The organism is Bifidobacterium sp. SO4 (genome assembly GCF_018555355.1).
In the GTDB taxonomy this organism is placed as follows: Bacteria; Actinomycetota; Actinomycetes; order Actinomycetales; family Bifidobacteriaceae; genus Bifidobacterium; species Bifidobacterium miconisargentati.
In genome coordinates this window covers 230,687-346,029 of sequence record NZ_JAFEJP010000001.1, presented here as the reverse complement: position 1 = coordinate 346,029, position 115,343 = coordinate 230,687, and the positions used below count along the sequence as shown (strand labels likewise).

Here is a 115,343-nt window from a genome sequence, read left to right as displayed (position 1 = left end):
AGTCGAACGATGACGCAACAGGTAGACGAACGTGAGGCTCGCAAGGCGTATGTACGCCACCGTCAGACCGTCGTATTCTCCATCACCGGCGCGGCGCTGGCGGTCATCATGGTCGTCTCGCTGCTGTTCAACTTCCATGTGTTCGGACTGGGCGCGTACGTGACGCCCACCACCGAGCCGAACTACGGCAACGCGGCCCCCTGCGCGGTCAAGGGCAAGGACGGCAAGGCCAAGTACGTGGCCAACGGCTCCGTGGGCATTCAGGTGCTCAACGGCACCGGTCATCTCGGGTTCGCCTCGGCCGTGGGCAACGCGCTGACCAAGCGCGGCTTCAGCGTGCAGTTCATCGGCAACTACCAGGTCAAGAAAGGCAAGGTGATGGTGGCCAAGACGGACGTGGAACGCACCACCATCTACTTCGGCAAGAACGCCGTGAACGAGGCGTACACGCTGGCCGGCAACTTCACCGATGCCACGATGATCATGACGGCCCGTGAGGACCAGCTCATCGACGTGGTGCTCGGCGCCACCTTCACCGACCTGCAGGATACGGACGCCTCACCGCAGGAAGGCAAGGAAATCACCAGCATCGAAGGCTGCAAGGCCGCCGACAAGATGACCAACCTGCCGGCCGACACCGACCACACCGCCTACACGGCCCAGCAGACGCAACAGCAGTAAGTAATGGAATCGGCCTTTGGCCGATAGAGTATTCCGCGGTCTTATGACCACTTCTCTTCTCTCCCCCACCCGGCTTCGCCGGGAGCCCCCCTCGTCAGAGGGGGCCGAGAACCTACACGTATACGCCTTGCCTCCCTCTGACGAGGGAGGTGGCATCGCGAAGCGATGACGAAGGGAGAGAAGAACCGCAAGCATAAGCTTGCGGAATACTCTATCGGCCAAAGGCCGATTCCTTTTTTTATTCCGTCACCTCGGCGTACCAGCGCTTCAGTTCGGCCACGGCGACGTCGTGCTCCACCGGACCGTTATCGAGACGGTAGTCGAGCATGTGCTTGTAGGCCTTGCCCACCATGGGGCCGGGCTCCAGACCCAGCAGCTCCATGATCTCGTTGCCGTCCACATCCGGGCGGATCGCGTCGAAGTCCTCCTTCTCCTTCAACGCGCGCACGCGCTCCTCCATCTCATCCATCGCGTCGGAGAAGATCTGCGCCTTGCGCTTGTTCTGCGTGGTGGCGTCCGCGCGGGTGAGGCGGTTGAGGCGTTCGTACAGGTGGCCGGAGTCCTTGACGTAGCGGCGCACGGCCGAGTCGGTCCACGGTTCGTCCACATATCCGTGGAAGCGCAGGTGCATGTTCACCAGTTCGGACACGTCCTCCACGATGTGGTGGTCGAAGCGCAGCGCCTTCAGACGCTTGCGGGTCATCTTGGCGCCCACCGCGTCGTGATGGTGGAAGCTCACCTTGCCGCCCGGCTCGAACCGGCGGGTCTTCGGCTTGCCGATGTCGTGCATCACGGCCGCCAGACGCAGCGTCAGGTCGGGGGCCGGCACCGGGCCGTCCGGGCCGGTTTCCAGCGCGATCGCACGTTCCAGCACGATCATCGTGTGCTCGAACACGTCCTTATGACGGTGGTGCTCATCGATCTGCAGCTGCAGGGCCGGAATCTCGGGGAAGACGATGTCTGCGAGGCCCGACTCCACCAGCGCCTCAAGGCCGGCGCGCGGCCGGTCGGACAGCAGCAGCTTGGTCAGTTCGTCGCGCACGCGCTCGGCGGAGACGATCTCGATGCGGTCGCGCATGGAGGTGATGGCCTCGGCCGCATCCGGCGCGATATGGAAACCAAGCTGGGCCACGAACCGCACGGCGCGCATCATACGCAGCGGATCGTCATCGAAAGACTGGCGCGGATCCACCGGCGTACGCAGCACGCCCTTGGCGAGGTCGCTCGCACCGCCGAACGGATCCACGAACTCCAGTTCCGGCACGCGCAGCGCCATCGCGTTCACCGTGAAATCACGACGGGAGAGGTCGCCTTCAAGCGTGTCACCGTAGTTGACCTCCGGCTTACGGGAGTCGGGATCATAGGTATCCGAACGGTAGGTGGTCACCTCCACCTTGACTTCGGTGCCGTCCGGGCGGCGGCGCATGGCGCCCAACGTGCCGAACTTGCGGCCCATGTCCCAGAAGCCGTCGTGCCCCCAGCGGCGCAGGATCGGCTCGAACTGTTCGGGCCGGGCGGACGAGCAGAAGTCGAGGTCGTGGCTGGGCCGGTGCAGCAGCAGGTCCCTGACCGGTCCGCCGACCAACGCCAGCTCATAGCCTTGCTCGGCGAACATTCGACCAAGTTCGATGGCTTCGGGCCACACTTCGAAATCCAATGGGCACTCTCCCGCATATCACGTTTTTTCTGCCCTACCAGCATACCGTTACCCCACCTGCACACGGGGTTGAGTATGGTGGAGAATATGATTACGCCCGCCGACCTTGCCCGCATGCTGCGGCAAACACCAGATTCGGCGGACAACCGTACCCAAGACCAGCTGCTGTATACGTCCGAAACTCCGCGTCATTCCGCCGATTCCGCCGCCGATGCACACGATGGCACTCCGGCTTCCGCCGCGCAATCGCCCAGCGCCGAATCGGATGACGCCGATGCTCGGGCGGCCGCGGCTCCTGTTTCCGCCGCCCGCTCGGACGCCCGAAACGACAGGCCGTCCGCATCGCGGTCATCTTCCGATTCATTCGTGGACAGCTCCCCCGCAGCGGCGTCACCACGCCCTCAGGCCCCGGTGATGCCCACGCCGGCGACCGTGTTCGGCATGCGCGCGATGGTGACCATCGCCACCGACAACGGCACCATCGCCGGACAGTCCGACGGCATCGTGGCGGAGGCCGGCGCCGAGGCCATCGTGGCCCCGCATGCCGCCGGTTCGGCCGCGGTCGTGTCCGATTCCGTCGAGAACCCGATTGCCGCCGCGGGACTGCCGGTGCCGCCCGAATCACCGGAATTGCCTGAATCGCAGGCCACCGCGGCAGCGGAACAGGCCGAGCCCAGCGGCCCCACTCCGGCCAGCGTGTTCGGCCGCCGCGGGCAGAACGCGCGCGGTTCTCACCCCGGACAGAACGGCCATAGCAACGGGCAGAACGGCGGCCGCAGAGGCAATCGCAAAGGCACCAATCCGGCGGCACGCATCGCCGCTGCGGCAGCGGCCGCACGATTGGCCGGCTCCTCGCAAGACACGAGGCCCGCAGTCCCCGCTCCGCCCCAGCCTTCGGTCCCCAGCGGCCCCACACCAGCCATGATGCCGCAGCGCCGCACCTCCGACGGCCCCACCACGTTCGCGTCCCTGGATGCCCAGGAACTGCCGGTGGTGCGCGAGTATTCGGCCGGCGGACTGATCTTCGACGACCAGAACCGTGTGGCCATCATCGCCCGTCACTCCCGGTCCGGACATCTCGAATGGTGCCTGCCCAAGGGCCATATCGAAAAGGGTGAGACCCCGCAGCAGACCGCCGTGCGCGAGGTGCACGAGGAGACCGGCATCCTGGGCGAGGTCATCGACTCCATCGCCACCATCGATTACTGGTTCACCGGCACCACGCAGCGCGTGCACAAACTGGTGCATCATTTCGCCCTGCGGCAGACCGGCGGCGAACTGACCGTGGAGGGCGATCCGGACCATGAGGCGGAGGACGCCATCTGGGTGCGGTTCGACGATTTGGACGACGTGCTGAGCTACCCGAACGAACGGAAAATCGCATGGTTGTACGCCAGGAAGAAGAACAGGCAGGCAAACGAGTGAATCTACCCGCAGTATTCCGCCGTCACGGGCTCCTCGCGCGCGTGCTGATCACGATGCTGACCCTGGTGGCGCTGGTGGTGGCCCCGCTTTCCCCCGTGTCTGCCTGGGCGGAGGGAACGGACGATCAGAACGGGTCCAGCGCGACCGCCGATGCCGGCGATACCAGCGACACCAGTAATGGAGACGGTGCCGATGCCGACAGTGGCGACCGTTCCAAGCAATCCCTGACCATCGAGCAGAGCACCGCCGTGGTCACCGATACGTCCGGCTTCCATCTCAAGGTGATGGTGGCCAACAACAGCGACAAGCCCACGGTGTCCGGCACGCTGGAGGTCAGCACCAATGCGCTGCTCACCTTCATCTCCCGCGCGGACATCCAGTCCTGGGCGGAAGGCACCGCGCCGATCCCCACGCCGAACGAGATCGGGCACGTCACGGTGCCGGCGATCCCGGCCGGCGGCACCGTGACGGTGAACCTGGACGTGGCATCGGACCGGCCCGCCCTGCAGGTCATCGAGACATGGGGACCGAAGCCGCTCCTTCTGTCATACATCGTCAACGACCAAATATTGGTCAACCTGACTAGTTTTCTGACCCGCTCGCCGGACGGGCTCAACACCGCGCAGACGCCGGCCATGGGTTTGACGGTGGCCATGCCGCTGACCTCGGATAACTGGCAGGTCAACGCCACCGCCGTCAACAATCTCGTCACGGACAATACCGGCACCGGCGATGCCAAGCAAGGAACGGCCACCAGCAGCGGCAAGCCCGGCACCATCACCAACGGCAAGGGCGAGAACAAAGACGAGAAAGACACGAGCACCAGCAGCCAGCTCATCACCCTGTCCGAACAGGACGAGACGGCCGCCCAGGCACTGGCCCAGGCACTGAACCGCCATCGCAAACTGCAGGTGGTGGCCGATCCGGTGTATCTCAAGGCCTCGGATATCGACCCGGACGTGGCCGGCGTGATGCAGCCCGCCGATTTCGACATCACCACGTACTCCGCGCTGGACAGCGGCAAGTCGTACGCCAAGGCCGGCGTCACGGACGACCAGTGGAGCGCGGACCAGTCGCAGACGCTGTACGCCGACGAGGAGGGCGAGGACACGCAGTCCGCCGCCAAGACCAGCACGTATGCCTGGCAGGGCAATGCCGGCTGGTCGCTGGATGCCCTGACCAAGGCCAGCGAACAGGGGTACTCCACGGTGATCGCGGACGCCTCGTTCGACAGTGAACAGTCGGACACCGTGCACACCGGCACCTACGTGGTGAACACGGACGCCGGCGACGTGACCGTGCTCAAGGAGCAGGCGGAACTCGGCAAACTGGCCCAGGGCCAGCCCACCAGCAAGGACGCGAACGGCGAGGCCAGCGACGCCGGCCGTCTCGCACGCCTGCTCGCCCAGAGCGCGTTCTACCAGATGGAGCAGCCCTACACGTCCCGCAACCTGCTCATGACCTTCTCCCGCGATAGCTCCGCGGTCTGGATCGATCAGGTGATGGGTGCCCTCGAACAGGCCTCCTGGCTCAATCTCACGGATCTGGAAACCATGGCCAAGGCCGAGCCGTACAGTGTGAGCGACACGGTGAATCTCGACGATTCGGGCAAGTCCCAGGTGTCCGCAGCCCGCACGGCGTTGAAGCAGCTGGCCGGCAGCCGCCAGGACATCATGCGTCTGGCCGGTGCCGTGCTCAAGCACAGCGTGGATTCCGACGACGTCTCCTCGGTGGATATCAGCGCGCTCGACCCGCAGGCGCTGGCCCGGCAGGACGCCGCGGCCACGGCCGCCAGCAACGGCGACCCGACCTCATGGGTGGCCTCGCTGCTCGCCGCGCATGACAGCATGGCCCTGCGCGCGCTGTCCGGTTCGCAGCAGACGGACACCGGCCAGCGCATGACCGTCGCCACCCGCGCGTTGGCGGATACCCTGCTCGGCAAGGTCTCCATCACGCCTTCGGAATCCGTGTCGGTGTTCAGCGAATCCGCGAAGATGCCGGTGACCGTGAGCAACAAACTGCCGTATGCGGTGAGCGTCAAGGTCAATTCGATCACCGATTCCATGCAGATCGTGACCTCGCGCACCACGGACATCGAGATTCCGGCGAACGGCGAGGCCCAGGTCTCGTTCACCATCCGAGTCTCCACTTCCGGCTCCACCGTCGCCCATGTCTCGCTGGCGGATCGTAACGGCCAGGCGTTCGGCAACGTGCAGAACACCGCCATCACCAGCGTGATGCGCATCAGCGACATGAGCGGCTTCATCATCATCGGCTTCGCGGTGCTGCTGGGCATCGTGGGTCTGTGGCGTCAGTTCAACCGTAAGAAGGATCCCGACGAATGAGTTCGACCGTTGGCCGTAATTCCCTGATCATGGCGTCCGGAACCGCGGCCTCCCGCGTGACCGGTCAGCTCCGTACGATTCTCCTGGCCGCCGCGATCGGCACCACCGGACTTGCGGCCAACGCCTATCAGGCGGGATCGATGATTCCGCAATCCGTGTTCACGCTGGTCTCGGGCGGCATCTTCAACGCCGTGCTGGTGCCGCAGATCGTGCGCACGATGAAGGAGAAGGACGCCCAGGAGCGTCTGAACCGACTCATCACGCTGGCCATCGGCCTGCTGCTGGCGATGACCGTGATCATGGCCGCCGCCGCTCCCCTGCTTGCCCGACTGTACGTGGGCAGCAACGACCATCAGATGATGGCGCTGACCACCGCGTTCACGCTGTGGTGCATGCCGCAGGTGTTCTTCTACGGCCTGTATACGGTGTTGGGGCAGATCCTGGCCGCACGAGACCATTTCGTCACCTATGCGTGGAGCTCCACGGGTGCGAACGTGATCAGCTGCGCCGGCTTCACGGCGTTCATCCTGCTGTTCGGCAAGGCCAACGAGCAGCCGCTCGACTTCTGGACGGCGGACAAGATCGCGCTGACCGCCGGCACCTGGACGCTGGGCGTGGCGTTCCAGGCGCTGATCTTGTTCCTGCCGCTGGCGCGCATCGGCTTCAAATACCGGCCGAGTTTCGGCCTGACCGGCTTCGGCCTCAAGGCCATGGGCCCGGTGGCGCTGGGCTCGCTCGGCGTGGTGATCACCAGCGAGATCACCGGCATCGTCCTGACCCGTGTGGCCACGCTGGCCCCGCAGCGCGCGCATGAACTGACCGGCGCGAGCCTGTTCGACATCGCCGGCAACGCCACCTATCAGAACGCCTACACGCTGTTCGTGCTGCCGTATTCGCTGATCGCCGTATCCGTGTCCACGGCGATGTTCCCGAAGATCTCCCGGTCCGTGGCCGCGCATGATCTCGACGAGGCCCGGCACGACCTGGGCAGCGCGCTGAACAACGTGGGACTGCTCATCATGTTCTTCGCGGCCGCGATGATCGTGTTCCCCGAACCGATCATCCGCGCGCTGCTGCCCTCGGTCTCGATGGACGAGACCATGCTCATCTCCTATGCGCTGATGGCACTGTCCGTCGGCATCCCGCTGGGCTCGGCGTTCCTGCTCATCCAGCGCACGTTCTACGCCTTCGAGGACGGCTGGCATCCGTTCCTGACCGCCCTGATCCAGTACGGCATGGTCACGGTGTTCATCGTCGTCGGCACGCTGATCCTGCCACCCGAGCACTGGGTCACCGGCATCGCCTGCTCCGTCACCCTCGCGGCGTTCCTTGCGATGCCACCCACGATCATCATGCTGCGCAAGCGGTTCGACGGCAGTCTCGGCGGCCGGGCCATCATGCTCACGTACGGCAAGGCCACGCTCGCCGCAGTGGCCGGCGGACTGGTCACCTGGCTCATCAAGAAGCCGATCACCGCGCTGTTCGGCGTGAGCATCCAGCCGACCGGCGGCCATATGGGATGGTTCGCCGCGCTCGGCATCTGCGTGGTGCTCACCATCGTGCTGGCGGTGGTGTACGTAGGTGTGCTGTGGATGCTGCGCACGCCGGAACTGACCGGTGCGGCGCGGATGGTCGGGGCACGGCTCGGACTGGGCCGACGCCGCGGACAGCAGAACGCGCAGTCGCAGGATGTACAGTCGCAGGCACAGGCACAGCAGTCCGCTCAGTCCGCGCAACCGCAGCCGCAGGATGCCGGGGCAAACCAAGCCGTCGCTTCCCCCGCAGAGGACCCGCGGAACCCCAGCAACGAGAGCGAACCGGACGATATTGCAGACGGTGTCTCAGACGATGCCGCGGACCGCTCCGCACAGGGCGTCTCCCCCGCCCGGCCGGCCGAGTCAATCCCCGCGCTTATCCCGTCCACATCATCCTCGGGAACCATTCGCCGGGCCATCCCGACGGATAGAATGTCAAAGACACTTTCGAAGAACATCACCAACAACCATACGGAGCCGGACGAGCTTATGAAACCGCATCTGGGAGATACCATTCTCAATCGATACACGCTGGTGTCCTCGTTGCGCGAGGAACCCGGCATCGAGGCATGGAAGGCGAACGACCGCGTGCTGGCCAAGGACTGCCAGCTGTTCCTCGTCTCCAACAGCCAGGTGCTCACCGCCATCGACACCATCGCCGGCCGTATCGTGGCCACCAAGCCGGAACGTCATACGCCGGTGCTCAAGTACCGCCTGCAGTCCGGCGTACTGCTGGCCGTGATGCCGCTGGACAACGGCCTGTCCGTCACCGATTACCTGACCGGCGCGGGCAACGTGCTCAGCCACGACGCCATGCGTTCTATCATCGGCGAGACGCTGCAGGGCATCCGCCCGATGCTGTCCGGCACGCCCATCAACGTGGCGATCACCACCGACACCGTGCGCGTGACCACCACCGGCGTGGAGATCGCGGACGGTCCGTTCACCCCGATGCTGGCCGATACGCTGGGACTCACCACGCCGCTGGAAAGCGCCGAGCAACTGGCCATCCGTCAGCTTTCCGCACTGCTGTACTCGCTGCTCACGCGCACGCCGAGCGAGACCGAACCGCACTTCGACCTGAACCAACTGCCGCAGGACGCTCCGGGTGAATTCCGCGTGATCCTCAAGCGCGGCCTGAACCTTATCGAGGCCGACGATCCGACCCTGCCGATGGCTTCCCTGGTGGAGCTCGAGGCGCTGCTGGGCGACTGGAAGCCGCTGACCGAGCTGGGTGCGGAGGATATCGCCCTGCCGAACGTGAGCGGTGAATGCTCCATCGCCACCGCACCGCTGTGCCCGGTGGCCGAACCGGACATCAACCCCATTCCGGACGGTCTGGTGAGCAACCAGCAGCTGCCGACCCTGTCCATCGCCACCAGCACCCCCGCCATCGCCCTGCCGCCGAACCCGGCGCAGAAGAACGGTGACGCCGCCGGCGAAGGCGACGCGAACGACGGCCGCCGCCTGTTCGACTTCAACTTCTCCGACGCCTGGCAGAACGAGAACCTGTCCGGCGAGGACACCGGCGACTGGTACAACAGCTTCAATCCCGCCCCTACCACGGCCGTGGGCAATTCCCGACTGACCGTGCCGATTCCTACCGGTTCGCTCAACCCCGAGCAGGCGCCCGGCGAGACCACAAGCCGCATTCCGGTGTATGATGCAGCCGGCCGCGCGGTGGCCCCCGGTGAGGAGTCCCTGCGCGCGTTGGAGGAGGAGCAGGCCCGCATCGCGGAAATCGCCGCGATTCCGCCGAGCTTCGAACCCAAGGATCCACCGAAGCGCACGGAGGGCGATGAGCTGCCGAACGCGCATCTGTTCGGCAAGTTCAGCACCAAGGTCGTGGCCATCGTGGCTGCCGTGCTCGTGGTGATCGCCGCTACGGTCTGGGCCGTGGCCGCCTTCCGCAACAGCTCCGGCAACCCGTCCGACACCACCGGCAAGTCCGTGAGCGAGGGCGAGTGGCCCGAGTTCGACGAAAGCCAGGTTCCGTTCGGTGACGGCACCGGCGCCAGCGCCACGAAGGGCGAGAGCACCGATAGCAACTCCTCGTCCGATTCCTCCTCATCGTCTAGCTCCGACAGCACCAAGAAGAAGAGCACGACGACCAAGAAGACCACGAACGAAGACAAGGATTCGAAGGCCGTTCCCACGCCGAAGCATGTGAACAACACCGCGTACACCATCTCCAGCGCGAACTTCCTGTCCAATCCGGGCGGCCAGTCCGGCTATGCGTACTACATGCATCTCGATCAGGCGCATGACGTGTACCGCATGACGGTGACCATCCGTACCTCCGGCGGCAAGGGCTACATCCGCGCGAACACCACCGGCGACCCGACCCAGGGCGAGCAGGTGGCCGAGTTCACCTTCGCCGAGGGCGGCACCACCGAGATCAAGTTCACCAAGACGGTCAACACCCAGGACCTCATCCTCTGGGTCCCGGTCGATAGCATGCCCCAAAACCAGCTCTACATCGAAAAGGTCGAGGTCTTCTAACCTTCCCCTTTTCCCTCTCACCCAGGCCTGTGGAACCCAAATTCCACAGGCCTTTTTCGTATAGGTCCTTGGCCCCCTCTGTCGAGGGGGCTGTCAGCAAAGCTGACTGGGGGAGAGTAGCAATGCAGGCGAATGCCTGCGGAAAAATCTAGGCTCTGTTAAACCAAGATTGACATGGTCCTTTAATTCTCGGCTCCCCTTGTCAGGGGAGCTGTCGGCGAAGCCGACTGAGGGGTAGTCAGACATGAATTCATGTCAATCTTGGTTTAACAGAGCTAAAACCTATCGGCCACCGGCCGATGCCGCTACCACGGATTGACAGCTATGCTGTATCAATGAAGGATTACAACCCTAATAACGTTGGTAAAGCACGAAGCCTTCGGCGACAGATGACACCTTGGGAACGGAAACTCTGGTATGGATTTCTCAGTTCCTATCCAATCCGATGGCAACGCCAGAAACCCATAGGAAACCGCATCGTAGATTTCTATTGTGCCAAGGCCGGATTAGCCGTGGAGCTTGATGGTGGCGGTCACTATACAACGAGACAGCAGCAGGCTGATGCGATACGCACGAAGGAGCTTGAGGCTGCGGGATTGACCGTGCTACGGTTTGCGAACAATGAAATAGATTTCATGTTCCGTGAGACATGTCAGCGGATTGACAATGCGGTCCGGGAGAGAATGCCATAGACAGGATTCTCAATCATTTGATTGCCCTTCGATAAATCGGCATCGACCTACCGTCGATACAAGTTTTCCGCAGGCTCCGCCTGCTCTGCTACTCTCCCCCAGTCAGCTTCGCTGACAGCCCCCTCGGCAGAGGGGGCCAAGGACTTTGTCTGATATTGCGTAGGGCGGAAGGTCGCATGACAATGTGAGAATGTTTCACGTGAAACATCGCGTCATCATTATCGGTTCCGGTCCTGCCGGATACACTGCGGCCATCTATCTGGGCCGCGCCGGCTTCAATCCTCTCGTCATCACGGGCGCGCTGGCACCCGGCGGCCAGCTCGTCAACACCACGGAGGTGGAGAACTTCCCTGGTTTCCCGGAGGGCATTCTCGGTCCCGAACTGATGGATCGCATGCGCAAGCAGGCCGAACGATTCGGTGCCGAATTCCTTCCCGCCGACGTCGAATCGGTGGAAGCACTTCCCCAGCATGACGACCACCCGCAGTACCGCCTGACCACCTCGGACGACGAAACGCTCGAAACCTCGGCCGTCATCGTGGCCACCGGCTCCAACGTACGCAAGCTCGGCGTCCCCGGCGAAGAGGAACTGTCCGGTCATGGCGTCTCCTACTGCGCCACCTGCGACGGCTTCTTCTTCAAGGACAAGCCCATCGTCGTGGTCGGCGGCGGTGACTCCGCTTTCGAGGAGGCCCTGTTCCTCACCCGCTTCGGTTCGTCCGTCACCCTGATTCATCGCCGAGGCAGCTTCCGTGCCTCGCAGATCATGGTCGAACGCGCCAAAGCCGATCCGAAACTAACGCTCGTCACCAACACCGTCGTCACCGCCATCACAAGCGACGCACCCTCCCCCGCCGCAGCTGACGAAACCAGCACAGCCAACAGCAGTGTGCAGTCCGGCGATCAAGCCCCGTCCGCGCCGTCCATCAAGGCCGCCGGCGTCTCCCTGAATATCGGTGCAGGCGTTGGTCTGACCAAGCCCGGCACGGCCACTATCGACAAGCCGGCCATCACACTCCCCGGTCTCGACGGCAATGCTTTGGGTGGCGGACTACTGTCCGGCTTGGCAAAGCAGCCGCAAAAGTATGTCACCGGCGTCACGTTGCGCAACACCGTGACCGGCGAGGAAAGCACGCTGGACTGCAACGCCGTGTTCGTGGCCATCGGCCACACCCCCGCCACCGATTTCGTGGCCGATGTGGTCAAGCGCGATGCCGACGGCTACATCACCGTGGATGCCGGCAGCACCGTCACCAGCGCCCCCGGCATCTTCGCCGCAGGCGATTGCGTGGACCGCACCTACCGTCAGGCCATCAGCGCCGCCGGTATGGGCTGCCGCGCCGCCCTCGACACCCAGGCTTACCTGGAATAAAAACAATATTCCGTAGCTGATGGGATAGGGGTATGCCTCCCGACCGTAAGCTTGGCCGAACGGCCTTGAGTGTGTCGGGAGGCATACCCCTATTCCATCAGCGTCCAGATACGCTATTCGGCCATATGCTCAGGCCATCAACCGCCAAGACGAGTTCACACCCACTTGGAGTCGCCAGAACCGGACATAGCGGCGTCGCCCTGTCCGGGAACCAACAACTGCAGGATGCGGTCCATATCCTCCGGCGACGAGAACACGATCTCGATACGACCATGCTTCTGTGTGCCCTTGATGGACACCTTGGTGTCGAAGTGGTTCTCCAGGCTTTGCTGGATGGCGGATCCAACCCACGGATTGGTCTTGGAGGTCTTCGGCTTCTTGGGCTGCTCCCCCGAGGCGATCTTCATCGAGACGATCTCCTCAGTACTACGCACGGACAGTCCCTCCGCGATGATGCGGGAGGCCAGCTTATCCATCTCCTCGGGATCGGTCAATCCCAGCAGCGCACGTGCGTGACCGGACGACAGCACACCGGCCGCCACCTTCTTCTGCACCGCGGCAGGCAGGTTAAGCAGTCGCAGCGTATTGGCAATCTGCGGACGGGACTTGGACACCGACTTGGACAGCTGCGCCTGGGTCAGGCCGAACTCGTCGATCATCTGCTGATAGGCTGCCGCCTCTTCCAGCGGATTCAGGGCGACACGATGCAGGTTCTCCAGCAAGGCGTCGCGCAGCATGTCATCGTCTGCCGTGGTCTTGACGATGGCCGGGATGGTCTCCAGTCCGGCGAGCTGGGACGCGCGCCAACGGCGTTCACCCATGATGAGCTCATACGGGCTGTCCATACGTCCGGCGAACGGATTGGCGTTCGACTCCGTATCAGCGGACTGCTGCTCGGCCTTGGCCGCGGCGATCTGATCCGCCGGTCGGCGGCGCACCACGATGGGCTGCAGCACGCCGACTTCCTTGATGGAAGCGGACAGCTCGTTGAGCTCGTCCTCGTCGAAGATGGTACGTGGCTGATGCGCATTCGGCCCGATGTCGGACAGCTTCAGTTCGGCGAGGTAGCCGCCCTCCACCGGCTTCAGCTCCACCGGCTTATCCTCGCCCGACTGCTCGGACGAACCAGTGGAATCCTTCGCATCCTTATCCTTGCCCGCCAACGCCGGCTGAGATGTTTCACGTGAAACATCCTTGCTTTCGTCCGCACGCACGGCATGCTGGGCCGCGCCCGGAATCGGCATGAAGGTATCGATCGGCGTGGTGGCGGCGGGAACGTCCTCACCGCCGAAGAACAGGTCGCTCGGGTGGGCGATCGCGCCGATGCTCGGCATGGAGGCACGCTTGCCCGTGGTCTTCTTCTGATGCTTGCCGGCGGGCTGCTTCGCGGTCGCTCCGGACTCCCCCGCTACGGCACCGGCGTTACCGGACTTCACCGAGTCCTTCACGGCCGATCCCTTCATGGCAGTGGCACTGGCCTTCGCTTCGGCTCCATCATGCTTATCGGTATCCGGCAGCAGTTCCAGTTGCGCGTTGGCATCCTGCTCCCCCGGCAGCGTGGGGAACAATGCACCGAGGCCCTTGCCGAGTCGAGATTTCGATGTCATGAGTTGTTCTTCCTCCTCGCGTCAATGGCGTCGAGCACCTGCTGGGAATGCTTGGCAATCTCCAGAGCGGCCTCGCCGTAGGCGATCGCGCCGATGCCGCGTGGGTCATAGGCGATCACCGACTGCGAGAAGCTAGGTGCCTCGGAGATCTTCACGGAACGTGGAATGGTGGTGTTGAGCACGATGCTCGGGTAGTGTCCCTTGACCTCGCCATACACCTCGCGGCTCAGCAGGGTGCGGCGGTCGAACATGGTGACCAGCATGGTGGACACCAACAGCACCGGATTGAAGTGCGTCTGCACCAGACCGATGGTGTTGATGAGCTGGCCCAGACCCTCCAGTGCGTAGTACTCGGCCTGAATCGGGATAAGCATCTCCGTGACCGCGCACATGGCGTTGATCACGAGCAGACCCAGGCTCGGCGGGCAGTCGATGAACACGTAGTCATAGTGCTTCTCGGACTGGCGCAGATACAGGTCCAGCGCCTCTTTGAGCAGGGTGTTGCGATTGGGCAGGTCCGCCACCTCAAGTTCGGCGCCGCTCAGATCGATGGAGGCCGGCACCACGTCCAGCGTGGCGAAGTCCGGGCAGACCGTCAGCACATCCCCCAGTCCGGCGCGTCCCTCGATGACGTCATACACGGACTTGTCCCCCGAGGCATGCGGCACGCCAAGGGCCGTGGAGGCGTTGCCCTGCGGATCCATGTCGATGACCAGCACCTGCGCGCCCTTGTTGGCCAGCGCGGCGGCGACGTTCACCGTGGACGTGGTCTTGCCCACGCCGCCCTTCTGGTTGGCGACGGCGATGCGACGGGTCTTCGCCGGCTTGGGGAAGACCGCCTGCTTGAGTGCCTCGTAGCGGGAGGATTCGTCGGCGATCTGGTTACCCAGCACGGAACCCTGCCCATCAAAAATACGATGAAGGGTTTCGGAAGCTGTTTCCATCGGTTCCGATTGATGATCCTTCGAGGCCATCGTTCCTCCTTGCACAGACGTATGTTCCAGTGTTCTCATTCGTGTGGACATGGTTTGAGTTATCCACTATTTCGACCCGCATTGTGGATAACTGTGGATAACGTGGACGATTTCCTCGTTATCGCATCCACAAGAGCCCTCTATAACCGTTGATTTTGCAACGTTTTGCGAGTTGTGCACTTCTCCGGCCGAAATTGTGGATAACTTTTCGGCGGACCTGCGATTGTGGATAACTGCCATGCCATGACCGTCTCTCCCCCTATCGCTTGTCCACCAGCACCACATGCGTGGGTTCCAGGCCGGGGCCAACCGGGGCCTCCACCACGCGCGGACGCAGGCCACCGAAACGGGCGATCTCCTTGGCAGCCTTATCGATTTCGGCTTGGGCCGAACGTCCCTTCAATGCGACCAGACGTCCCTGCGACTTCAGCAACGGCAGCGTCCAGCCGGACAGCTTCGTCATCGGTGCCACGGCACGGCAGGTGACCACCGCGAACGGATGCACCTTACGCTTGCGCACGGCGGCAATGACCTCATCGGAGCGGCCACGCACGATCGTCACGTTCTTCAGCTCCAGCAGATCGACACATTCATGCAGCCATTCGATACGGCGCTCCATCGGTTCGATCAAAGTGAACTCATGATCAGGCAGGCAGGCCGCGGCCACCACGCCGGGGAATCCACCGCCGCTGCCCACATCGGCCACGGTCTTGAAGCGCATGCCATCGGTCACCTCGCGCACGTACGGCACGATGGCGGCCGAGTTCAGGATATGCCGCTCCCAGATGATGTCCACGTCACGAGGTCCGATCAGGCCACGCGGCTCCCCCTCTTCGGCGAGCTTGGCATGAAAACGTTCGAGCTGAGGCAGTGCGTCACCCAGCACTTCGGCCAGTACCGGCGAACCGGTCAGCTGATCCGTCATAGCCATTCCCCTTGTCGTCCTTGTTTCACGTGAAACATCCGGCTTATCCGTACCACGTATCCAGGTATTCGGCATGGAAAAGGCGCCGTGCCTTACGACGCCATCTCCATCATCCGAATACTTCACACGCTGATTGACCCGATCCCACACGACCGGCGGATCGGTCGGCGTAACGCCGGTGGATGATCCTCCCTAGTAAACCATCCACCGGCGCAACGCGCCATCCACCACCGTATGTGGGGAATCGGTCAATCAAGTCTTGACTCTATCACTCCTCGTCTTCGAGTTCATCATCCTCGGCCTTGCTCCGCATGTACACCGTCACATAACGGTGCGGCTCTTCGCCATGGGAGCGAGACTTGAGGCCTTCCTCACGCACCACATCGTGCACGACCTTACGCTCGAAGGAGTTCATCGGCTTGAGGTCCACCGGTTCGCCGGTGTCCTTGACCGCGTCGATGGCGTCCAGCGCGATGTCACGCAGACGCTGGCGCTTGCGCTTGAGGAAACCGTCGACGTCCACGATGAGGTGGGAGCGTTCGCCGGTCTTCTGCTGCACGGCCAGTCGGGTGAGCTGCTGCAGGGCGTCCACCACTTCGCCGTTGCGCCCGATGAGGTGCTTGATGTCGGTGTCATCGTCGGCGACGATCTGCACGGTGGGGCGATCGTTGCGCACGCCCATTTCGATGTCGCCTTCGTAGTCGGCGATGTCCAGTAGTCCTTCGAGGTAATCGGCAGCGATGTCAGCTTCCTCGTTGAGCTGATCGATCGTCTTCACATCATCCTGTGCCATATGCCTCTCCTTTATGTCAGGTATGAATTCCAAGTCTAAGCCCAGTCCGCCCGAAACCGGTGGACCGGTGTTGCGGGTGTCCGATGTTTCACGTGAAACATCGGACACCCATCCCCCAGTCGCGCTCCCCTATCGCGCTACTTCTTCTTCCTCTTGCGCACCGGCTGCTGGCGCTGGTAGCCACGCGCGTCCTTGCGCTCGGCTTCCTCCTTGGCCTTGACCAGGGCCTCCTCCTCCAGAGAGGGGCGGCCTTCCTTGGCGCGGCGTGCGTTCTCGATGCGGTGGTCGCGCTTCTCCTTGTCCTCGGCCGCCGGGGAGCCCGGAGTCGGGAAGTAGTAGACCTGCCAGAGCGTACGCACCAGGTTGCACACGTTGTTCGTCAGCCAGTAGACCAGCACGGCGAACGGCATGGTCACGCCGGAGAAGATATACATGACCGGGAAGATCCACAGCATCATCTTCTGCATGGACTCGGCCTGCTTGTTCATCGAGGCGGCGGCCATGTTGCGCTTCATGCTGAAGTACTGCACGAACCACAGGCAGAAGCACATCAGCGCCACGAAGATGCCGATGACGATCTTGCCGCCGAACGCGGCGGAGGTGAAGTTGTCGGTGACGCTCACGATGCCGAACACGTCGGTCTGCGTGAACTGCTTGGCCGTGGCCACGTCGAAGGCACCCAGCGGTTCCTCGCGTACGCCGTTCGCGATGTACGGGATGGCGGACAGCGTGTAGAACATCGCCATGAACACCGGGCCTTGGATGAGCATCGGCAGGCAGGATCCGGCGGGGTTGGCGTCGTTGTCCTGGTAGAGCTTCATCATTTCACGGCTCAGGGCTTCCTTCGAAGCCTGGTCCGTCTTGCCCTTGTACTTGTTCTGGATGCGCTGCATCTTCGGCGCGAGGGCCTGCATCTTGCGCATCGACTTGATCTGCTTGTAGAACAGCGGGAAGATGCACGCCTGCACCACCAGCACCAGGAAGATGATGGCGAGGACCCACGAAACGCCGATCTCGTTCATGCCGAGCAGCACGAAGAAATCATGAACCAGCTTCAGGATCCAGGTCTGCAGCCATTCGACCGGGGTCAGAATCTTATAGAAGAATCCCCAGAAACCGCTGTCCAGAAGGAATTGGTTTGGGTTAGTCATCGATGGGCCTCTCCTTGAGTTGTGGCCAATGGGGTCAGTCGAGGCTCCTCATGGGCCTTCGACCACGAAAATCGATAGAACACGGAATAGCGTTGGGGAACATCGTCGATGCCCCCGCGGCTCCACGGCCTGCAACGCAGCAGACGCAACACGGCAAGCAACCCGCCCTTGAATGCGCCATATCGTTCAAGCGCCTGAATGGCATAATTCGAGCAACTTGGGTAATACTTGCAACAGGGCGGTGTGTTTGCGGAAATGTTGCGCTGGTACCAGCGCACTCCCGCAATCAACACCGCCCTGAAGGAAAAAGCCATGATTCAAGCCGTCTTCCGTGCCACCGCAGCGAAAGCCTTGGCGATCTGCTCGTCCAATGACGAGAAATCCGCGGTCGCGGCGCTCGGCTTGGCGCGCAGCACGATATCGCATTGCTCCGGAAGCAGATGCTCGTGGGCCCGGGCCGATACCCGGAACCTACGCTTCACCGTATTGCGCGTGACCGCTTTGCCAACCGATTTGGATACGGCCAATCCCAGACGTCGGTGATTCGACGTCTGTTCCTCATCGCGAACCGCGCCGGGCACCAGATAGTGCACGACGATATCCTTGCCACCCACCTTGCGCCGGCGCTTGAGCACGGTGACAAAATCACGATGGCTTTGTAGCCGCTCCACCTCGACTATGCCGCTGTGGTAATGGTCCGACCGAATCAGGCGGACAGGGACTTGCGGCCCTTGGCGCGACGGCGGTTGATCACCGCGCGGCCGGAACGGGTGCGCATGCGCAGACGGAAGCCGTGCTTCATGTGACGACGGCGGTTGTTCGGCTGGAACGTCCTCTTCATAATTGCTCCTAGGTCTATTCGGCAACGCTTCGCGCTGCCCTCACGTGAGTCAAGCTATACCAAGCTACCCTCACCCCTAGTCCGAAGTCAAAACGAGAGGGGAGTTTTCACATTTCGACACGGCCCGCGACACGCCGGAGCAACCCGCGAAACGGCGGAAAATCAGGCATTCAGGGCCGAAAGTTATCCACAAATTACATGTATGTTATTCACATTCCAGTGTTTTCAACACGCAACGCGGTGGATAACTTCCCCATATCGGAGTAAACATAGTTAGTTGTATTATCCACGCCAGAGCGAAGAAAGGGCCGACCATGGTGCATACTTCCGGCGACCCTGCCGTCGAGGCCGCTCACATCTGGGCCAACACCCTGACGGTGCTCAAGCATAACTCATCGCTGAGCGCCCGCGAGAAGGGTTGGCTGGAGGGCGTGGTGCCCGAAGGCGTCTACGGTTCGACCATCGTGCTGTGCGTCGACAACAACGTCACGCTGCGTGCGGTCCAGGGCGACCTCAACGGCCCTCTGGTCCAGGCACTCCATACGGCCACCGGCCAGGACATGTTCCCTGCGTTCAAGGTGGTGCCGCATACCGAGCCCGAACGCAGGAAGCCGAACGCGCCGTTCACGATGGAAGCCAATCCGACCGTCGCCGATTTCGGCAAGGAGCCGTTCGGCGGTCCGTCCGCATCCTCCGCCCCCGAGCCGAAGCCGATGGTGCCCCAGTCGGAGCCGCGCTTCCCGGTGGGCCAGCAGAAGATGAACCGGGATCCGGAGACCCATCTCAATAAGAACTTCACGTTCGATTCGTTCGTGCCGGGCGATTCCAACCGGTTCGCCCGTACCGTGGCCTTGGCCGTGGCCGAGGGCTCGGGCCAGGACTTCAATCCGTTGTGTATCTACGGCGGTTCCGGTCTGGGCAAGACCCACCTGCTCAACGCCATCGGCAACTACGCGCTCGTCAAGGACCCCGGTTTGAAGGTCCGGTACGTCACATCCGAGGAATTCACCAACGAATTCATCGACGCCCTGCAGAACCCCAACCAAAGCCAGGGCCAGATCGCCGAATTCAACCGACGCTACCGCCAGGTCGACGTGCTCCTCATCGACGACATCCAGTTCCTCGGCGGCAAGGAAGCGACCCTCGACCAGTTCTTCCACACGTTCAACTCCCTGCACCAGGCCAACAAGCGCATCGTCATCGCCTCCGACGTCGCCCCCAAGAACCTCAAGGGCTTCGAAGCGCGCCTCATCTCCCGCTTCGAATCGGGTCTGACCGTTGACGTCAAGCCGCCGGACCTCGAGACCCGCATCGCCATCCTGAGGATGATCGCGTCGATGAACGGATCCAAGATCCCCAACGACGTGCTCGACCTGATCGCCGAACGCTTCACGGAGAACATCCGCGAACTCGAAGGCGCCCTGACCCGCGTGACCGCCGTCGCCTCCCTGAGCAACCAGCCCGTCACCCGGGCCCTGGCCGAACAGACCCTCCAGGACTTCTTCACCACCGACGTGGAGATCAAGCCCACCGACATCATCGGACAGGTCGCCAAGTACTTCCACCTGACGTTCGACGATCTCGTGGGCCGTTCGCGCACCAAGAACGTGGCCTTGGCCCGCCAGATCGCCATGTACCTCGCCCGTGAGATGACCAGCATGAGCCTGCTCGACATCGGCGAGGTCTTCGGCGGCCGCGACCACACCACGGTGATGCACGCCTACACGCGCGTGAGCGACGAAATGCAGCAGAAGCAGGAGATCTACAACTACGTCATGGAACTCACCGTGCGACTCAAGCAGAACAGCAGCGACTGAGCCGCCCGTTCGCCCGTCTCGTACAATCCGTCTGACAGACCGTTTTCGGCCCTTTTCCGTCCGCGCGATGGAAAAGGGCCTTTTTCGTTCGTCAGAAACGATTCTCCCGGACGCCGATTCTCACCGGTTCGGCGATTTTCAGCACCCGATTGAGAACTCGCTCATTGTTTCCGGCGCCCCTCTCTGGGGGGAGCTGTCGTCGAAGACGACTGAGGGGGAGCAGAGAAGATGCTCACGCGGGACTCCCCTCAGTCACGCTCCGCGTGCCAGCTCCCCTCAGAGAGGGGCGCCAAATTCTCTCGACCCCACCAATCCGACAATTGCAAACCACAGAATCGATCCTGGAGACCGATTTCGGCACTTTGCGCGCCCGGCTCCGAAAAACCCTCGAAAACGGTCGCTGAAAACGATTCTCCCAGCCGGACCGGGTCCGCAACACGCCGTGCGGGAGACGAAAGTGGGGAAAAGTTATCCACATACTTATTCACAAATGTGGGTAAACTCTGCGGATAAGTCGTGGATTACCCACTGTTTTTCAGTGGAAAACTCGTGCATAAATCGGCTTCGAAAGTGGAAAACCAAAATTGGTCGAAGCGCCTGTGGATAAGTCGGCTAGTTATCCACCATCTATGCAGAAGTTATCCACAGTTCTGCAAAAGTTATCAACCGTTATGGCAGTAGGTCTCGACCCCACTTATCCACACTATCCACAGCGCTTATTATGGCTATTACCTACAGTGCTTACGAATTCACCATCGCCATAATAACGCCGGACCAACCGAACGTACTGGACCAAGTCGCCAACCGCTAGAATGTTGCTCAGATCATCCGACGAAGGGAACAATCACACATGAAAGTCGAAATCGATACCGCCGCACTGGCCGATGCCGTCGCCTGGACCTCTCGTGTCATCGATGCACGCCCCTCCAACCCGATTCTGGCGGGCGTCCGCCTTGAAGCCATCGATGGAACGCTGCAGTTCTCGGCCTTCAACTACGAAATCTCCGCCCGTCACCACATCGAGGCCGGCGTCGACGAATCCGGTTCCGCCCTGGTGCTCGGCAAACTGCTCGCCGACATCACCAAATCGCTGCGCAGCGAGAAGACCTACCTCGTCACCAACGAATCGACTCTGACCATCACCTCCGGCAAGTCGACCTTCACCCTGCAGCTCATGCCCGATGCCGAATACCCGGATCTGCCCACCGTGCCGCCGGCGCTCGGCCAGGTCGACACCCCCACGTTCGTGCAGGCGGTGGGCCAGGCGTGCGTCGCGGTCTCCCGCGAGGAGAACCGCCCGGTGCTGACCGGCGTTCGCATGCAGTTCCAGGGCAACAAGGTGGTCATGACCTCCACCGATCGTTTCCGTCTGGCCCGCGCCACCTTCACCTGGACCCCGCAGGATCCGAACGTGGAGACCACCACCCTCGTGCGCGGTTCGCTGCTCAAGGATGTGGCCCGTTCCCTCGACGAACACCAGAACATCCGCCTCGATTTCGACGCCGACTCCCCCACGCTGCTGGGATTCGAGAACGCCGGTCGCGTCTCCACCTCGCAGCTCATCGACGGTGAGTTCCCCGCGGTGGATCGCCTGTTCGCCGACGAATACCCGATCCAGGCCGTGGTCAGCAAGCAGGATCTGCTCGACGCGATCAGCCGCGTGGCCCTGGTGGCCGAGCGCAACGCCCCGATCCGCATGGTCTTCTCCGGCCAGGAAGTGCAGCTTTCCGCCGGTTCCGCCGATGAGGCCCAGGCCAACGAAACACTCGAAGTGGACATGGACGGCGACGACATCACCGTGGCATTCAACCCGAGCTACCTGAAGGAAGGTCTGTCCGCCATCGCCGAACCGTTCGTGCGCATCAAGATGACCACCCCGGTCAAGCCGGTCGAATTCAACGGTCAGCAGGAGGCCGACTCCGACGAATCCATGGACTACCGCTACCTGCTGGTGCCCATGCGCTTCAACAACTGATGTACATCTCCCGTCTCGCACTAGACCACTACCGCTCCTGGAGTCAGGTAGTGGTCGATTTCGTTCCGGGCGTCAACATTCTGGTGGGCCGCAACGGATTGGGCAAAACCAATCTGGTCGAGGCCGTCGAAGTGCTGTCGACCGGGGCGAGCCACCGCACTTCCGGCACGTTGCCGCTCATCGAACGCGGACAGCCGACCGCCACGATCCGCGCGAACGTCGTGTTCGACGACGATCTGTCCGACGAGACCACGTATGAGGCGGCGATTCACGCGCGCGGCGCGAACCGGGCCCGCATCAACTCAGGAAAATCGCTGTATCTGCGCGACATCATCGGCCAGATTCCCAGCGTTTCGTTCACTCCCGAGGACCAGCGGCTGGTCGCCGGCGATCCCGGGGCCCGCCGGGCCATGCTGAACCAGGCCGGGGCGTTGCTGGAACCCGGATATTCCGCGGCTTTGCAGCAATTCACCCGCATCGGCAAGCAGCGGGCGACGCTGCTGAAGCAGATCGGCGCCAATGCGAACGCCGGGGTTCCGGTCGATGCGGCGTTGAGCGGATTGGAGATCTGGACCGGCCAGTTCATCGAGGCCGGCATGGCCCTGACCCGCATGAGGCGGCGGGTGATCGACCTGCTCGCCGAACCGTTCGCCGCGATTTACGGGCAATTGGCCTCGCAGGCCGGCGCGGTACGGCTCACCTATGCGCCCTCGTTCGAGGAGGTGCTGCTGTATGACGATCCGCATCCGGCGATCAGCGAGCATTTCCAACGCATCTACCCCGGCGAGGTGGCGCGCGGCGTGAACCTCATCGGACCGCAGCGCGACGATATGGAATTGGAGCTCGACGGCATGGCCGCGCGCGAGTTCGCGTCGAACGGCGAGATGTGGACCATGGCGTTGGCGCTCAAGATGGCGTTGTTCCAGGTGGTGCGCGAACGGTTGGGTGTCAAGCCCATCGTGATCCTCGATGATGTGTTCGCCCAGTTGGACGACAACCGTCGCCGGCAGATCCTCGATTTCGCCGGCAAGCAGGACCAGGTGCTCGTCACCGTGGCCGCCGAAGGCGATGTTCCCGCACACCGGGACGCGCATCTCATCGACGTTGCGGCCCTGGTCGAACCGGATCCCAACGAACGGTTGGTTTCGGAATTATTGTCCGGTTTGCGAGAAAAGCAAAATGCGAGCTCCGAGTGGGGAGAAGAGGGGTGTGTCGTGGGTGAGAGCGACAGGCCTGCCGCCGAAGCCGATGCATCCCCGGCGTCGAGTTCCGCGGCGGCCGAGCCCGCGGTGGATGACTCTCCGAAGGCCGGTCGGGGCGCCGATATGGAGCCGGGACGAGCCGGTGACGTTGCGGACTCATCGGCGGTCGATGAGAAGACCGTCGGGAAGGATGCGGCATGAGACCGCCGATCGCCGAGGCGCTGCATCTGGATGCCGCAAAACTGCCCGCCGAGGTGTTCGAGCGGCTCTCCCGGCGCGGGGCGCTGCTCAAGGACCGTCGCCGGCGCGAGGAGGAGTCGCTGGAGAACTTCGGCAAGCCCGGCCGCGACCCGGCCGAACTGGGATCGGTCATGACCACCATCGCCGGCAGCGGCGTCTGGGCCTCGAACCTCAAGCTCGCCCAGCTGCGCAACCACTGGGACCAGGTGGTGGGCCCGGCGATCGCCCAGCATTCCGCCGTAGCCGACTTCCGTGACGGCATCCTGACCATCCGCGCCGAATCCACCGTCTGGGCCACACAGCTGACCTACCTCATCCCCCAGCTGACCGAAACCATCCGCCGCAACCTCAAGGGACTGACCATCAACGAGATCCGCGTGACCGGCCCCGCCGCCGGATACACCCGCAAATGGGCCCGTCGCAAATAGCCGATCCTTCCTTTGGCTTCCCCGTCAGCGGGGGGCGGATCGTGGGGCGGGGTTGAACGGCGACCATTCGGCGATGGGAGGGCGGCTTCCCGGCCCGATGGAGCCGTGAATCCTTGAAAAATGCTTCAGAGGCCTCGCTATGGCGCTCGTCGTGTTAGACGAGTAAAATCACATGCAGTATGGTCAAACGGCTGGAAGAGCCCTTTACGAGCCTCCTAAGCCATATCACCCTTGCAAATGACCTTCGTTTGCGAGCTGACCTTGAAGTTACGGAAGGAAGCCTGTTGGCAGACGAAACCAGCAAAGAGGAACAGCTGAAGGCGGCTGACGAGCATATCAACAATGCGGAGCTGACCGAAGGCGAGCTCGACGAATCCATGGCTCCCGAGCACTACGAAGCATCCGATCTGCGCGTGCTGGAAGGCCTTGAGGCGGTGCGCATCCGTCCGGGCATGTACATCGGCTCCACCGGCCCGCGCGGCCTGCACCACCTGGTCTATGAGATCGTGGACAACTCCGTGGACGAGGCCCTGGCCGGATACGCCAGCCACATCGAAGTCACCATCCTGCCGGACAACGGTATCCGCGTGGTGGACGACGGCCGTGGCATCCCCGTGGACGAGGTGCCCGGCGAGGGCGTGTCCGGCGTGGAGACCGTGATGACCAAGCTGCATGCCGGCGGCAAGTTCGGCGGCGGCGGATACGCCGTCTCCGGCGGCCTGCACGGCGTGGGCATCTCCGTGGTCAACGCCCTGTCCACCCGCGTGGACATCGAGGTGCGCCGCCAGGGCTTCCACTGGACCCAGACGTACATCGACCAGCACCCCACTGCCCGCCTCAAGCAGGGCGAGCCGATGGCCGAAGGCGAGTCCACCGGCACGTCCGTGACGTTCTGGCCGGACCCGAAGATCTTCGAGACCACCGTCTACGACTTCGAGACGCTGCGCTCCCGCTTCCAGCAGATGGCCTTCCTCAACAAGGGCCTCAAGATCAGCCTGACCGACCTGCGCGAGCCCGACCAGGCCGGCGACGAGGTCACCGGCGACGGCGTTCCGGACGCCGGCGAGACCAACCAGACCGTCACCTACCAGTACGCCAACGGCATCAAGGACTACGTGGACTACCTGGTCAAGGTGCGCAAGACCACCCCGGTGGAGGACGAGGTCATCAGCTTCGAGGCCGAGGACCTCAAGCTCGGCATCTCCGCCGAACTGGCCATGCAGTGGACCACCGCCTACTCCGAGTCGGTGCACACCTTCGCCAACACCATCTCCACCACCGAGGGCGGCACCCACGAGGAGGGCTTCCGCGCCGCGCTGACCAGCCTGGTCAACCGTTACGCGCGCGAGAAGGGCATCCTCAAGGACAAGGACGAGAACCTCTCCGGCGACGACGTGCGTGAGGGCCTGACCGCCGTGATCTCCGTGAAGCTCACCAACCCGCAGTTCGAGGGCCAGACCAAGACCAAGCTCGGCAACTCCGAGGCCAAGACCTTCGTGCAGCGCGTGATGACCGACAAGCTCGGCGACTGGTTCGACGCCCACCCGGCCGAGGCCAAGAACATCATCCAGAAGGCCATCGAGGCCTCCCGCGCCCGTCTGGCCGCCAAGAAGGCCCGCGAGAACACGCGCCGCAAGTCCATCTTCGAGTCCGCCGGCATGCCGGACAAGCTCAAGGACTGCCAGTCCTCGAATCCGGAGGAGTGCGAGCTGTTCATCGTGGAGGGCGACTCCGCAGGCGGCTCCGCCATCCAGGGCCGCAACCCGATCACGCAGGCCATCCTGCCGCTTCGAGGCAAGATCCTCAACACCGAGCGCGCCAGCCTGGACCGCATGATGAAGTCGGACACCATCGAATCGCTGATCACCGCCGTGGGTGGCGGCTACGGCGAGGACTTCGACATCTCCAAGGTGCGCTACCACAAGGTCATCATCATGGCCGATGCCGATGTGGACGGCGCGCACATCGCCACGCTGAACCTCACGCTGTTCTTCCGCTACATGCGCCCGATGATCACCGCGGGCTACGTGTACGTGGCCATGCCGCCGCTGTACCGCCTCAAGTGGACCAAGGGACCGCACGACTTCGTGTACACCGACGCCGAGCGCGACCGCGTGCTCGCCGAGGGCAAGGCCAAGGGCCGCCAGCTGCCCAAGGGCGAGGGCATCCAGCGCTACAAGGGTCTGGGCGAGATGAGCTACCAGGAGCTGTGGGAGACCACCATGGACCCCGAGCACCGCATCCTGAAGCAGGTGCACATCGAGGACGCCGCGGCCGCGGACGAGACCTTCTCGATGCTCATGGGCGACGAGGTGGAGCCCCGCCGACTCTTCATCCAGCGCAACGCCAAGAACGTCAGCTGGATCGATGCGTGATTGATGATTGGCTCCCCTCAGAGAGGGGAGCCGCAGGACGGAAAAAGGAACTTAAGTGGCAGACGAAAACAACACCATGCCGGGTGGCGCCAATCCCGCCGGCGGCGACAACGGCGATGAGCAGTTCACGCCGGACGGTTCGATGGAGCCGTTGAGCCCGCAGGAGGCGGACACCACCGACTACGGCCTGCTGGCCGGCGAACGCATCCAGCGCAAGGACCTGCAGCAGGAGATGCGCGAGTCCTACCTCGCCTACGCGATGAGCGTGATCGTGGACCGCGCCCTGCCGGACGTGCGTGACGGCCTGAAGCCCGTGCACCGCCGCGTGATCTACGCGATGTACGACGGCGGCTACCGTCCCGACCGCGGCTACAACAAGTGCTCGCGCGTGGTGGGCGACGTCATGGGTAAGTACCACCCGCACGGCGACTCCGCCATCTACGACACCCTCGTGCGCATGGCCCAGTCGTGGTCGATGCGCTACATGCTCGTGGACGGCCAGGGCAACTTCGGCTCCCCCGGCGACGACCCGGCCGCCGCCATGCGTTACACCGAATGCCGTATGGCGCCGCTGTCGATGGAGATGGTGCGTGACATCGACAAGGAGACGGTCGACTTCCTGCCGAACTACGACGGCAAGACCCAGGAGCCCACCGTGCTGCCCGCGCGCTTCCCGAACCTGCTGGTCAACGGCTCGTCCGGCATCGCCGTGGGTATGGCCACCAACATCCCGCCGCACAACATGCGCGAGGTGGCGGACGGCGTCCACTGGGCGCTCGACCACCCGGACGCGAGCCGCGAGGAACTGCTGGAGGCCCTGATCCAGCGCATCAAGGGCCCCGACTTCCCCACCGGCGCCACCATCCTGGGCCACAAGGGCATCGAGCAGGCCTACCGCACCGGCCGAGGCCTGATCACCATGCGTGCCGTGGTGAACACCGAGGAGATCAACGGCCGCATGTGCCTGGTCGTCACCGAGCTGCCCTACCAGGTCAACCCGGACCGTCTCGTGGTCTCCATCCGCGAGGCTGTGCGCGACGGCAAGATCCAGGGCATCGCGGACATGCGCGACGAGACCTCCGGCCGCACCGGCCAGCGCCTCGTGCTCGTGCTCAAGCGCGACGCCGTGCCGAAGGTGGTCCTCAACAACCTGTACAAGCACTCCCAGCTGCAGCAGACGTTCGGCGCCAACATGCTGGCCCTCGTGGACGGCGTGCCGCGCACGCTCTCGCTGGACGCCTTCATCCGCCACTGGGTGGGCCACCAGCTCGACGTGATCGCCCGCCGCACCGCCTACCTGAAGCGCGAGGCCGAGGAGCGCGACCACATCCTGCAGGGCTACCTCAAGGCCCTCGACATGCTGGACGAGGTCATCGCCCTCATCCGCGCCTCCGAGGACACGGACGCGGCCCGCACGGGCCTGATGCACCTGCTCGACATCGACCAGGTGCAGGCGGACGCCATCCTGGCCATGCAGCTGCGCACGCTGACCCGCATGAACCGCGACAAGATCGTGGCCGAGCACGAGGAGCTGCAGCGCAAGATCGCCGACTACATCGACATCCTCGCCAAGCCGGAGCGCCAGCGCAAGATCATCGGCGACGAGCTTGACGAGATCGTGGCCAAGTACGGCGACGACCGTCGCACCAAGATCCTGCCGTTCTCCGGCGAGATGAACGTCGAGGACCTGATCGCCGAGGAGAACGTGGTGGTCACCGTCACGCACTCCGGCTTCATCAAGCGCACCAAGGCGGACGAATACCGCGCCCAGCACCGCGGCGGCAAGGGCATCAAGGGCACCAAGCTGCGCGAGGACGACGTGGTGGACCACTTCTTCCTGACCTCCACGCACAACTGGCTGTTGTTCTTCACCAACAAGGGCCGCGTGTACCGCATCAAGGCGTACGAGCTGCCTGAGGGCTCTCGCGACTCCAAGGGCCAGCATGTGGCCAACCTGCTGCAGTTCGCGCCGGACGAGGCCATCCAGACCGTGCTGTCCATCCCGAACTACGAGGTGGCCAAGTACCTGGTGCTCGCCACCCGTTCGGGCAAGGTCAAGAAGACGCCGCTGGCCGAATACGATTCGCCGCGTCAGGGCGGCCTGATCGCCGTGCGACTCATGGCGGACGAGAACGGCGAGAACGCCGACGAGCTCATCGGCGCCGCGCTGTGCAACGCCGAGGACGACATCATCCTGGTCTCCAAGCTCGGCATGAGCCTGAAGTTCGAGGCGGACGACGATCAGCTGCGCCCGATGGGCCGCCAGACCGCCGGCGTGCAGGGCATGAAGTTCCGTGACGGCGACGAGCTGCTGGCCATGGACGTGGTCCCGGCCGACTCCGACAAGGACCTGTTCGTCGTGACCAACGAGGGCTTCGCCAAGCGCACCGCGATCTCGGAATACCGCCTGCAGGGCCGTAACGGCTACGGCGTCAAGGCCGTGCAGCTGGTCGAGGGCCGCGGCTCGCTGGTGGGCGCGCTCGTGGTCTCCGAGGACGATCAGGTCATGGCCATCATGAAGTCCGGCAAGGTGATCCGCTCCAACGTGGACGAGGTCAAGCGCACCGGACGCGCCACGCAGGGCGTGACCTTCGCCAAGCCGGACAAGGGCGACGAGATCCTGTCCATCGCCCGCAACGAGGAGAAGGACGAGGAGGACGCCGAGGAGACTGCGGAGGCTGCTGAGACCGCTGCTGCCGGCGCCACGGAGTCCGCTGCCACCGAGGCTCCTACCGAGGAGTGACCGTTTTGGCTTCCCTCTGTGGGGGAGCCGAAATAAGACGAAAAAACAACGCGGACGAGGCGCGAGCGGAGTCCTGAAACACTGGTAGCCTCGCTAACAACGAGGCTACCGATTAAGCCCTTGAAGGAGAAACGATGAGCGAGAATCTCGAAAACGACGAGCCCGCAGCGATCCAGCCCACCAACGAGCATGCTGCACCGCGTGTGGCCCGCTCCGTTTCCAGCGACCCGGAGGAATCCACGCTGCCGCCGTCCGGCACCACCCCGGTCCGTCCGGCCGTGCGCCGCGCCGCGCCGCGCGCACGCCGCATGAGCCTGTCCCTGACCCGCGTGGACGCTTGGTCCGTGGCCAAGGTCTCGTTCCTGCTGTCGATCGCCGGCGCCATCATCCAGGTGGTCGCCGCCACCATCGTCTGGCTGCTGCTGGACGCCGTCGGTGTGTTCGGCCAGATCACGCAGATCGTCTCCTCCACCGGCCTGGATGCCGATTCCTTCAACCTGGGCAACGTGCTGTCCCTGCCCACCGTGGTGTCCGCCGTGACCATCTTCTCGATCGTCGAAGTGGTGATCATCACGCTGCTCACCACCATCGTGGCGCTGATCTACAACGTGGTCAGCACCCTGGTCGGCGGCGTGCACCTCACGCTCGGCGACGACTGATACGGACTTTTCGTCAAGCATTGAAAAAGCGGCCTATGCGGGCCGCTTTTTTGTTGTGTTGGTGAGGCGGTAGAGGAATCGGCCTGCGGTCGATGCGGCGTTTCCGCAGGCTCGCGCCTGCTTGGCTTCTCTCCCTCCGTCATCGGCTTCGCCGATGCCAGCTCCCTCGTCAGAGGGAGGCAAGACCTTATACGGTGTAGTTCTTGGCTCCCTCTGACGAGGGAGCTGGACGCCGCAGGCGGACTGAGGGAGAGAAGCGGAGCAGGCGTGAGCCTGCGGAAAACACAGCATCGGCCCGTAGGGCCGGTTCCGTCACGCGGATTCGCGTCGTTCGATGTGGAAGTCAGCCACGATACGCTGGCGCTCGCGGTCTGATTCGTCGTCGATGCGCTCGATGAGCATGTCCACGGCCTTCTGCGCGACCATGGGGATGTCCACCGCCACCGTGGTCAGCGACGGCACCATCGTGGCGCCCATCTCGATGCCGTCGAATCCCATGACGGCGATGTCCTCGGGCACGCTCAGCCCCAGGTCCTTCAGTCCGCGGATCACGCCGAACGCGGTGGTATCGGTCATGCAGAACAGCGCGTCGCAGGAACGGATCACATCGGCATACTGTTTGACGGCTTGACGGGCCTCCACGTCGTTCCAGGGCGTGGGGATGATCGGCACTTCCCACCAGTCCACGCCCAGCTTCTCGAAGGCCTTCCTGCAGCCCATCAGGCGGCGACGGCGGGTGTCGTACGAATCGGCGGTCTCATGCTCGTCCGACCCCTCCCCCAGGCCTCCCACGATGCCGATATGCCGCTTGCCGCCGGCCCACAGATACTCGATGGCCGCCTGCGCGCCAAGCTCGCTCGGCGTGAGGATCGTGTCGATGTCATGCTGCGGGCGGTCGTCGTCCAGCAGCACGGTCGGCCGGTGATTGGACAGCTGCTCGATCTCCGCGGCGGACAGTCGGCTGGAGCTGAAGATCAGCCCGTCACAGAACTGGTTGGACACCCGCTCGATGATGGAGCGTTCGTTCTCCGCGTTGATGCGGGTCTCCTGCACCACCGTCTGGTAGCCGCGCTTCTCCGCCGCCTGCGAGATCAGCGAGGCGAGCTGGGAGGGGTACGGCCGGTCGAGCTCGAAGATGGCCAGTCCGATGGTGCCGAACGTGCGGCCCCGGCGGCTGGTGGAGACGCGCAGGCTGCGTGCGGACAGGCTGGTGGTGTTGAGACGGTAGTGCAGCCGGTCGGCGGCCTCGCGCACGCGCTTCGCCGTCTCCGGGGCGACGTTGTCGTTGCCGCGCAGCACGTTCGAGACGGTCATGGCCGAGACTCCGGCCTCGCGCCCGACATCCTTCATGGTGACCATAGAAACCCCTTTACTGAGCACCAACTATACAAAACAAGCTTCGATGCGGATGTCCCGGCTCCTCTCAGCGAGGGGAGTTTTTCGTATGCGTGCGGCTTGGTTCCTTACGCCCCATCACGCCGACTGACGGTCCACGATGGTCGTGGTCAGCAGTCGTACGTAATCGGGCTCGACCTGCGCGCCGTGCATCATCGAAAGCACCAGTTCGGCCATCGCGCGGCCATGCAGCTGCGAATCCTGCCGCACCGTGGTGATCTTCGGCCGCGAGAGCACGGCGATCGGCGAATCGTCGAACCCAGTCACGGCGATGTCCTCCGGCACCCGGTAGCCGAACCGATTCAGCTGGTTGATGACGCCGAAGGCGATGTCGTCATTGGCGCACACGATGCCATCCAACTCGGCCAGCATCGGCTGGAAATCGGCCGTGGCCATCTCGCCGCTGGTCATCTCCCAGTCGTCCGAGAAGTACACGAGGCGTTCGTCGAACCGCTCCCCCATCGCCTCACGGAAACCCTTGAAACGGTTCGTGGCGGTCGGCGAATAGCCGGGGCCGCACACGTACGCGAGCCGCGTGCATCCGGCCTCGATGAGATGGCGCGTGATGTCGCGTTGCCCGTCCTCGTTGGCGAAGTCGACGGCGGGGAACGGCAGAACGCTGCGGTTGCTGACCTCCGAAATCACCACCGGACGGTCCGTGGTGAGGAAAGCGTCGGCCAGCACGTCGTCCTCGCTCAGGGAGAACAGCATGTAGCCGTCCGCGAAGTCGCTGTTGACCAGTTGCGCGATACGGCTGGTGGAGGCGTCCGTGTTGGCGATGAGCGTGACCATCTGATAGCCTGCGTCGCCGATGGTCTGGTTCGCGCCGATCATCGCGCGGGCCACACTGGACTGGATGAGCGTCTCGTTCGATTCGACCTGAATCACCAGGGCGATGGTCTGCGTGCGCTGCTGGGCTAGGGAACGGGCCGCCTGGTTCGGCGTGTACCGGGCGTCCTTGATGGCCTGGGCGATGCGCTCGGCGGCCGCCGGGGATACGTGCGCGCTGCCGTTGAGGTATCGGGAGACGGTGCCGTAGGACACGCCCGCCAGTCGCGCAACGTCGCGGATGGTCGCTTTCTTACCTGCCTTGGTCATGCTCCTCATCGTATTCGCGATTCTGGCGTTTTGCGGGGAACTGGCGTTTGCGACACACGCCCACCTTCGTTTGTGTGACCGGTTACACAGCGGATACACTGGGAGATGACGTGGATGCCGCCCGCCCTGGTCATCGGTTATCGTAGGGCAGGCGAATCGTATGCTCCGGCACGGTGCCGTGCCGCGGGCGGACAAGGAAAGGTGAGGTTTTGATGACTGATGTGACTGGCCTGGGCAACGTTCCTGAGATGCCCGATGCCGCCGGTTCTGCCGGCGCGGGCGACGCCGGTGGTGCCGCGGGCCGCAAGTCCGGTGCGGCCGCGGCCCCCGCAGTGCCGACCGCCGAACGCTTCGATCCGGCCTGGATCGCCGACCCGCGCGTGTTCGCCGTCAACCGGCTCGCCGCGCACTCCAGCCACCGGTTCTACGACCACGCGCCGGCCGCAGGCGAATCGATGGATCTGAAGCAGAGCCTCGACGGTACCTGGCGCGTGACCGTCACCGATCTGGCCGACTGGGCCGACCTGGCCGATGTGGAGGACGGCGCCGAGGAGGTGGCTGACGCCGATTTCGCGCGCCCCGGCTTCCCGGACGACGACTTCGACCAGATCGACGTACCCTCCTGCCTGGAGGTCAAGGGCCTACTCAAGCACCAGTACGTCAACCAGCAGTACCCGTGGTCCGGCCATGAGTCACCGCAGGCCCCGGACATCCCGGAGCACAACCATGTGGCCCTCTACCGCCGCACCTTCACGCCGAGCCCGAAAGTGGCCGAGGCGATCGAGGCCGGGCGCACGGTTACACTGACCTTCCACGGCGCCTCCACGGCCATCGCCGTATGGCTCAACGGCACGTTCGTGGGCTACTCCGAGGATTCCTACACGCCCAGCGAATTCGACGTGACCCCGCTGCTCACCACCGGCGAGAACCTGCTCGCGGTGGCCGTCTTCGAGTTCGCCTCCGCCAGCTGGCTGGAGGACCAGGACTTCTGGCGCATGCACGGCCTGTTCCGCTCCGTGGAGCTCACCGCCCAGCCGGCAGTGCACGTCGAGGACCTGCGCGTCACCGCGGACTACGACCACGTCAGCGGCGAGGGCGAGCTGTCCGTGGACGCCTTCGTGCGCAATGCGGCCGGCGCGGCATCGTTCGAGGCGGTGCTGACGGATGCGGCCGGCACCGAGGTCTGGCGTGAGTCGCGTGCCGCTGGGGTTGCGGTGTCCGGTGACGTTCCTGCCGACGATGATGGGACGACCGAAATCATCGCCCCCGAAGCCGGCGAACCGACTGCCAACGTTGGCGCAAACGGCACCTCCTCCACCGCCCTGACCTGGCATGCGAACGTTGGCCACGTCGACCCGTGGAGCGCCGAGGAGCCGACCCTTTACACGCTCACCGTCACCGCGCTGGACGCGGACGGTCGCGTCATCGAAACCGTGCCGCAGCGCGTGGGCTTCCGTCACTTCGCCATCGAGGACGGGCTCATGAAGCTCAACGGCAAGCGCATCGTATTCAAGGGCGTCAACCGCCATGAATTCGACGCCCGCGTCGGCCGCGCCCTCACCGAGGACGTGATGCTGCAGGACATCCGCGAGTTCAAGCGCCTCAACATCAACGCCGTGCGCACCTGCCACTACCCCAACCAGTCCCGCTGGTACGAGCTGTGCGACGAATACGGCATCTACATGATCGACGAGACCAACCTCGAGACCCACGGCACCTGGACCTACGGCGACGGTTCGTTCCACCCGGAGACCGCCGTGCCCGGCAGCCGCGACGAATGGCGCGCCGCCTGCGTGGACCGTCTCAACAGCATGATGCGCCGCGACTGGAACCATCCGAGCGTGGTCATCTGGTCGCTGGGCAACGAGTCATTCGGTGGCGACGTGTTCCGTACCATGCGCGACTTCGTGCACGCCACGGACCCCGCCCGCCCGGTGCATTATGAGAGCGTATTCAACGACCCCGAGTACAGCGACGTCACGGACATCATGAGCCGTATGTACGCCAAGCCGGACGAGATCAAGCAGCTGTACCTGTTCGGCGAGGACCAGAAGCCGTACATCTCCTGCGAATATTCGCACTCGATGGGCAACTCCACCGGCGGCCTGCACCTGTACACCGCGCTGGAGCAATACCCCAAGTACCAGGGCGGCTTCATCTGGGATTACGTGGACCAGGCCCTCTTCCAGCGTCTCCCGGACGGCACCGAACGGCTCGCATACGGCGGCGACTTCGGGGACCGCCCCACCGACTACGAATTCAGCGGCAACGGCATCGTCTTCGCGGACCGCAGCGTCACTCCCAAGGCCCAGGAGGTCAAGCAGCTGTATGCCAACGTTCGCCTCGTGCCGGATGAAAGCGGCGTGACCATCACCAATGACAACCTGTTCATCTCCACCGCTGGCTTCCGCTTCACCGCGCGCGTGCTGGTGAACGGCGTGGAGCGCTGGCATGCCGACTACCGCTTCGACGTGCCCGCCGGCGAGACGCAGCGCCTGCCCATCGCCTTCCCGCGCGTGACCGACCTGGTGCCGCTCGTCGGACGGTTCGAGGTGACCTACGAGGTCGACCAGCGGCTTGACGCGGCCACCGACTGGGCGCCGGCCGGCTACGAGCTGGCGTTCGGTCAGTACGTGGCCACCGTGTCGTTCGACGATGGCGCTGCGGCCGGCGACGGTGATTCCGCCGACGCTGACGGTAGCTTCTGGCCGCTGGCGATCACCGCCGAGGACGGCTTCAACGCCGGCATCCACACCGATTACGGCGAGGTGCTGCTCTCCAAGACCGCCGGCGGCATGGTCTCGTTCGTGCGCGACGGCCGCGAGATGGTCATCCGCCGCCCGAACCTCACGACGTTCCGCGCCCTGGTGGACAACGACCGAGGTTACGGCTCCGGATTCGAGCGCGCCCAGTGGTTCGCCGCCGGCCGCTACGCCCGTGTGACCGGCACGTCCATCGAGCGTAATGACGCCGGCCTGCGTGCGGTCTACCGCTACGAGCTGGCGGACGCCGCGCACACGCCCGTCACGGTGACCTACGAGGTCGATACGGCCCTGCGCGTGCACCTGACCGCCGAATACCCCGGCGAGGCTGACGCGGCCACGCTGCCCGCGTTCGGCATCGAATGGATGCTGCCGGCCCAGTACGACCGTCTGCGCTTCTACGGCCTCGGCCCTGAGGAGACGTACGCCGACCGCCTGCACGGCGCCAAGCTGGGCATCTTCTCGCGCACCGCAAAGCAGGACTTCGCGCCGTACCTGGTGCCACAGGAGACCGGCAACCACGAGGGCGTGCGCTGGGCGGAGATCACCGATGCGACCGGACATGGCATGCGCGTGACGGCCGGTGCAGGCGTTGGCTCGGGGGCGGATCTGGGGTTGGGCTCTGGCGAACCGTTCGCGATGAGTCTGCTGCCCTACAGCTCCCTGATGATCGAGGAGGCCACGCACGCCGACGAACTGCCGCCCGTGCGCCACACCTTCCTGCGCCTGCTGGCTGCCCAGATGGGCATCGGCGGCGACGACACCTGGGGCGCGCCCGTGCATCCCGAGTTCCAGCTGCCCTCCGACCGCCCGCTCAAGCTCGACGTGACGTTGGAGCTCATCTGACTTCACTGCTTGAGGGCTCTTGAGCGGGGGCTCTGAAGCCTTCCGTGCGGGACGATGCGCCGTTTTCTTGGTTTTCGGCGCATCGTCCCGCAGCTGTTAGTGCCGGTGTCGGGGCAGCCGCCATGCAAAATGGCGTATTTCCAGGGTTTTTGTGCTGCGATGATGCGGGACGATGCGGTTATGAAGTGACGAATGGGCGTATTGTCCCGCACCTTTGCGGGACAATACGGAGTTTTGTCCGATATTCCCGCATCGTCCCGCGCGATAGGGTGGAGTCATGCTGCGGTATCTGAGTTACTTCTCCATGTCGTTCATCATCGCGGGCGTGCTGTGGCCCATCGTCTCGGCGGTGCTGACCCTGCCGATTCTGGCGGTGCATTACCACCGTCACCATCGCCTGCGTCTGCTGTCGGCGGCGGCCGACTACCTGACCGTGCTGTACGTGCTGGGTCTCGTGGCGTTCACGCTCTACCCGATGCCGGACGAGCCGGAGTCCTTCTGCGAGGCCACGGCCGGCCAGTACGCCCCGCAGCTCGACCCGCTGCGCTTCATCGAGGACGTGCGGTACTCCGGCATGACCGGCGTGCTGCAACTCGTGATGAACGTGGTGCTGTTCGTGCCGCTCGGCTTCGTCGTCGCCCGATGGTTGCGCTGGCGATGGTGGGCGGTGCTGGCCTCCGGATTCGTGGTCTCCCTGCTCATCGAGACCTCGCAGCTCACCGGTTTCTGGGGACTGTATCCGTGCGCCTACCGTCAGTTCGATGTGGACGATCTGATCACGAACGCGCTGGGTGCGTTGGTCGGCTGCTGGCTGGCCGTGGCGTTCGGCCGATGGGTGCCGACGGCCTCGACGCCGGGGCGCGGCGACGTGAATCGGAAGCCGGGCGCGCTGCACCGGGCCGTGGCGTTCGCGATCGACATGATTTTCGTGGTGCTGGTGTACTTCCCGATTACGTTCGGCGTGGTGCTGCTGTTCTACAAGGTGGCCGAACCGTTGCAGAACGGCGATTTCACGCTGTTCGGCGGGCGTGTGACGGTTGGTGTGGATTGGCTGAACTTCGTGGCGCCTGCGGTGGGGCTGCTGGCGTTCCTGATATTCCAACTGCTGATTCCGGTGTGCCATCGCGGGCAGACGCTCGGCGGCATGTACACGCATATGACCGTGGAGACCAGGGATCGGCGCGGTGGATGGCGTGCGGCGTTCTACGTGCTGCGCACGGCGGTGTTGGGCGCGATGACGTTTGCGCTGATCGCGGGCATCGCCTTTGGCGGGCTGACGCTTCGGTATGCGCTGTACGGCTTCGCGGCACTGTTCCTCTTCGAACTGGTGGTCCGCCGCGCCCCGTGGGATCTGCTGCCATGATGCTGGCGTGATGCTGGCGGCGGGGCGGCAGGCGTGTCAGAACAAAAAGTCCGACGCATGGAGCAGAGAGGATTCGCCCCACACGCCGGACGTGTAAGCGCCCGCGGCGGGCCTTGTGGGCCCCTCGCGCCAGCGGGCAAGTCTTATGTAGTTGTCAGGGTGTCATAGTTTTTGGCTCCCCTCTCTGAGGGGAGCTGGCGGCGATAGCCGACTGAGGGGAGCTATACCGAGCTGAGATACTCCCCTCAGTCACGCTTCGCGTGTCAGCTCCCTTCACCGAAGGAGCCAAAAGTCAGATCACAGCACGCCTTGGGCGACCATCGCGTTGGCCACCTTGACGAAGCCGGCGATGTTCGCACCGGCCATCAGGTCGCCCTCCTCGCCGTATTCCTTGGCGGCGGCCAGGGAAGCGGCCACGATGGACTCCATGATGGACTTGAGCTTGGCGTCGGTCTCCTCGAAGGTCCAGGACAGACGGTAGCTGTTCTGGCTCATCTCCAGGCCGGAGACGGCCACGCCGCCGGCGTTTGCGGCCTTGGCCGGGCCGTACAGCAGGCCGTTGGACTTGTAGACCTCGATGGCCTCCGGGGTGGACGGCATGTTGGCGCCCTCGCACACCACCTTGCAGCCGTTGGCGACCAGGGCCTTGGCGGACTCCTCGTTGATCTCGTTCTGGGTGGCGCACGGCAGGGCGATGTCACACGGCACGGTCCACACGCCGGCGCAGCCCTCGTGGTACTCGGCACCCGGCACGCGCTCGGCGTACTCCTTGATGCGGCCGCGCTCGACCTCCTTGATCTGCTTGACCACATCCAGCTTGATGCCGTCCGGATCGTAGACGTAGCCGTTGGAATCGGAGGCGGTGACCACCTTGGCGCCCAGCTGCTGGGCCTTCTCGGTGGCGTAGATGGCCACGTTGCCGGAGCCGGAGATCACCACGGTCTTGCCGGCGAAGGAATCGTTCTTCAGAACGCGCAGGGCCTCCTGGGTGTAGTAGCACAGGCCGTAACCGGTGGCCTCGGTGCGGGCGAGCGAGCCGCCGAACTCCAGGCCCTTGCCGGTGAGCACGCCGGAGTACTCGTCGCGGATGCGCTTGTACTGGCCGAACAGGTAGCCGATCTCACGGCCGCCCACGTTGATGTCGCCGGCCGGAACGTCGGTGAACTGGCCGATGTGACGACACAGCTCGGTCATGAAGGCCTGGCAGAAGCGCATGACCTCGGCGTCGGACTTGCCCTTCGGGTTGAAGTCGGAGCCGCCCTTGCCGCCGCCCATCGGCAGCGTGGTCAGGGAGTTCTTGAGAATCTGCTCGAAGCCGAGGAACTTGATGACGCCCTCGTTGACGGTCGGGTGGAAGCGCAGGCCGCCCTTGTACGGGCCGATGGCGGAGTTGAACTGGATGCGGTAGCCGCGGTTGACCTGCACCTTGCCGGCGTCGTCCACCCAGGCCACGCGGAACTTGATCACGCGCTCCGGCTCCACCAGACGTTCGAGCACGCCGTTCGCCTCGTATTCAGGGTGCTTGGCGATGACCGGCTGCAGGGTGTCGAGCACCTCGTACACGGCCTGCAGGAACTCCGGCTGGTCGCCATCGCGCTTCTGGACCTGATCGTAGACGCGCTTGACGTACTCATTGGTAAGCATAGTGAAACTCCCCCTTGGGTTGGACTATCAAATAAGGCGCTTTCATTGTAGGTCCCAAGGGGGTGCCTGCCAAGAGTCTCGCTCGGATTACGGGAATTCGCGCGCGTGCCGTCCGCTCTCAGTGCGCGAAGTAGGTTTGCAGAATCACCGTGGTTTCGGTGCTGACCGGCACCGTGCGATGGATGAGGTTGAGCAGCTCCTCCAGCGCGCCCGGCGAGGCCACGCGCACCACCAGCACGAAGCTGGGCGCGCCGGCCACCGAATAGCAGGAGACGATGCCCTCGATGTCCCTGAGTTTGTCCGGAATCGAGGATTCGGCGGAATAGTCGAGCGGCGTCACGCTGACGAACGCGCTGATTGGCAGGCCGCGCTGTTCCTGATCGACGATGGCCTTGTATCCCTTGATGACCCCGCGCTTCTCCAGTTTCTGCACCCGCGACTGCGCCGCCGAGACGGACAGTCCGGTCGCCTGCGCCAACTGCGCGAGCGTGGCGCGGCCGTCGGCCTCGAGCATGGTGAGGATGCACTGGTCAGTGTCGTCGATGCCGGTCATGCTGCCTCCGTTTCCCGTGCGGTTCGTTTCTGGTTCCGCCGCCTCTTCGAGCCACTGTACCCGCTGCCGTCCGCCCGGATGGCTGAGGTCGGAGAATATCCTGCGGGTGCTGGTATTGGTGGGTATTATTCCGACCGAGTGTATCCAGAAACGTAATGTTTACATCTATGGTTGTTATTATATGCAATAATTCCATCAAAAGGTTTTTGTGAATGTAATTATTCCTGTGTGGATGGTGTTGATTGCATTGGCGTATCGCCGTCGGCATGGACCGGCTGTGCGAGGTGTTCGATGCCGGGCGAATGGAGGATTGGACATGCGGCAGTATTCCGTCGTTGCGCAGGCTGTGAAGTCCGGGACTATGGCACCCTCGTCCGCGTCGCCCGATTCTGCGATGCCGTCGGTCCCGGCGTCGCGGGCCATGATGATTTCACCGGCGATGCCTCTCTCCCCCGCGGCGCTCGATATCCCGCGCTCCGGAATCCGCGATGTGTTCGACCGTGTGGAGCGGGTTTCGGACGCTATTTCCCTGACCGTGGGCGAGCCGAGCGCCACCGCGGCCCTGCATATCGTCGAGGCCGCCTGCACCGCCGCGCGCGACGGGCGGACGCGCTACACGAACGTGCTCGGCATTCCCGAGTATCGCCGTGCGGTGGCGGACTATTCCGCTCGCGTGAAGGGACTTTCCTATGATCCCGAATGCGAGATCCAAGCCGTGGATGGTGCCACGATCGGCCTGTATCTGGCGTTGGCGGCCGTGGTGAGTCCGGGTGATGAGGTGATCATTCCCTCGCCGTTCTTCACCTCGTACGATGCGGAGGTGATGCTGGTGGGCGGCCGGCCGGTCACGGTGGCGCTGCGCCCCGAGAACGGCATGCGGGTCAATGCGGCGGACATCGAGGCGGCGATCACCCCGCGGACCCGTGCGGTGATCATCAACTCCCCCGGCAACCCGACCGGCGCGGTGACGTCGGCGGCCGAGATGGCGCGTATCGCCGACGTGTGCAAACGGCACGGCATCTGGGCGATTGCGGACGAGGTGTACCACCCGTTTGTGTTCGACGGCAATGGTGATGCTGGCGGTGCGGTGGCGCCGTCGATCGCCGCGGTGCCCGGTATGAAGGAACGCACGATCGTGGTGGAAAGCCTGTCGAAGACGTACGCGATGACCGGCTGGCGCATCGGCTACCTGCTGGCGCCCGCGTCGGTCATCGAACAGACCGGTAAAATCGCCGAGCTCATGCATTCCTCGGTCAATTCGTTGTCGCAATACGCCGGCGTGGCTGCGCTGACCGGGCCGCAGGACCACGTTGCCGCGATGCGCGAGGACTATCGCGCCAAGCGGCGGATCGTGCTCGACGGGCTTGCCGATTGCCCGGTGCTGCGTCTCATCCGGCCGCAAGGCGCGTTCTACGCCTTCGTGGACGTGAGGCTCACGGGGCTTGATTCGGACGAGTTCTCGCGGCGTCTGCTGGAAGAGGAGCGGGTGGCCGTGGTGCCGGGCGAGGCGTTCGGTGAGGAGGGGCGCGGTTTCGTGCGGCTCTCGTATGCGGGCGACGCCGATGAGCTACGTGAGGGCGTGGCGCGTCTGCGGGCCTTCGCCGAACGGGTTTGGAACCCTGTCACCGGGCGGCACAGCGTGTCGTACCATCCGGTGACGGTCATGGCGTGACGTATGCGCCGGCGCACTCGGCCAATCGGACGGATACGGATGGGAGTGCGGCTGGGCATGGATGAATAACCGGCGTTATGTTTGCGCGTCGACGAAGGGCGCGCAAACATAACGCCGGTTTGGGGATGTAAAAAGGCGCTATGTTTGCGGGGCCTTGGTCGGGCCGCAAACATAGCGCCGGTTTTGTCGGCTCCGCTGTCGAACGACGGTGACTGCAGACCGATCGCGCCGCGTGGGCGACGATTTGCTCACGCGGCGTGACCGGGAAACCCGGTGGGGTTCCTGTAGGCAGCGCCGAACGACGACAGTCGTGAGGGCATCACGCCGCGCGGGCGATAGCCTGCTCGTAGTCGTGGGTGCCCTTGAAGATCTCCTGCAACCACGGGTTGACGCCCTGCTTCTTGGCGCGGACGAGGATGTAGCCGAGCGCCAGCACGTTGGCCACGAGGGCGATCAGCGAGACCACGAGGTTCACATTCGGGTTGTTCACGGACTGGGTGGAGAACACGGAGTAGTCCTGGAACATCGGGAAGACCTGCGCGAACATGCACCAGATGGCCAGCGTGAACGCGCGGTTCTGGATCCAGCCGCCCTTGTTCCAGAAGAAGTTGGCCACGGTCGGGGCCAGCAGCAGCGCCAGGCCGCAGTACCAGGAGTGCGTGGGCAGGCAGTTGTAGGTGTAGCAGAAGTTCCACAGATCGTAGGCCACGATGAACACCCAGGTCATGTCCGGCCAGAGCATGTCGTCCTTCTTCTTGGAGGCGTAGATGCCGAACCAGCCGGTCATGCAGAAGATGTTGAGGATGCCGGCCACGCCGTTGAACACGTTGTGCCAGCCGCCGTACAGGGTCACGCCTTCGGTGGAGATCCAGGTGGTGCCCCAGCCGCGGATGGCGGATTCGAAGTCGGAGACCACGGCGATGAGGATGTTGATGGCCACGATCACGAACGGGAAGCACTTGAACCATTGCGATTTGCCGATGGAACCCCACTTGTACTTGAGGGCCATGAAGCCGATGCAGCCGATGGTGGCCGCGTACAGCTTGGCGTAGTGGAACCACGAGGTCATGTGCACGTAGGTGGGGTTGTTCAAGGCCCAATCGGCACCCATGGCGGCGGCCGTGTAGATGGTGATGAAGTAGACGGTCAGGATGGCCGGCACGATGAGGAAGGCGATGACGCCGCCCGTCTTGGTGCGGCGGGCCAGCTCGTTGGCGCCGATGAGGCAGCAGAAGACGAGAATCCATCCGATCCATTGATACACGGCATTGTCGCCGTAGACCTGAAACAGCATTGCTGTCCTTTCCTTTGTGGCTGTACGCCCGTCACCCTCGTCGGTGCCGGGCCGTTCGTGGGCCATTGGCGCTGGGCCGAGGCGTCATACGCTGCCATGCGCACGGTGTTGACGGAGCGTCAATTTCTCTCGCGGCTTATTGTAGCGCGCATTTTGACGCAGTGTCAACGTGGTGTGTTCCGTAGAATTCAGGCAAGTGAGAGGGGTAATAAACGAGGGGCCGGAGCCCGCTGGTTTAAACCTTTGGAATCCGGCCGTTTCCGCTGAATAAGGTCAGCGGCCTCGCCTGAGACTCAGACCAAGCACTATGAGTACGGTGATGATAATGACTGTGGATGCTCGCTGCCCAACTTGGTTGGCCAGGGCGATCAGCAGTCCTGTCATCAGCCCTTCTCGATACTGCCGGTCCTGTCGTCTCGGACGGTCGTCATGGCCGTTGTCTTCGTCCATGAAAACCTCCTTGTTGACTTATAGATTGAGGCCGCGCCGACTGGTGTGACCTCACCTTCCCGGAACCCGCGTCAACAGTGTCCGGTCGGGTCCGTTCAGTTTACGGGTGAGGTTCGATGGAGGCTGGTATGCTGTGCCGTAACGGCAAGGCCGCGTCAACTTCGGGGCAATCTTCTAGGCGGCGCCACTGACTTTCGCTCCGATGGGCCGAACTGTTGAGGCTTCCTTGGCCTCGCTTATAGATTGAACGTCCGGTGTTGAAAAATGCCGGACGTTTTTATTGCAAACGAAAAAACCCTTGGAATCGGGTTGATTCCAAGGGTTTTGGTGGTGGAGCATACCGGATTCGAACCGGTGACCCTCTGCTTGCAAAGCAGATGCGCTACCAGCTGCGCTAATGCCCCGTGGGAAAAAAATAGCGGCATGAAGCCGCTGTTATTTTCTGTGGGCCCAGGAGGACTTGAACCTCCGACCTCATCCTTATCAGGGATGCGCTCTAACCAGCTGAGCTATGGGCCCGATCCATGCACTTCAAAAGCGCACAAGTGATTACAATACCACCGAACGTGCAGGTGTCAACGAGGTGGGCGCTTCGGCGTGTCGCATTGAATGACAATGCTTCGTCTGTTCCGGGGGTGCTGAGCGCGTCGCGCGCAATTCGCGTACGGGCGATGATAGAACCAAGATGATTGGTGATTGGTCCTGAACGGCGAAGGCGGGCGAAGGGGCGAAGATGGGCGGATTGGATAATCGCGATAGTTCCTCGGCGGTTCTGACGGTACTGGAGGTGGCCGCGCGCATCGGCTTGGCCGAACCGGTGGTCGCCGAACTGCGGCGCATCGACGAGTCCGGCGAGGCGCTATCGGAAAGCGGCATGGAAGCCGTGCGCGGGCTTGCCGATTCCCGGCGACGAGTCGAATCATGGGAAACGCTCAAAGCCGAGCTCGCCGGCGGCGACCCAAACGGCCTGCGCATGCTCTACTGGATGCTCTACGCAGCCGGCCGGTACACATACCCCGCATACCGCCGCATGGGCATTCCCGACGACATATTCGATGCCACCATGGGCTGCTTCGCGCGGTTCGTCGGCGAACATCGGACCAGTTACGGGCGGTACGGGTTCGACCGTGACTTCTGGACGTACCGTGAGCTGAGCGCACGACTGTTCCGGCTCGGGTCGCTGGAATTCGAGTTGGCCTACGACACTGCCGATGTGCCGTTGATTGCGGGTTTGCCGCGCGTCATCAACGTGCACATCCCGTCCGATGCGTCGCTCGACCCCGCCCAATGCGACCGGTCCGTCGACGAATCGCGTGAGTTTCTCGCCCAATTCTTCCCCGATTGGTCGGGCCTGCCGTACTGGTGCGAATCGTGGCTGCTCTCCCCCGCGCTCGAACGACTGCTGCCCGAAAGCTCGCGTATCCTCGCCTTCCAGCGTCGATTCGACATCCGCGAGACCCATCCGGACGCGCCGGACTGGCGTGAGTGGGTGTTCCGGCGGTGTGATGCGCCGATTGCCGAGCTCCCCGAGCACACGTCGCTGCAACGCAATATGAAGCGGTTCCTGCTTGCGGGCGGCAAAGTCGGCGTCGGCATCGGGTGCCTGCGGTGAGGTGCGCAGATGGCCGTTTGCAGGCTGTCGGTGGTTGATTCGTGTGATGCGTGGATTGTCGGTTGTGCGACTTCACGCAACTGGTTTTACCGGCAATCTCCCTGAGAATCGGATCGCGCAGAAAGGGTGCGAATGGTTGCATCATTGGTCCGATGGCATTGCGGTGTCGCGCGACGATTGCACAATGACCGCATGAATATCGACGGGCTTGAAGTACAGGTGGTACGCAAACCCATCAAGAACATGTATCTGCGCATCAAGCCGCCGAACGGCGAAATCGTGATCTCCGCACCCCGGCGCATGTCCGATCGCACCATCATCGACTTCGTGCGGGGTCGTCGTTCGTGGATCGACATGCACGTGCGGAAGATGGCCGAGGCGCGCAGACGGTCGCTGGATATGAGCGGACTGGACGGCGGTGCCCTTCCGCGTGACGGGCATGGCGGGCGTCCCGCCCGTCCCGGCGTTGGCGGGAATCGCGAATCAAACAACGGCAGGCCCGCAGGTGATGGTCGTGCGAACGACGCCGGAGCAACCCCGCCCACCTTCGACCGCACCGCGATCTGGAGCGACGAACGCAAGGCCCGTGCCGCAGCCGGCATCAACGCGCAACTGCCGGGATTGCTGGCCAAATGGGGTCCGGTGATCGGCCGGGCGCCCACGCATATCACGTTGCGCGTCATGACCTCGCGCTGGGGCTCGTGCACGCCGGCCACCGGCCGCATCCGGCTGAACCTGCAACTGGGGCTCATGGAACCGCGATTCCTGGAGTACGTGCTGGTGCATGAGATGACGCACCTGTGGGAGCGCGGCCATGGCGCCGGATTCCAGCGCCGCATGAGCGCCTATCTGCCGAATTGGCGGCAACTGCGCCTCGAACTCAATCGCCGCGTGGTGCTGTAGCCCGGCTACCCGCCCTGTTACCGCCGGTCGCCGGCGATGTGGCTGATGGCCTGGTCGGATTCGTCCACGATGCGCCGCATGGTGGCCTCGGCCGCCGCGCCGTCGCCCTTGCGGATTAGGGCCGCGACCTCGGTGTGCCAGTTCAATGCGGTCTGGTCGGCCGTCTTGGGCATGAGCTCGTGCTGCGTGCGGCCGGTCAGCGTGGAGGCGATCACCTCCCCCAGGGCCGCGAACATCAGATTGCCGGACGCCTCCAGCAGCGTGCGGTGGAAGAGGATGTCCGCCTCCAGATACTCGGATTCGTCGGCGTGGTCGGAATGCGCCACCATGCCGATGGCCGCCTCGGTCAGCGTGGCCCAGTGCTCGGGCGTGGCGTTGGAAGCCGCCAATCGTGCCGCCGCGGGCTCCACGGCCGCGCGCAGCTGAGACAGCTCATGCAGTGCCGCGATGCGATGCGGGCCGCGCAACCGCCAACGGATCACCTGCGGATCCAGAATGTTCCATGATTCAATCGGATTGGCCGTGGCGCCTGCCTTGCGTTTGACGCTGACCAGTCCCATCGATTCCAGCACGCGCGTCACTTCGCGCGTCACCGTACGTGATGGCGTCGCGTCGCCGCCCATGTCCGGCTCGGGCAGCCGCTCCCCCGCCGCGACCGTGCCGCCGACCACGGCCATGCCCCACTCGTCCAGCAGTCGGTCGTGCAGCGACATTTCCGGGGTGACGATGGTCTGGGCGGCGCCGGCGGCCTTGCTGCCCGCATCGTCAGCGCCGGCCTTGATGCCGGTCGCGGCAACGGTGTCATTACCGGCGTCACCGGTGGCAAAACTCACGTCGGCGGCACCCGTCGTATCGGAATCAATGGAGCGTTCGGAAGTCATAACGCAAGTATCCCACGCGCCGACGAATATGGCATACATATTCAACACGCCGAACGTAACACGTATTGCGTAATCCATAAAACGGTTTTATATTGGATGTCAACATACAAAATGTATGAGATGACAATGAAACGTCATCCAAATACAACGACTCAAAGAAGAGATGGATTATGAATACACTCGTTCTGGCCGAAACCGCGCAGGCCGTCCAGCTCAATAGCACCCAGCTCGGCATCAGTGTGGTGGCCAGCATCGTGGTGCTGATTCTGCTGGTCACCGTGGCCAAACTGCACCCGTTCGTCTCGCTGCTGCTCTCCTCGCTGGTGGTCGGCATCGGCTCCGGCTACGGCCCGGTGGCCACCGTCGAGAGCTTCTCCACCACCTTCGGCTCCACGATGGCCTCCGTGGGCATCCTCGTGGGCCTGGGCGCCATGCTCGGCCGCGTGCTCATGGACACCGGCGCCGCGGACAGCATCGTCGACACGCTGCTCGCCAAGACCTCCACCAAGATGATCCCGTGGACCATGGCCCTGATCGGCGCCCTCATCGGCCTGCCGATGTTCTTCGAGGTCGGCCTCGTGGTGCTCGTGCCGGTGATCATCCTCATCACCCGCCGCTCCAAGCTCCCGCTCATGCGCGTGGCCATCCCCACCCTCGCCGGCCTGTCCGTGATGCACGCCTGCATGCCGCCGCAGCCCGGCCCGCTCGCCGCCCTGAGCTGCTTCAAGAACGGTTCCGTGGGCATCACCATGATGTTCGGCCTGCCCATCGCCGTGATCACCGCCGCGCTCGTGGGCCCGCTGTTCTCCAAGTTCGCCGCCCAGTGGGTGCCGGTCGGCGCCCCCGCCAACTTCGACACCGGCAAGGGCCGCGTCGACGCCGACGGCAACCCCGTGACCAGCAAGCCGCCGTTCGCCCTGTCCGTGCTGTGCATCCTCGTGCCGGCCATCCTCATGCTCGGCAACGCCATCTTCGAAATCGCCGCCCCCGACCAGGCCAACTCCAGCGCCCTGTACGCCCAGGTGTTCGCCTTCTTCGGCAAGCCCGCCATCGCTTTGGCCACCGCCGTGATCTTCGCGATGATCGTGCTCGGCCGCACCACCCACATGACCTGGAAGGCCGTCAACGACTCCCTCAAGGCCGCCCTGCCCCCGATCGCCGGCATCCTGCTCATCGTCGGCGCCGGCGGCGGCTACAAGGGCGTGCTCGTGGACACCGGCATCGGCGAGATCATCGGCAAGTTCGTGGAAAGCTCCTCCATCTCCATCTTCCTGCTCGCCTGGATCATCGCCGCGTTCGTCCGCGTGGCCACCGGCTCCGCCACCGTGGCCATCATCACCACCGCCGGCATCCTCGGCCCGGTCGTGGACCAGATGGGCGTCACCGCACCGGCCATCGCCCTGCTGGTGATCGCCATCGGCGCGGGCTCCGTGTTCCTCTCCCACGTCAACGACGCCGGTTTCTGGCTCATCAAGGAGTACTTCGGCCTGGAGGTCGGCGAGACCTTCAAGACCTGGACCGTGCTCGAATGCCTGCTGTCCGTGGTGGTGCTCGCCCTCGTCATGCTCTGCAGCATCTTCGTGCCGCTGGTCTAGCCGAGTCCCGCAATCCCCGCGATTCCACAAACCCGACCGGTGCCGCCTGGTTTCCTTCCTTCCTTTCCGCCGACGGCACCGGCCCTACTCCCTTACCAATCGTTCGTAATCCACTTCCTCATCACCGCTGAAAAGAGACTTCCATGACCATCGCGACCGCCGAACACACCGACATCATCACCGCCAACACCATCCCCGCGGACTACTTCGCCACTACTAAGCCGATTATCGTGCTCATGGGCGTGTGCGGCTGCGGCAAGAGCACCGTCGCCACCCACCTGACCGAGCGCTACGGCCTGAAGTACGCCGAGGCCGACGATTTCCACCCGCAGGCCAACATCGACAAGATGGCCGCCGGCATCCCGCTGACCGACGAGGACCGCTGGCCGTGGCTCGACACCCTCGCCTCCTGGATCGACGAGCGCGTGGCCGCCGGCGAGGCCGCCGTGGTGACCTGCTCCGCCCTGAAGAAGGTCTACCGCGACAAGCTGCACCGCCCGGGCGTGGTGTTCGTCTACATGCAGGGCACCTTCGACGAGGTGATGGACCGCCTCTCCCACCGCGAGGGCCACTTCATGAAGCCGAGCATGCTCAAGAGCCAGTTCGACATCCTCGAGGAGCCGGGCGACGACGAGGTGCACGTCAACGTGCATATCGGCCTGGCCGACCCGGACCAGGAGGCCATGGCCGTGGCCGGTGCGCTGAACCTGTGACTTTCGAAGACCTGTAGACCTGACGACATAGACCCAACGAACTTGCGAAATTTGAAAGAAGGCAACGAAATGCAGATGGGAATGATCGGCCTCGGCCGAATGGGCGGCAACATGGTCAAGCGCCTGCGCGAGGACGGACATACGATCGTGGGCTTCGACATGAACCCCGACTCCGGCCGCGACGTGGACTCGCTGGAGGCCCTGGTGGCGGCGCTCGACGCCCCGCGCGTGGTGTGGGTCATGGTGCCGGCCGGCGCCCCCACCGACTCCACCGTGGAGCGACTCGGCGAGCTGCTGGAACCGGGCGACATCGTGGTCGACGGCGGCAACTCCAAGTACACCGAGGACCGCGAGCATGCGGCCGCCCTGGCGGAGAAGGGCATCGGCTTCCTGGACTGCGGCGTCTCCGGCGGCGTGTGGGGTGCCGAGCGCGGCTACGCGCTGATGATCGGCGGCTCGGACAAGGACTACGAGACCGTCCTGCCGATCTTCCAAAGCCTCAAGCCGGAAGGCGAGTACGGTCTGGTGCACGCCGGCCCGGTGGGCGGCGGCCACTTCGCCAAGATGGTGCACAACGGCATCGAATACGGCATGATGCAGGCGTTCGGCGAGGGCTTCGCCACCATGCTGCGCAGCGAATACGTCACCAACCCGGCCGAGACCATGACCTCCTGGCGTACCGGTTCCGTGGTGGCCAGCTGGCTGCTTGACCTGCTCGACAACGCCACCAAGGACGATCCGGAGCTCAAGAGCGTGCCGGCCGTGGCCAACGAGTCCGGTGAGGCCAAGTGGATGGTCGAGGCGGCCCTGGAGCTCGGCGTGCCGGTGCCCACCACCGCGGCCGCCCTGTGGCAGCGCCAGACCTCCCGCGGCGGCGCCGACGACATCCTGCGCGTGGTGACCGCCCTGCGCGCCCAGTTCGGCGGCCACGTGACCAAGGTGGACGAGATCGCCACGCACTGAGTGGCCGCTGAATGCGCATTTGGGCTGAAGGAACGAGGCCCGGTGTGCTGCCGGCTACGATTGCTGCCGATCTTGGCTCCGAACCGGTCCGTGCGGTGGCAGTTCTGACGGATTGCGGGCGTCTCCTCCGGTTGTGCGGGAAAGAGTGTCCGGACGCCGGGTTGGTTGCCACCATTATCGTTTCGGTATTTGCCCCGGTGTGCATGTCAACCGATTGACATGCACACCGGGGCAATTTTTCGTGTCCCGATATGCGATTTTGCGTGTTTTTTGATTGCCGGGGCAAGAGTGGTTGGATCGACAACGAAGTCGCGGATTGAAGATTGGCGGAATTCCGCGGTTTCTGGCAAATGCGGTCTGCGGCGAATCCGTATTGCGCGAGAGCATTTTGCCCCGGTATGCGAAAATCGGCCGGAATGGGCTGCCGGGGCAAGTGGATTTGTTCCCAGCAATCATGTCAATCGATTGACGGGCATATGGGGGTGCGCCATGGAGGGCATGCACCACAATCACGGCCTCGCCGACTGCGGATTGGTCCAAGAATGACCCACGTTGCGCGGCCGCGCAGTGGCTCCCGTACGGCTACGGACGCCCGTTACCGCGTGGTCTCGCGCTGCACGAGGTCGAACGTGGTGGTGTAGGTGCCCGGCGCCGCATCGGAACCCTCGATGCGGGCGATGAGCAGGTCGATGGAGAGCTGCGCGTACTGCTCGATATGCGGGTTGATGGTGGTGAGCTTCGGGCTGGCGAACCGCGCGTCCGGGGTGTTGTCGAAGCCGATGACCTGCACGTCTTCGGGGATGGAGATGTGGTGGTTGGCCAGTGCGGACATGGCGCCTAGGGCCACGGCGTCGTTCGCGCAGCACAGCGCGTCGAACGGCGCACCGGAACGGATGATGGCCTCGGCGGCGGTCTCGCCGTCCTCGCGGTCGAGTCGTCGGCAAATGCCTACCAACGTCGGGTCGATGGGCGTGCCGGACTCCTGCATGGCCGTGACATAGCCCTTGAAACGCAATGGCGCGTTGCCTTCGCTGGCCGCGGCGATGTCGGTGTACGCCGTGGGGTCCCCTCCCCGGCCCGTCAGCTGTTCGGGTGCTCCTATGAATCCGACGTGCCGGGCGCCGTGATTCAGCAGCCATGCGGTGGCATGCCGCGCGCCCTCCAGGTTGGGGAACATGACCGTGTCCACCGCGTCGTGCGCCAGGTAGTCGCCGGTGAGCACCACCGGATACGACTGCTTCAGATAGTTATGCTGCTCGGGAATCGGCGAATCGGACAGGAACACCCAGCCATCCGCGCCGATGCTGTAGGTCTCCTCGATCAGCGCGGGAAGCCCGCCGTCCAGCCCGTAGTAGGTGGCGATGATGACGCGATAGCCCTTGGTCTTGGCGTATTGGGTGAGCGTGTCCGCGAAATTGCCGTTGAACGGCTGCGCGAAATTCGGCAGTGCCAGGCCGATGGTGTGGCTCATGCCGGTACGCAGGGTACGGGCCGCGGCGTTGGCGTGGTAGCCGAGTTCGCGCATGCTGGCGATGATGCGCTCGCGGGTCTCCGGGCGCATGCGTCCGCGGTCGTGGATCACGTCCGAGACCGTCTTCGGCGAGACCTGCGCGTGGGCCGCGACTTCGGCGAGCGTGACACGTTTGGCCATGATCCTCCAGCACTACTTTCTTCCACTGCAACGCTATGGTTCCGCCCGCTCCGGGCGTGGGGTCCGGTTCGGGCTCGTCGGCGGCGCGGGTCCGGGACGGGCCTGCGATTGCTCCGAACGAGTCCGCCGGGCTGTCGGCCGACGTGTCGCCCGTGTCGCCGGCGCGGGCCGGACGGGTGGGCCGTCCTGTCCGCGCCGGTGGCCGTCCATCCTGAACCGGATGAGCCCCGGCTGTCGGCGGACGAACCAAGGAACCAAGCCATGCGAACCCTGCCATTGTAGGCATCCGGCCCGTCGGACGCCGGAATCTTCAAGGATTCGGGCACGATTCCGTAACGAACCGACAGCGTGCGACACGCCGAAGTCCATTTTGACTCAACGATTACTCAAACAGGTGTATCGTAGGTGGCACAACGTTGAGGCAAGCAGGGACGCCATATTGACTCAACGCTGAGTCAATATCGACATCGCAGTGGTATAACGCAACAAAAGACAATCGAAAGGACGCAGGATGTCCACTAACGAACAGACCGCAGCAGTGTGGAGCGGCCACGTCACCGACGAGGAGCAGCCCAAGGCCCCCATCATCATCGGCATCGCCACCGGAGTCGGCGCTCTGCTGTGGTTGGCCCCGTTCATGGGCCTCAACTCCGTGCTCAACCCGGCCAAGCTGGCCGCCATCATGGGCGGCGCCGGCGCCGAGGTCAACAACTACCTCGCCATGCTGGGCACGCTGGGCGCCATCGTCTCCACCATCACCACGATCATCATCGGTGCCCTGACCGACATCACCCGTTCCCGCCTCGGCCGCCGCACCCCGTGGATCCTCGCTGGCTCCCTGCTCACCGCGGCCGTCATGGTGGGCCTCGGCCTGGTCCAGGACCGCGCGCACCTGTGGATCTTCACCGTGCTGTGGTGCCTCATCCAGACCTTCATCAACATGATCGTGGCCCCGCTCATCGCCGTGATCGCCGACCGCACCGCCCCCAAGCACCGCGGCCTGATCTCTTCCGTGTACGCCATCGGCTACATCATCGGCCAGTACGGCGGTCCGGTCATCGGCGGCTTCTTCATGTCCGACGCCAACCCCGGCCTGGTCAACACCGGCTACTACGCGCTCGCCGTCATGATGCTGCTCTCCGGCCCGGTGGCCGCGGTCCTCATGCGTGAGAAGTCCAGCCTCGGCATGCCCAAGAAGAGCTTCGACGCCAAGGTCTTCGCCGACACCTTCAAGTTCCCGACCAAGGGTGCCTCCGACCTGTACAAGGCCCTGTTCGGCAAGATGATGATCAACATCGCCGTCACCGGCTTCTCCGTGTACCAGGTCTTCTACCTGACCTCCGGCATGGGCGCCGACCAGTCCACCGCCGGCAAGTACATCTCCGCCATGGGCGTGGCCACCATGATCACCGCCATCATCTTCGCGCCGCTGTCCGGCCCGGTCTCCGACTTCCTCAAGACCCGCAAGAAGCTCGTGGCCTTCTCCGCCGTGCTCACCGCCATCGGCACCATCATCCCGTTCATCTACCGCGAGCCGGTTTCCATGGTCTGGTACGGCGTGGTCGCCGGCATCGGCGCGGGCATCTTCTTCTCCGTGGACCAGGCCCTCAACATCGAGGTGCTGCCCAACCCGGAGAACGCCGCCAAGGACCTCGGCATCCTCAACTTCGCCAACACGGGCGCCCAGATCCTCGCCCCGGTGGTCGGCGCCGTCCTGTTCAACATCCTCGGCGGCCAGTACATGCCAATCCTGCCGTGCCTGTCCGTCATCGCCCTGATCGGCGCCGTGCTGGTCATGACGATCAAGAAGGTCCGCTAAGGGCCCGGACGCAAAGGAAAACGCCATGAGCAAGACACTCGACCATATCCTCTTCGGTGCCGCCTACTACGACGAGTACATGCCCGAGGACCGCCTCGACAAGGACATCGCGCTGATGAAGGCCGCGCACATCAATACCGTGCGCATCGCCGAATCCACCTGGAGCACGATGGAACCGCAGCCCGGCGTGTTCGACTTCTCCCACATCGACCGCGTGCTCGACGCCATGGCCGCGGCCGGCATCGACGTGATCATCGGCACCCCCACGTACGCCTTCCCGTCCTGGCTGTCCAACATGTACCCGGACGTGCTGGAGACCACCCACAAGGGCAAGGCCATCTACGGCGGCCGCCAGATCATGAACATCACCGACGCCTCGTTCCTGTTCTACGCCGAACGCGCCATCCGCAAGCTCATCGCGCACGTGGCCGGCCACAAGGCCGTCATCGGCTACCAGGTGGACAACGAGTGCAAGTACTACGACGTGGTGTCCAACAACGTGCAGAAGCTGTTCGTCAAGCACCTGCGCGCGAAGTTCCACGACGATCTCGACGCCATGAACCTCGCCTACGGCCTCGACTACTGGTCCAACCGCATCAACTCCTGGGACGACTTCCCGGACGTGACCGGCGCCACCGGCACGATCAACGGCTCGCTCAGCTCCGAATTCGACACCTTCCGCCGCAAGCTCGTGACCGACTACATCGGCTGGCAGGCGGACATCGTGCGCGAGTACGCCCGCCCCGGACAGTTCGTCACGCACAACTACGACCTCGAATGGCGCGGCTACTCCTACGGCCTGCAGCCGTGGGCGGACGACTACGAGACCTCCAAGCACCTGGACATCGCCGGCGTGGACATCTACCATCCGGGCGAATCGCACCTGACCGGCCGTGAGATCGGCATGGGCGGCGACCTGACCCGCTCCTTCAAGGGCGGCGAGAACTGGCTGCTCATCGAGACCCAGGCGCAGGGCCAGAACGGCTGGCTCCCCTACCCCGGCCAGCTGCGTCTGCAGGCCTACTCGCACCTGGCCAACGGCGCCGATTCGGTGATGTACTGGCACTGGCACTCCATCCACAACTCCTTCGAGACGTACTGGAAGGGCCTGCTGAGCCACGATTTCGAGCCGAACCCCACCTATGAGGAGGCCGGCGTCTTCGGCGGCGAGATCGAGCGCGTGGGCTCGCACCTGGTGAACCTGAAGAAGCGCAACAAGGTCGCCATCATGATGAGCAACAAGGCCCTGACCGCGCTCACCCGATTCACCATCGAGACCGGCTTCCCGGACCCGAACCCGTACGACGAGGGCGTCTCCGGCCTGACCACGTACAACGACGTGATGCGCTGGCTGTACGACGCGCTCTTCGACCTCAACATCGAGGCCGACTTCGTGCCGTACACCGCGCCGCTCGACGTGCTGGAGCAGTACAGGCTGCTCATCACCCCGGCCCTGTACGTGGCGGACGAGGGCCTGATCGGCCGCGTGCGCGCCTACGTGGAGCGCGGCGGTAACGTGCTCGCCACGTTCAAGTCGTTCGTGACGGACGACAACGTGAAGGTCTACCACGACCGTCAGCCGCACAACCTCACCGACGTGTTCGGCGTGAGCTACAACCAGTTCACCAACGACATGACCGACGTGGAGGTGGCCTTCAAGGGCGCCCTGGACGGCACTGAGGCCGTGCGGCCGCAGCACTTCCTGGAGCTGCTCAAGCCGGCCGAAGGCACGGAGGTGCTGGCCGACTACGGCGAATCCGTGTGGGGACAGGCCGGGTATGCGGCGATCACGCGCCACGGGTTCGGCAAGGGCTCCGCCGAATGGGTCGGCACGATGACCTCCACCGACGAGATCAAGCCCGTGCTGCTGGAGGCCGCCCGCCGCGCCGGCGTGGTGGATTGGTCCACCGACGACTTCGCGGGCACCCCGGTGCGCGTGCGCCGTGGCGTGAACGAGGCCGGCAAGTCCGTGACCTACTTCCTGAACTACTCCGGCAAGGCCGTGCAGTTCAAGGCGCCGATCGCGGGTGCCGATTTGCTGGCCGGTACTTCGGTGGCCGTCGGCGACGAGGTCGGCATCCCCGCCTGGGGCGTCCTCATCATCGAGGGCTGATACCGCGCGAATGCAGGCGTAATCTGGCTCCCCTCTCTGAGGGGAGCTGTCAGCGAAGCTGACTGAGGGGAGTAAACGTCACAGTTCTGAAAAACTCCCCTCAGTCGTCTACGACGACAGCTCCCCTCAAAGAGGGGAGCCAGAATCTGTATATGAGCTCTACTGTGCGGCTATCTCACGCCAGATGGCTGCGCATGAACCACTGGAACTTTTCGAGCTGCTGGACGTGGTCCTGGATGATGTTGGAGCTCACGAAGTCCAGCTCGTCCAGTTCGGCCACGGCCTTGCGGTCGTCGGCGATGAAGGCGTCGTAGTACTCGATGAGGGCCTTGAGGTACTCCTCGGTGCCGGCGCGGCCGTCCACGTCGAACGGCTTCCACGTGCGGTTGCGGACGATGGCGTCCGCGCGGCCGTCCGGGGTGCCTCCCAGCGTGGCGATGCGCTCGGCGGTCTCGTCCGCCTGGGCCAGCACGGATTCGACCTCGGGGTCGAGCATCTCGTGCACGGCGATGAAGTTCGGTCCGGTCACGTTCCAGTGCGCGTGCTTCAAGACTAGGGCGGCCTCCTGCTCCTGGCTCAGGCGGTTCTGCAGGATGGCGATGGCTTTCTCGCTGGTCGCCTCATCGAGACCGGGAACCACGAATGCAAGTGTCATGATGTTTCTTCCTTTCATGTTTGGGAACAGTCATTCCAGTTTAGGTGTTCCGCCATTCGCACAGGCCCGGAGCGAACGTGGGAAGAATCACGTAGAACTTGTTGACGAGGCTTTACCGAAAGTGGTGCTATTCGGGACTACCCCTCAGTCAGCTCCGCCGACAAGGGGAGCCAAGGGATTTATGCCTCGGCGACCGGCGCGTGGTCGGGAGCGCCCGCTTTTCTTACCTCAATAGTCTCGATGCGGCGGCCGTCGACCTTGGTGACGACCATGTCGTAGCCGTCGTCTGAATGCAGCACGTCGCCCGTCGCGCCCATCTTGCCGGTGTGGGCCAGGAAGTAGCCGGCCACGGTCTCGTACGGGCCGTCCTCCAGTTCGATGCCGGTCAGGTCGGCGAAGTCCTCGATGGTCATGCTGGCCTCGATGGTGGCCACGCCGTTGACGAACGCGGTGCGGGTGGTGCGCTCGCCGCCCTTCTCGGTGGGCAGGTCGTACTCATCGCGGATATCGCCCACGAGCTCCTCGGTCATGTCCTCAAGCGTCACGATGCCGTCTGTGCCGCCGTACTCGTCGATGACCACGGCCAGATGGATGCCGCGCTTGCGCAGCATCTCCAGGGACGGCAGCAGCTTGGACGTGCCGGGCAGCGAGATGCCCTCGCGTGTCACGTCGCGCACGGTCTTGGCGTTCGGGTCGCGCACGTCCAGCAGGTCGCGCACATGCACGAAGCCGATCACGTCGTCGAAATCCTTGCCGGTCACCGGGTAGCGGGAGTACGGCTGGTCGCGCACGAACGCGGCGGCATCGGCGATGGGCTGGTCGCCCTCAATGAACACCACGTCGGCGCGCGGGCGCATCACCTCGGCCACGATGGTCTCGGAGGCGTCGAACACGTCGTCCAGAATCGTGCGCTCGTCCTTCGACAGGTTCGTATTGGAGCTCACCAGCACGCGCAGCTCGTCGTCGGATACCTCGGATTCGGTCTGCTGCGGGTCGAAGCCCAAGAGGCGCACGATGCCGTTCGTGTTCTTGCCGATGAGCCAGATGATCGGGCGGCAAACGGTGGCGAACACGTCGATGGCCGGCACCACGGCGCGCGCGATTTGCTCGGTGCGCTGCATGGCGATGCGCTTGGGCACCATCTCCGAAATCACGATGGAGCAGTAGGAGATGATGAGCGTCAGGATGATGTTCACCAGTCCGCCGGCGATGCCGGTGGGCACGCCCCAGCTCTCCACCGTGGGAATCAGGTAGGGGGCGATCGAGGAGGCGCCGAACGATGCGGACAGGAAGCCGGAGAGCGTCACGCCGATCTGCACGGTGGACAGGAAGGTGTTCGGGTCGCGCGCGATCTTGGCCACCTTCGCGCCGCGGGCGTCCTCCTGCTCCATCTGCTCGATCTGCGAGCCTCGCAGGGAGACCAGTGCCAGCTCGGTGCCGGAGAACACGGAGCCGATGACCAGGAACACGAAGATCAGGAGGATGTTCAAACCAAGTGACATACCGCCAACTCTAGGGGAGTGGGGAGTCAATACCCGCGGCAGCGCGGTGGATTACGCGATTCGTGTGCAATCCACCGCGCTGCTGTTTCCGGCATCCCCGCGTTCCGTTGCCCATCGGCATCATCGCCGGTAATTACCGTGAGCCGTCGCTACCGCCGGCGCATTTTGGCCGCCGCGTTGCTCACGCACACGCGCAGCACCACGGTGAACACCACCACCATCAGCACGAGGATGCCCAGGTCGAACCAGAACTGGTCCGCGGTGTGCTCCCACAGGTCGTCCTTCTTGAACGTCGGCACCTTGGTGGGGCCGTACAGCAGGCCGTTCAAGTCGATGTCCGAAGCGGCCGCGGAGAAGCCCCAGCGGCCCGGGAACACCATGCTCAGCTGGTCGAGTCCGTCGCGCCCGGTCACCGGGATCATGCCGCCGGAGAACACGAGCTGGGCCATCACCAGAATCACCAGAAGCGGCATGGTCTGCTCGCCGGACTTGACCAGCGCCGAACCCACCTCGCCCAGCATGGCCGAGGCCCACGCGGTGAGCCACACCACCAGCACCAGTTCGGGAATACCCGAGTCGGTGAGCACGCCCTGATCCGGGTGCGGCTTGCCCAGGCTCACGGCCGTCACCAGCAGTGCGGCCTGCAGCAGCGTCTGCAGACCCATGACGATGAGCTTCGAGCACGTGTACGACGTGGGGGAGAGGCCCACCGCGCGCTCGCGGTCGTAGATGGCCCTCTCGGAGACGATGTCCCTCACGGACAGGGCCGAGCCCATGAAGCAGGCGCCCAGGATGATGAGCGAGAGCAGCTGGTTCGGTTCGGTGGCGGCGTCCTTGAAATCGGGCTCGCCCAGGCCGTGCGAGCCGGGCACCACGAGCGAAAGCAGTCCCAGGAACAGGGGCAACAGCACCAGGAAGATGAGCAGACCGGGGTCGGCCGCGATCAAATGCAGCTGACGGGCCACCAGCGTCACCGTCTGCTTGATGCGGAACGGCTTGGCAGGCTTCTCATGGTCGCCGTGCGGGCGGACGGTCTGTTTGGCCGCCATCGCCCGTTGCCGCGAATCGGTGATGGAGTAGACGCGGTCGGGATTGGCGGTCACGGCATTGAAGATGTCCGCCCACTCCTGGCCGTGGAAGGCCTGCTGCATCTCGGCGACGGATCCGAAGAACGCCGGTTTGCCGCCGGGGGCGAGCATGAGCACGTTATCGCACAGCTTGTTGATGTATGCCAGCGAATGGGTCACCACGATTACCACGCGGCCCGCGTCCGCGAGCTGACGCAGCATGGTCATCACCGTCAGGTCCAGCGCCGGGTCGAGACCGGAGGTCGGCTCGTCGAGGATGAGCAGTTCCGGGCTGGTGAGCAGTTCGATGGCCGTGGAGACGCGCTTGCGCTGGCCGCCGGAGAGCTGGTCCACGCGATTGCCGCGCCGGCCGGTGAGCTCCAGTTCCTCCAGCACGTGATTGATGATTTCGGCGCGCTCGGCCTTGGTGGAGCCGGGCAGACGCAGTTTGGCGGCGTATTCGAGCGCCGCATCCACGGTGAGTTTGCGGTGCACCACGTCGTCCTGCGGCACGAAACCGATGCGGCTGCGCAGTAGTTCGATGTTCTGCTGCACGTCGTAGCCGTCGAACAGCACGTGGCCCTCGGTGGGGGAGCTCAGGCCCGCCACGATGGACGTGAACGTGGTCTTGCCCGCGCCGGACGGGCCGATCACGGCGGTCAGCGTGCCCTTGGCGAACACGGCGTTGATGCCTTTGAGCAGTCGTGTGCCCTTGCCCACGGTCAGGCCTACGTTCTCGGCGATCACCGCGTCCGTGCTGGTCAGCGGCTCGCGGTCGCATAGCACGCCCTCGTGCACGATGAGGTCCGTGTTGCCCACGGTGACCAGATCGCCCTCCTCAAGCCAGATCTTGGCCACGCGGCGGCCGTTGACGTACGTGCCGTTGGCCGAGTCGAGGTCGGTCAGGAGGATGCCGTTCGGTGTGGACGCCAGCGAGCAGTGTCTGCGGGAGACGAGGAAGTCGTTGATGCGGATCTGGCAGGATTCGTCGCGGCCGAGCGTGCCCTCCTTGTCCTTGGTCGGGTCGAACGAGCCGGTCACGCGGTGCGAGGTCAGCTGCGACTCCAGGTGCGCCGCCTGCGTGCTGCCCGCCAGCACGGTGGCGGTGGCCGATTTCGGTGCGGGGGAGACGGGACGTGTCGGTTGAGTTGACTGATTCGGTTGCGATTGCGGCTGGTTCGCCGGTGCAGTGCCGGTTACGTGCGTTGTGGTCGGTCGTGCGGCGATGGGGGAGACCGGGACGTCAGGTGCGGATGTCGGCTTTACGGAGGTTGGACGATGTGCGTCGGACAGTACGGTGACTCCATTGCCGGGTTCGGTCGGGGTCGTGACGGTCTGATGGGGGAGCGCTGGTGCTACCGGTGGGTTCGTGGGGGCCGTGGCGCGCGGCGGCAGTGGGTTCGGATTTTGGGCTGATGGGGCCGTCGGTTTGACTGGAATGGCAGGTGCTTGAGGGGTTGCGATCGTTGTGCCGGTGGCGGGAGCCGGACGTGCGGGGACCGCGGGAATTGCGTGAGCTGTTTCCGATGGCCTGCGGGTTCCGCCCGGCTGCCGTTGTGCCGCCGCCTCAGTGGTCTGCTGGGGGATTGCGGGCGAGGCTACGGGCCTCTGCTGCTGTCGTTGCCGTGAAGACTGAGGCTGTGCGTCCGATTGTGCGGCGGTCGGTCGTGCGCCTGATGGCATGTTTTCTTGAACCGATGTGTTGGGGCGCGTTGGGGTTGCCGGCGCATGTGCCGGCAACGGCCGCGACTGCGGGGCCTGATCGCCCACCACGCAGGTGATGACGGCATCGCGCGCCAACGCCACGGTGACGGTCGAGGTCAGTAGCACGGAATTGGTGTGCATGCCCTGGATGGTCAGGCCGTTCGCGCTGCCCATGTCCGCCAACAGCCAGCCGTCCTCGGTCCAGGTGATGCGGGCGTGATGGTGCGAGACGTACGGATTGCGGATCACCAGGTCGCAATCGGGCGAGCGGCCGATGATGGTGGTGCGTTCCGGGCTGACGACGTATTTGGTCGAGCCGTAATAGACGGTAAGAGCAGGTGGCATGGGTCCGACTTCTTCCGGTTGTCTTCTCTCTGACAACCCTTATCATCCCCGCATTATTGGTGTGATGCAAGGCGTCGGGCCTTATCCTGGCTTTCCTGCAATTAAGGACGAACTTCGTTCGCGTTCTGCTGGCTCGACTGTCGTCTCGCACATTGCCTGCGGACAGTCCACTGGACTGTTCGCTTCACGGCAATGTCCTCTCGGAGGGGAGCCGAGGCAAGAGCTAGAAGCTCAGCACCTCGACCTTGCCGGAATCGAGCTGGTACCGCGCGCCCACGATCATGAGCTTTTCATTCGCCAGGGCCTGCTGGATCACCTCGGAACGGTCCACCAGCGATTCGATGGTGCGTGCCACATGCACGCGCTCGATGTCGTCCAGGCAGTCGAGTTCGGCCTCGCGGGCCTGCCAGACGGACATGCCGGCCTGACGCAGGACGATGGAATCGGACTGGGCCAGCTGCTCGTCCAGATTGTCCAGGATGTCCGCGGCCTCCAGCGAGCCTTCCGCCTCGGCGGTGATCGACTCCAGCATGGCGTCGAACTCGCGTTCGGCGGTCTCCAGCGCGCCGCAACGGCCATGGCCGAGCACGCAGATCAGGCTCACATGCAGCTTCTTGACCGCATACTCCAGCGAGGCGATGACCGCGTCGTCGATCATCTGGCCGGCGGTGCGCACGGTGAACAGATCGCCCAGGCCCTGATCGAAGATGATCTCGGGAGGCACGCGCGAGTCGGAGCAGGAAAACACCGCGGCATCCGGGTTCTGTCCGTCGGTGAGCATGTGCCGGGTCTCCTTGTCCTGCCACGGGTGCTCCGCCTTGCCCTCGGAGAAACGCCGGTTGCCCTGCAACATGCGGCTCCACGTGGCGTTTGCGGTGGTTTCCTGGGTGAACTCTTGAGCCATGACACCTCCATGTTTCGATGGTTCTGCTGTGTTCCATACTAGCCGGGGCGGTGGTATCGGCTTGGCTGTGGGAGGAAGCGGTACTTTTCCCCAGAATCGGCGGCGACTTTGGAAAAACGTGCCGATAAGTCCGACTCAGCGGTACTTTTCCCCAAAATCAAGGGCGACCGTGGGGAAAAGTGCCACTGGGCCGCCGTCATCGGTACTTTTCCCCAAAGTCGCTGCTGATTCTGGGGAAAAGTACCGCATATATGGACAGCGAGCCCGCAAAACCTGCTGTGATAAGGCTCATAGGGAACAGCCGGCCCGTCACGACCCGGCGACGTTACGATGGGAGATGGCAACGTTTCTGACGTCATGAAAGGACCGATGATGACTCTTCTGCAGCACGAGCTGACCGATTTCAAGGTGCAGGCCTTCCAGAACAACGAATTCCATGAGGTGACCAAGGAGGACGTGCTCGGCCACTGGTCCGTGTTCTTCTTCTACCCGGCCGATTTCACGTTCGTGTGCCCCACCGAGCTTGAGGACCTCGCCAACAAGTACGAGGAATTCAAGAAGATCGGCTGCGAGATCTACTCCGTGTCTTGCGACACCCACTTCGTGCACAAGGCCTGGCACGACGCCAGCGAGAAGATCGCCAAGATCCAGTACCCGATGCTCGCCGACCCGACCGCCCTGCTGGCCCGCGACCTCGACACCTACAACGAGGCCGACGGCATGGCCGAACGCGGCGACTTCATCATCAACCCCGAGGGCAAGGTCGTGGCCTACGAGGTCACCAGCTCCAACGTGGGCCGCAACGCCGACGAGTTGCTGCGCCGCGTGCAGGCCTCTCAGTTCGTCTACGAGCACGGCGACCAGGTCTGCCCCGCCAACTGGACCCCGGGCGAGGAGACCATCGAGCCCAGCCTCGACCTCGTCGGCCAGCTGTGATTGTGGCATAGCGCTGAGTCGTTAACGAACGGTTTGTTTTTCTGGCTCCCCTCAGCGAGGGGAGCCGCTTTTATACGTACCAAGGAGCTTTCATGACCGAAACTCAAGACAACCTCTACGACGTCGTCGTCATCGGCGGCGGCCCGGCGGGACTCACGGCGGGCCTGTACCTCGCCCGCGCCCGCTACCGCGTGCTCATCCTCGAAAAGGACGATTTCGGCGGCCAGATCACCATCACCAACGAAGTCGTGAACTATCCGGGCGTCGGCCGCACCACCGGCCGCGCGCTCACCCAGACCATGCGCCAGCAGGCTCAGGACTTCGGTGCCGAGTTCCTCTCCGCCGAGGCCACCGGTCTTGACGTCGAGGGCGACGTCAAGACCGTGCACACCTCCCGCGGCGATCTCAGGACCTTCGGCATCCTCATCGCCACCGGCGCCTCCCCGCGCAAGCTCGGCTTCACGGGCGAGGCCGAATACGCCGGCCGCGGCGTGGCTTACTGCGCCACCTGCGACGGCGAGTTCTTCACCGGCAAGGAGGTCCTCGTGGTCGGCGGCGGATTCGCCGCGGCCGAGGAGTCCGTGTTCCTGACCAAGTACGCCAGCAAGGTCACGATTCTCGTGCGCGAGCCCGACTTCACCTGCGATGCCTCCGTGGCCGCCGAGGCCAAGAACAACCCGAAAATCGAGGTGCGCTACAACACGGTTCTTGACGGCGTCACCGCAGGCCAGGGCGGCCTCAGGGAAGCCACGGTCCGCAACGTCGAAACCGGCGAGATAACGACCTGGAAGCCGGCCGACAACGGCACGTTCGGCGTCTTCGTGTTCGCCGGATACGTGCCCGCCACCGACCTGGTGCGCGGTGTGGTCGAGCTCGACGACCACGGCTACGTGGTCACGCACGGTTACCTCGAAACCTCCGTGCCCGGCGTGTACGCGGCCGGCGACCTGCGCGTCAAGAACCTGCGCCAGGTGGTCACCGCCACCGCCGACGGCGCCATCGCCGCAGTGGAACTGGAACGTTACGCCAAGCAGCTGAGCGAGAAGACCGGTCTGGTGCCGCCGCGCCCCAATACTTCCGCCTACGAGCAGGCCGAAGCCGCGGCCGCTTCCAAGGCGGCCTCCGCCGCGAACGCCGGCACCTCGCCCGCCCCCGCGCCGGCCAAGCGCAGCGCCGATGCCGCGGCCGCCGCCAAGACCGCCAGGAAGCCCGGCGAACTGTTCTCCGCCGCCATCAAGCAGCAGCTCGGCGTGGTGTTCGGCCGCATGAGCCGTCCGGCGACCTTGGTCCTGGAGCTTGACAACACCCCGCTTTCCACGGAATTGCAGGGATTCGTGGGGGAGATGGTCTCTCTGTCCGGCGGCAAGCTGAACTCCGTGGCCGTGGACGCCGCGGGTCTCGTCACCGCCATCGACGGTGAAACCGCGCCGGCCTCGCTGGTCGTCGGCGAACCGCTTGAGGTCACGTTGCCGGACGGCACCGCCCTGCCTGTCTACGGTTCCCTTGACGATTCCGGTCGCGCCGAGTTCGATCCGTCTGGTGTGCTGCCGTTGGCCCGTCCGGCCGTGCGCATCTGTCTGCCGGCTGACGGCGATGACGGCAAGCTGACCTTCACCGGACTCGCCTTCCATGGCGTGCCCTCCGGCCACGAGTTCAACTCGTTCGTGCTGGGTCTCTACAACGCGGCCGGCCCCGGCCAGCCGCTCGGCGACGACCTCAAGGAACGCATCGCGGCCATCAAGGAGCCGGTGAACGTGACGGTTCTGGTCTCACTGACCTGCACGATGTGCCCCGAAACCGTGCTCTCCGCCCAGCGCATCGCCTCGCTCAACCCGGCCGTGCGTGCCGAGGCGTACGACGTCTCGCACTTCCCGGAGCTCAGGGACCAGTACGGCGCGATGAGCGTGCCCTGCATCGTCATCGACAAGGCCGACGGCGCCCAGACCGTCGAATTCGGCAAGAAGAACATCCCCCAGATGCTCGACCTGCTGGGCGCATAGCCGAACCGCACGTCGCCTCGCCTCGCCGCCGCCGGTTTCCCGGCAATCGGAGTCGAGGCGATGGAATCGTTGTTGTTGACGGAAAAGGCCGGCCGGTTCTCTTGACGGGAACCGGCCGGCCTTTGACATTGATCAGGCTAGGAAACTCACGGATTCATCGGATGGGCATCACCTGGCCTTTCACTGTTCCGGGACGATCGCGACGTGGTAGGTGCGGGTGGTGACGCCATCCTCGGAGGTAACGATCACCTGGGCCTCGCCGTTCGCGGCCGCGGTGTTCACCACGGTCACGGCGGCGTTGCCCTCGCCGGGCAGCGCCTGGATCTCAGGCGTCTCGCCGGCAGGTGCCGCCGTCTTGTAGCTCTCGACCGCAGGGTCGAAGCCGGCGACCTCCTTGCCATCCACCAACAGGCCGCCGATCACGGCCTCGCTATGCTGGGCGGGGATGCGGGCGTCGCCGCGCACCTCGGTGATGGCCACGACCTTGCCCTCGGCGGACGTGAACGTGATCCTGATGCGGGACGTGCGCACCATGTCGAAGGAGTACGTGGTCTCGTCGCCCTTCGAGCTCATCGAGGAGCCGGGCTTGTCGCCGACCGTCGCGTACACCCAGGCCGCATCGTTGGTCTGCTCGACCGGATGCGAGGTCGCGGACAGGCCACGCACCGGCTGCCAGGAACCGTCGGACTCCAGGTACTCCACGGCCACGGACTCAGGCAGCGCCACGTTCTCGCCGTCAAGGCAGTAGTAGACGGTGAAGGAGTTGAGCATGAACGGCGTCTCCTCGCCGTAGCCGAAGCGGTACTCCAGCCATGCGGTGCGTGACGGGTCGCCGGTGGTGGACCAGCGGTTCTTCAGGTTGTAGCCCACGCGCGGCGTGTAGGACACGATGCCGTCCATGAGCAGGGAGGCATCCTCCTGGGCCTTCGGATCCGGGTTGGTGTAAGAGGCACGCACCTGCGGGTACACGTCGTTGCGGTAGGAGAACAGGTCGCGGTTCTGCACGTAGTCGTCGGTCACGCGCACATGGGCGATGGCCTTCTCCTCCAGTCCGTCCACCGCGCCGAGCAGCGTGAACGTGCCAGCGTTGCGGTACAGGGAGGCCTCGGGCTTGTCCCAGGTCACCGCGCGCTGCTCCTTGGCGCCGTCGGACCAGTAGACGGTCACTTCCGGCGCGCTCTCGCTCACCAGCGGCTCGATGCCGGTGATGGTGGCCAGGGAGACGGACTGCACGGCCAGCACCTTGACCACATGCACGGTGGCGGTCACGTCCAGATCGAAGCGGGCGACATGACCCTGCACGCTCACCTCGCCGGCCTGGGCGTAGGCCTCGGCGGGCACGGCGTCCCACTCGACCGGCAGCGGCGCGTCCACGCCGTGGTCGAAGCTCACGGTCACGGCGGCGGGCAGTTCGGGCGTCTCGCCGGCGACGGTGCGCACGGTGGGCGCCGCGACGCCGGTCGGCCGCTTCGGCTCCGCGCCCTCGGAGACGGTCACGATGGCCGGTGCGCTGGTCTTGGCCACGCCGCCGTACGTCACGGTGACGGTCACGTTCGAGCTGCCGGACAGACGGCCGGTGACGGTGCCGTCGTCGGCCACGCCGGCCACGGACTCGTCGCCGGAGGCGAACGTCACGACGGCCTCGCTGCCCTCACCCAGGTCGATGGCGGCGCCGGTCTCGTCCGTGGCGGTCACGATGAGGCGTGTGGTCTCGTCCTCGCCCATGGTGAAGGCGGGCGGAATCACGGTGACTTCGGCCACCGGTGCCGGCGGCACGTCCAGGTCGAGCGCGTAGGCGGCATGCTGTTCGCCGTCCTCGGAGACCACGCGGATCACGTACGAGCCGTACGGGTAGTGCAGCGGCGGCACCACGTAGGCCACCGCGTTGTCCTTGGTCTCGACGGCGATCTCGGGGGCGCCCGCGGTGTAGGCGCGGTGCAGCACGGCGCGGTTCTCGCTGTCGAAGGAGACGGCCTTGCCGTCCACCGTCACGCGGGCCAATTCGGTGGTGTCATGGGCGAGGGATTCGGCGTCCTTGACATCGGCCGGATCGGCCACGCGCACGCTGGCGGTTACGGGCAGGCCGTAGCCTTCGACGGTGCCGTTCACCGTGACGGTGCCCGGGGTCCAGGAGGCGGCTTCGCCATCGGTGGTCCAGGCGGCCGGCGCGTCCACGCTGCTGCCGTCATCGAAGATGACCATGACGCGGGCGGGCAGCGCGGGCACGGTTCCGGCGGCGGAGGCCAGGGAGACCGGGCGTACGGAGACCGGGTGGGCCACGGTGACGGTGACGGTGACCGGAAGGCCAGCGGCCTCGCCGGCGACGGTGAACGACTGTGCGCCGGACTTGCCTTCGGCGTCGGCCACGGCGTCCAGCAGATCGGCCGTGTTCCATTCCACCGGCACCTCGGCGCTGGTGTTGTCCGCGAGCAGGGCGGTCACCGTCTGCGGCAGCACCGGGGTCTCACCGGCACGGACGCGCACGGCTGCGTCGCGCACCTCGAGCACCCTGTGCTCCTGGCTCCCCTTGTCAGGGGAGCTGGCCGACAAAGTCGGACTGAGGGGTAGTCCGGCGTTCCGAGACACGTCGGTCACGAACACGTTCACGGTGTCCGAGCGCAGGCCCTTGGCGGTGGCGGTCACGCGGATCGGCTTGCCGGAGCCGTCCGAGGCCACGATGGCGAGCACCTTGCCGGAGTAGGCGGAGTGCACGGGGGACTGCAGCGGTTCGGTGTTGGCCTGGTAGCCGTTGTCGGTGCCGAGCAGGTGGCCATGTTCCACGTGGAACGTCAGCTCGTCGTTGGCGCGCGGCACGATCACGCCGGCGTCATCGATCACGTCCGCCTCGATGAAGCTCAGGTCATGGCCGTCGCCATCGATGACGTGACGGTCCGGAATCAGCCTGATGCCGGCCGGGGCGCCCGCGGTGGTGATGGAGTCGCGGGCCACCTCCTTGCCGGCCTTGTCGTAGGCGACGACCTCGACCGTGCCCGGCTCGAACGGCACCTCCCACTGCAGGGTCAGCTGCTTGGGCTCGTTGCCGTCCTTCTGGTAGCGGTACTCAAACGGCTTGTCCGCGTACTTGTTGTTGAGGTGGAAGGTGGCCTGGTGCGATTCGAACTCGCGCCTGCCCAGCGAGCGGCCGTTGAGGAACAGCTCGGCGGAGGCGGCGTTGGTGTACGCCCAGACGGCCACGGATTCGCCCTCATCCCAGTTCCAGTGCGGCAGCAGATGCACCATCGGGGCGTCGTCCGGGTCGGTCCACAACGCCTTGTAGAGCCACCACGGGTTCTTCGGGAAGCCGGCCGTGTCGACCATGCCGTAGTAGGAGCGCAACGGTGCCAGCACGGTGCCGTCGGACTCGGGCATGTCCGGCTTGTTCCAGTAGAAGTTGGAGATGTACGGGGCCGGCTCGCCGATGTAGTCGAAGCCGGTCCACGCGAACTCGCCGACGTTGAACGGCAGGTTCACGAGACGGTCGAACGCGATGTCGAGCGGGTAGCCACGGTTCGTGGTGACGTTGTAGTCGGAGATCTCGTAGGTGTCCTCCTTCCACGGCCGGCGGCCCTTGGCGAACGGGTAGTCGCGGCCGCGCAGCTGCCACTCGTCCGTCAGGATCGTCGGATGCACGTAGAAGCCGCGGCACGGCGTGCAGTTGCCGGACTCGGAGTTGAGGATCACGTCGTTCGGGTGCTTCTCGTGCACCTTCTCCATCTGGTCGCGGTTGATGTAGGAGTAGCCGCGCACGTCCATCTTCTCGTGGATCTTGTTGCCGATGCCGTCGATGCCCTTGGACAGGTAGGAGGCGTCGTTCACGGAGTTCGGGCGGGTCGGGTCGAGCAGGTGGCAGCGACGGGTCAGATCCTCGGCGATCGGGATCTCCTTCTCCTGCCAGGCCACCTCGTTGCCCATGCCCCACATGAACACGGCCGGCTCGTTGCGGTCGCGCAGGATCATGGCGGCCAGGTCCTCGGGGTAGTCCTGGGCGAAGTAGTTGGAGTAGTCGTTGCGGTTCTTCGGGGCGGTCCACATGTCCGTGAGCTCCTCGAGCAGCAGGAAGCCCATGCGGCTGCACTCCTCGGCCCACACCTTGGAGCAGGGGTTGTGCGAGGTGCGGATGGCGTTCACGCCGGCGTCGCGCAGGATCTCCAGCTGACGGACCACGGCGCGGCGGTAGGTGGCGGCGCCCAGCGAACCTAGGTCATGGTGCATGCACATGCCCAGGGCGCGCATGTTCACACCGTTAAGAAACAGGCCGAGCTTCGGGTCGAGGGTGATCCAGCGCAGGCCGAAGAGGGTCTCGGTGACGTCCACGGCCTTGCCGTCCACGAGCACGGTGGTGCGCAGCGTGTACTGGTAGGGGTCGGCGGTGCTCCACAGGTGCGGGTCGGTCACGGACAGCATGGTCTCGAAGCGGTTCGGGGCCTCGGCGGCATCGTATGCGGCGGCGGCCTCGGTGGTGTCCGGGGTGCCGGCCGGCACGGTCACGCCGTCCTCGCCGGCGGCCACGACCGCGCCGTTGGCGTCGAGGATCTCCTGGCGCAGCTCGATGGCCTGGTCGGTGGCGGTGCCGTTGGCCACGATGGTGGAGACGAGCACGTTGGCGTGGCCGTCCTTGACGTCCTGCTCCAGGCTCGGGGTGGTGATCTGCGTGCCGAAGCGGGCCACATGCACCGGCTCGGCCACGGTAAGGGTCACGTCGCGGTAGAGACCGGCGCCGGCGTACCAGCGGGAGCTCGGCTCCTCGTTGACGGTGCGCACGGTGAGCACGTTGGTCTCGCCGGGCTTGATCTTGCCGGTCAGGTCGATGGCGAAGTTCGTGTAGCCGTAGTGATGCTCGGCCACCTTCTCGCCGTTGAGCCAGACCTCGGCGCGGTCCATGGCGCCGTCGAAGTCGAGGGTCACGTACTTGCCTGCGAGCGATTCGGGGGCGGTGAAGGTCTTGCGGTACCAGCCCTCGCCCACCTTGAGGTAGCCCACGGTGGCACGGGCGTTGCGGGAGAAGCGGCCCTCGACGCCGTAGTCGTGGGGGAGGGTCACCTCACGCCAGTCGGAGTCGTCGTATTCGGGACGTTCGGCGCCGTTCGGGGTGCCGCGGAAGAACCGCCAGCCTTGGTCGAAGTTGTTGTTGCGTGCGGTCAGGCCGGCGTTGCTGCCGGCTTCCGGGCGGTTGGGTGTTGTCATCGTAAAGACCTCCGTGGCTTTTGATGATGTGGGGTTGTGTGGTGGGGTGCGACTGTTGGGCATTCCCGACGTCGGGAATGCGGTTGCCCCGCCTCTCTCGTTGTTTGGGAGGCCGGGGCTGTTCGTCCTTGACGATGACCAGCATAGCATCTCAACGATGAGATTACGAATAACGCTTGTTTTTACGGGGATTCAAAACGCCGTATATGGCGCGTAAATCTTAACGATGATAGAGTTCTGAATCAGAACGAACGAACGGCGTGTCGCGACGACGCTGACAGGCCGTGAACCATCATCATGAGATATGCCGTCGGACGGGCGTGCTGCCGCGCGCCTCCGGCATCGGCCGGCGCAGGCCGAGGAAAGGACGAAGATGTCGCAAGGGAACGGCAACCGAATCAAGCGCGCCAACGTGGCGTCCGAGGCGGTGGACGCCGCCCTGTCGTGGAAGGCCAAGCTCGGGTACGCCACCTTCTCCCTGTCCTACGTCATGCAGACCATGATCGTGACATGGCAGATGTTCTACTTCACCACGTTCCTGAACGTGTCGATGGCCGTCACCGCGGTGCTCATCGCCACCGGCAAGATCGTGGCCTCGGTCATCGGCCCGGTCTGGGGCTACATCTCCGACCGCATGTACCGCAACGCGCTCGGCCGCCGCTTCGGCCGCCGCCGCTCCATCCTGATCTTCGCGATTCCCGCGAACTTCGTCTTCTACCTGCTGCTGTGGATCCCGAACCTGCCGATCGCCGTCTACTTCTTCGCGAACCTGCTGTACTGGGCGTTCTTCGCCGGCATCACCACCGTGCAGTACGGCCTGCCCAGCGAGATGACCGAGAACCCCACGCAGCGCGCGCAACTGGTGGGCGTCAACCAGATCGCCGGCGCCATCGGCGGCACTTTCCTCTCGGTGCTCAACGTCTACCTGTTCACCATTTGGGGCAAGGACAACTGGGAGTCGTACTTCAACATGGCGCTGCTGTACGGCATCATGGGCACCGCCGTGCTCATGCTCGGCTTCCTGTCGATCCAGGAGCGCCCGTTCAGCGCATCCACCGACGTCTCGGACGCGGACGCGGAGGAGTCCGGCGGCACCGGTGCGCGTGTCGGCGCGGGCAGGCGGCTCGTCTCGGTGGTGTGGAACTTCCTCTCGGTGTTGAAGGTCAGGGAATTCCGCAACTACCTCGGCCTGTACCTTTCGGAGGAGATGTTCCGCACGGTGCGCGGCACGCTCAACACGTATTTCGTGATCTTCGTGCTGCTGCTCGACCCGCAGACCGTCTCGCTGGCCACCGGCGTCAATCTGCTGTTCGGCATCGCGTGCGTCGGCTTCTTCATGTGGATCACCGCGAAGATCGGAGGCCCGCGTGCCTATCGTCTGGGCGGCATCGAGGTGATCTTCGTGTTCCTGGCGATGTTCATGCTGGCGATGGCCGCGAGTCACATACCGACCGGCACCCGCGCCGTGCTGTACATCGGCCTTGGCCTGTTCATGAACTTCGGCATCACCGGCGTGGTGAACGCCACGCAGTACACGTACACGTTCATTCCGGACGTGGATGAGATCATCACCTCGAAGCGCCGCGAGGGCCAGTACGCCGCCATCAATTCGACCATCGACGACATCTTCTCCTCCGCCGAGACCATCGTGATCGGCCTGGTGCTGGAGGCGACCGGGTTCGTGGAGGGTGCGCAGTCGCAGCCGCCGCAGACCGTGCTCGCGTTGGCGTGCCTGTTCTCGTTCGTGCCGATCGTGATATGCATCGTGGGCATCGTCTTCACGTTCCGTCTGAGGCTCAACCGCGAGAACCATGAGCTGCTGCTCGCCGAGATCGACCGCCTGCGCTCCGGCGGCTCCATGGACGACGCGACGCCCGAGACGCGCACGCTGGTCGAAAGCCTCACCGGCATGCCCTACGAGCGCTGCTGGGGCCACAACAATGTCATCAACGTGAGCCATAAAGGCTGATTGCGCCATGGCTCCGGCTCCCCTCTCTGAGGGGAGCCTATTTTTATGCCGTTTCAAGCCTGGTATATCAGGCAAAACCGCCTTTTCTGCCCTCCTACGACACGCCAGAATCGCAAAATAATCTCATCGATGAGATTTGTGATATGGTTAGTTTCGCAAATATCAAGAAATGAAATCGAGCCCAGAAATCTCAACGATAAGGTTTCTGGGTAGGCGAATCGGACACCGGACGCAGCAGTCCGGCAATCCCAAGCAGCTCCAAGGTCTATGGCCCTGCGCCGTAGTTCGTCGTGTCGGTTTCAAAGGAGAACAGGAGAAATCCAATGTCCAACTCGGCATCGTCCGCAGCGGGCCGCAAGCTCTCTTGGGTGACGAAGCTCACCTACGCGCTGCTGCCGCTGTCCTTCACCATGACCACCATGGTGATGACTTGGCAGATGATCTACTACACCCAGCCGCTCGCCATCTCCATTGGCATCGTCACCACGATGCTCGCCGTCGGCAAGGCCATCGGCGGCTTCATCACTCCGGTCTGGGGCTACATCTCCGATCGTATGTACTCCACCTCGTTCGGCCGCAAGGTCGGCCGTCGTAAGGGCACGCTGCTCATCGCCGCACCGCTGAACCTCATCTTCTACGTGCTGCTGTGGGTCCCGAACATGCCGGTGTGGTTCTACCTGCTCATCAACGTCATCTACTACGGCGTGTACCCGGGCATCAACACCGTGGTCTACTCGCTGCCCTCCGAGATGACCGATGATTCCAAGGATCGCGCCCAGCTCGTGGCCGTCCAGCAGATCGGTGGCGGCGTCGGCGGCTTCGCGCTGTCCATGTTCAACGCCTACCTGTTCAAGATCTGGGGTGCCGACAGCTGGCAGCCGTACTTCAAGATCGCCATGATCTACGCCGTGCTCGGCACCGTCCTGCTCGTGATCGGCGCCCTGTGCATCAAGGAGCGTCCGTACGACGAGACCACCGATATCTCCTCCGCCGACAAGGGCGACGCCGAGAAGGTCGGCTTCTTCGGCCGCCTGGTCTCCGTGTTCTGGAACTTCCTGTCCGTGCTGCGCATCAAGACCTTCCGCAACTACCTCGGCATCTTCCTGTCCCAGATGACCTTCCGTACCGTCCGCGGCCAGATCAACGCCTACTTCATCATGTTCGTGCTGCTCCTGACCCCGGCCGAGGTCTCCCTCTCCACCGGCTTCAGCTTCCTGTTCGGCATGGTCTGCGTGGTCATCTGGGCCACGATCATCACCAAGATCGGCGGCATGCGCGCCTACCGTCTGGGCTCCTGGTTCACCATCGTGCTGTTTGTCGGCATCTTCATCCTGGGCCTGACCCACGGCTCCATGCCGAAGGCCACCGTCACCCTGGTGTTCACCATCCTGATCACCCTGTTCACCCTCGGCAACTCCGGCATCGTGAACGCCCAGACCTACGTGCAGTCCTTCGTCCCGGACGTCGACGAGCTCGTCACCGGCAAGCGCCGCGAGGGCCAGTACGCCGGCATCCAGTCCACCCTTGAGGTCATCGTCAACACCGTGGTGACCATCCTCGTGGGCGTCATCCTGCAGGCCGTCGGCTTCCAGTCCGGTGCCGACGTCAAGACCCAGTCCCCGCTCGTGGTCAACGTGCTGCTCTACATGTACTGCGGCACCGTGGTCGTGCTCGCCCTCGTCGGCATCCTGCTGACCTACCGCATGCACCTCAACGAGAAGACCCACGACATCCTCGTCGGCGAGTCCGCCCGCCTGCGCAACGGCGGCTCCATGGCCGACGTCACCGACGAGACCCGCAAGGTCGTCGAGGATCTGGCCGGCATGCCGTACGAGCAGTGCTGGGGCCACAACAACGTGATCAACGCTTCCCACAAGGGCTGAGAGGTGATCGACTGGCACAAACCGACATCGCTTAACTGAACAGCTGACACCAACGTGCCGCAGGTCGGGTCGGATCCGACCAACCTCCCCTGACCTGCGGCGCAACTCCTTTCCTTTTTCTTTCTCTCTTTCGCTGCCTGGGGCGGGAATCCGATTCATGGATTCCCGCCCTTCGCAATAGTTGCGGGATCGCGGCCTTCCGCCTCGATGGGCGGCGCGTCGGCGAAACCGGCGGACTGTATAATTCTCATCGTTAAGTATGGCGGATTCCCAAGTATGGGCCGCCCATCGACATCGCATGAATCGCATATCTCATGCAGGGAGCGTGATATTCCATGGTGACGCTGAAGGACGTGGGCGAGCTCGCCGGCGTGACCGCCACCACCGCCTCGGCCGCGCTGCGCGGCAAGGACTACGTCAAGCCGGAGACCATGCAGCGCGTGCGCGACGCTGCCAAGAAGCTCGGATACAAGACCAATCTGTCCGGCAGGTCGCTGCGATCCGGCCGCAGCGACACCATCACCTTCCTCACCTCCGGCATCGAGGGCGACTACTTCTCGCACCTGGCCATGGCGGTCGCCGAGGAGGTGCACAAGCGCGGCTCGCACATGCTCATCGAGCTTTCGCGCTACCTGACCGACGACAACGACCTGTCCTATACGTTCTCCGACGGCATCATCGCCATCAACGCGCCGCGTGCGGTGGACATCCTGCGCCAGCACCCCTCGGTCATGCTGGAGAACTACGACGCCAGCCTGCCCATCGACACGGTGAACGCGCCCAGCGCCGAAGGCTCGCGCGCGGCGATCCGGCACCTGCTGGAGCGCGGCTGCACACGCATCGGCATCGTGGGCGACAACCGCGACCCGCACAACCCGAACATCATCCCCGGCTCGCGTGATATCCGCATGCAATCGGCCACCGCCGAAATCCGCGCGGCCGGACTGGAATTCGACGACAAACGCGATTTCATCCGCTGCGCATGGTCCATCGACGGCGGCATCGAGGCCGGCCGCGCGTTGGCCAAGAAATGGCGCAGAGCCAAGAAATACGACGGTTTCTACTGCCTCAACGATGGCATCGCCATCGGCCTGCTGCGAGGCCTTGCGGACGGCGGCGTGCATGTGCCCGAGGATGTGCTGGTCATCGGTTTCGACGGCCTGAGCCAGGGTGCTTACACCGTGCCGACGCTGACCACCGTGGCCACCGATTTCAAGGGCATGGCGAACACCGCCCTGACGCTGCTCATGCGGCGCATCGAGCACCCGGACGAGCAGTATTACCCCCAAACCGTGAGTGTGGGGTACAAGCTCATCGAGCGCGAATCGACCGCGCGGTAGGGTTCGACGGCTCAGCGGCGGTTTTGTGCTAGAAGAGCGTCGTTCCTAGCACAAAACCGCCTCAAAATGCCTATTTAGTGATCGTTTCATGCTAGGAAGACGATGGTTCTAGCGGCAAACGATCTCAAATTGACCTTATAGCGGTCGTTTCATGTCAGAAGGACAATACTTCTAGCATGAAACGACCGCAAAATGGGCATTTAGAGGTCTTTTGATGCTAGAAGCAGTGTCTTTCTGGTACGAAAGGGACGCTAATTACCTTCTTGGCGGTCGTTTCGTGCCAGAAGATAGGCCTTTCTAGCGCGAAAAGACCGCTGAGGGGATTTCCGGGTGACTCGATGCGGCCAAGGAACTGGCCTCAGTACTTCAGACAGCCGCACGACTGGCGGGGGACCAGCGTGGTGTCGATGAGCTGCAGGTCCGGGGAGTGTGATGTCGGTTGAACCGAATGAGCCCTGTTGCGCGGATGTTGAACATCATCGCGCAACAGGGCTCATTGTCTTGAGAAAAAGGAACCCCGCTAGGTCGCGGGGTTAAGCCGTCAAGCGGACAGTCCGGTGGACTGTCCGTAGGCGAAATATGAGGCGACAGCCGAATCAGGAATCGCGGGCGTAGCCCGTCCGTAATTGCTGGACTACTGTGCTGCGATGGTTTTTGCGCGCGCAAAGCTACTGCGCAAAAACCTTGCTACGTTTGCGGTGGTGAAGTCCACCGGACTTCACCACCTGGGGCTTTGCAGCACTAGCTGCAAAGCCCCAGACGCAAACGTCAGCCCGTGTTCTGCAGGCCGGCGGCGACGCCCGAAACGGTGCAGAGGATGAGGTAGATGAACCCGGCCTGCTGGCTTTGGCTGAGTTCTTCCTTGTCCACCTTCTTGCGCAGCGACTTGAGGGCGAGCACCTGGGTGAGCGACAGCGCATCCACGTACGGGGAGCGGATGCGGATGGCTTGGCCGAGCACGTGACGGTGCTGTAGCGGCCACTTGTCGCCGACGATGTCGAGCACCCACTTGCGGGTGAGCTCCATCTCGCTCAGCACCTTCTCGTTGAGATCCTCACGGTCGCCCAGGGCGAGGTACATCTTGGCGATGCGCTCGTCCGTCTTGGCGATGGACATCTCGATGTTGTCGATGAAGGTGGAGAACAGCGGCCATTCCTCATACGCCTCGCGCAGGGTCTTGAGGTCGCCGAACTTCTCGCACGCCGTGCCCAGGCCGTACCAGGCGGCCAGGTTGATGCGTGCCTGAGCCCAGGAGAAGATCCACGGAATCGTGCGCAGGTCGTCCAGGGACTTGGCGCCAAGACCACGCTTCGCCGGGCGGGAACCGATCGGCAGCAGACCGATCTCGGTCAGCGGCGTCACGGTGGAGAACCACTGGGCGAAGTCCGGCGTGTGCAGCAGGTCGAGGAAGCGCTCGTGAGCGGCCTCGTCCAGCGCGTGCGCCATGCCGGCGTACTTCTCGGTCATCTCGGTGTTGGTCTTCTCCACGCTCGGAGCGGACTGCAGCAGGGTCGCCGCGGCCACGGATTCCACGTGGCGGATGGCGAGCACCGGGTTGCCGTAGCGGGCGAAGATGACCTCACCCTGCTCGGTGAGCTTGAAGCGGCACTTGACGGAACCGACCGGCTGGGCAAGCACCGCACGGTTGGCCGGGCCGCCGCCACGACCGACGGCGCCGCCGCGGCCATGGAACAGGGTCAGGTCGATGTTGTGCGATTCGGCCCACTTGGCGATGCGCTCCTGGGCGGAGTGCAGGGCCAGCGTGGCGGAGGTCGGGCCGGCGTCCTTCGAGGAGTCGGAGTAGCCGAGCATGACCTCGAGCTTGTTGCCGGTGGCCTTCAGTCGAGCCTGAACCTCGGGGATCTTGATCATTTCCTCGAGCACGTCCACCGAGTTCTGCAGATCCTCAAGCTGCTCGAACAGCGGGATCACGTCGATGACCGGCACGTCCTCCGGATGGGCGAAGGCCAGACGGTTGAGCTCGTAGACGTCCTTGATGTTCTGGGCGCTCTTGGTGAAGGAGATGATGTAGCGGCGGGCGGCCTTCTGACCGTTGCGCTTCTGGATGGAACCGAGGGCGCGGAAGGTGTCGAGCACCTCGTGCGTCATCGGCTGCAGTTCGCCGCGCTCGCCGTGCAGGCCGTGCTCGCGGATGTCCGCGAGGGCGCGGGAGTGCACCACGGAGTGCTGGCGGAACTCCATCTCCACCATGTGGAAGCCGAAGGTCTCGGCCTGCCAGATGAGGTCCTGCAGCGGGCCGTAGGCGGAACGCTTGGCGCCCGCATCGGCCAGGGACTTCTGCACGGTCTTCAGATCGGCGATGAAGTCGTCGCAGGTGTGGTACATCAGGTCGGCGTCACGCTCGATGGTGTAGTGCAGGCGATCGGCGATCACCAGCATCACGGCACGGTGCAGCTCCTTGGTGGAGATCAGGGCGGCCTTGTCGGTCAGTCGCTCGCTCATCTCCTTCTGGTGGCTCCACAGCACCTTGAGATCGGCGCTCGGCGGCGTGGTCTCGGCCTCCATCGTGAGGTTGCGGCCCACGGTGCGCGTGGCCTCCTCAAGGGCGGCCAGCACGTGGTCGGAGAACTTGCGCGCCACCTGACGGCTCACCTTGGCGGTGACGTTCGGGTTGCCGTCTCGGTCGGAGCCGATCCAGCTGCCCGGATGGAAGAACGCGGGGCAGACGGGCTCGACCAGACCGGCCTTGTCGCCCAGGACCCAGTCGTCGAAGCGACGGTAGACCTGGGGGATGGTGTGGAAGAGCGTGTTGTCGAAGATATCGAGAATCGTGTCCGCTTCCTCGACCGGGGTCGGCTTCTTCAGCGCGATCGGGGAGGTGCGGAACAGGGCGTCGATCTCGTTGTAGAGACGACGGCAGTTCTCCTTGCGATCCGAGCCGCCCAGGCTGTTGTGCACGGTGAGCAGTTCGGAGATGCGGCGGATCTTGCCCTCCACGGCCTTACGACGGGCCTCGGTGGGGTGGGCGGTGAAGACGGGGTGGAACTCCAGGCGATCGAGCAGTTCCTTGGCCTTGGCCGGACCCATCTCGTTGATGAGCTGGTGGTAGGCCACGGTGAGCTCGTTGATCGGATCAACGGCGCTGTCCTCGGTCACCTCGTTCTCGCGCTGGTGAAGGACGGAAACGCGGTAGTTCTCCTCGGACAGGTTCGCCAGATGGAAGTAGGTGGCGAACGCGCGGGCGAGCAGCTGGGCGTCGTGCAGGGTCATGTTGTCGATGACCTCAACGGCGGCCTTCAGTCCGTCATGTCCGGGGTTCGGGTCCGTCATGCCGCCGAAGTGCTCGGCGCTGGCCTCCACCGCGTAGTTGCGCACGGTGTCGAACGTGGAGAGCAGTTCGGGGTTGTATTCGCCCAGCACGTCGCGCAGGATCCGCAGGCACAGATCCATGTCGTACTTGAGCTTTGCGGGAAGATCATGCTCCTCCGGGCCCTTTCGTCCGGTCCCGGTGGTGACGATGGCAGCGTCAGCCGGAGTGATCTGTTCTTCGGATGTTGCCATATAACCTCCTTTGCTGAATATCAGGTTGCTCGGTCTGCCGGTCGCCCGCGGCTCCTCCGCGGTTGTTGAGGCCGGTCGTTGCGAGCCCACAGCCTGTATCCAACGTGGTTGTTTACGCGCTACAGTGTATCGCCGCCCAATCACCACTTACGTTACGAAGTCCATTTTTCGCCGTTTTCCGGTCGATTGCGCGCGGTAGTAATGGAGAACGTGAGTGAGAGCCAACATCAAGAGGACCATAAGGAGCACGGCGCCATCGCCGTCTCGCACTTCCATACCCACTCCATTCCGCTGGACATGGAGGATATCGAGCGCGACTGGGACAAGCCCATCGCCGAGGCCGGCATCGCGGCCAAGGCCAGCGTGATCGTGCGCGTCGGCCTGCTGGACCTGTCCGCCGGCACCGGATCGTTCCGCGTGCGCGAGATGATGCACCGCATCGCCTACCCGCTCGGCGTGCACGTGCGCGCCGACGTGAACCTCACGGACATCGAGGCCGCCTGCACGGACGGCAAGGACCGCATCACCGAGGTCATCGACCTGCCGAGCACCGGCGTCAACACCGAACGCATCTGGCTGCTGGAGCACTTCGCCGACTGGTTCTCCGTGAACCTGGGCGAGGAGTCGATGTACCACGTGCAGCCCGAGGTCTCCCAGGGCCTGATGCAGCACCTCGACGCGAAGGACGCCTCGCAGGTCTCCGCCGATCTTTCCAAGCAGCTGCGCAAGGAGGAAAAGGAGGAGAAGGCCTCCTCCCGCCCTGGGCAGGACGCCGTGCTCGACGCCCTTGAGGACGCGAGCCGCCACGTCGATCCCGGCGACCCGCGCGCCCACCAGCTGCATGTGCACGAGACCGATTGGTCGCAGTCCGCGATGGCCCAGTCGCTCGCAGCCCGCGCCGCCGACGAGCAGGCCCGCGAGGCCGAACAGACGGCGGAACAGGCGGCCGAGACACGGCGCACACCGGCTTCGGACGCGATGGAATCGGACTTCCCCGACCACGCCGCCGAATCCTCCGACAAGCCGTCGCGCCTTCGCGGCCCCAAGGCGACGAAGGCCACCAAGGCCGCAAACCGCAAGCCGCCGAAGGAGTACGCCGAACACTTCGACCATCTCGACAACGCCTCCGGCGCGAATGGCAACGGGGGCCGCGGCATCACCGTGCGACAGGCCCATCAGCGCCTCGACATGATCGAGCACCGCAAGCCCCTGTACTCGCCGGCCTTCGCGGGCTTGGCCTCCGCCATCGCCTGTGCATCCTTCGTGTTCCTGCTCGGCGGCGGTCCGTACGACATGGTCGGCGCGTTCGTGGGCGCCGGCCTTGGCCACTGGCTGCGCCGCCTTCTGTTCAAGCGGCATCTCAACCAGTTCTTCGTCACCTTCGTGTGCGTTGCCCTGGCGGCGCTCGCCTGCACCGGCACGCTGCGACTCATCGGCCTGTTCGATCCGATAGCCCTGCAACACGACACCGCCTACATCGGCGCCATGCTGTTCGTCATCCCCGGCTTCCCGCTCATCACCAGCGGTCTGGACATGGCCAAGATCGACTTCCCCTCCGGCATCCAGCGATTGGCGTACTTCCTGTGCATCGTGCTCATGGCCACGCTCGCCGGCTGGATGGTGGCCTCGATCGTGCACCTCAACCCCACCGGATTCGAGCCGCTCGGCCTCAACGTGTGGGTGAACGGCGCGCTGCGCTTCGTGTTCGCGTTCCTCGGGGTCTGGGGCTTCTCCATCATGTTCAACTCGCCGCAGCGCATGTGCCTCGTCGCCGCGACCATCGGCGCCATCACCGATACGTTGCGACTGGAGATCGTCGACCACGGCGTGCCCGCCGAAGCCGGCGCGTTCATCGGCGCGCTGCTCGCGGGCCTGCTCGCCACCGCATGGCGCTCGTCCGTGCGCAAGGGCTGGCTTGCGCCGCACTTCGGCTACCCGCGCATCTGCCTGACCGTGCCGTCCATCGTGATCATGGTGCCCGGTCTGTATATGTACCAGGCCATGTTCCACCTGGGTTCGTTCGATACGCTGACCGCGCTCGACTGGGCGTTCAAGGCGTTCATGGTCATCATCTGCCTGCCGATCGGCCTGGCCATGGCCCGCGTGATCACGGACAAGTCCTGGCGCTACGACATCTGACGTTGCGTGTGGCGTCGTTTCCGGCGCCACACCGCGCCACGCAGCCACACTCTGAGACATAATCGTTCCATTTGCGCCGCTTTGTCCTTGCGTTCCGGAAAGGTCGGCCACAAAGGAAGATTTCTGAAGGCTCTTCGATCGGGTCATGACGGCGGCTATCCCCATGACCTGTCCCCCTGACTACCTGCAGTCAGCCGACACTGCACTGACGGTTCCCGTATACAGGAATCCAAAGTGCGGCGGGCGGAGCCATCCCATTGACGTAAGGCGGTTAGCGTGGCGAACGATTTCTGGATTCTGCTGGCCATGGTCATCTACTTCGCGGCCATGCTGTCCATCGGATTCGTGTATTCCAAGCGGTCCAACTCCTCCTCCAAGGAGTACTTCGCAGGCGGCCGCGGCGTGGGACCGTGGCTCACCGCCCTGTCCGCCGAGGCCTCGGACATGTCCGGCTGGCTGCTCATGGGCCTGCCCGGCCTGGCCTACTTCACCGGTGCCGCCGACCCGATGTGGACCGCACTGGGCCTGGCCATCGGCACCTACCTCAACTGGAAGATCGTGGCCCGGCGCCTGCGCCGCTACTCGGTGGTGGCCGGCGACTCCATCACCATCCCGGACTTCTTCGCCAAGCGTTTCCATGACACCAAGGGCGTGATCTCCACCATCGCCGCCATCATCATCCTCGTGTTCTTCAGCGTGTACGTGGGCAGCTGCTTCGTGACCGTGGGCAAGCTGTTCGCCGCGCTTTTCGGCTTCGACTACCACCTCATGATGATCCTCGGCGCGCTGGTGGTGTTCGTCTACACCGTGGTGGGCGGCTACCTGTCCGTGGTCATGACCGACTTCATCCAAGGCCTGCTCATGTTCTTCGCGCTCGCCGTGGTGTTCATCGGCACCGTGGCCAATGCGGGCGGCATCGAGAACACCGTGGCGTTCCTCCAGTCCATCCCCGGATACCTGTCCGGCACGCAGGTGGCCTCCCCGCAGCTCGACCCCGAGACCGGCCGCCAGCTGGTCGAGGCCGGCCGTGCGGTGTTCGGCGAGCCGTCCGAGTACGGCATCATCACCATCGTCTCCATGCTGGCGTGGGGTCTGGGATACTTCGGCATGCCGCAGGTGCTCGTGCGCTTCCTCTCCATCCGCAGCGTGGAGGAGGTGCGCAAGTCCCGCATCATCGCCACCCTGTGGTGCGTGCTCTCGCTGGCCAGCGCCGTGTGCATCGGTCTGGTGGGCCGCGCCATGATGCCCACCGAGCTACTGACCGCCACGGACGCCGAAACCATCTTCATCGTGCTGGCCCAGACCCTGCTGCCGAGCTTCATGTGCGGTGTGGTGGTCTCCGGCATCTTCGCCGCCTCGATGAGCTCCAGCTCCTCGTACATGATCATCGGCGCCTCCGCCATGGGCGAGAACATCTTCCGCGGCCTGTTCCACCGGAAGGCCACCGACCGCCAGGTCATGATCGTGGCCCGCGTGACCCTCGTGGTGATGTTCATCTTCGGCTGCCTTGTGGCCTACGACCAGAACTCCTCCATCTTCCAGGTGGTCTCCTACGCATGGGCCGGCCTGGGCGCCTCGTTCGGCCCGCTCATGCTGTGCGCGCTCTACTGGCGCCGCGCCAACAAGGCCGGTGCGGTGGCCGGCATGCTCTCCGGTACGGCCACGGTGCTCATCTGGCACAACGTCATGAAGCCGCTGGGCGGCATCTTCGCCATCTACGAGCTGCTGTCGGCGTTCCTCATCTCGCTGCTGTTCATCGTGGTGGTCTCGCTCCTCACCGAGGCGCCGAACGAACGCATGCTCTACGAGTTCGACCACTACATGGACGATCCGCTGCCCGGCTCCCTGCCCTCCGGCTCCGTGCTGGTGGACGAGCCGATGGAGGCCATGGAGGCCGAGGTCCGCGGCGAGAAGTGAGCGCGGCGGGCCTTCCGTCGACTTGGCGGTGGCATGATGGCAGGTATGAATAGCTTGGTGCGCATTGCCAATGCCGGTGTCCCCGGCTCCGAAGCCCGTGTCGATATCGTTCTGAAGGACGGAAAGGTCGCGTCCGTCAGTCCGGCCGGTTCGGCTGATGGGAGGCCGTCTGTGCCGGTCGATGCATCGGCCGCCGAAACCACCATCGACGCCGACGGTCTCTGGGCCATTCCCGGCCTGTGGGATTGCCATACGCATTTCACGCAATGGTCCAAGACGCTGGGGCGATTGGACCTGATCAACGCCCGCTCGGCGTCCGAGGCGATGGACATGTTGTGTGCCCATCTCGATGAGCGCCGTGCCGCCGGCACGCTCGATCCCGACGCCTTCGTGGTGGGCATGCGATTCCGCCACTCCCTCTGGTCCGACGACGAACAGCCCACGCTCGCCGCCATCGATGCGGTGACCGGCGAGCAGCCGGTGGCGCTCTCCAGCGCGGACATGCACTGCGGCTGGGTGAATTCCGCGGCGGCACGGCGATTGGGCGTGCATGTGGACGAACGCACCGGGCTTGTGGGCGAACTCGAATGGTTCGACGCCTACACCCAGTTCGACAAGGCGCCCGGCGCCGCCGAGGAGACCGACCGACTGTTGCGCGAGGCCGAACAGGATGCCGCGGCAAAAGGCATCGTCGGCATCCGCGATTACGAGATGGCCGAGAACATCGACACCTGGATCGGCCGTTTCGCGGCCGGCATCAACAAGCTGCGGGTGGACGCCGGCGTATATCCCGAACGCATGCAGGACGCCATCGACGCCGGGTGGCATACCGGCAAGACCCTGCCCGGCAGCAACGGATTGGGCCGCGTCGGCGCCATGAAGCTTATTTCGGACGGCTCGCTCAACACGCGCTCCGCCTACTGCTCCACCCCGTATTCGGGCATCGAACCCGCCACCTACGGAACCCTGAGCTACACGCCGCAGCAGATCGAGCAGTACATGCGGCTCGCCACCGAGCACGGCTTCGACATCGCCTGCCACGCCATCGGCGACGAGGCGAACACCATCGTGCTGAATGCCGCGGAGGCCACCCATGCGCATGGCTCCATCGAGCACGCGCAGATGCTCAAGCCCGTGGATATCCCGCGATTCGCCCAGCTGGGGCTCACGGCCAGCATTCAGCCGCAGCACGCGATGGACGACCGTGACGTCATCACCCGCTTCTGGGCCAATCCGGCCGGCATCCCCTACCCGTTCCGCGCGCTCCACGACGCGGGGACGAAACTGCGCATGGGCTCGGACGCCCCTGTAGCCCCGCTCGATCCGTGGCTGGCCATCTCCGCCGCGGTCTTCGGCACGGAAAGTTCGGATCGCGAGCCGTTCCAGCCCGAGCAGTGCCTGCCGGTCGAGGTCGCGCTGGCCGCATCCACGGCAGTGGGCCGCGATCGCCTCGAAGCCGGCGATCCAGCGGACGTCGTGCTCCTGGACGCCGACCCGTACGCCCAGACCACGCCCGAGGCCATGCGCGCCATGCCCGCCCACGTCACGATGACGTTCGTGGCCGGCACCCGCGTCCACTGAGCCATACCAAAGGCCATACAAAAAGGCTGTGTTAAACCAAGATTGACATGAATCCATGTCTGACTACCCCTCAGTCGGCTTCGCCGACAGCTCGTCCTGCAATTAATGACGAACTCCGTTCGCAACTTATTGGTTCGACTGTCGTCTCGCACATTGCCTACAAACAGCTCCGCTGTTTGCTTCACGGCAATGTCCTGACAAGGGGAGCCGAGAATAAGGGACATGTCAATCTTGGTTTAACACAGCCTTACACGTACGGTCCGAACGACCGGGCGAAAACTCAGTACTCTCAGTACTTCATGCCCATGGCCTCGCGCACCTGGTCGAGGGTCTCCTCGGCGATGGCGTTGGCGCGCTTGTTGCCGTCTTCCAGCACGTCGCGGATGTAATCCATATCCTTGGCCAGCTCGGCGCGGCGCTCGCGGTGCGGGGCCAGGAAGTTGTTCACGGACTCGATCACGTACGCCTTCAGGGCGCCGGCGCCGGCATCGCCGATCTCCTCGGCGATCTCCTTCGGGTCGCGGCCGGTCACGAGGCCCGCGGTGGTCAGCAGCGCGGAGACCTGCGGGCGGGCGATCGGGTCGAACGTGATCTTGCGCTCGGAATCGGTCGGGCTCTTCTTGATGAGCTTGGCGGTCTCCTCGGCGGTGGCGCCCAGCATGATGGAGTTGCCGTAGGACTTGCTCATCTTGCGGCCGTCGAGGCCCGGAATCTCCGGGGCGTCGGACAGGATGGCGGCCGGCTCCGGGAACACCGGGTGCTTCTTGGCGTAACGCTCGTTGAAGCGGCGGGCGATGGTGCGTGTGATCTCGATGTGCGGCAGGTTGTCCTTGCCGATCGGCACCACGTTGGCCTTGCAGAAGAGGATGTCGCACGCCTGGTGCACCGGGTAGGTGAGCAGCAGGCCGGTCAGCGCGTGGCCGGAGGCCTCCATCTCGGACTTCACGGTCGGGTTGCGGTGCAGTTCGGCCTCGGTCACGAGGGAGAGGAACGGCAGCAGCAGCTGGTTCTCGGCCGGCACGGCGGAGTGCGCGTAGATCATGGTCTTCTTCGGGTCGATGCCGGCGGCCATGTAATCCAGCACGAGGTTCAGCACGTTCTCCTGGATGTGCTCGGTGGTGTCGCGGTCGGTGATCACCTGATAGTCCGCGATGATGATGTTGGAGTGCACGCCCTTGTTCTGCATGGCCACGCGCTCCTTGATGGAGCCGAAGTAGTGGCCCAGGTGCAGGCGGCCGGTCGGACGATCGCCGGTGAGCATCGTGAACTTGCCCGGCTCGGCTTCGAGCTTGGCGAGCGTCTCATCCGAACGCTTCTTCGCGGCGAGGAAGCTCGCGCTCATCTCATTGCCAGCCGCTGTCAATTGCTGCTCATCGGTCATGCGAAATCCTTTGAAATAGCCTCAAATAAACGCTTTTTATGGTAAAAGTGTGAGCCGACAACGAACAAGCCGCAAACAAGTGGTACTCTCATAAGTTGATGAATCGAACAGCACAGTAATCGCAGGGGGTCGCATGGGCCGCGGACGTCAGAAAGCCAAGCAGCAGAAAATAGCCCGTAAGCTCAAGTATCTGACTACCGATACCGATTATGACGAGCTGGCCAAGGAACTGAGCGAGCAGGAGCCGGGAGTGGGGTCTCCCGATCCGTTCGCCGACATCGAAGCCAAGTATGCTCACGATGTGGACGCCGATCATGAGACGTCCGCTGCGGATGCCGTTTCCGAACCGGCCGCTTCGGTCGCGGACGATGATCTTGATGAATACGCCAAGTGGGCCGCCGAGGCCGCCGCGAAGGCGACCAGCGGCGAGTTCCCGAAGACCACGGCCAAGCCGGCCGCGCCTCACAAGCCCATCCCGATGCCGAAGCCGCGCCCGATTCCGAGCGCCCTCAAGCCGAAGCAGTGATCGGGCTTGCCGATCGGCATTTGACGGCGGTCATAGAGCCGTCGTTCTTCATACTTTTCGGGCGTCCGCTTAATGCGGGCGCCTTTTTCGTTGCGTGCGACTCCGTCAGACCAGCGGCAGCAGGTCGCTCAGGTCGTCGCGTTCGCCGACAGCGCTGATATGCCCGGCGTCCTTCTCCTCCGCCCAATCCGTGATACCGCAGGCCAGCCTCAGCCAGACCTCCGGGTCCAGTTCGATGACGTCCGGCGGGGTGAGATTGTGCGGATCCGATTCCGGGCCGTCCAGAATCTTGACCGCGCCCCATGGCGCCACGCGCACCTCCACGCCCGGTCCGGGTGCGCGGCGCTCCAGCAGGAACAGTGAGTAGCGCACGGCCATGGCCCATACGTTGTGTGGCAGTTCGGGGCGGACGGCGAGGCGAGCGGCGCTGCTGCTGCCGGAGTCGCCGGAATCGGCGGAGTCGCTGATGTCGGCGACGGTGCCGCCGACGGCGTTCGCCGCCTCCCGTGCGGCCTCGGCCCAACGCTTGAACGCCTCGCGGCCGCGAGGCAGGTCCCTTTCCAAAATCACAGCCATGCCCCCATCTTCGCACGATGGCGCGCGCGGCGGCTCTTCGATGACGCCATCGTGGAGGATGTCTCGGATGCCGGAATGTCGCGCGCCCCGGCGAGAGGCATTCCGCAGGTTGCGGGGCGCGTACTGCAAACGATGACATCGATGACATACGCGGAGATGCGCAAACTACGTAGGCGTGCTATGCTCTCAATGAGAACGTATGCATAACGCTCTTTTCCAATGCTGTTACGGAGAGTTCATGCCTGCGTTTATGTGGCGATACCTATCTCGCGGCATAATGAAGTCGGGCAACTATCCCGGAAGGAAAGTCAGAATGACCGAAATCACCGCACCCAAGTCTCCTGTCACGGCGGCTCAGTTCGCCGACGAGATTCGCGAGCAACTCAAGTACACCCAGAACGTCACCCCTGAGCAGGCCACCGCCGCCGACGTGTACGTCGCCGCCGCCAAGGCCGTGCGCAACCACCTCGCGGACGCCTGGTTCACCACCCAGGCCGACACCGTCAACGGCAACACCAAGGCCGTGGGCTACCTCTCCGCCGAGTTCCTCATGGGCAAGCAGCTGGAGAACGCACTGCTCAACGCCGGCCTGACCGAGCAGTTCGACGAGGCCGTCGAGGCCCTCGGCTTCCAGCCGAAGGACATCGTCGACGCCGAGTACGAGCCGGGCCTGGGCAACGGCGGTCTCGGCCGTCTCGCCGCCTGCTTCATCGACTCCCTCGCCTCCCTGGGCGTGCCGGCCTTCGGCTACGGCATCCAGTACAAGTACGGCATCTTCAAGCAGACGTTCGACGAGAACGGCAAGCAGGTGGAGACCCCGGACTACTGGCTGAGCAACGAGGAGCCGTGGGGCCACATCGACTACAACCGCGACCAGAAGGTCTCCTTCGGCGGCGAGGTCGTCGAGGAGGACGGCAAGAAGGTGTGGAAGCCGGCCTGGTCCGTGCGCGCCGTGCCGGTCGACTACCTGGTGCCCGGCTACAAGTCCCAGCGCGTGAACACCCTGCGCCTGTGGACCGCCAAGAGCTACGACGAGTTCGATCTGCTCGCCTTCAACCGCTCCGAGTACATGGAGGCCGTCAAGCCGCAGGTCAAGGCCGAGAACATCTCCAAGATCCTCTACCCGGAGGATTCCACCAAGGTCGGCAAGGAGCTGCGTCTCGAGCAGCAGTACTTCTTCGTGTCCGCCTCTCTGCATGACGCCATCCGCGTCTTCTACCCGGGCCAGGACAAGCCGGACCTGACCACCTTCCCGGACAAGATCACCTTCCAGCTCAACGACACCCACCCGGTGATCGGCATCCCGGAGCTCATGCGCATCCTCATCGATGAGTACGGCTACGACTGGGATACCGCCTGGACCGTGACCCAGAAGACCTTCAACTACACCTGCCACACCCTGCTGCCGGAGGCCCTCGAGGTCTGGCCGGCCAGCCTGATCGGCGAGCTGCTGCCGCGTCACCTCGAGATCATCGAGAAGATCAACGAGCAGTTCGAGGACGAGCTCAAGGGCAAGGGCGTCGCCGACGAGACCATCGAGGACATGCGCATCTACACCGGCGACTCGGTCCGCATGGCCTACCTGTCCACCTACGGCGGCTCCCACGTCAACGGCGTGGCCGAGCTGCACTCCCAGCTGCTCAAGGACGTCACCCTGAAGAACTTCTCCGACGCCTACCCGGACAAGTTCACCAACGTGACCAACGGCGTGACCCCGCGTCGCTTCGTCAAGCTGGCCAACCCCGGCCTGTCCGACCTCATCACCGAGGGCCTGGGCACCGACAAGTGGCTCTCCGACCTCGAGCTGCTGCAGGGCCTGGTCCCGCTGGCCCAGGACGACGAGTTCGTCAAGAAGTTCGCCGCCGTCAAGGCCGCCAACAAGCACTCCTTCGTGGGCTTCGCCAAGGATCGCTACGGCATCGACATCGACGAGAACACCATGTTCAACACGATGGTCAAGCGTCTGCACGAGTACAAGCGCCAGAGCCTGAAGATCCTGGCCGTCATCTCCAAGTACGCCGCCATCAAGAACGGCACCGTCTCCGCCGACGAGATCCTGCCGCGCACCGTGTTCTTCGGCGCCAAGGCCGCCCCGGGCTACTACCTGGCCAAGATGACCATCCAGCTCATCAACAACGTCTCCAAGGTCGTCAACAACGATCCGGACGTCAAGGGCAAGCTGGCCGTCCACATGCTGCCGAACTACAACATCGAGATGGCCCAGAACCTGATCCCGGCCACCGAACTGGACGAGCAGATCTCCCAGGCCGGCAAGGAAGCCTCCGGCACCGGCAACATGAAGTTCGCCCTCAACGGCGCCCTGACCGTGGGCACCCTGGACGGCGCGAACGTCGAGATCCGCGAGAAGGTCGGCGCCGAGAACTTCTTCCTCTTCGGCATGACCGTCGATGAGGTCGAGAAGCTGTACGCCGACGGTTACGATCCGGCCAAGTACTACGAGGCCGATCCTCGCCTGAAGCAGGCCATCGATCTGGTCGCCAACGGCACCTTCTCCAACGGCGACCGCAACGCCTACGCCCCGCTCGTGGCCGATTGGCTGACCAAGGACTGGTTCATGACCCTGGCCGACTTCTCCGCCTACGCCGACATCCAGGCTGAGATCGAGAAGCTCTACCGCGACCCGCTCGAGTGGAACCGCAAGGCCCTGCTCAACGTGGCCAACTCCGGCTACTTCAGCTCCGACCGCTCGATGGAGGATTACTTGGAGCGCATTTGGCACACCGGCCCGCTCGCCTGACGGCTCGGAACCGGCGCGCCAAATGCGCGCTGGTTCCTGCCTCGCGACTGTCGTCGCTCGGCGTCGCCTACAAACAGTCCACCGGACTGTTTGCTTAACGGCGCCGCACTCTGGCACACCGGTCCGCTCGCCGACTGACGGAGTGTCCGCGGCGTTGCTCCTCGGTCGACGTACCTTCGTACGCCTTCCCTCGGTGCGCCTTGCGGACACACACGTCAGTCGACTCGCTCCGCTCGCCTGAGCATAACCTCGGCTCCCCCTTGTCAGGGGAGCTGGCGCCGAAGGCGACTGAGGGGTAGTCCTTGTCAGAACTCCCCTCAGCCTCGCTCCGCTCAGGGAGGGGAGCCGATGCCGATGGCATATTGATGTAAACAAGGAAGCCCCCGCAACCGATGTGGTTGCGGGGGCTTCCCCGTTATAACGGCTGGGAATCAGGCTTCGGCCGGGGCGGCTTCGGGCTCCTCCTCATCGCCCTTGTCCGCGGCCTTGTTCAGACCCAGGTCCACCGGCGAGGAGCTGTTCTCCCACGGCTCCTCCCACGGATCGTAATCCGGGTTCTGCTGCTTGTAGATGTACAGACCCACCACCGCTGCGAGCAGCGCGCCGAACAGCAGTGCGAAGAACTTCCAACCGTTAGAAGACTTGTTCTCCATGACGGCTCCTTTCCCTAGGGATCGTCTGGTCGGTATGCCCATTCAGACCGACTCTGCTCCCTATTCTAAGTCGGTGTTTGTGTCGATTGGGTGGAATGACATGCGCTCCGATACAGTGGAGCCCATGCGTATGCCTACCAAACAGCAGATTCGATACCAATGGGAACGCGGCGGCCCGGTGATCACCTGGGCGCTGATCATCGCCTGCGTGGCGGTGTGGCTGGTGGAGGTGCTCGCCGGATTCCTTTCGCCGGTGCTGCAGAACTGGCTGATCGTGCAGGGCATGGCGGCCCCGGCCACGATGGTGCGCGAGCCGTGGACCATCGTCACCTCGATGTTCCTGCATGCACCGAACTCGATTCTGCATATCCTGTTCAACATGATCGCCCTGTATTCCGTGGGCCCCGAACTCGAACGGCTCATGGGCCACTGGCGGTTCCTGGGCCTGTACATGATCTCCGGGCTCGGCGGCGCGCTGGGCCTCATGACATGGGGCGTGCTGGCCCCCGGTGGTCAGGGATGGCGGTACGCCGCATACGGTGCCTCGGGCGCGCTGTTCGGCCTGTTCGCCGCCCTGCTGGTGGTGTACCGGCGCATCGGCGCGGATATCCGCTCGATGCTGGTGTGGATGGCGGTCAACTTCGCCCTGCCGTTCGTGGTGGGCGGCGTGGCCTGGCAGGCCCATGTGGGCGGCTTCGTGGTCGGCGGGCTACTCACCTGGCTGCTGGTGGCCGGCGTGAAGCCGTGGCGCGGCAAGAGCCTGAAATGGCGCATGCAGGTGTACGGCTGGGGCGTCACCGTGCTGGTGATCGCGCTGATTCTCGCCCTCAACACCGCCAACCCGTACGCCGGGCTGCTGTAAGGTCCTGTCCCCTCCCCGATCCACACCCGAGTTATGCACATCGACGATGCAAGGGATACCGCGGGGTATGGAATCGAGTTGTGCACAGGTGTGGGGAAAAGTGTATAAGTCTGTGGATAACTTGGTGAATCGGTGGATATCAGGGCAGCCCGGTGTATAAGTCCTCTTCGCACAACTGTGGATAACTTGCGTATCATGCCGATTTTCTGGCTTTTCATGCACCGGCCAACCGGCGGAAAATCGGCGCAAATCAGGGTTATACACGGGATATGCACCATGAAACGCACCTTATCCACCACTTATCCACTAGTTATCCACACCCTTTTCCACATTCGGTGGATAACTGGCCCGAAAAACTACAATCGTGTAATTCATCCACATTGGGTGGATAACCGTGTGGATAACTCGTGGATAAGTGGTGGATAGCTGTGGGTAACTGGTGGACAGTGCGTGCACAGCCGATACCGGGCCCACCCGCACGGAACGGATACGCAAAAGGCCGGCTCCCGATCCGGAAGAATCGGAAAGCCGGCCTTGAACTACGTCAATCAGACGACGAAGGTAACGGACTCAGCGCCAACCCATCGTCATCAGGAAGCCCACCATGATCAACGCGAAGCCGATCGCCAGGTTCCAGGCGCCGATGTTCGGAATCGGCCAGGCGCCGGACGGGGACAGGTAGTACACCACGCACCAGATCAGACCGATGATCATGAACGCGCAGAACACCGGCACGAACCAACGCGGGTTGGACTTGGTGCCCTTGATGGTCTCCTCCACGCGCTTGGTGTTCTCCTCCTGGCGGCTCATCATGCGCTGCATCTGCGGGGTCATCGTGGACTTGTCGGCGGTGGCGTTCAGGACGGCCTGAACCTGATCCATATCAACACCGTAGTTCTCGTCCTCGGCGGCGGCAGCGTCGTCAGCGGCCTTGGCGGAAGTCTCGTCCTGCCAGTCCTTCTGGTAGTTCGAGTCGGTTTCGTGCAGCTCTTCGTTAGCCATCAGCATAGTCTCCATTCAATAGGCTAAAAGTCATAATAGTGGTTACACTCGAAACCAGCGAACACGCCGAGGAAAAGACGGGTATTTATGGTCAAACACGTGGGTAAGCATGGCGTGAAGCGCTCTCTTGCGGCCGGTATCGCGGCGTTCGTGGTCATTGCGCTCACCGGATTCCTGCTCAGCACCAACGTGCGCGTGAACCGTACCACCACCGTGAACAATGATACCGCCGACCTCATCGAACACAGCGTGGACGAGGTGGCGGGCCTGCAGAAGGAGGTCACGGATCTGACCTCGCAGATCGACAGCCTCACCGACATCCTCAGCGCCGACGGCTCGCAAAGCTCATCCCAGTCCGGTGGCAACGATTCCAGCCTGATGCTGCCCGAACTGGAGGGTGCGGGCGTGACCGTGACCCTCGACGATTCGCCGCTGTGGGAGAACGCGGTGAACAACAACGGCTCGACCTCGAACATCGACGACTACGTGATCCACCAGCAGGACGTGGAGTCCGTGGTCAACGCGCTGTGGGCCGGCGGCGCCCAGGCCATGATGATCATGGACCAGCGCGTGCTGTTCAATTCCGCCGTGATCTGCTCGGGCAACGTGCTCTCGCTGCACGGCAAGAAATACGCGCCGCCGTTCACCATCTCCGCCATCGGCGATGCCTCGGCCATGCGCAAGGCACTCAACGACTCCAAGGCCATCACCATTCTCAAGCAGTACGTCACCGCGTTCGGCATCGGGTACAAGGTGGAGAACAAGGACGACCTCCAGTTCCCGTCCACCGCGGCCCTGCTCCAGCAGCTCAAGTACGCCACGGTCGATTCGTCCAAGGTCAAGGACGAGGAGGCGGCGCAGTGAGCCGCGGCAGGCACACCGGTGGGGCCGGCAGCTCGCGCAACGCAGGCATGTCCGGCACCCGTCGCGGCCCGCTCTGGCAGGCGCTCGGCATCGTCGCGGAACTGCTCATCACCGTGGCCGCGATCTGCGCGCTGTACATCGTGTGGCAGATGTGGTGGACCGGCGTGGAATCCGAGCAGACGCAGAACGAGACCCTGCAATCCGTCTCCTGGTCCGATCCGGCGGCCGGAAGCAACGGCAGCGGCACCACGACCATCGCCAAGTCGCAGGAGGGCGACCCGCCCGCCGAACCCGAGAACCCGCAGTACGGCGACCTTATCGCCCAAGTGTACATCCCCCGGTTCGGTTCGGGCTGGCACCGCAACCTGGTGGAGGGCACCACTCTCGAACAGCTCAACCGCCACGGTCTCGGCCGGTACCAGAACAGCCAGCTGCCCGGCCAGGTGGGCAATTTCGCGTTCGCCGGACACCGCAATGGCTACGGACAGCCGCTCGGCGACGTGGACAAGCTGCAGACCGGCGATCCCATCATCATCCGTACCGAGCATTACTGGTACGTCTACCACTACACGCGCTACGAGATCGTGCTGCCCACCGATACGTACGTGATCTCGGCCAACCCCGAGAACCCCGGCGCCGAACCCACCAAACGCATGATCACGATGACCACCTGCGAGCCGAAATACTCCACACCCACGCACCGCTGGATCAGCTACGGCGAGCTGGCCTACTGGGCCAAGGTGTCCGACGGGGTGCCGGCCGAATTGGCCACCACCGACTCGTCCGGTGCAGTGAAATTTGCCGTGAACGAGACGCCGTCCGTGGCCTCGCACATCGGCTCGCTGGACCGTGCGGTGGCGTGGGCCCTCGTGGCATGGGCGATTCTGTTCATCGCCGCCGCCGTGGCTTGGCAATGGCCGGTGCTGCGTGCGATTCGTCGGGGGGAGCGCCGCCGCCCGGACGCGAGCCTGTATGGCGCTTTGGTGCGATTGCAGCCCGGCGTGCTGCCGATCCGACTGCTGCTGGCTGCGATTCTGCTGTTCGCGGCCTCCTGCGCGCTGTTCCAGTGGGGATTCCCCTGGGCCGCCGCGCACATCCCCTTCCTCCAGCAGATGTCCAATTACGTGGCCGTTCCGCAGTAGTGGGAATCGGCCTGCGGCCGATGCTGGGTTTTTCCGCAGACTTTCGTCTGCGTTGCTGCTCTCCCTCCGTCTCGGCTTACGCCGAGCCATCTCCCTCGCCAGAGGGAGGCAAGTCTATATCGCATAGTTCCTTGGCCCCTCTGACGAGGGGGCTGTCAGCGAAGCTGACTGGGGGAGAGAAGAGGCAGGCGGAAGTCTGCGGGAAACACAGCATCGGCCGCAGGCCGATTCCTCACGCCAATTCCTCCTTACTGGAATCAACCCGCATCGCCGCACCCGCACTGAGTAGTATGGCTTGCAGAACACGTCTTCCAAGGAGAGCAAGCATGACTGATTCCGCGCACATTCTGGTGGTGGATAACTACGATTCGTTCGTCTATACGATCGTCGGCTACCTGAAAACCCTCGGCGCCACCGTTGACGTGGTGCGCAACGACGCCATCGATCCCTCTACGCCCGGTGTGTTGGACGGCTACGACGGCGTGCTGATCTCCCCCGGTCCCGGTGCCCCGGCCGAATCCGGTGCCAGCGAGGGCATGATCCGTCTGGCCGCCGAGACCGATACGCCCATGTTCGGCGTATGCCTTGGCTTGCAGGCGCTCGCCGAGGTCTACGGCTGCACGGTGGACCATGCGCCCACCATCATGCACGGCAAGACCAGCCAGGTGGAACATATCGACGACGAAATCTTCGAGGGCGTGGCCAACCCGATGACCGCCACCCGCTACCATTCGCTTGCCGTGGAGCCCGATTCCGTGCCGGACACGCTCGTGGTGACCGCATGGACCGAGGGCGACCACATCATCCAGGGCCTGAAGGTCAAGGGCAAGCATATGTACGCGGTGCAGTTCCACCCCGAATCGGTGATGACGCAGGACGGCTACCGTCTGCTCGCCAACTGGCTCAGGGTCTGTGGCCAGGAGAACGCCGTGGCCAAGTCCGCCGGTCTGCAGCCCAAGGTGACGAAGTAAGGGCCTATTACGCAGTTGGCTCCCCTCGATGAGGGGAGCTGTCAGCGGAGCTGGCTGGGGAATGCCCCGATGGACTCCCCTCAGTCTCACTTCGTTCGACAGCTCCCCTCAGCGAGGGGAGCCAACTGCGTATTTACGGCTATCACTCCGTGGGCGTGGTGGGCTTGGTCTCGCCGCCGTCGGTGGAACCGCCGCCGTTGTCGGTGCTGCCTCCGTTGTTGCCGTTGCCGCCGCTACCGCTGCTGGTGGTGGTGATCGTCACCGTGGAGCCCTTGTCCACCTGCGTGCCGGCACCCGGATTGATGCTCACCACGATGGCCGTGGAGTCGGTGGGGCCGCTGACCGAGACGTTCAGGCCCTCGGCCTGCAGCATGAGCTTGGCGGTCGTATAGGACGTGCCCGCGGCGATCGAAGGCACCGTGACCTGCTGCTTGCCGGTGGACACCCACAGCGTGATCGTGCCGTGCTGCTCGATGGCCACGCCCGAGCCGGGGCTCACGCGCGTGATCGAGCCGGCCGGCACCGTATCCGACTCCTCCTCCTGGAAGTTGAGGGTGAAGTCGTCGCCGTACTCGGCCACCACGGCTTCCTTGGTCTGTCCCACGAGGTTGCTCGGCACCACCGTCATGCCGGTGGACACGTAGATCGTGATGGTCGTGCCCTTGGGCTGCGAGGAGCCGGCGGCCGGATCGGTGCGGGTCACCTTGTCCTTCTCGATGGAGTCGCTGGGCTCGCTCTTGACCGAGCTGTTGACCTTGAAACCGGCCTTCTCCAGCTTGGTGCGGGCCTCGCTCTGGCTCAGGTCCTTGACGTCCGGCACGGACGTGGACTGCGGGCCGTCGGAGAACCAGACCTCCACCTCCGAGCCCTTGGCCACCTTGGAGCCCGCCTCCGGGCTCATCTTGGTGCAGGTGCCGGCCGGTTCGGTGGAGTCGGTGTCGTGCTTCTCCACCATGGTCAGGCCCAGCGCCTTGAGTTTGGCGTTGATGCCGTCCTTGGACGTGTTGGCCGTGCATTCGGGCACGGTGACGGTATCGGCCGCGGCCGAACCCGTGTCACGCAGGACGAACACCAGGCCGAACACGATGGCGATCACCGCCACGATGCCGATGATCGTGCTGATGATGATGGTCCGGCGCTTCTTGGCCTTGGCAGCCGCCGCACGCTGCTTGGCGCGCGACTGCACCGAGGCGAAACTGCCGCTGGCCGGGACGATCTGCTCGAACTGGCCGGTGGCCGGGTTGTACGCGGTGGTGGGCTGGCGGTCCATCTGCACGGTGGGGCTGGCGGTCTCCGCGTTCTTGCGGGCCTGCACGTTGGTCATGTCCGTGAGCGGGTTGAACGCGGCCGCCACGGGCACGCCGCCATTCATGAAGGTCAGGATGTCGTTGCGGAACTCCGCGGCCGTGGCATAGCGGTTCTGACGGTCCTTGGCCATGGCCTTGGCGCAGATGGAATCCCACATCTTCGGCAGACCGGGCACCACGGCGGAAGGCGGCGTGGCAACCTCGGACACATGCTGATAGGCGATGGCCACGGCCGAATCGCCGGTGAACGGCGGACGTCCGGTGAGCATCTCGTAGAGCACGCAGCCGGCCGAATACAGGTCGGAGCGCATGTCCACGGTCTCGCCGCGGGCCTGCTCCGGGGAGAGGTACTGCGCGGTGCCCACCACGCCCTGCGACTGGGTCATCGTGGCCGCGGAATCGTCTAGTGCGCGCGCGATGCCGAAGTCCATGACCTTGACCACGCCCTGCTCGGAGATCATGATGTTGCCGGGCTTGATGTCGCGGTGGATCACACCCATGCGGTGCGAGTAGTCGAGGGCGCTGAGCACGCCGAGCATCACCTGTTCGGCGTCGCGCTGGCTCAGGGAGCCGTTCACCTTGAGGATGTCGCGCAGGGTCTGGCCCTTGACGTACTCCATGACCAGGTACGGCAGCAGTTCGGTCTGGCCGTTCTCGCTGGAGACGGTCTCCTCGCCGGAATCGTAGATGTTGACGATGTTTGGGTTGTTCATCTGCGCCACGGCGTGCGCTTCACGGCGGAAGCGGGCCAGGAAGATGTCGTCGTTGGCCAGGTCGGCGCGCATGATCTTGATGGCCACGGTGCGGCCCAGACGGGTGTCGAGGGCCACGTGGACCTCGGCCATGCCGCCGCGGCCGATGAGCTGGCCAAGCTGGTATCGGCCGCCGGCCAACGCAGTAGGCATGCTGCTCATTGCTTCTTCCTTCCAATCCTTGAGACCGGGGTCTCCAATACGATGCGCGGCGTGCTCGTGACCCTGCGCGGCAGGCGGCCTCCGGACGCGATCGTGGCGGTCCGGTCGGTCATTTCGGTCTGCTGGTCAAGCAGGCGGCGTTCGATGCGAGCCAGCGTGCGGGAGACCACAAGCGCGTCCTTCGGACGGTCCAGCGGGTCCTTGGCCAGCATGGACATGACGAACTCGCGCAACTGCACGTCCACCGAATCGGGCAGCGGCGGCACCGGGTCGTTCACGTGCGCGGCCGCGATGTCCACCGGCGTGGTGCCGGTGAACGGGCGATGGCCGGCCAGACCCTCGTAGGCCACCACGCCCAGCGAGTAGATGTCCGACTGGGGCGTGGCCTGCTGGCCCTGCGCCTGCTCGGGGGAGATGTACTGGGCGGTGCCCACCACCATGCCGTCCTGGGTGATCTGGCCCTGGCCGGTGGAGTAGCTCACGCCGAAGTCCGTGATCTTGACCTGGCCGGAGTCGGAGACCATGATGTTGGCCGGTTTGACGTCGCGGTGGATCACCCCGTGGCTGTGCGCCACGAACAGGCCGCGCGCGGTCTGGATGAGGATCGGCAGCAGCTCGGTGGCGTCCATCGTTCCCTTCTCATGGAACAGGTCCGCCAGCGACTTGCTCGGCACGTACTCCATGATGAGGAAGCCGATGCCGTCGTGCTCGTAGTATTCAAACAGCGCGGCGATGTTCGGGTGCGCGAGGTTCGCGGAATTGTGGGCCTCGGCGCGCAGTCGGCGCAGCTTGGCCTCGGCATTGGTCACGTCCGAACGCAGGGCCTTGATGGCCACCTCGCGGCCGAGCTGGATGTCGTAGCCCTTCCAGACCTCACCCATGCCGCCCTGTGCGAGGCGGGAATCCAAACGATAACGTCGGTGAATCAGCTGACCTTCGATCAGTCTCATTGCTGCAGCGCCTCCTGAATCATCGCACGCATGATCGGGCCAGCGGCGAGCGAACCGTATACGTCAGTGTTGTGCACCAGCACGGCCACGGCGATCTGCGGATCGTCCGCCGGGGCGAAGCCGATCACCCAGCCGTCGATGCTGGTGTTGCCCACGCCGATCTGCGCGGTGCCGGTCTTGGCGGCCACCTGGATGCCGTCGATGGCCAGTTGCGGGTTGGCCTGGGTGACCACCTGCTCCATCATCTGGGTGAGCTTGTCCGCCGAATCCTTGCTGAAGACGTTCGCCATGACCTGCGCCTTGGTCTGCGAGAGCACGGTCAGGTCGGAGGCGCGCACGCGGTCCACGAGGGTGGGGCGCATGAGCTTGCCGTCGTTGGCGATGGCCTGGGCCACCATCGCCATCTGCAGCGGCGTGGCCGTGGTGTCTCCCTGGCCGATGGAGGCCAGCGCGAGCTTGTCGTCGGTCGGATCGGTGGGGAAGGTGGATGCGGTGGCCGTCATCGGGGTGCCGGTCGCGTCCGAGCCGTCGATGGTGATGGTACTGCCGAAGCCGAGCTTGGTGGCCATGTCGGAGACCTTCTCGGAGCCGAGCTTGACGCCCAGCTGGGCGAATGCGGTGTTCGACGACCATGCGATGGCGTTCTGCAGTGTGATCTGGCCGTTGGTGCCGTCCGCCTGCGATTCGGCGTTCGGCAGCTGGGTCACCGTGCCGGGCAGCGTGTAGGAGGAACCGGCCGGAATCTGCGTGTCCGGCTCGTAGTCGCCGGTCTCCAGCGCGGTGGCGGCCACGATGGTCTTGAACGTGGACCCGGGCGGATAGAGCTGCGAGGTGACGCGGTTGATGAGCGGGCTGTCCTGGCCTGCGGACAGTTCCTGATACGCCTTGGCGGCGGCCTTGGTGTCGTGCGTGGCCAGCTGGTTCGGGTCGTAGCTCGGGGTGCTTACCATGGCCAGGATGCGGCCGGACTTGACCTCGATGGCCACGGCCGCGCCGTCGCGCGAGCCGAGCTGGTCGTAGGCCACCTGCTGCAGCTTCGGGTCGATGGACGTCTCGATGGAGGCACCCTGGTTGGAGCCGCCGGTGAGCAGCGCCTTGGTGCGCTGCCACATCAGTGCGTCGGCCTCGCCGTTGAGCAGCATGCTGCGGGAGGCCTCAAGGCCGCGGTCGGCCGTCTGGGTGATGGAGAAGAAGCCGGTCACGGGCGCGTACAGCGGGCCGTTGGAGTAGACGCGCTGGTACTTGAAGGCGTCGTTGATCGGCTCGGATTTGGCCATTACCGTGCCGTCGGAGGCCAGGATGGCACCGCGGTCGGCACCGAGCTGGTGGTAGAGCGAACGGGCGTTGCGCGAATCGTTGTTGAGCTCGTTCGCGCGTACGGCCATGAGGATAGTAGAGGACAGGCCGAGCACCACGAACAGCGCCACCACGGCGGTGAAGAGCTGGCGCAGATACTTGTTCATACGCGGTCACCTCCGTTGACGGGTGGAATGGGCGGTAGGGAAGCGGTCCGGGTGGACGGCTCGGGGATGTCGAAGCGCGAGGGATCCTGACGGGTGATGTCGATGATCGGGTCGTCGTCATCGAGGTCGTTGGCGCCATCCGGGCTGCCGAAGCCGGGGAAGCCGGAGAACGGGTTGTCCTCGGCGGCGTGCGCGGCATGGGCTCCGTGGGCGGCATGCGAGGCATGGCCTGCGTGCGGGGCCGGGGGAGCGGGGATATCGGCGAACGATGCGGTCGGCGCGAGGGCCTGAGTGGACGTTGCCGTGTCCGGGGCGGCCGGCTGTGCGAATGATGCCGATGGTGCCGGCTGTGTCGGTTGCCCGGATTGCCCCGATCGCGTAGCCGCGGCGGCCTGGCCGGCCTGCGCCGCATAGGCCACCTGCTGCGCCACGGCTTCGGTTCCGGTCGCGTCCGCGGATGCCGAAGCGGACGCGCTGCGCGGCTTGACGATCTCCTCGGTGGCGCGTGCGCGGGCCTTGAGTTCCTTGTCTCGCAGCACCGCCAGCGCCTCGTACTGGAACGTGTCCGAGGTCAGCTCCGGTTCCGGTGCGTTGGCCGCGTTGGAGATCACGATGAGCAGCGCCGCCAGGATGTAGTTGGCGATGAGGCTCGAGCCGCCCGCCGCCATATACGGCAGGGTCAGGCCGGTCAGCGGGATGACGAGCGTGATGCCGCCCACCACGGTGAACACCTGGAACGCCATGGTGAACACCAGGCCGGAGGCCAGCAGCTTGCCGAAGCCGTCCTTGACCTTCATGGACGTGATGAAGCCGGAGGCCACGATGATCAGGTACATCATCAGGATGGCCAGCAGGCCCACCAGGCCGAGCTCCTCGCCGAGGGCCGCGTAGATGAAGTCCGAGTTGGCGAACGTGGTCAGGGCCGGGTGTCCCTGGCCCAGGCCGGTGCCGAGCAGGCCGCCGGAGGCCAAGCCGAAGATGCCGGTGACCAGCTGCCACGAGCCGCCGTATTCCTTGTTGTATTCCTCGGCGCTGAACGGGTGCAGCCAGGCGTCCACGCGCTGGCCCACATGGCTGAACATGCTCGCGGCGAGCACGGCGCCTGCCGCGAAGGCGATCAGGCCGATGATGATCCAGCTCTTGCGGCCGGTGGCCACGTAGAGCATCGCCACGAACATGGCGAAGAACATGAGCGAGGTGCCCAGATCGTGCTGCATGATGAGCACGCCCATCGAGGCGAACCACACGATGATGATCGGGCCCAGGTCCTTGATGCGCGGCAGCTGCAGGCCAAGCACCTTTTTGCCGCCCACGGCCAGCTGGTCGCGGTGGTCGAACAGGTAGGCGGCGAAGAAGAACGCCAGGAACAGCTTGGCGAACTCGCCGGGCTGGAACTGGCCGAGACCGGGGATCTTGACCCAGATGCGCGCGCCGTTGACCTCCTCGCCGATCACGGGCAGCATCGGGGAGAGCAGCAGTACCAGGCCCACCACCATGGAGACGTACGAGAACCGCCGCAGCACGCGGTAGTCCCTGAGGAAGATGATGATCGGTGCCACGAGTACCAGCGCCAGGCACAGCCAGAGCAGCTGGCGCGTGCCCACGGACTTGCCCATGCTCTGGTCGATGCGGGCGATCATCGTCACGCCGGTGCTGGTCAGCAGCAGCACGCAGGGGATGATCGACTGGCTCGCGTATGGCTGGAATCGGATGGTCAGGCCCCATAGCACCAAGAACAGCGCCACCACGACCGCCAGCATGATGAGGTACTGCTGCGGGAACTCGCCGGTGGTGCGCTGGAACATCTGGACCAGGCCGAGAGCGCTCACCGCCATCGCGAAGATGAGCAGCGAGATCTGGCGCAGGCGGGTTGCGATCATTGCGCACCCCCCGTGGCGGCGTCGTCCGCCGCGCCGATGTCCGGGTTGGACGAATCGGAGGAACCGGAATCACCGGACGAACCGGAGTCATTGGACTTGTCGGATGAAGACGAATCGGACGAATCGGCCTTGGCCTGCGCCTTCTCGGCGCTCTTGGTCACGGCCTCGGCCTTCTCCTCGGCCGCCTTCTCCTGCTGTTGCTGAAGTTTGATCATTTCACTGCGGATGATGTTCACATGCGACTGCGCCTCGGCCAGCGAATCCACCGTGATGCCCTGCTTGAGTTGGTCACGCCAGGTGGTCGGCAGCTCGGAGGAGGTGATGTCCGTGCGCTCCACCGCGTGCGAGAGCTCCAGGCCGAACACGTTGGTGGGGATGCCTTGGTAGATGGTCACCTTGCCGCTGCTGGTGCCCACGTAGTAACGGGTCTGGCTCCAGGCGTACCCGCCCCAGGCCGCGCCGGCCAACGCCAGCAGCGCCAACACGCAGCCGATCACCACGGCGATGGTGCCGCGGCGCTTCTTGACGCGCTTGGCCTTCTTCTGCTCCACATGCTCGGCATGGATGGCCTTGGCCACCTCCGGGTCGTTGGGGTCGGCGGACAGGCGTCCGTCGGTCTTGAGGACCACCGGGATCTCGCCGGTGTCCGGGTTGGCACGTTCGCCGTTCTCCTCGCGCACGGTGGACGGCTGGGCCACGCGCACCGTGCCGGGTTCGGTGGCGGGCGCGTCGTCGGCGTCCTCGTGGGCGCTGGCCGGCTGGATGAGCGCGGCCGCGCGGGCGGCGGGGGAGTCGTCCTCGCGCAGGGCGGGCGCGGTGGCCACCGGTTCGTTGATGATGTCCGCGATGGGCTCCAGGTTGCGGCTGGCCGCGCCGCCGATGAGCGGCGTCTGGTGCGGCAGGTCGAAGGCGTCGGCGTCGAGGGCCAGTGTGGCGTCCGCGATCACGGCGGTCACGTTGTCCGTGCTGCCGGCGCGCAGGGCCATCTGCACGAGCCGTTGGGCGCACTCGCCCTGATCGGCCAGCGAGGTCATGGTCTCCTCGATGGTGGAGTCCTCCAGCACGCCGCACAGGCCGTCCGAGCACAGCAGCCAGCGGTCGGCCGGGTGGGCCTTGCGGATGGAGATGTCCGGGTGCGGGTCGATGTCGAAGTCGCCGAGCACGCGCATCACCACGTTGCGCTGGGGGTGGTTCTTGGCTTCGGCGGGCGTGATGCGGCCGGTGTCGATGAGGTGCTGGACGTAGCTGTGGTCGCAGGTGATGCGGCCCAGATGGCCGTCGCGCAGCAGATAGGCGCGCGAATCGCCGATGTGCGCGATCACCCAATATCCGGCCACGAGGGCCACCGCGGTCACGGTGGTGCCCATGCCGGCGAGTTTGCGCTCGCGCTTGGCCTTGCCCACGATCGCGTCGTGCGCGGCCATGACGGAGGTTTCCATCATGCGGGAGATGGTTTCGATGTCGCCGCCGGTGTCGTCCTGTTCGATGTGCGCCAGTGAGCGGATGGCGATGGAGGAGGCCGTGTCGCCGCCGGCGTGACCGCCCATGCCGTCGCAGATGGCGATGAGATGCTCGCCCGCGAAGGATGAGTCCTGGTTGTTCGCGCGCACCGTGCCCACGTCGGACACGGTGGTGGAATACAGGAAGAGCGGTTGTGAAACGGCGGAATTGGGCATGCGGCTACCTCAGTTCGAAGGTGGTGGCGCCGATGCGCACGGGCACGCGGGCGGGCAGGATGGTCGGACGGTTGATGCGCTGCAGGTTCACGACCGTGCCGTTGGTGGAGTTCAGGTCCTCGATGGCCCACTGGCCGGCGCGGGGATCCTTGTAGACGCGCGCATGGTGGGAGGAGACGAACTCGTCGTCCAGGACCACGGTGTTCGAAGCGGCGCGTCCCAGCGTGATTTCGGAGCCGCTCAGCGGCACGGAGCTGCCCGCCAGCGGTCCGTCGATGATCACCAGGAGGGCAGGCTCCGCCCCCGACCCGGCGGTCGGTGTGCGGTGTGCGCGTACGGGGGACTGCGGCTGCGGGATCTCGGCGTTGGCCTTATGGGCCTCACGCTCGCGTTCACGGCGACGGCGTGCGCGCGAGGGACGGGGGCTGAACGTCTCGATGTCCCGGTGCAGGGAACGCACGCACAGCCATACGAAGACCCACAGCAGGATCAGGAATCCGTACTTGAGTAGGGCGAATGTCAGTTCGGTCATGGATGCCGACTTTCGGGCGGGTACGCTCGATTACTCCTGGGCTTGCGCCGAGGCCCAGTAGAGGATGCGCGTGCGGCCGATGGTGATGGTGTTGCCGTCCAGCAGCGTGGCGGCGGGCACCTGATGGCCCTCCACGTACGTGCCGTTCGTGGAGCCGAGGTCGCGGGCGATCACGCCGTTGTCCGTGATGTCGATCTCCAGGTGCTTGCGGGAGATGCCCGGATCGTCGATGACGATGTCGCAGCCGGAGCCGCGGCCGATCACGGTCTTGTCCTTGGTGAGCAGGTACTGGTTGCCGTTCACCTCGAGCACCGGGCTGTCCTCGGTCTGCGCGTCCGTGGTGACGGGCACGGCGTTGCCCTGCACGGATTCGGAAGTGAGGTTGAAGTTGCCCTTGGACAGGTCCAGATCCTCTTCGAAGATCACGACCACCGGGCCCACGAAAGCGTAATGCTGGCTCTTGGCGTACTCGGTGAGGTTGTCCGCCAGCTCATTGGCCAGGGTCTCGCTTCCCCACGCTTCGATGCGGTCGAAGTCCGGCGTGCTGAGCTTGAAGCGGTATTCGTTCGGGGCCACGGTGCGGTCGCGGCCCACCGGCATGGCCTCGGCGTCGATCTCGCGCTCCAAGGCGCTGGAGAGGTCGACAGGCTGCAGATCCTTGGAGCCGAATTTGGCGAACACTCCGTTGACTGCACCCTCCACGCTTTTTTCAAAACGGTCGAGAACGCTCATAGTCATCCCTTTCTAATCTTCACCTATCCTACGCGGCAATGGGAATTTGGGGCAAAAAACCATCCCCCAGCGTGGTTATGGGTGCAAAATTTACAAAAATTAGGGCTTCCTATGGGCGCGGCGCACCACCCGGCACCACATCGCTTCGGGGACTTCTCAGCGACGGCAGAGGGCCGGCGGTTGGCCATCAGACTGCACTGACGGGCCGTGGCGGCGGTGGAGAGCCAGGCTTTGGCCTTGCGCCGTCGCTGAAAACGGATTTGGCGACGTTTGCGGACCAAGGTATGGCCGGATGCCGTCGCTGAAAACGGATTTGGCGACGTTTGCGGACCAAGGTATGGCCGGATGCCGTCGCTGAGCGATTTCACCGGAGGTGGCGTGCCGGCCCTTGGCCCGCTGCCATCACTGAAGGGCATCCGGCGACCGTTTGCGACGGCGAAGTGCCAGCTTCCGACCGTCCGGCATCTCCGCACAACGGCGTAGGTTGTAAGGCATGAGCGAAACGACTGATACCAACGATGCCATCAAGGATTTCCCCCGCCGCAAGGCCCGCACGCTGCGGTTCACCTGCGGCGCGCCGCGGTCCGCGAAGGTGATTGCGGACGGCTCCCGCGCGTTGTTCCTGCGCTCCGACGGCCCCGAGGATCTGGTCACCGCGCTGTGGCTGAGCTGGTTCGATGCCGACGGCGAACATCACGAGACCAAACTCGCCGACCCGCGTGAACTGCTGGGCGGCAAGGCGGACAGCGAGGACGTGCCGGCCGAGGAGCGCGCCCGCCGCGAACGCGCGCGCGAGGGTGGTGCCGGCATCGTGGGTTATTCGGTGTCCGATGCGGGCGATCGCGTGGTGTTCACCATCAACGGCCGCCTGTTCATGACCGAGATCGGCGAGGCGGATGCCGATGGCAGCGTGACCTGGCCGGACGAATACTTCGACGGGACGGATGGGAGCGAGACCGGTGCGACGACCACGCCCGTTGCTCGGACACGCGAGCTGGCCGGTGCATGGCTGGACGAGGATCCGGACATGTACGCCCCGGTGCTCAACCCGCGCATCGCCCCTGACGGCACCCATGTGCTGTACACCACCGGTTCGTACCTGATGCTGGTGGACATCGGCGATTGGCCGGCCGAGGCGGCCGATGGCACTGTCGTCAACGAGTCCGGCGACGGCATCGCGGAGGTCCCGGCCGGCGAGCTGGCCGACGGCGTGGACGTCGAATCGGACGCCGTCGAGGAGGCCCTGAGCGAGGGGTTGTACGGCGAGGACACTGACGATGAACCGGACGGTCTCGCCGGCTCCGACGGCGACGATGAGGACGGCCCGCTGGACGACCGCATCACCGCGATCTACGGCGTGAGCGTGGAGGACGAGGACGGCAACCCGGCCGAGAACACCTGGAAGATCGGCCTGGCCGAGTTCGTGGCCGGCGAGGAGATGGACCGGTACGACGGCTTCTGGTGGTCCCCGGACTCGCAGCATGTGATGTTCGAATCCTTCGACACCACTGACGAGCCGATCTGGTACATCAGCGATCCGGCCGATCCGGAGGCTCCCGCTGCCGGCCGACGCTATCCTCGCGCGCTGACCCGCAACGCGGATGTGTATCTGACCGTGATCTCCTTGGCGTTCGACGCGGACGACCGGTACGTGGGCATCACCGCCAACGCGGATGTGGACTGGGACCGCGAGGCGTACGAATACGTGGCCGCCGTGAATTGGAGCGAGGGCCACGACCCGCTGTTGCTCGTGCAGAACCGCCGCCAGACCCGCGACCAGGTGCTTGAGGTGGCCGTGGCCGCCGCGGAGGAGCCGGAGACGTTGGACGGCAAGGCCTCCGAAGGCTGGCGTGCGGCGCAGAGGGCCGTTGAGGCTGAGGACGTTGACGAGGAAGGTTTCGGCGTCGGTGCCGATGCCGAGATGCTTGTACCCGCCTTTGGTGCGACGCGCGTGTTGGAGGAGCATGCGAACGACCAGTGGATTGACCTGGTGGCCGGCACGCCCGCCACCACGCCGGACGGTCGTCTGATTTGCGCCCTGAATGATATGGACGCGGACACCAACCGTCTGACCGTGGACGGCCGCCCGTTCACGCCGGCCGGCTGGAACGTGCGCGAGGTGCTGCACGCGGATGACGCCGGGGTAATGGCCGTGGTCCAGCGCGAGCCGGATACGGCCGAACTGCCGTCCGTCTGGGCCGCGGCCGGCGGCGAACATGACGCCTGCAGCTTCGATGTGGTGCTGTTCGATTACGACGGTTCGCATGACGGCGGCGCGGTGCCCGTCACCACGCGCCCCGGTGTCTGGACGGCTTCGGCCGGCCCGCGCGGCATGGTCGTCTCCGGGCGCGACATGGAACACGCCCACGCGCACATGACCCACTACTTCACGCCGGGTGCTGTTTGTGCCGGTATCGATGATTCGTCGTTCTTCTCCGGCTCCCCTCTTCGAGGGGAGCTGTCGTCCGAAGGACGACTGAGGGGAGCTGCGACGGAGGAACTCCCCTCAGTCAGCTCCGCTGACAGCTCCCCTCAGGGAGGGGAGCCAGAGGCTGTCGTCGGGGAGACTGAGAGCGGCCGCGGCTTCTTCGCGGACATCGCCAACTACGCGGCCGAACCCGGTTTCACACCGAACATTCGCTTCACGCGCCTCGGCGAGCATCGCCTTTACGCGGCGATCATCGCGCCGAGTGCCAATAGCCCGTACGCGCGCGCCGAGAAACTGCCGGTGCTTATGAAGCCGTACGGTGGCCCCGGCCATCAGCAGGTCGTGGATTCGCAGTCCTTCTACTGGGATGCGCAGTGGTGGGCCGACCAGGGCTTCCTGGTGGTCACCGCGGACGGCCGCGGCACCACCGGTCGCGGGCCGAAGTGGGATCGCGCCATCTTCGAGAACATGAAGGACGTGACCCTGGCCGATCAGATTGAGGCCGTTCGCGCTCTGCCCGAAGCGGTCGCCGCGCTGGACGAGACGGAACCTGTCCCTGCACCCGACCTTGACAAGGTATGCATGATCGGCTGGTCGTATGGCGGCTTCCTCTCGGCGCTCGCCGTGCTGGACGCGCCGGACGTGTTCAAGGCCGCGTGCGCCGGCGCCCCGCCCACCGACTGGACGCTGTACGACACGCATTACACCGAGCGCTATCTGGGCCTCGACCCCGAGGTGTACGCGCACAACGGCATCATCCAGGACGCCCCGAAGCTCGAACGCCCGCTCATGCTCATCCACGGATTCGCGGATGACAACGTCACCATCGCCCACAGCCTGCGGCTCTCCCAGGCACTGATGGCGGCGGGCCGGCCGCACACGTTCCTGCCACTCACCGGCATCACCCACATGACCAACGACGAGACCGTGGCCGAGAACCTGCTCATCCTCCAGCGCGACTTCCTCAAGGACGCGCTGGCCTGATGGGCGGTCGAACGCCGGTTGATTCGGCCGTCGAAGGCCGCGCAGCGATCGTTTGATGTTAGAAGCCGCAGTCTCCTGGCATCAAACGATCGCAAAAAGCTCATGTAGCGATCGTTTGGTGTTAGATGGACTGCACTTCTATCATCAAACGATTGCGAATTGGGCTTTTGGCGATTGTTTGGTGCTAGAAGCCCTGCACTTCTATCACCAACCAATCGCTGGAGGGCATGGGGTGACGGCATAGATAGCCACGGCGTGGGCCGGAAGCAACCGTCACGCCACCCGAATCTGCCCGGTAATCGGCCGCCGCGGACCCTCTGCCCTAAGATAAGGGGCATGCAGGTGACGATGATCGACGAACGCACGTATGCCCAGACCATGACGGACATGGTGGTGCCCGCATTGGAGCAATGCCGCACCGAAGGCTGGTTCGACCCGGCCACCGCCGAACGCGCCGCCGGCCTCGAACCGCTGGTCGGTGACGTGATCGGCGACAACGGCAGCCACCCCGGCCAGCTGCACTACCTGTGCTACGACGCCGCCAAATTCGACGCCATCCGCGAGGAAGGGGCCACCGCCACCTTCCGCGGCGCCGTCGTGATCAGCCACGGTTTCACCGAGTTCGCCGAAAAGTACGACGAGCTGGTCTGGTACTTCCTGCTCGCCGGCTATTCGGTGTGCGTGCTCGACCATCGTGGCCACGGCAAATCCGCGCGCAACGTGGAGAACCGCTGCATGGTCTGGATCGACGACTGGCGTCGCTACGTGGTCGATCTCGCCGCGTTCGCCCAGACCATCGGTCAGCAGTACGCGGCCGGCATGCCCCTGAACCTGTTCTGCCATTCGATGGGCGGCGGCATCGGCGCGGCCGTGCTGGAGCAGTACCCCACCCTGTTCGACAAGGCGGTGCTGTCCGCCCCGATGATCGCCCCCGCCACCGGCATGCCGCTGGGCGTGGCGCGCGTACTCGTGGGCGTGCTGTGCAAGCTCGGCTTCAGCCACAAGCGCGTGTTCGGCCAGGGCGACTTCACGCCCGAATTCTCGATGAAGGGCAACGAAGGCGCCTCCGAGGCCCGCGAACGCTGGTACTTCAAGCTGCGGTGCGAGAACCCCGAATATCAGACCTACTGCGCGGCCTTCGAATGGGTGCGTCAGGCGCTCAAGATGAACCGCGCGGTGTTGAGCCCCTCGGCCTGCTCGGAGGTGGAGACGCCGATCCTGCTGTTCCAGTCCGGCCGGGACATCTGGGTGCTCAACAAGCCGCAGAACCGGTTCGTCGAACTGGTCAGGGACGGCGGCGGCGAGGCGACCATCGTGCGCTTCCCCGAATCGCGTCATGAGATCTTCTCGATGCCGAACAGCACGTTCCGCCCCTACCTTGAGCAGATCCTCAAGTTCTACGACGATCCGATGATCGCCAGCGCCTCCTACTGAGGCTGCATCTCGGCTCCCCTGTCAGGGGCTGTATCGTTCTCGCGCTGTTCTTCCCCGTGCCGGTGCCTTGGCTCCCCTTGTCAGGGGAGCTGTCACCGCAGGTGACTGAGGGGTAGTCCCCAAGATATATTCCAGCTCGGCAAATCCGCCCTCTTCTGATTGAAGACTACATAACCGAATGTAGCTCTTCATCGAGAGTTCACCGTGCGGTCATCTTGCGGCCCGGCCCGCTTCAAATGGCGGGAGAACAATGGAAGCATGGACATCATGTCTTCCCTTCGCCGCCGCGCCGCCGCGGTCGTTGCCGTGATCGCCGCCGGCGCGTTGACGCTTGCCGGCTGTTCCCTGCTGCCCGATGGCGGCAACAGCAACGCGGACGCCGCATCCGACGCCAACATGCAGACCTTCACGCCCGCCGACGGCAAACCCACCGCCACGCTGAACGTGGCCTCCGGCTCCGAGAACAAGGAAGTCGCCACCGCCATCCAGAAGGCCGCGGACGCCTCCAACGTAGCCATCACCATGCACTACATGGGCTCGCTGGAGATCATGAACGCGCTCAAGGCCGGCGGACGGGACTACGACGCCGTCTGGCCCGCCTCCTCCATGTGGATCTCGATGGGAGACACCAAGCACGTGGTCAAGGACGCCGCCAGCACGTCCACCACGCCCATCGTCTTCGGCATCGCCAAATCCAAGGCCGTATCCCTGGGATGGGCGGACTCGAACGGCACCACCAAACCCGTGAGCACCGCGGACATCATCGAGGCCGTCAAGAAGGGCGACCTCAAGTTCTCGATGACCTCCGCCACCCAGTCGAACTCCGGCGCTTCCGCCTACCTGGCCTTCATGACCGCCCTGCGCGGCGGCGACGGGCCGCTCACCGACGCCGACCTCAAGAACGCCGATCTCAAGACCCAGGTCAAGACGCTGCTGTCCGGCGTGGACCGCTCCTCCGGCTCCTCCGACTGGCTCAAGGACATGGTGGTGGCCAATCCCGACCGCTTCGATTCGATGGTCAACTACGAATCGCTGGTCATCCAGGCCAACAAGACGCTCGAAAAGAACGGCCACGACCCGCTGCTCGCGGTCTACCCGGCGGACGGCATCGCCATCTCCGATTCCCCGCTCGGCTATGTGGACCGCGGCCAGAACCTCAAGGACGCCTTCGACTCCTTCGCCAAGGCGCTCGCATCCAAGGACTCCAAGCTGGAGTTCGAACGCGCTGGCCGCCGCACCGGACTGGGCGGCGTGCTCGCCTACGCATCGGACAGCAAGGTCAAGGAATCCTTCCGTACGGACTGGGGCATCAATACGGACGGCTCGGCCCTGAAGACCATCCCTCTGCCCGCCGCATCCGTCATCAACAGCGCGCTTAACGTCTACCAGACCGCCTTGCGCAAGCCCAGTTGGACCGTGTGGGTGGTGGATTATTCCGGCTCCATGTACGGCGACGGCAAGGACGGCGTGGTCAAGGGTCTCAACGCCGCACTTGACCCGGCCAAGGCCAAGGCCGCGTACATCGAGCCCGCGGACGACGACGTGAACATCCTCATCCCCTTCGAATCCGAGGCGCACAACCCCATCAAGGCCACCGGACAGGATACCGACAAACTGCTGCACGATGCCGAATCCACCGAAGCCAGCGGCGGCACGGACATCTACCTCGGCCTTGACGAGGCCCTCAAGCAACTGCCCAGCGAATCCGAGGCCTCGAAGTACACCACCGCCATCGTGCTCATGACGGACGGCCGGTCGGAAACGGACAACCAGTCGTCCTTCGAAAGCGACTACAAGAGCGACGGCCGCGACCTGCCGATCTTCTCCATCATGTTCGGCGACGCCGATCCGAGCCAGCTCAAGTCCCTCGCCTCGCTGAGCAACGCCAAGGTGTTCGACGGCCGCTCCGGCGACCTGGCCGCCGTGTTCCGTCAGGTCAAGGGATTCAACTGATGGTTCGACTGATGGGCCGGTCTGCCGGTGAATCGATGGTCGCGGCCGGTGAAGCGTGCACGGTACTCGCGGAAAGGAGCGCACAGTGCTGCAGGTGATATGCGGATTCGTGGCCGGCGCGCTGCTCGCCGGGCTGGGCTTCTGGCTCGCCGGCGGCGGCGTGGTGGGCATGGGCGTGGCCGTGGTGCTGGCCGCGCTGGGCTACGTGGCCGCCTCCACGCTCACCGAGCCCGAACGCCGCATCGGCAAGATTCTCGTCTCCGCGCTGCCGAACGGGCAGAAGGCCGCCGACGCCATCGACGCCGCCAATACGCGGCTCAACGGCATCGGCATGCTGCTGCGGCAGGTGCGCGACCCCGTGGTGCGGAAGGAAGCGAACGATTTCATCGTGGCCACGCAGGACCTGGTGAAGTACGTGGCGCGGGATACGTCCGCCTACGCCATCCTGCGTCACTACATCACCGTGTACGGCGGGCAGACCGAGAAACTGCTGCGCTCGTACGTGGACGTGGAAAGCTCCGGCGCGCGCGACCAGGTGGCCAAGGCACGGCAGGAGACCACCGAGGCGTTGCAGGTGCTGGAACAGACGGCGGCCGGCGAGCTGAGCCGCGCGGTGAGCGCCAAGACACTCGGCATCGCGGCCGATTCCGACGCCATCCAGCGTTTGGCCCGCATGGACGGGTACGACACGGACACGGCGGCGGCCGGCAGCGTACCTCCCGCCGTACAGGTAGCGCAGGCCGACGGCACCATCAAGCCGCCGGCTGAAGGCCCGACCGCCCAGCAGGCCCCCACGCCGGACCACCCGGCGCCGTCGGAGCCGAGAACGGAGCAACAGCAATCATGAAACTCTCCAAATCCAAGATCATCGGTCTCATCGCCCTGCTCGCGGTGGTGGCCGTGGTGTGCGGCACGCTGGTCTGGCGGCAGGCCCAGCCCAAGCCCGCCGCGCCGGTCGAGCAGGTGAAAGTGACCGGCTACCTCGGCGGCGAGAAGATCGGCCTGTTCGACGACGCCAAATTCAAGGCCGCAGCCGCCAAGCAGGGACTCGACATCGACTACCGCAAGGCCGGCTCGCTGGCCATGATGGACGCCGATCGCTCCGGCATGGACTACCTGTTCCCCTCCTCGCGCGCGGCCGTGGAATACGGCAACGCCAAGGGCGTCAAGGCCCAGCAGAGCGACATCGTCTTCAACTCGCCGATCGTGCTGTACACGCACAAGGCCGTGGCGGACGGGCTGGTCGCGGGCGGGCTCATCACCAAGGACCAGAACGGCGTCTACCACATGGACATGGCCAAGGCCGTGGACGCGATGGAGAACAACAAGACCTGGGCGGACGTGGGATACGCGGCAGGCTACGGACAATTCCGCATCGACTCCACCGACCCGGTCCAGTCGAACTCGGGCAACGAATACGCGGCGCTCATCGCCACGGTGCTCAACGGCGGGCAGCCAGCCACCGTGGATTCGGTCACGCGCGACGGCTCCAAAATCGCGGACATCTTCGCCAAATCGGGCTGGATGGAGACCTCCTCCGAAGACTCGTTCAACCAGTTCCTTACCCTCGGCGTGGGTTCCAAGCCGATGATGGTGGGCTACGAATCGCAGATCCTGGACCTGGCCGTGAACCAGCCGGACGCCTTCAAGCAGATCAAGGACGACGTGACCATCGTCTACCCCACGCCCACCGTCTGGAGCACGCACACCGTGATGGCCCTGGACGACAAGGGTGTGAAACTGCTGAACCTGCTCAAGACGCCGGAAATCCAGAAACTTGCGTGGGAGCGTCACGGCTTCCGCGCGGCCAACTTCGTGGGCACGGACTCCATCAGCCGGTTCAAGGTGCCCGGCACGCTCGACCAGATCCCCGCCGTCTCCGAACTGCCCAACAACGACGCCATGCAGAAACTCATCGCCACCCTCCAGGGCGTTAAGCAGTAGCCGTCATCCCTTGTCGGCGCTGGTTTTCTCGGCTCCCCTTGTCAGGGGAGCTGGCTCGCACAGCGAGACTGAGGGGTAGTCAGCACGAATGTCATGTACGAAAGGATCCACACCATGCCCAACCAAATCACCCTCGCGGACCTCACCAAGGGCGCATCTCCCGTAACCAGTCCGTCGCTCGCCACCGCCGGTGCCGCGAGCGGCGAGCTCGTGCCCAGCGCCGCCGAAGCGCAGGCCGCCGCGGCCCTGACCCCGGACCAGCAGATCGCCAAGCTGCCGGCCGCCGACCAGGCCACCGTCAACCAGCTTGCCGGCCAGATCGACTTCACGCGCGACGGCATCGAATCCAGCTACGGCAAGGACGCCCAGCGCGCCACCTCCACCTTCGCCGACGAGATCCTCTCCGACACCCGCTCCAAGGACACCGGCGAGGCCGGCGAACTGCTCAACACCATGCTGGTGACCATCGATGAGGCCGAGCTCGGCGGCTTCCGCAAGCTGCCCATCATCGGCCAAGTGGCCGTCTCCATCGACAAGCTGCGCCGCCGCTACCAGAAGGTGGACGCGCAGATCGACGAGATCATCACCAAGCTCGAGGCAGCGCAGGCCAAGCTCGTGGCGGACATCTCCATGTACGACACGATGTACCAGCAGAACGCCCAGCAGTACCGCGAGCTCAAGATGACCGTGCTGGCCGGCAAGAAGGCGCTCGCCGACTTCCGCGCCACCCAGCTGCCCGCGCTGGAGGCCGAGGCCGCCAAGAGCGGCGACGCCATGCAGGCCCAGGTCCTCAAGGACTTCAAGTCCAAGCTCGACCGCTTCGAGAAGCGACTGGACGACCTCGACCGCATCTCCGTGGTGACGCTGCAGACCGCGCCGCAGATCAAGATCATCCAGAACGCCGATCAGACCATCGTGGACAAGATCGACACCACCATCTCCACCACCATCCCGGTGTGGAAGAGCCAGATGGTGATCGCGCTGGGCCTGTCCAACCAGCGCAAGGCCCTCGACCTGCAGAACAAGGCCGACGACGTGACCAACAAACTGCTCCAGCGCAACGCCGCCGCCCTGCACAAGGGCGCGGTGGACGCCGAGAAGGCCAACCAGCGTTCCGTGGTGGAGATCGACACGTTGGAGAAGATCAACTCCGAGCTCATCGCCACCCTCAAGGAGACCGTGCAGATCCAGAAGGAGGGCAAGGCCAACCGTGAGGCCGCGCAGGTCAAGATGCGCCAGATCGAGTCCGACCTCAAGCAGGCCTTCCTCGAAAACGCCCAGCAGATGTGACTTGGTAGAGTAGCCTCAGCGATTCCATGCATCGCGCCCGTCGTGTATGGCTCCCCTCGCTGAGGGGAGCTGGCCGCATAGCGGACTGAGGGGAGTCACATCGAGGCAAGGGGAGTGAACGAGCGATGGCGTCGAACACGTCGGAACCGGAGAACCAGCACGGCAAGGCCAGCGCGGCCGGCAACCTCGTCGGCGGCCACGTCGTCTCCGCCAGAGCCACGGTGGTGGGTCTGCTGGCCATCGTGCTGTGGAGCTTCATGGCCGGCACCGTGCGCATCGTGGCCGAGGACTTTGGCGCCACGCTCGGTTCGGCCCTCATCTACACGTTCGGCGGCATCCTGCTGCTCATCTTCCGGCGCCCGGCGCCGCTGCGCGAATTCCCACGGAAATACCTCATCGTCGGCGGCCTGCTGTTCGTGTTCTACGAATCGTCCATCTCCCTCTCGCTGGGCCTGGCCTCGACTGCCGCGTCCTCGGTGGAGGTGAGCCTGGTCAATTACCTGTGGCCCACGATGATGGTGCTGCTCACCGCTGCCGTCTCGCATCGTCACCACGCGGTGCTCAAGGTGCTGCCCGGCGCGATAGTGGCCACCGCGGGCGTGGCCCTGGCCGTCGGCGGCAATTCCGGACTTGACTGGCATGCGGCCGCGCAGCATATCGCGGAGAACCCGCTGCCGTACGTGCTGGCGTTCCTCGGCGCGTTCGCCTGGTCCATCTACGCGGTGTTCACCCCCGCATGGTCGCAGGGCGTGGATGGCACGTCGCTGTTCTTCCCGTGCGTGGCGGTGGCGCTGTGGATCATCCACTTCACTTCGGGCGAGGGGCTGCCGGCCACGATGCCGGGGCCGCTGGCATGGCTGTTCGTGCTGGTGGCCGCCGCGTCGATCGGCGGGGGCTATGCCTGCTGGGGCTACGGCATCCTGCACGGTTCGATGGAGCGGCTGGCCATCGCCTCCTACGCCACGCCGGTGCTGTCCACCGCGGCCAGCGCCGTGCTGCTGGGTCTGGCGCTTGCCTTGCCGTTCTGGTGCGGTGTGGCGCTGGTCGTGGCCGGTTCGGTGCTCAACTACTTGGTTACCGCGCGGAAGTAGCGCTTGATTGCGGCAGGAAGTGGCTGTTTCTGGCTCCCTCTGTTAAGCCAGGATTGACAGGAGTTCGTCATTAATCGCAGGATGAGCTGGCGGCGGAGCCGACTGAGGGGTAGTTC

Annotated in this window: 74 protein-coding genes, 2 tRNA genes and 4 pseudogenes; 44 read left to right on the top strand and 36 right to left on the bottom strand. The window is 64.5% G+C overall.

The genetic code is table 11. The features are described 5' to 3' along the window. Positions 1 to 9: 9 nt before the first annotated feature. Entirely contained in the window at positions 10 to 681 is a 672-nt protein-coding gene (locus JS536_RS01390; RefSeq protein WP_214355484.1) for a LytR C-terminal domain-containing protein, read from the top strand. Positions 682 to 919: 238 nt separating this feature from the next. Here the strand turns inward: JS536_RS01390 and JS536_RS01385 are convergent, their stop codons facing one another. Next, positions 920 to 2,338, bottom strand: a complete 1,419-nt coding sequence (locus JS536_RS01385) for a CCA tRNA nucleotidyltransferase (protein WP_214355483.1) — start codon at positions 2,336 to 2,338, stop codon at positions 920 to 922. Between the two features lie 414 nt (positions 2,339 to 2,752). On the opposite strand from JS536_RS01385, the gene JS536_RS11940 reads away from it, so the two are divergent. From JS536_RS11940 to JS536_RS01355, 4 genes are all read left to right on the top strand, one after another. After that, complete coding sequence (locus tag JS536_RS11940; RefSeq protein ID WP_276310821.1) at positions 2,753 to 3,763, top strand: NUDIX hydrolase; 1,011 nt, start codon at positions 2,753 to 2,755, stop codon at positions 3,761 to 3,763. Further along, positions 3,721 to 6,108, top strand: a complete 2,388-nt coding sequence (locus tag JS536_RS01375) for a DUF6049 family protein (RefSeq protein ID WP_214355482.1) — start codon at positions 3,721 to 3,723, stop codon at positions 6,106 to 6,108. The genes JS536_RS11940 and JS536_RS01375 overlap by 43 nt, the downstream gene beginning before the upstream one ends. Next, positions 6,105 to 10,145, top strand: coding sequence for a lipid II flippase MurJ (locus JS536_RS11730; RefSeq protein ID WP_240544187.1), 4,041 nt, complete (start codon positions 6,105 to 6,107; stop codon positions 10,143 to 10,145). Before JS536_RS01375 ends, JS536_RS11730 begins: the two co-directional genes overlap by 4 nt. A gap of 882 nt (positions 10,146 to 11,027) precedes the next feature. Further along, on the top strand, positions 11,028 to 12,209 hold the full coding sequence (locus JS536_RS01355) for an FAD-dependent oxidoreductase (RefSeq protein ID WP_214355480.1): 1,182 nt from the start codon (positions 11,028 to 11,030) through the stop codon (positions 12,207 to 12,209). A 155-nt stretch (positions 12,210 to 12,364) separates the two neighbouring features. Here the strand turns inward: JS536_RS01355 and JS536_RS01350 are convergent, their stop codons facing one another. The 8 genes from JS536_RS01350 to rpmH form a co-directional block, all read right to left on the bottom strand. Beyond that, positions 12,365 to 13,816, bottom strand: coding sequence for a ParB/RepB/Spo0J family partition protein (locus tag JS536_RS01350; protein WP_214355479.1), 1,452 nt, complete (start codon positions 13,814 to 13,816; stop codon positions 12,365 to 12,367). After that, positions 13,813 to 14,790, bottom strand: coding sequence for an AAA family ATPase (locus JS536_RS01345; protein ID WP_193852550.1), 978 nt, complete (start codon positions 14,788 to 14,790; stop codon positions 13,813 to 13,815). The genes JS536_RS01350 and JS536_RS01345 overlap by 4 nt, the downstream gene beginning before the upstream one ends. Before the next feature lie 259 nt (positions 14,791 to 15,049). Next, a complete protein-coding gene (gene rsmG / locus JS536_RS01340; protein ID WP_214304610.1) occupies positions 15,050 to 15,715 on the bottom strand; it encodes a 16S rRNA (guanine(527)-N(7))-methyltransferase RsmG in 666 nt (221 codons plus the stop codon). A gap of 268 nt (positions 15,716 to 15,983) precedes the next feature. Then, positions 15,984 to 16,508: a R3H domain-containing nucleic acid-binding protein gene (locus tag JS536_RS01335; RefSeq protein ID WP_109055918.1), complete on the bottom strand. Its 525-nt coding sequence runs from the start codon at positions 16,506 to 16,508 to the stop codon at positions 15,984 to 15,986. A gap of 137 nt (positions 16,509 to 16,645) precedes the next feature. Then, on the bottom strand, positions 16,646 to 17,659 hold the full coding sequence (yidC, locus tag JS536_RS01330; RefSeq protein WP_109055919.1) for a membrane protein insertase YidC: 1,014 nt from the start codon (positions 17,657 to 17,659) through the stop codon (positions 16,646 to 16,648). After that, positions 17,656 to 17,973 carry a membrane protein insertion efficiency factor YidD gene (yidD, locus tag JS536_RS01325; RefSeq protein ID WP_109055920.1) on the bottom strand — a complete coding sequence of 106 codons (318 nt, stop codon included), beginning with the start codon at positions 17,971 to 17,973 and terminating at the stop codon, positions 17,656 to 17,658. The genes yidC and yidD overlap by 4 nt, the downstream gene beginning before the upstream one ends. A 3-nt stretch (positions 17,974 to 17,976) precedes the next feature. Continuing rightward, positions 17,977 to 18,330, bottom strand: a complete 354-nt coding sequence (rnpA, locus tag JS536_RS01320; RefSeq protein WP_109055921.1) for a ribonuclease P protein component — start codon at positions 18,328 to 18,330, stop codon at positions 17,977 to 17,979. A gap of 35 nt (positions 18,331 to 18,365) precedes the next feature. Continuing rightward, positions 18,366 to 18,500 (bottom strand): 50S ribosomal protein L34, encoded by a 135-nt coding sequence (rpmH, locus tag JS536_RS01315; protein WP_007054596.1) that lies wholly within the window; start codon positions 18,498 to 18,500, stop codon positions 18,366 to 18,368. A 314-nt stretch (positions 18,501 to 18,814) separates the two neighbouring features. Here rpmH and dnaA point away from each other — a divergent pair, with 314 nt between their 5' ends. The 7 genes and pseudogenes from dnaA (at position 18,815) to JS536_RS01280 (ending at position 29,939) form a co-directional block, all read left to right on the top strand. After that, complete coding sequence (dnaA, locus tag JS536_RS01310) at positions 18,815 to 20,317, top strand: chromosomal replication initiator protein DnaA (RefSeq protein ID WP_214355478.1); 1,503 nt, start codon at positions 18,815 to 18,817, stop codon at positions 20,315 to 20,317. Positions 20,318 to 21,167: 850 nt separating this feature from the next. Then, positions 21,168 to 22,292: a DNA polymerase III subunit beta gene (gene dnaN, locus JS536_RS01305; RefSeq protein ID WP_109055923.1), complete on the top strand. Its 1,125-nt coding sequence runs from the start codon at positions 21,168 to 21,170 to the stop codon at positions 22,290 to 22,292. Continuing rightward, positions 22,292 to 23,410: pseudogene (recF, locus tag JS536_RS01300) on the top strand (DNA replication and repair protein RecF); the annotation flags it as partial. The gene dnaN and the pseudogene recF, both read left to right, overlap by 1 nt. 281 nt (positions 23,411 to 23,691) lie before the next feature. Next, positions 23,692 to 24,162: a DUF721 domain-containing protein gene (locus JS536_RS01295; protein WP_109055924.1), complete on the top strand. Its 471-nt coding sequence runs from the start codon at positions 23,692 to 23,694 to the stop codon at positions 24,160 to 24,162. 284 nt (positions 24,163 to 24,446) lie between these two features. Continuing rightward, positions 24,447 to 26,537: a DNA topoisomerase (ATP-hydrolyzing) subunit B gene (gyrB, locus tag JS536_RS01290; protein WP_109055925.1), complete on the top strand. Its 2,091-nt coding sequence runs from the start codon at positions 24,447 to 24,449 to the stop codon at positions 26,535 to 26,537. A gap of 76 nt (positions 26,538 to 26,613) precedes the next feature. After that, positions 26,614 to 29,280 carry a DNA gyrase subunit A gene (gene gyrA / locus JS536_RS01285; protein WP_214355514.1) on the top strand — a complete coding sequence of 889 codons (2,667 nt, stop codon included), beginning with the start codon at positions 26,614 to 26,616 and terminating at the stop codon, positions 29,278 to 29,280. 134 nt (positions 29,281 to 29,414) lie between these two features. After that, complete coding sequence (locus JS536_RS01280) at positions 29,415 to 29,939, top strand: DUF3566 domain-containing protein (RefSeq protein WP_109055926.1); 525 nt, start codon at positions 29,415 to 29,417, stop codon at positions 29,937 to 29,939. A 312-nt stretch (positions 29,940 to 30,251) separates the two neighbouring features. Here JS536_RS01280 and JS536_RS01275 read toward each other — a convergent pair whose 3' ends face one another. Together JS536_RS01275 and JS536_RS01270 are read right to left on the bottom strand one after the other, a co-directional pair. After that, complete coding sequence (locus tag JS536_RS01275; protein ID WP_214355477.1) at positions 30,252 to 31,298, bottom strand: LacI family DNA-binding transcriptional regulator; 1,047 nt, start codon at positions 31,296 to 31,298, stop codon at positions 30,252 to 30,254. A 114-nt stretch (positions 31,299 to 31,412) separates the two neighbouring features. After that, positions 31,413 to 32,432, bottom strand: coding sequence for a LacI family DNA-binding transcriptional regulator (locus tag JS536_RS01270; protein WP_240544186.1), 1,020 nt, complete (start codon positions 32,430 to 32,432; stop codon positions 31,413 to 31,415). 212 nt (positions 32,433 to 32,644) lie between these two features. Between JS536_RS01270 and JS536_RS01265 the strand changes: the two genes are divergently transcribed. Next, positions 32,645 to 36,040, top strand: a complete 3,396-nt coding sequence (locus tag JS536_RS01265) for a glycoside hydrolase family 2 TIM barrel-domain containing protein (protein ID WP_240544185.1) — start codon at positions 32,645 to 32,647, stop codon at positions 36,038 to 36,040. Positions 36,041 to 36,317: 277 nt separating this feature from the next. Continuing rightward, positions 36,318 to 37,403, top strand: coding sequence for a VanZ family protein (locus tag JS536_RS01260; protein WP_214355475.1), 1,086 nt, complete (start codon positions 36,318 to 36,320; stop codon positions 37,401 to 37,403). Between the two features lie 297 nt (positions 37,404 to 37,700). On the opposite strand, the gene gdhA is transcribed toward JS536_RS01260, so the two are convergent. After that, complete coding sequence (gene gdhA, locus JS536_RS01255) at positions 37,701 to 39,047, bottom strand: NADP-specific glutamate dehydrogenase (protein WP_214355474.1); 1,347 nt, start codon at positions 39,045 to 39,047, stop codon at positions 37,701 to 37,703. A 118-nt stretch (positions 39,048 to 39,165) separates the two neighbouring features. Beyond that, positions 39,166 to 39,600 carry an Lrp/AsnC family transcriptional regulator gene (locus tag JS536_RS01250; protein ID WP_214355473.1) on the bottom strand — a complete coding sequence of 145 codons (435 nt, stop codon included), beginning with the start codon at positions 39,598 to 39,600 and terminating at the stop codon, positions 39,166 to 39,168. A gap of 424 nt (positions 39,601 to 40,024) precedes the next feature. On the opposite strand from JS536_RS01250, the gene JS536_RS01245 reads away from it, so the two are divergent. Beyond that, on the top strand, positions 40,025 to 41,272 hold the full coding sequence (locus JS536_RS01245; RefSeq protein ID WP_214355512.1) for a pyridoxal phosphate-dependent aminotransferase: 1,248 nt from the start codon (positions 40,025 to 40,027) through the stop codon (positions 41,270 to 41,272). A 319-nt stretch (positions 41,273 to 41,591) separates the two neighbouring features. Here JS536_RS01245 and JS536_RS01240 read toward each other — a convergent pair whose 3' ends face one another. The 4 genes from JS536_RS01240 to JS536_RS01225 all read right to left on the bottom strand — a co-directional run bounded on the left by JS536_RS01240 (position 41,592) and on the right by JS536_RS01225 (position 43,535). Further along, a complete protein-coding gene (locus JS536_RS01240; protein WP_214355472.1) occupies positions 41,592 to 42,566 on the bottom strand; it encodes a DUF5692 family protein in 975 nt (324 codons plus the stop codon). A gap of 273 nt (positions 42,567 to 42,839) precedes the next feature. Continuing rightward, a complete protein-coding gene (locus JS536_RS01235; RefSeq protein WP_214355471.1) occupies positions 42,840 to 43,016 on the bottom strand; it encodes a hypothetical protein in 177 nt (58 codons plus the stop codon). Between the two features lie 328 nt (positions 43,017 to 43,344). Further along, positions 43,345 to 43,420, bottom strand: a tRNA-Ala gene (locus JS536_RS01230). Positions 43,421 to 43,461: 41 nt separating this feature from the next. Beyond that, positions 43,462 to 43,535 (bottom strand) — tRNA-Ile (locus JS536_RS01225). Between the two features lie 214 nt (positions 43,536 to 43,749). Here JS536_RS01225 and JS536_RS01220 point away from each other — a divergent pair. Both JS536_RS01220 and JS536_RS01215 read left to right on the top strand, forming a co-directional pair. Beyond that, complete coding sequence (locus JS536_RS01220) at positions 43,750 to 44,628, top strand: acyltransferase domain-containing protein (RefSeq protein WP_214355470.1); 879 nt, start codon at positions 43,750 to 43,752, stop codon at positions 44,626 to 44,628. A 192-nt stretch (positions 44,629 to 44,820) separates the two neighbouring features. Then, positions 44,821 to 45,531, top strand: coding sequence for a SprT family zinc-dependent metalloprotease (locus JS536_RS01215; RefSeq protein ID WP_214355469.1), 711 nt, complete (start codon positions 44,821 to 44,823; stop codon positions 45,529 to 45,531). 17 nt (positions 45,532 to 45,548) lie between these two features. Here JS536_RS01215 and JS536_RS01210 read toward each other — a convergent pair whose 3' ends face one another. Beyond that, positions 45,549 to 46,412, bottom strand: a complete 864-nt coding sequence (locus JS536_RS01210; RefSeq protein WP_214355468.1) for an FCD domain-containing protein — start codon at positions 46,410 to 46,412, stop codon at positions 45,549 to 45,551. 170 nt (positions 46,413 to 46,582) lie between these two features. On the opposite strand from JS536_RS01210, the gene JS536_RS01205 reads away from it, so the two are divergent. The 3 genes from JS536_RS01205 to gnd all read left to right on the top strand — a co-directional run bounded on the left by JS536_RS01205 (position 46,583) and on the right by gnd (position 49,683). Further along, on the top strand, positions 46,583 to 48,007 hold the full coding sequence (locus JS536_RS01205; RefSeq protein ID WP_214355467.1) for a gluconate:H+ symporter: 1,425 nt from the start codon (positions 46,583 to 46,585) through the stop codon (positions 48,005 to 48,007). A gap of 143 nt (positions 48,008 to 48,150) precedes the next feature. Next, positions 48,151 to 48,720, top strand: coding sequence for a gluconokinase (locus JS536_RS01200; protein WP_240544184.1), 570 nt, complete (start codon positions 48,151 to 48,153; stop codon positions 48,718 to 48,720). A 69-nt stretch (positions 48,721 to 48,789) separates the two neighbouring features. After that, positions 48,790 to 49,683, top strand: a complete 894-nt coding sequence (gene gnd / locus JS536_RS01195) for a phosphogluconate dehydrogenase (NAD(+)-dependent, decarboxylating) (RefSeq protein WP_214304597.1) — start codon at positions 48,790 to 48,792, stop codon at positions 49,681 to 49,683. Positions 49,684 to 50,278: 595 nt separating this feature from the next. On the opposite strand, the gene JS536_RS01190 is transcribed toward gnd, so the two are convergent. Then, positions 50,279 to 51,334: a LacI family DNA-binding transcriptional regulator gene (locus JS536_RS01190; RefSeq protein ID WP_214355466.1), complete on the bottom strand. Its 1,056-nt coding sequence runs from the start codon at positions 51,332 to 51,334 to the stop codon at positions 50,279 to 50,281. Positions 51,335 to 51,845: 511 nt separating this feature from the next. On the opposite strand from JS536_RS01190, the gene JS536_RS01185 reads away from it, so the two are divergent. Both JS536_RS01185 and JS536_RS01180 read left to right on the top strand, forming a co-directional pair. Then, complete coding sequence (locus tag JS536_RS01185) at positions 51,846 to 53,153, top strand: MFS transporter (RefSeq protein WP_214355465.1); 1,308 nt, start codon at positions 51,846 to 51,848, stop codon at positions 53,151 to 53,153. Between the two features lie 25 nt (positions 53,154 to 53,178). After that, positions 53,179 to 55,266 (top strand): beta-galactosidase, encoded by a 2,088-nt coding sequence (locus JS536_RS01180; RefSeq protein WP_214355464.1) that lies wholly within the window; start codon positions 53,179 to 53,181, stop codon positions 55,264 to 55,266. 175 nt (positions 55,267 to 55,441) lie between these two features. Here JS536_RS01180 and JS536_RS01175 read toward each other — a convergent pair whose 3' ends face one another. The 4 genes from JS536_RS01175 to JS536_RS01160 form a co-directional block, all read right to left on the bottom strand. Beyond that, on the bottom strand, positions 55,442 to 55,921 hold the full coding sequence (locus JS536_RS01175; RefSeq protein ID WP_109055936.1) for a DNA starvation/stationary phase protection protein: 480 nt from the start codon (positions 55,919 to 55,921) through the stop codon (positions 55,442 to 55,444). Positions 55,922 to 56,100: 179 nt separating this feature from the next. After that, positions 56,101 to 57,423 carry a hemolysin family protein gene (locus JS536_RS01170; protein ID WP_214355463.1) on the bottom strand — a complete coding sequence of 441 codons (1,323 nt, stop codon included), beginning with the start codon at positions 57,421 to 57,423 and terminating at the stop codon, positions 56,101 to 56,103. A 149-nt stretch (positions 57,424 to 57,572) separates the two neighbouring features. Next, positions 57,573 to 60,539, bottom strand: coding sequence for an FHA domain-containing protein (locus tag JS536_RS01165; RefSeq protein WP_214355462.1), 2,967 nt, complete (start codon positions 60,537 to 60,539; stop codon positions 57,573 to 57,575). 223 nt (positions 60,540 to 60,762) lie between these two features. Then, a complete protein-coding gene (locus JS536_RS01160; RefSeq protein WP_214304589.1) occupies positions 60,763 to 61,443 on the bottom strand; it encodes a carbonic anhydrase in 681 nt (226 codons plus the stop codon). Positions 61,444 to 61,815: 372 nt separating this feature from the next. Between JS536_RS01160 and ahpC the strand changes: the two genes are divergently transcribed. Then, positions 61,816 to 62,379: an alkyl hydroperoxide reductase subunit C gene (gene ahpC, locus JS536_RS01155; protein WP_100493703.1), complete on the top strand. Its 564-nt coding sequence runs from the start codon at positions 61,816 to 61,818 to the stop codon at positions 62,377 to 62,379. 92 nt (positions 62,380 to 62,471) lie between these two features. Continuing rightward, entirely contained in the window at positions 62,472 to 64,379 is a 1,908-nt protein-coding gene (locus JS536_RS01150) for an FAD-dependent oxidoreductase (protein ID WP_214355461.1), read from the top strand. 180 nt (positions 64,380 to 64,559) lie between these two features. Here JS536_RS01150 and JS536_RS01145 read toward each other — a convergent pair whose 3' ends face one another. Beyond that, positions 64,560 to 69,563 (bottom strand): Ig-like domain-containing protein, encoded by a 5,004-nt coding sequence (locus JS536_RS01145; protein WP_214355460.1) that lies wholly within the window; start codon positions 69,561 to 69,563, stop codon positions 64,560 to 64,562. A 373-nt stretch (positions 69,564 to 69,936) separates the two neighbouring features. On the opposite strand from JS536_RS01145, the gene JS536_RS01140 reads away from it, so the two are divergent. The 3 genes from JS536_RS01140 (at position 69,937) to JS536_RS01130 (ending at position 74,755) form a co-directional block, all read left to right on the top strand. Then, positions 69,937 to 71,532: an MFS transporter gene (locus JS536_RS01140; protein ID WP_214355459.1), complete on the top strand. Its 1,596-nt coding sequence runs from the start codon at positions 69,937 to 69,939 to the stop codon at positions 71,530 to 71,532. A gap of 323 nt (positions 71,533 to 71,855) precedes the next feature. After that, a complete protein-coding gene (locus JS536_RS01135) occupies positions 71,856 to 73,415 on the top strand; it encodes an MFS transporter (protein WP_214355458.1) in 1,560 nt (519 codons plus the stop codon). 335 nt (positions 73,416 to 73,750) lie between these two features. Continuing rightward, on the top strand, positions 73,751 to 74,755 hold the full coding sequence (locus JS536_RS01130; RefSeq protein ID WP_214355457.1) for a LacI family DNA-binding transcriptional regulator: 1,005 nt from the start codon (positions 73,751 to 73,753) through the stop codon (positions 74,753 to 74,755). A 768-nt stretch (positions 74,756 to 75,523) separates the two neighbouring features. Here JS536_RS01130 and JS536_RS01125 read toward each other — a convergent pair. Then, positions 75,524 to 78,277, bottom strand: coding sequence for a phosphoenolpyruvate carboxylase (locus JS536_RS01125; RefSeq protein WP_214304583.1), 2,754 nt, complete (start codon positions 78,275 to 78,277; stop codon positions 75,524 to 75,526). A 201-nt stretch (positions 78,278 to 78,478) separates the two neighbouring features. Here JS536_RS01125 and JS536_RS01120 point away from each other — a divergent pair, with 201 nt between their 5' ends. The 3 genes from JS536_RS01120 to JS536_RS01110 all read left to right on the top strand — a co-directional run bounded on the left by JS536_RS01120 (position 78,479) and on the right by JS536_RS01110 (position 83,914). Then, complete coding sequence (locus JS536_RS01120; protein ID WP_214355456.1) at positions 78,479 to 80,416, top strand: threonine/serine exporter family protein; 1,938 nt, start codon at positions 78,479 to 78,481, stop codon at positions 80,414 to 80,416. A gap of 276 nt (positions 80,417 to 80,692) precedes the next feature. Then, positions 80,693 to 82,333, top strand: coding sequence for a sodium/solute symporter (locus tag JS536_RS01115; RefSeq protein WP_214355455.1), 1,641 nt, complete (start codon positions 80,693 to 80,695; stop codon positions 82,331 to 82,333). Between the two features lie 36 nt (positions 82,334 to 82,369). Then, the gene (locus JS536_RS01110) at positions 82,370 to 83,914 is read left to right on the top strand and encodes an amidohydrolase (RefSeq protein ID WP_214355510.1); all 1,545 of its coding nucleotides are present in this window, start codon (positions 82,370 to 82,372) and stop codon (positions 83,912 to 83,914) included. Positions 83,915 to 84,203: 289 nt separating this feature from the next. Here the strand turns inward: JS536_RS01110 and trpS are convergent, their stop codons facing one another. Then, positions 84,204 to 85,295 carry a tryptophan--tRNA ligase gene (trpS, locus tag JS536_RS01105; protein ID WP_214355454.1) on the bottom strand — a complete coding sequence of 364 codons (1,092 nt, stop codon included), beginning with the start codon at positions 85,293 to 85,295 and terminating at the stop codon, positions 84,204 to 84,206. Positions 85,296 to 85,428: 133 nt separating this feature from the next. Here trpS and JS536_RS01100 point away from each other — a divergent pair, with 133 nt between their 5' ends. After that, positions 85,429 to 85,821: a DUF3073 domain-containing protein gene (locus tag JS536_RS01100; RefSeq protein WP_214304579.1), complete on the top strand. Its 393-nt coding sequence runs from the start codon at positions 85,429 to 85,431 to the stop codon at positions 85,819 to 85,821. 105 nt (positions 85,822 to 85,926) lie between these two features. On the opposite strand, the gene JS536_RS01095 is transcribed toward JS536_RS01100, so the two are convergent. Then, positions 85,927 to 86,397, bottom strand: a complete 471-nt coding sequence (locus tag JS536_RS01095) for a sterol carrier family protein (protein ID WP_214355453.1) — start codon at positions 86,395 to 86,397, stop codon at positions 85,927 to 85,929. Between the two features lie 313 nt (positions 86,398 to 86,710). On the opposite strand from JS536_RS01095, the gene JS536_RS01090 reads away from it, so the two are divergent. Further along, positions 86,711 to 89,155: a glycogen/starch/alpha-glucan phosphorylase gene (locus tag JS536_RS01090; protein WP_214355452.1), complete on the top strand. Its 2,445-nt coding sequence runs from the start codon at positions 86,711 to 86,713 to the stop codon at positions 89,153 to 89,155. Between the two features lie 431 nt (positions 89,156 to 89,586). Here JS536_RS01090 and JS536_RS01085 read toward each other — a convergent pair whose 3' ends face one another. Then, positions 89,587 to 89,808 (bottom strand): hypothetical protein, encoded by a 222-nt coding sequence (locus tag JS536_RS01085; protein WP_170114947.1) that lies wholly within the window; start codon positions 89,806 to 89,808, stop codon positions 89,587 to 89,589. Positions 89,809 to 89,932: 124 nt separating this feature from the next. Between JS536_RS01085 and JS536_RS01080 the strand changes: the two genes are divergently transcribed. Further along, positions 89,933 to 90,670 carry a rhomboid family intramembrane serine protease gene (locus JS536_RS01080; protein ID WP_214355451.1) on the top strand — a complete coding sequence of 246 codons (738 nt, stop codon included), beginning with the start codon at positions 89,933 to 89,935 and terminating at the stop codon, positions 90,668 to 90,670. Between the two features lie 570 nt (positions 90,671 to 91,240). Here the strand turns inward: JS536_RS01080 and crgA are convergent. After that, entirely contained in the window at positions 91,241 to 91,678 is a 438-nt protein-coding gene (gene crgA / locus JS536_RS01075; RefSeq protein WP_214355450.1) for a cell division protein CrgA, read from the bottom strand. Positions 91,679 to 91,759: 81 nt separating this feature from the next. Here crgA and JS536_RS01070 point away from each other — a divergent pair, with 81 nt between their 5' ends. The 3 genes from JS536_RS01070 to JS536_RS01060 all read left to right on the top strand — a co-directional run bounded on the left by JS536_RS01070 (position 91,760) and on the right by JS536_RS01060 (position 94,649). Then, positions 91,760 to 92,536, top strand: coding sequence for a DUF881 domain-containing protein (locus JS536_RS01070; RefSeq protein ID WP_214355449.1), 777 nt, complete (start codon positions 91,760 to 91,762; stop codon positions 92,534 to 92,536). 47 nt (positions 92,537 to 92,583) lie between these two features. Next, positions 92,584 to 93,678: a class E sortase gene (locus tag JS536_RS01065; RefSeq protein WP_214355509.1), complete on the top strand. Its 1,095-nt coding sequence runs from the start codon at positions 92,584 to 92,586 to the stop codon at positions 93,676 to 93,678. A 326-nt stretch (positions 93,679 to 94,004) separates the two neighbouring features. Beyond that, a complete protein-coding gene (locus JS536_RS01060) occupies positions 94,005 to 94,649 on the top strand; it encodes a gamma-glutamyl-gamma-aminobutyrate hydrolase family protein (RefSeq protein WP_214355448.1) in 645 nt (214 codons plus the stop codon). A gap of 142 nt (positions 94,650 to 94,791) precedes the next feature. On the opposite strand, the gene pknB is transcribed toward JS536_RS01060, so the two are convergent. From pknB to JS536_RS01025, 7 genes and pseudogenes are all read right to left on the bottom strand, one after another. Continuing rightward, a complete protein-coding gene (gene pknB, locus JS536_RS01055; RefSeq protein WP_214355508.1) occupies positions 94,792 to 96,861 on the bottom strand; it encodes a Stk1 family PASTA domain-containing Ser/Thr kinase in 2,070 nt (689 codons plus the stop codon). Positions 96,862 to 96,866: 5 nt separating this feature from the next. Continuing rightward, positions 96,867 to 97,820 (bottom strand): serine/threonine-protein kinase, encoded by a 954-nt coding sequence (locus tag JS536_RS01050; protein ID WP_214355447.1) that lies wholly within the window; start codon positions 97,818 to 97,820, stop codon positions 96,867 to 96,869. Next, complete coding sequence (locus JS536_RS01045) at positions 97,817 to 99,283, bottom strand: penicillin-binding transpeptidase domain-containing protein (RefSeq protein WP_214304573.1); 1,467 nt, start codon at positions 99,281 to 99,283, stop codon at positions 97,817 to 97,819. Before JS536_RS01045 ends, JS536_RS01050 begins: the two co-directional genes overlap by 4 nt. Positions 99,284 to 99,738: 455 nt before the next feature. After that, positions 99,739 to 101,163, bottom strand: a pseudogene (locus JS536_RS01040) (FtsW/RodA/SpoVE family cell cycle protein); the annotation flags it as partial. Then, complete coding sequence (locus JS536_RS01035) at positions 101,160 to 102,839, bottom strand: protein phosphatase 2C domain-containing protein (protein WP_214355446.1); 1,680 nt, start codon at positions 102,837 to 102,839, stop codon at positions 101,160 to 101,162. The gene JS536_RS01035 and the pseudogene JS536_RS01040, both read right to left, overlap by 4 nt. Before the next feature lie 4 nt (positions 102,840 to 102,843). Beyond that, positions 102,844 to 103,371, bottom strand: coding sequence for an FHA domain-containing protein (locus tag JS536_RS01030; protein WP_214355445.1), 528 nt, complete (start codon positions 103,369 to 103,371; stop codon positions 102,844 to 102,846). A 30-nt stretch (positions 103,372 to 103,401) separates the two neighbouring features. Next, positions 103,402 to 104,103 carry a DUF3662 and FHA domain-containing protein gene (locus JS536_RS01025; RefSeq protein WP_094667912.1) on the bottom strand — a complete coding sequence of 234 codons (702 nt, stop codon included), beginning with the start codon at positions 104,101 to 104,103 and terminating at the stop codon, positions 103,402 to 103,404. 493 nt (positions 104,104 to 104,596) lie between these two features. On the opposite strand from JS536_RS01025, the gene JS536_RS01020 reads away from it, so the two are divergent. From JS536_RS01020 to yddG, 8 genes and pseudogenes are all read left to right on the top strand, one after another. Beyond that, entirely contained in the window at positions 104,597 to 107,515 is a 2,919-nt protein-coding gene (locus tag JS536_RS01020; protein WP_214355444.1) for a prolyl oligopeptidase family serine peptidase, read from the top strand. 336 nt (positions 107,516 to 107,851) lie between these two features. Further along, positions 107,852 to 108,949: an alpha/beta fold hydrolase gene (locus JS536_RS01015; RefSeq protein WP_214355443.1), complete on the top strand. Its 1,098-nt coding sequence runs from the start codon at positions 107,852 to 107,854 to the stop codon at positions 108,947 to 108,949. 267 nt (positions 108,950 to 109,216) lie between these two features. Further along, positions 109,217 to 109,774: pseudogene (locus JS536_RS12005) on the top strand (substrate-binding domain-containing protein); the annotation flags it as partial. 525 nt (positions 109,775 to 110,299) lie between these two features. Continuing rightward, positions 110,300 to 110,902 (top strand): annotated as a pseudogene (locus JS536_RS12000) (VWA domain-containing protein); the annotation flags it as partial. Positions 110,903 to 110,987: 85 nt separating this feature from the next. Further along, complete coding sequence (locus JS536_RS01005; RefSeq protein WP_346427445.1) at positions 110,988 to 111,749, top strand: hypothetical protein; 762 nt, start codon at positions 110,988 to 110,990, stop codon at positions 111,747 to 111,749. Beyond that, entirely contained in the window at positions 111,746 to 112,846 is a 1,101-nt protein-coding gene (locus tag JS536_RS01000) for a substrate-binding domain-containing protein (protein WP_214355441.1), read from the top strand. The genes JS536_RS01005 and JS536_RS01000 overlap by 4 nt, the downstream gene beginning before the upstream one ends. A gap of 114 nt (positions 112,847 to 112,960) precedes the next feature. Beyond that, entirely contained in the window at positions 112,961 to 114,136 is a 1,176-nt protein-coding gene (locus tag JS536_RS00995) for a toxic anion resistance protein (protein ID WP_240544181.1), read from the top strand. A gap of 125 nt (positions 114,137 to 114,261) precedes the next feature. Further along, the gene (gene yddG, locus JS536_RS00990) at positions 114,262 to 115,227 is read left to right on the top strand and encodes an aromatic amino acid DMT transporter YddG (protein ID WP_214355440.1); all 966 of its coding nucleotides are present in this window, start codon (positions 114,262 to 114,264) and stop codon (positions 115,225 to 115,227) included. Positions 115,228 to 115,343: the final 116 nt, after the last annotated feature.

What these genes read in the sequence shown, in the direction of transcription:
- JS536_RS01390 (WP_214355484.1), top strand. Translation starts at nt 10, where the DNA reads ATGACGCAACAGGTAGACGAACGTGAGGCTCGCAAGGCGTATGTACGC.
- JS536_RS11940 (WP_276310821.1), top strand. Translation starts at nt 2,753, where the DNA reads ATGCCCACGCCGGCGACCGTGTTCGGCATGCGCGCGATGGTGACCATC.
- JS536_RS01375 (WP_214355482.1), top strand. Translation starts at nt 3,721, where the DNA reads ATGGTTGTACGCCAGGAAGAAGAACAGGCAGGCAAACGAGTGAATCTA.
- JS536_RS11730 (WP_240544187.1), top strand. Translation starts at nt 6,105, where the DNA reads ATGAGTTCGACCGTTGGCCGTAATTCCCTGATCATGGCGTCCGGAACC.
- JS536_RS01355 (WP_214355480.1), top strand. Translation starts at nt 11,028, where the DNA reads ATGTTTCACGTGAAACATCGCGTCATCATTATCGGTTCCGGTCCTGCC.
- JS536_RS01350 (WP_214355479.1), bottom strand. Translation starts at nt 13,816, where the DNA reads ATGACATCGAAATCTCGACTCGGCAAGGGCCTCGGTGCATTGTTCCCC.
- JS536_RS01345 (WP_193852550.1), bottom strand. Translation starts at nt 14,790, where the DNA reads ATGGCCTCGAAGGATCATCAATCGGAACCGATGGAAACAGCTTCCGAA.
- rsmG (WP_214304610.1), bottom strand. Translation starts at nt 15,715, where the DNA reads ATGACGGATCAGCTGACCGGTTCGCCGGTACTGGCCGAAGTGCTGGGT.
- JS536_RS01335 (WP_109055918.1), bottom strand. Translation starts at nt 16,508, where the DNA reads ATGGCACAGGATGATGTGAAGACGATCGATCAGCTCAACGAGGAAGCT.
- yidC (WP_109055919.1), bottom strand. Translation starts at nt 17,659, where the DNA reads ATGACTAACCCAAACCAATTCCTTCTGGACAGCGGTTTCTGGGGATTC.
- yidD (WP_109055920.1), bottom strand. Translation starts at nt 17,973, where the DNA reads ATGGCTTTTTCCTTCAGGGCGGTGTTGATTGCGGGAGTGCGCTGGTAC.
- rpmH (WP_007054596.1), bottom strand. Translation starts at nt 18,500, where the DNA reads ATGAAGAGGACGTTCCAGCCGAACAACCGCCGTCGTCACATGAAGCAC.
- dnaA (WP_214355478.1), top strand. Translation starts at nt 18,815, where the DNA reads ATGGTGCATACTTCCGGCGACCCTGCCGTCGAGGCCGCTCACATCTGG.
- dnaN (WP_109055923.1), top strand. Translation starts at nt 21,168, where the DNA reads ATGAAAGTCGAAATCGATACCGCCGCACTGGCCGATGCCGTCGCCTGG.
- JS536_RS01295 (WP_109055924.1), top strand. Translation starts at nt 23,692, where the DNA reads ATGAGACCGCCGATCGCCGAGGCGCTGCATCTGGATGCCGCAAAACTG.
- gyrA (WP_214355514.1), top strand. Translation starts at nt 26,614, where the DNA reads ATGCCGGGTGGCGCCAATCCCGCCGGCGGCGACAACGGCGATGAGCAG.
- JS536_RS01280 (WP_109055926.1), top strand. Translation starts at nt 29,415, where the DNA reads ATGAGCGAGAATCTCGAAAACGACGAGCCCGCAGCGATCCAGCCCACC.
- JS536_RS01275 (WP_214355477.1), bottom strand. Translation starts at nt 31,298, where the DNA reads ATGGTCACCATGAAGGATGTCGGGCGCGAGGCCGGAGTCTCGGCCATG.
- JS536_RS01270 (WP_240544186.1), bottom strand. Translation starts at nt 32,432, where the DNA reads ATGACCAAGGCAGGTAAGAAAGCGACCATCCGCGACGTTGCGCGACTG.
- JS536_RS01265 (WP_240544185.1), top strand. Translation starts at nt 32,645, where the DNA reads ATGACTGATGTGACTGGCCTGGGCAACGTTCCTGAGATGCCCGATGCC.
- JS536_RS01260 (WP_214355475.1), top strand. Translation starts at nt 36,318, where the DNA reads ATGCTGCGGTATCTGAGTTACTTCTCCATGTCGTTCATCATCGCGGGC.
- gdhA (WP_214355474.1), bottom strand. Translation starts at nt 39,047, where the DNA reads ATGCTTACCAATGAGTACGTCAAGCGCGTCTACGATCAGGTCCAGAAG.
- JS536_RS01250 (WP_214355473.1), bottom strand. Translation starts at nt 39,600, where the DNA reads ATGACCGGCATCGACGACACTGACCAGTGCATCCTCACCATGCTCGAG.
- JS536_RS01245 (WP_214355512.1), top strand. Translation starts at nt 40,025, where the DNA reads ATGATTTCACCGGCGATGCCTCTCTCCCCCGCGGCGCTCGATATCCCG.
- JS536_RS01240 (WP_214355472.1), bottom strand. Translation starts at nt 42,566, where the DNA reads ATGCTGTTTCAGGTCTACGGCGACAATGCCGTGTATCAATGGATCGGA.
- JS536_RS01235 (WP_214355471.1), bottom strand. Translation starts at nt 43,016, where the DNA reads ATGGACGAAGACAACGGCCATGACGACCGTCCGAGACGACAGGACCGG.
- JS536_RS01220 (WP_214355470.1), top strand. Translation starts at nt 43,750, where the DNA reads ATGGGCGGATTGGATAATCGCGATAGTTCCTCGGCGGTTCTGACGGTA.
- JS536_RS01215 (WP_214355469.1), top strand. Translation starts at nt 44,821, where the DNA reads ATGAATATCGACGGGCTTGAAGTACAGGTGGTACGCAAACCCATCAAG.
- JS536_RS01210 (WP_214355468.1), bottom strand. Translation starts at nt 46,412, where the DNA reads ATGACTTCCGAACGCTCCATTGATTCCGATACGACGGGTGCCGCCGAC.
- JS536_RS01205 (WP_214355467.1), top strand. Translation starts at nt 46,583, where the DNA reads ATGAATACACTCGTTCTGGCCGAAACCGCGCAGGCCGTCCAGCTCAAT.
- JS536_RS01200 (WP_240544184.1), top strand. Translation starts at nt 48,151, where the DNA reads ATGACCATCGCGACCGCCGAACACACCGACATCATCACCGCCAACACC.
- gnd (WP_214304597.1), top strand. Translation starts at nt 48,790, where the DNA reads ATGCAGATGGGAATGATCGGCCTCGGCCGAATGGGCGGCAACATGGTC.
- JS536_RS01190 (WP_214355466.1), bottom strand. Translation starts at nt 51,334, where the DNA reads ATGGCCAAACGTGTCACGCTCGCCGAAGTCGCGGCCCACGCGCAGGTC.
- JS536_RS01185 (WP_214355465.1), top strand. Translation starts at nt 51,846, where the DNA reads ATGTCCACTAACGAACAGACCGCAGCAGTGTGGAGCGGCCACGTCACC.
- JS536_RS01180 (WP_214355464.1), top strand. Translation starts at nt 53,179, where the DNA reads ATGAGCAAGACACTCGACCATATCCTCTTCGGTGCCGCCTACTACGAC.
- JS536_RS01175 (WP_109055936.1), bottom strand. Translation starts at nt 55,921, where the DNA reads ATGACACTTGCATTCGTGGTTCCCGGTCTCGATGAGGCGACCAGCGAG.
- JS536_RS01170 (WP_214355463.1), bottom strand. Translation starts at nt 57,423, where the DNA reads ATGTCACTTGGTTTGAACATCCTCCTGATCTTCGTGTTCCTGGTCATC.
- JS536_RS01165 (WP_214355462.1), bottom strand. Translation starts at nt 60,539, where the DNA reads ATGCCACCTGCTCTTACCGTCTATTACGGCTCGACCAAATACGTCGTC.
- JS536_RS01160 (WP_214304589.1), bottom strand. Translation starts at nt 61,443, where the DNA reads ATGGCTCAAGAGTTCACCCAGGAAACCACCGCAAACGCCACGTGGAGC.
- ahpC (WP_100493703.1), top strand. Translation starts at nt 61,816, where the DNA reads ATGACTCTTCTGCAGCACGAGCTGACCGATTTCAAGGTGCAGGCCTTC.
- JS536_RS01150 (WP_214355461.1), top strand. Translation starts at nt 62,472, where the DNA reads ATGACCGAAACTCAAGACAACCTCTACGACGTCGTCGTCATCGGCGGC.
- JS536_RS01145 (WP_214355460.1), bottom strand. Translation starts at nt 69,563, where the DNA reads ATGACAACACCCAACCGCCCGGAAGCCGGCAGCAACGCCGGCCTGACC.
- JS536_RS01140 (WP_214355459.1), top strand. Translation starts at nt 69,937, where the DNA reads ATGTCGCAAGGGAACGGCAACCGAATCAAGCGCGCCAACGTGGCGTCC.
- JS536_RS01135 (WP_214355458.1), top strand. Translation starts at nt 71,856, where the DNA reads ATGTCCAACTCGGCATCGTCCGCAGCGGGCCGCAAGCTCTCTTGGGTG.
- JS536_RS01130 (WP_214355457.1), top strand. Translation starts at nt 73,751, where the DNA reads ATGGTGACGCTGAAGGACGTGGGCGAGCTCGCCGGCGTGACCGCCACC.
- JS536_RS01125 (WP_214304583.1), bottom strand. Translation starts at nt 78,277, where the DNA reads ATGGCAACATCCGAAGAACAGATCACTCCGGCTGACGCTGCCATCGTC.
- JS536_RS01120 (WP_214355456.1), top strand. Translation starts at nt 78,479, where the DNA reads ATGGAGAACGTGAGTGAGAGCCAACATCAAGAGGACCATAAGGAGCAC.
- JS536_RS01110 (WP_214355510.1), top strand. Translation starts at nt 82,370, where the DNA reads ATGGCAGGTATGAATAGCTTGGTGCGCATTGCCAATGCCGGTGTCCCC.
- trpS (WP_214355454.1), bottom strand. Translation starts at nt 85,295, where the DNA reads ATGACCGATGAGCAGCAATTGACAGCGGCTGGCAATGAGATGAGCGCG.
- JS536_RS01100 (WP_214304579.1), top strand. Translation starts at nt 85,429, where the DNA reads ATGGGCCGCGGACGTCAGAAAGCCAAGCAGCAGAAAATAGCCCGTAAG.
- JS536_RS01095 (WP_214355453.1), bottom strand. Translation starts at nt 86,397, where the DNA reads ATGGCTGTGATTTTGGAAAGGGACCTGCCTCGCGGCCGCGAGGCGTTC.
- JS536_RS01090 (WP_214355452.1), top strand. Translation starts at nt 86,711, where the DNA reads ATGACCGAAATCACCGCACCCAAGTCTCCTGTCACGGCGGCTCAGTTC.
- JS536_RS01085 (WP_170114947.1), bottom strand. Translation starts at nt 89,808, where the DNA reads ATGGAGAACAAGTCTTCTAACGGTTGGAAGTTCTTCGCACTGCTGTTC.
- JS536_RS01080 (WP_214355451.1), top strand. Translation starts at nt 89,933, where the DNA reads ATGCGTATGCCTACCAAACAGCAGATTCGATACCAATGGGAACGCGGC.
- crgA (WP_214355450.1), bottom strand. Translation starts at nt 91,678, where the DNA reads ATGCTGATGGCTAACGAAGAGCTGCACGAAACCGACTCGAACTACCAG.
- JS536_RS01070 (WP_214355449.1), top strand. Translation starts at nt 91,760, where the DNA reads ATGGTCAAACACGTGGGTAAGCATGGCGTGAAGCGCTCTCTTGCGGCC.
- JS536_RS01065 (WP_214355509.1), top strand. Translation starts at nt 92,584, where the DNA reads ATGTCCGGCACCCGTCGCGGCCCGCTCTGGCAGGCGCTCGGCATCGTC.
- JS536_RS01060 (WP_214355448.1), top strand. Translation starts at nt 94,005, where the DNA reads ATGACTGATTCCGCGCACATTCTGGTGGTGGATAACTACGATTCGTTC.
- pknB (WP_214355508.1), bottom strand. Translation starts at nt 96,861, where the DNA reads ATGCCTACTGCGTTGGCCGGCGGCCGATACCAGCTTGGCCAGCTCATC.
- JS536_RS01050 (WP_214355447.1), bottom strand. Translation starts at nt 97,820, where the DNA reads ATGAGACTGATCGAAGGTCAGCTGATTCACCGACGTTATCGTTTGGAT.
- JS536_RS01045 (WP_214304573.1), bottom strand. Translation starts at nt 99,283, where the DNA reads ATGAACAAGTATCTGCGCCAGCTCTTCACCGCCGTGGTGGCGCTGTTC.
- JS536_RS01035 (WP_214355446.1), bottom strand. Translation starts at nt 102,839, where the DNA reads ATGCCCAATTCCGCCGTTTCACAACCGCTCTTCCTGTATTCCACCACC.
- JS536_RS01030 (WP_214355445.1), bottom strand. Translation starts at nt 103,371, where the DNA reads ATGACCGAACTGACATTCGCCCTACTCAAGTACGGATTCCTGATCCTG.
- JS536_RS01025 (WP_094667912.1), bottom strand. Translation starts at nt 104,103, where the DNA reads ATGAGCGTTCTCGACCGTTTTGAAAAAAGCGTGGAGGGTGCAGTCAAC.
- JS536_RS01020 (WP_214355444.1), top strand. Translation starts at nt 104,597, where the DNA reads ATGAGCGAAACGACTGATACCAACGATGCCATCAAGGATTTCCCCCGC.
- JS536_RS01015 (WP_214355443.1), top strand. Translation starts at nt 107,852, where the DNA reads ATGCAGGTGACGATGATCGACGAACGCACGTATGCCCAGACCATGACG.
- JS536_RS01000 (WP_214355441.1), top strand. Translation starts at nt 111,746, where the DNA reads ATGAAACTCTCCAAATCCAAGATCATCGGTCTCATCGCCCTGCTCGCG.
- JS536_RS00995 (WP_240544181.1), top strand. Translation starts at nt 112,961, where the DNA reads ATGCCCAACCAAATCACCCTCGCGGACCTCACCAAGGGCGCATCTCCC.
- yddG (WP_214355440.1), top strand. Translation starts at nt 114,262, where the DNA reads ATGGCGTCGAACACGTCGGAACCGGAGAACCAGCACGGCAAGGCCAGC.